The organism is Roseateles sp. (genome assembly GCF_039595295.1).
GTDB lineage: Bacteria > Pseudomonadota > Gammaproteobacteria > Burkholderiales > Burkholderiaceae_C > Roseateles.
In genome coordinates this window covers 278152-391058 of record NZ_JBCNLU010000001.1, presented here as the reverse complement: position 1 = coordinate 391058, position 112907 = coordinate 278152, and the positions used below count along the sequence as shown (strand labels likewise).

101 protein-coding genes, 1 other RNA gene and 1 pseudogene (1 of these 103 running past the window's edge) are annotated in these 112907 nt (G+C 68.9%); 43 read left to right on the top strand and 60 right to left on the bottom strand.

Annotated elements, in window-relative coordinates:
• Positions 1-158: 158 nt before the first annotated feature.
• Both ABDW59_RS01830 and argB read right to left on the bottom strand, forming a co-directional pair.
• Positions 159-842 (bottom strand): pyrimidine 5'-nucleotidase, encoded by a 684-nt coding sequence (locus tag ABDW59_RS01830; RefSeq protein ID WP_343627658.1) that lies wholly within the window; start codon positions 840-842, stop codon positions 159-161.
• Positions 843-919: 77 nt separating this feature from the next.
• The gene (argB, locus tag ABDW59_RS01825; RefSeq protein WP_343627656.1) at positions 920-1834 is read right to left on the bottom strand and encodes an acetylglutamate kinase; all 915 of its coding nucleotides are present in this window, start codon (positions 1832-1834) and stop codon (positions 920-922) included.
• 84 nt (positions 1835-1918) lie between these two features.
• Here argB and ABDW59_RS01820 point away from each other — a divergent pair, with 84 nt between their 5' ends.
• Positions 1919-2878: a cation diffusion facilitator family transporter gene (locus ABDW59_RS01820; RefSeq protein WP_343627655.1), complete on the top strand. Its 960-nt coding sequence runs from the start codon at positions 1919-1921 to the stop codon at positions 2876-2878.
• Positions 2875-3312 (top strand): D-aminoacyl-tRNA deacylase, encoded by a 438-nt coding sequence (dtd, locus tag ABDW59_RS01815; RefSeq protein ID WP_343627654.1) that lies wholly within the window; start codon positions 2875-2877, stop codon positions 3310-3312. The genes ABDW59_RS01820 and dtd overlap by 4 nt, the downstream gene beginning before the upstream one ends.
• Here the strand turns inward: dtd and ABDW59_RS01810 are convergent.
• Positions 3275-4105 (bottom strand): hypothetical protein, encoded by an 831-nt coding sequence (locus tag ABDW59_RS01810; protein WP_343627652.1) that lies wholly within the window; start codon positions 4103-4105, stop codon positions 3275-3277. The genes dtd and ABDW59_RS01810 overlap by 38 nt on opposite strands.
• A 169-nt stretch (positions 4106-4274) precedes the next feature.
• On the opposite strand from ABDW59_RS01810, the gene ABDW59_RS01805 reads away from it, so the two are divergent.
• Positions 4275-4658, top strand: coding sequence for a VOC family protein (locus ABDW59_RS01805; protein ID WP_343627651.1), 384 nt, complete (start codon positions 4275-4277; stop codon positions 4656-4658).
• Positions 4659-4724: 66 nt separating this feature from the next.
• Positions 4725-5450: a hypothetical protein gene (locus ABDW59_RS01800; protein WP_343627649.1), complete on the top strand. Its 726-nt coding sequence runs from the start codon at positions 4725-4727 to the stop codon at positions 5448-5450.
• 106 nt (positions 5451-5556) lie between these two features.
• On the opposite strand, the gene ABDW59_RS01795 is transcribed toward ABDW59_RS01800, so the two are convergent.
• From ABDW59_RS01795 to ABDW59_RS01755, 9 genes are all read right to left on the bottom strand, one after another.
• Entirely contained in the window at positions 5557-6522 is a 966-nt protein-coding gene (locus ABDW59_RS01795) for a tripartite tricarboxylate transporter substrate-binding protein (RefSeq protein WP_343627647.1), read from the bottom strand.
• Positions 6523-6699: 177 nt separating this feature from the next.
• On the bottom strand, positions 6700-8010 hold the full coding sequence (locus ABDW59_RS01790; protein WP_343627646.1) for an AMP-binding protein: 1311 nt from the start codon (positions 8008-8010) through the stop codon (positions 6700-6702).
• A gap of 13 nt (positions 8011-8023) precedes the next feature.
• Positions 8024-8314, bottom strand: a complete 291-nt coding sequence (locus ABDW59_RS01785; protein ID WP_343627645.1) for a hypothetical protein — start codon at positions 8312-8314, stop codon at positions 8024-8026.
• A 35-nt stretch (positions 8315-8349) separates the two neighbouring features.
• On the bottom strand, positions 8350-9243 hold the full coding sequence (locus ABDW59_RS01780; protein WP_343627644.1) for an ABC transporter ATP-binding protein: 894 nt from the start codon (positions 9241-9243) through the stop codon (positions 8350-8352).
• 23 nt (positions 9244-9266) lie between these two features.
• A complete protein-coding gene (locus ABDW59_RS01775) occupies positions 9267-10586 on the bottom strand; it encodes an ABC transporter substrate-binding protein (protein WP_343627643.1) in 1320 nt (439 codons plus the stop codon).
• A gap of 62 nt (positions 10587-10648) precedes the next feature.
• Positions 10649-11713 (bottom strand): branched-chain amino acid ABC transporter permease, encoded by a 1065-nt coding sequence (locus tag ABDW59_RS01770; protein ID WP_343627642.1) that lies wholly within the window; start codon positions 11711-11713, stop codon positions 10649-10651.
• Between the two features lie 24 nt (positions 11714-11737).
• Positions 11738-12667, bottom strand: coding sequence for a branched-chain amino acid ABC transporter permease (locus ABDW59_RS01765; RefSeq protein ID WP_343627641.1), 930 nt, complete (start codon positions 12665-12667; stop codon positions 11738-11740).
• A 24-nt stretch (positions 12668-12691) separates the two neighbouring features.
• Positions 12692-13585 (bottom strand): ABC transporter ATP-binding protein, encoded by an 894-nt coding sequence (locus tag ABDW59_RS01760; protein WP_343627640.1) that lies wholly within the window; start codon positions 13583-13585, stop codon positions 12692-12694.
• The gene (locus tag ABDW59_RS01755) at positions 13585-15531 is read right to left on the bottom strand and encodes an AMP-binding protein (RefSeq protein WP_343627638.1); all 1947 of its coding nucleotides are present in this window, start codon (positions 15529-15531) and stop codon (positions 13585-13587) included. Before ABDW59_RS01755 ends, ABDW59_RS01760 begins: the two co-directional genes overlap by 1 nt.
• Before the next feature lie 248 nt (positions 15532-15779).
• On the opposite strand from ABDW59_RS01755, the gene ABDW59_RS01750 reads away from it, so the two are divergent.
• On the top strand, positions 15780-16481 hold the full coding sequence (locus ABDW59_RS01750; RefSeq protein WP_343627733.1) for a Crp/Fnr family transcriptional regulator: 702 nt from the start codon (positions 15780-15782) through the stop codon (positions 16479-16481).
• Between the two features lie 282 nt (positions 16482-16763).
• Here the strand turns inward: ABDW59_RS01750 and ABDW59_RS01745 are convergent, their stop codons facing one another.
• Complete coding sequence (locus tag ABDW59_RS01745) at positions 16764-17600, bottom strand: hypothetical protein (RefSeq protein ID WP_343627636.1); 837 nt, start codon at positions 17598-17600, stop codon at positions 16764-16766.
• A gap of 212 nt (positions 17601-17812) precedes the next feature.
• Between ABDW59_RS01745 and ABDW59_RS01740 the strand changes: the two are divergent.
• Positions 17813-17941: pseudogene (locus ABDW59_RS01740) on the top strand (Crp/Fnr family transcriptional regulator); the annotation flags it as partial.
• Positions 17942-18034: 93 nt separating this feature from the next.
• Here the strand turns inward: ABDW59_RS01740 and ABDW59_RS01735 are convergent.
• Complete coding sequence (locus tag ABDW59_RS01735) at positions 18035-18625, bottom strand: GNAT family N-acetyltransferase (protein WP_343627635.1); 591 nt, start codon at positions 18623-18625, stop codon at positions 18035-18037.
• A gap of 313 nt (positions 18626-18938) precedes the next feature.
• Between ABDW59_RS01735 and ABDW59_RS01730 the strand changes: the two genes are divergently transcribed.
• The 3 genes from ABDW59_RS01730 (at position 18939) to ABDW59_RS01720 (ending at position 21935) form a co-directional block, all read left to right on the top strand.
• Positions 18939-19802, top strand: a complete 864-nt coding sequence (locus ABDW59_RS01730; RefSeq protein ID WP_343627634.1) for a Kdo hydroxylase family protein — start codon at positions 18939-18941, stop codon at positions 19800-19802.
• 176 nt (positions 19803-19978) lie between these two features.
• Positions 19979-20668: a response regulator transcription factor gene (locus tag ABDW59_RS01725; RefSeq protein ID WP_343627633.1), complete on the top strand. Its 690-nt coding sequence runs from the start codon at positions 19979-19981 to the stop codon at positions 20666-20668.
• Complete coding sequence (locus ABDW59_RS01720; RefSeq protein WP_343627632.1) at positions 20658-21935, top strand: HAMP domain-containing sensor histidine kinase; 1278 nt, start codon at positions 20658-20660, stop codon at positions 21933-21935. Before ABDW59_RS01725 ends, ABDW59_RS01720 begins: the two co-directional genes overlap by 11 nt.
• 112 nt (positions 21936-22047) lie before the next feature.
• Here ABDW59_RS01720 and ABDW59_RS01715 read toward each other — a convergent pair whose 3' ends face one another.
• A complete protein-coding gene (locus ABDW59_RS01715) occupies positions 22048-22833 on the bottom strand; it encodes a hypothetical protein (protein ID WP_343627631.1) in 786 nt (261 codons plus the stop codon).
• 249 nt (positions 22834-23082) lie between these two features.
• Here ABDW59_RS01715 and imuA point away from each other — a divergent pair, with 249 nt between their 5' ends.
• Genes imuA through ABDW59_RS01700 form a run of 3 tightly spaced genes read left to right on the top strand, consistent with a single transcriptional unit; the run spans position 23083 to position 28591 of the window.
• Complete coding sequence (gene imuA, locus ABDW59_RS01710; RefSeq protein ID WP_343627630.1) at positions 23083-23895, top strand: translesion DNA synthesis-associated protein ImuA; 813 nt, start codon at positions 23083-23085, stop codon at positions 23893-23895.
• Entirely contained in the window at positions 23843-25315 is a 1473-nt protein-coding gene (locus tag ABDW59_RS01705; RefSeq protein ID WP_343627629.1) for a DNA polymerase Y family protein, read from the top strand. The genes imuA and ABDW59_RS01705 overlap by 53 nt, the downstream gene beginning before the upstream one ends.
• Positions 25316-25324: 9 nt before the next feature.
• Entirely contained in the window at positions 25325-28591 is a 3267-nt protein-coding gene (locus ABDW59_RS01700; RefSeq protein WP_343627628.1) for an error-prone DNA polymerase, read from the top strand.
• Here ABDW59_RS01700 and ABDW59_RS01695 read toward each other — a convergent pair.
• Together ABDW59_RS01695 and ABDW59_RS01690 are read right to left on the bottom strand one after the other, a co-directional pair.
• Positions 28588-29016: a type II toxin-antitoxin system VapC family toxin gene (locus ABDW59_RS01695; protein ID WP_343627627.1), complete on the bottom strand. Its 429-nt coding sequence runs from the start codon at positions 29014-29016 to the stop codon at positions 28588-28590. The genes ABDW59_RS01700 and ABDW59_RS01695 overlap by 4 nt on opposite strands.
• Positions 29013-29291 carry an AbrB/MazE/SpoVT family DNA-binding domain-containing protein gene (locus ABDW59_RS01690; protein ID WP_343627626.1) on the bottom strand — a complete coding sequence of 93 codons (279 nt, stop codon included), beginning with the start codon at positions 29289-29291 and terminating at the stop codon, positions 29013-29015. The genes ABDW59_RS01695 and ABDW59_RS01690 overlap by 4 nt, the downstream gene beginning before the upstream one ends.
• A 264-nt stretch (positions 29292-29555) precedes the next feature.
• On the opposite strand from ABDW59_RS01690, the gene ABDW59_RS01685 reads away from it, so the two are divergent.
• Positions 29556-30359, top strand: coding sequence for an alpha/beta hydrolase (locus tag ABDW59_RS01685; protein ID WP_343627625.1), 804 nt, complete (start codon positions 29556-29558; stop codon positions 30357-30359).
• A 211-nt stretch (positions 30360-30570) separates the two neighbouring features.
• Here the strand turns inward: ABDW59_RS01685 and ABDW59_RS01680 are convergent, their stop codons facing one another.
• A complete protein-coding gene (locus ABDW59_RS01680; protein ID WP_343627624.1) occupies positions 30571-31632 on the bottom strand; it encodes a hypothetical protein in 1062 nt (353 codons plus the stop codon).
• A gap of 141 nt (positions 31633-31773) precedes the next feature.
• Between ABDW59_RS01680 and ABDW59_RS01675 the strand changes: the two genes are divergently transcribed.
• Both ABDW59_RS01675 and ABDW59_RS01670 read left to right on the top strand, forming a co-directional pair.
• A complete protein-coding gene (locus ABDW59_RS01675; protein WP_343627623.1) occupies positions 31774-32139 on the top strand; it encodes a hypothetical protein in 366 nt (121 codons plus the stop codon).
• Between the two features lie 117 nt (positions 32140-32256).
• Entirely contained in the window at positions 32257-33705 is a 1449-nt protein-coding gene (locus ABDW59_RS01670) for a hypothetical protein (protein WP_343627622.1), read from the top strand.
• 68 nt (positions 33706-33773) lie between these two features.
• On the opposite strand, the gene ABDW59_RS01665 is transcribed toward ABDW59_RS01670, so the two are convergent.
• Positions 33774-34202, bottom strand: a complete 429-nt coding sequence (locus ABDW59_RS01665; RefSeq protein WP_343627731.1) for a VOC family protein — start codon at positions 34200-34202, stop codon at positions 33774-33776.
• Positions 34203-34376: 174 nt separating this feature from the next.
• Here ABDW59_RS01665 and ABDW59_RS01660 point away from each other — a divergent pair, with 174 nt between their 5' ends.
• Complete coding sequence (locus ABDW59_RS01660; protein ID WP_343627621.1) at positions 34377-34907, top strand: copper chaperone PCu(A)C; 531 nt, start codon at positions 34377-34379, stop codon at positions 34905-34907.
• A 41-nt stretch (positions 34908-34948) separates the two neighbouring features.
• Here ABDW59_RS01660 and ABDW59_RS01655 read toward each other — a convergent pair whose 3' ends face one another.
• A complete protein-coding gene (locus tag ABDW59_RS01655; RefSeq protein ID WP_343627620.1) occupies positions 34949-35914 on the bottom strand; it encodes a LysR substrate-binding domain-containing protein in 966 nt (321 codons plus the stop codon).
• A gap of 149 nt (positions 35915-36063) precedes the next feature.
• Here ABDW59_RS01655 and ABDW59_RS01650 point away from each other — a divergent pair, with 149 nt between their 5' ends.
• From ABDW59_RS01650 to ABDW59_RS01635, 4 genes are all read left to right on the top strand, one after another.
• Positions 36064-37098 (top strand): zinc-binding alcohol dehydrogenase family protein, encoded by a 1035-nt coding sequence (locus ABDW59_RS01650; RefSeq protein WP_343627619.1) that lies wholly within the window; start codon positions 36064-36066, stop codon positions 37096-37098.
• A 204-nt stretch (positions 37099-37302) separates the two neighbouring features.
• Positions 37303-38343 carry a hypothetical protein gene (locus ABDW59_RS01645; protein ID WP_343627618.1) on the top strand — a complete coding sequence of 347 codons (1041 nt, stop codon included), beginning with the start codon at positions 37303-37305 and terminating at the stop codon, positions 38341-38343.
• A gap of 89 nt (positions 38344-38432) precedes the next feature.
• The gene (locus ABDW59_RS01640) at positions 38433-39053 is read left to right on the top strand and encodes a phasin family protein (RefSeq protein ID WP_343627617.1); all 621 of its coding nucleotides are present in this window, start codon (positions 38433-38435) and stop codon (positions 39051-39053) included.
• Positions 39054-39226: 173 nt separating this feature from the next.
• Positions 39227-39880, top strand: a complete 654-nt coding sequence (locus ABDW59_RS01635; RefSeq protein WP_343627616.1) for a PEP-CTERM sorting domain-containing protein — start codon at positions 39227-39229, stop codon at positions 39878-39880.
• Positions 39881-40090: 210 nt separating this feature from the next.
• On the opposite strand, the gene ABDW59_RS01630 is transcribed toward ABDW59_RS01635, so the two are convergent.
• The 3 genes from ABDW59_RS01630 to ABDW59_RS01620 form a co-directional block, all read right to left on the bottom strand.
• Entirely contained in the window at positions 40091-41602 is a 1512-nt protein-coding gene (locus ABDW59_RS01630) for a carboxypeptidase M32 (RefSeq protein WP_343627615.1), read from the bottom strand.
• A 111-nt stretch (positions 41603-41713) separates the two neighbouring features.
• Positions 41714-42679, bottom strand: a complete 966-nt coding sequence (locus ABDW59_RS01625; RefSeq protein ID WP_343627614.1) for a DUF535 family protein — start codon at positions 42677-42679, stop codon at positions 41714-41716.
• Positions 42680-42978: 299 nt separating this feature from the next.
• Positions 42979-43461 (bottom strand): YqaA family protein, encoded by a 483-nt coding sequence (locus tag ABDW59_RS01620; RefSeq protein WP_343627613.1) that lies wholly within the window; start codon positions 43459-43461, stop codon positions 42979-42981.
• 37 nt (positions 43462-43498) lie between these two features.
• Here ABDW59_RS01620 and ABDW59_RS01615 point away from each other — a divergent pair, with 37 nt between their 5' ends.
• The 5 genes from ABDW59_RS01615 (at position 43499) to ABDW59_RS01595 (ending at position 48145) form a co-directional block, all read left to right on the top strand.
• Positions 43499-44374: a transporter substrate-binding domain-containing protein gene (locus tag ABDW59_RS01615; protein WP_343627612.1), complete on the top strand. Its 876-nt coding sequence runs from the start codon at positions 43499-43501 to the stop codon at positions 44372-44374.
• A gap of 75 nt (positions 44375-44449) precedes the next feature.
• Positions 44450-45541: a tRNA dihydrouridine synthase DusB gene (dusB, locus tag ABDW59_RS01610; protein ID WP_343627610.1), complete on the top strand. Its 1092-nt coding sequence runs from the start codon at positions 44450-44452 to the stop codon at positions 45539-45541.
• Positions 45538-45771: a helix-turn-helix domain-containing protein gene (locus ABDW59_RS01605; protein ID WP_261757031.1), complete on the top strand. Its 234-nt coding sequence runs from the start codon at positions 45538-45540 to the stop codon at positions 45769-45771. The genes dusB and ABDW59_RS01605 overlap by 4 nt, the downstream gene beginning before the upstream one ends.
• Positions 45772-45815: 44 nt before the next feature.
• The gene (gene purH, locus ABDW59_RS01600; protein ID WP_343627609.1) at positions 45816-47396 is read left to right on the top strand and encodes a bifunctional phosphoribosylaminoimidazolecarboxamide formyltransferase/IMP cyclohydrolase; all 1581 of its coding nucleotides are present in this window, start codon (positions 45816-45818) and stop codon (positions 47394-47396) included.
• A gap of 221 nt (positions 47397-47617) precedes the next feature.
• Entirely contained in the window at positions 47618-48145 is a 528-nt protein-coding gene (locus tag ABDW59_RS01595; RefSeq protein ID WP_343627607.1) for a porin family protein, read from the top strand.
• 71 nt (positions 48146-48216) lie between these two features.
• Here ABDW59_RS01595 and ABDW59_RS01590 read toward each other — a convergent pair whose 3' ends face one another.
• Both ABDW59_RS01590 and ABDW59_RS01585 read right to left on the bottom strand, forming a co-directional pair.
• On the bottom strand, positions 48217-48843 hold the full coding sequence (locus ABDW59_RS01590; RefSeq protein ID WP_343627606.1) for a PIN domain-containing protein: 627 nt from the start codon (positions 48841-48843) through the stop codon (positions 48217-48219).
• Positions 48840-49283 (bottom strand): excisionase family DNA-binding protein, encoded by a 444-nt coding sequence (locus ABDW59_RS01585; protein WP_343627605.1) that lies wholly within the window; start codon positions 49281-49283, stop codon positions 48840-48842. The genes ABDW59_RS01590 and ABDW59_RS01585 overlap by 4 nt, the downstream gene beginning before the upstream one ends.
• 175 nt (positions 49284-49458) lie before the next feature.
• Here ABDW59_RS01585 and ABDW59_RS01580 point away from each other — a divergent pair, with 175 nt between their 5' ends.
• Positions 49459-50868 (top strand): coniferyl aldehyde dehydrogenase, encoded by a 1410-nt coding sequence (locus tag ABDW59_RS01580; RefSeq protein WP_343627603.1) that lies wholly within the window; start codon positions 49459-49461, stop codon positions 50866-50868.
• A 14-nt stretch (positions 50869-50882) separates the two neighbouring features.
• Positions 50883-52499 (top strand): GMC family oxidoreductase N-terminal domain-containing protein, encoded by a 1617-nt coding sequence (locus ABDW59_RS01575; protein WP_343627602.1) that lies wholly within the window; start codon positions 50883-50885, stop codon positions 52497-52499.
• 52 nt (positions 52500-52551) lie between these two features.
• Here the strand turns inward: ABDW59_RS01575 and ABDW59_RS01570 are convergent, their stop codons facing one another.
• The gene (locus ABDW59_RS01570; RefSeq protein ID WP_343627601.1) at positions 52552-55581 is read right to left on the bottom strand and encodes a hypothetical protein; all 3030 of its coding nucleotides are present in this window, start codon (positions 55579-55581) and stop codon (positions 52552-52554) included.
• Between the two features lie 331 nt (positions 55582-55912).
• On the opposite strand from ABDW59_RS01570, the gene ABDW59_RS01565 reads away from it, so the two are divergent.
• From ABDW59_RS01565 to ABDW59_RS01530, 8 genes are all read left to right on the top strand, one after another.
• Positions 55913-56542 carry a lysophospholipid acyltransferase family protein gene (locus ABDW59_RS01565; protein ID WP_343627600.1) on the top strand — a complete coding sequence of 210 codons (630 nt, stop codon included), beginning with the start codon at positions 55913-55915 and terminating at the stop codon, positions 56540-56542.
• On the top strand, positions 56539-57522 hold the full coding sequence (locus ABDW59_RS01560; protein WP_343627599.1) for a phosphatidate cytidylyltransferase: 984 nt from the start codon (positions 56539-56541) through the stop codon (positions 57520-57522). The genes ABDW59_RS01565 and ABDW59_RS01560 overlap by 4 nt, the downstream gene beginning before the upstream one ends.
• Positions 57523-57535: 13 nt before the next feature.
• A complete protein-coding gene (gene ruvC, locus ABDW59_RS01555) occupies positions 57536-58084 on the top strand; it encodes a crossover junction endodeoxyribonuclease RuvC (protein WP_343627729.1) in 549 nt (182 codons plus the stop codon).
• A gap of 183 nt (positions 58085-58267) precedes the next feature.
• On the top strand, positions 58268-58645 hold the full coding sequence (locus ABDW59_RS01550; protein ID WP_343627597.1) for a hypothetical protein: 378 nt from the start codon (positions 58268-58270) through the stop codon (positions 58643-58645).
• A gap of 29 nt (positions 58646-58674) precedes the next feature.
• The gene (locus ABDW59_RS01545; RefSeq protein ID WP_343627596.1) at positions 58675-59208 is read left to right on the top strand and encodes a sigma-70 family RNA polymerase sigma factor; all 534 of its coding nucleotides are present in this window, start codon (positions 58675-58677) and stop codon (positions 59206-59208) included.
• A 10-nt stretch (positions 59209-59218) separates the two neighbouring features.
• Positions 59219-60157: an anti-sigma factor gene (locus tag ABDW59_RS01540; RefSeq protein ID WP_343627595.1), complete on the top strand. Its 939-nt coding sequence runs from the start codon at positions 59219-59221 to the stop codon at positions 60155-60157.
• Positions 60158-60347: 190 nt separating this feature from the next.
• The gene (locus ABDW59_RS01535) at positions 60348-62099 is read left to right on the top strand and encodes an ATP-binding cassette domain-containing protein (protein ID WP_343627592.1); all 1752 of its coding nucleotides are present in this window, start codon (positions 60348-60350) and stop codon (positions 62097-62099) included.
• On the top strand, positions 62086-63888 hold the full coding sequence (locus ABDW59_RS01530; protein ID WP_343627590.1) for an ABC transporter ATP-binding protein: 1803 nt from the start codon (positions 62086-62088) through the stop codon (positions 63886-63888). Before ABDW59_RS01535 ends, ABDW59_RS01530 begins: the two co-directional genes overlap by 14 nt.
• Positions 63889-63951: 63 nt before the next feature.
• On the opposite strand, the gene ABDW59_RS01525 is transcribed toward ABDW59_RS01530, so the two are convergent.
• From ABDW59_RS01525 to ABDW59_RS01425, 21 genes are all read right to left on the bottom strand, one after another.
• Positions 63952-64137 carry a hypothetical protein gene (locus tag ABDW59_RS01525; RefSeq protein WP_343627589.1) on the bottom strand — a complete coding sequence of 62 codons (186 nt, stop codon included), beginning with the start codon at positions 64135-64137 and terminating at the stop codon, positions 63952-63954.
• Positions 64131-64379, bottom strand: a complete 249-nt coding sequence (locus ABDW59_RS01520; RefSeq protein ID WP_343627587.1) for a hypothetical protein — start codon at positions 64377-64379, stop codon at positions 64131-64133. Before ABDW59_RS01520 ends, ABDW59_RS01525 begins: the two co-directional genes overlap by 7 nt.
• An 8-nt stretch (positions 64380-64387) precedes the next feature.
• Positions 64388-65110, bottom strand: coding sequence for a hypothetical protein (locus ABDW59_RS01515; RefSeq protein ID WP_343627586.1), 723 nt, complete (start codon positions 65108-65110; stop codon positions 64388-64390).
• A 33-nt stretch (positions 65111-65143) separates the two neighbouring features.
• Complete coding sequence (lpxC, locus tag ABDW59_RS01510) at positions 65144-66079, bottom strand: UDP-3-O-acyl-N-acetylglucosamine deacetylase (RefSeq protein WP_343627585.1); 936 nt, start codon at positions 66077-66079, stop codon at positions 65144-65146.
• Positions 66080-66103: 24 nt separating this feature from the next.
• On the bottom strand, positions 66104-68221 hold the full coding sequence (locus tag ABDW59_RS01505; RefSeq protein ID WP_343627584.1) for an ATP-binding protein: 2118 nt from the start codon (positions 68219-68221) through the stop codon (positions 66104-66106).
• A 215-nt stretch (positions 68222-68436) separates the two neighbouring features.
• Positions 68437-69672 carry a cell division protein FtsZ gene (gene ftsZ, locus ABDW59_RS01500; RefSeq protein ID WP_343627583.1) on the bottom strand — a complete coding sequence of 412 codons (1236 nt, stop codon included), beginning with the start codon at positions 69670-69672 and terminating at the stop codon, positions 68437-68439.
• A gap of 123 nt (positions 69673-69795) precedes the next feature.
• Positions 69796-71025, bottom strand: a complete 1230-nt coding sequence (gene ftsA, locus ABDW59_RS01495; protein ID WP_343627582.1) for a cell division protein FtsA — start codon at positions 71023-71025, stop codon at positions 69796-69798.
• Between the two features lie 8 nt (positions 71026-71033).
• Entirely contained in the window at positions 71034-71873 is an 840-nt protein-coding gene (locus tag ABDW59_RS01490; protein WP_343627581.1) for a cell division protein FtsQ/DivIB, read from the bottom strand.
• A 38-nt stretch (positions 71874-71911) separates the two neighbouring features.
• On the bottom strand, positions 71912-72871 hold the full coding sequence (locus ABDW59_RS01485; protein WP_343627728.1) for a D-alanine--D-alanine ligase: 960 nt from the start codon (positions 72869-72871) through the stop codon (positions 71912-71914).
• 68 nt (positions 72872-72939) lie between these two features.
• A complete protein-coding gene (murC, locus tag ABDW59_RS01480; RefSeq protein ID WP_343627580.1) occupies positions 72940-74397 on the bottom strand; it encodes a UDP-N-acetylmuramate--L-alanine ligase in 1458 nt (485 codons plus the stop codon).
• The gene (gene murG, locus ABDW59_RS01475) at positions 74394-75494 is read right to left on the bottom strand and encodes an undecaprenyldiphospho-muramoylpentapeptide beta-N-acetylglucosaminyltransferase (RefSeq protein ID WP_343627579.1); all 1101 of its coding nucleotides are present in this window, start codon (positions 75492-75494) and stop codon (positions 74394-74396) included. The genes murC and murG overlap by 4 nt, the downstream gene beginning before the upstream one ends.
• A gap of 94 nt (positions 75495-75588) precedes the next feature.
• On the bottom strand, positions 75589-76869 hold the full coding sequence (gene ftsW / locus ABDW59_RS01470) for a putative lipid II flippase FtsW (RefSeq protein ID WP_343627578.1): 1281 nt from the start codon (positions 76867-76869) through the stop codon (positions 75589-75591).
• Positions 76866-78812, bottom strand: a complete 1947-nt coding sequence (murD, locus tag ABDW59_RS01465; protein WP_343627577.1) for a UDP-N-acetylmuramoyl-L-alanine--D-glutamate ligase — start codon at positions 78810-78812, stop codon at positions 76866-76868. Before murD ends, ftsW begins: the two co-directional genes overlap by 4 nt.
• A gap of 16 nt (positions 78813-78828) precedes the next feature.
• Positions 78829-80007, bottom strand: coding sequence for a phospho-N-acetylmuramoyl-pentapeptide-transferase (gene mraY / locus ABDW59_RS01460; RefSeq protein WP_343627576.1), 1179 nt, complete (start codon positions 80005-80007; stop codon positions 78829-78831).
• Positions 79997-81466, bottom strand: coding sequence for a UDP-N-acetylmuramoyl-tripeptide--D-alanyl-D-alanine ligase (gene murF, locus ABDW59_RS01455; protein ID WP_343627727.1), 1470 nt, complete (start codon positions 81464-81466; stop codon positions 79997-79999). Before murF ends, mraY begins: the two co-directional genes overlap by 11 nt.
• A gap of 20 nt (positions 81467-81486) precedes the next feature.
• The gene (locus ABDW59_RS01450) at positions 81487-82995 is read right to left on the bottom strand and encodes a UDP-N-acetylmuramoyl-L-alanyl-D-glutamate--2,6-diaminopimelate ligase (protein ID WP_343627575.1); all 1509 of its coding nucleotides are present in this window, start codon (positions 82993-82995) and stop codon (positions 81487-81489) included.
• Between the two features lie 16 nt (positions 82996-83011).
• The gene (locus ABDW59_RS01445; protein WP_343627574.1) at positions 83012-84787 is read right to left on the bottom strand and encodes a penicillin-binding protein 2; all 1776 of its coding nucleotides are present in this window, start codon (positions 84785-84787) and stop codon (positions 83012-83014) included.
• Complete coding sequence (gene ftsL / locus ABDW59_RS01440; RefSeq protein WP_343627573.1) at positions 84784-85101, bottom strand: cell division protein FtsL; 318 nt, start codon at positions 85099-85101, stop codon at positions 84784-84786. The genes ABDW59_RS01445 and ftsL overlap by 4 nt, the downstream gene beginning before the upstream one ends.
• A complete protein-coding gene (rsmH, locus tag ABDW59_RS01435; RefSeq protein ID WP_343627572.1) occupies positions 85098-86108 on the bottom strand; it encodes a 16S rRNA (cytosine(1402)-N(4))-methyltransferase RsmH in 1011 nt (336 codons plus the stop codon). Before rsmH ends, ftsL begins: the two co-directional genes overlap by 4 nt.
• A gap of 5 nt (positions 86109-86113) precedes the next feature.
• Positions 86114-86542, bottom strand: a complete 429-nt coding sequence (mraZ, locus tag ABDW59_RS01430; RefSeq protein WP_343627571.1) for a division/cell wall cluster transcriptional repressor MraZ — start codon at positions 86540-86542, stop codon at positions 86114-86116.
• A gap of 352 nt (positions 86543-86894) precedes the next feature.
• Positions 86895-88130 (bottom strand): MBL fold metallo-hydrolase, encoded by a 1236-nt coding sequence (locus ABDW59_RS01425; RefSeq protein WP_343627570.1) that lies wholly within the window; start codon positions 88128-88130, stop codon positions 86895-86897.
• Positions 88131-88228: 98 nt separating this feature from the next.
• Here ABDW59_RS01425 and ABDW59_RS01420 point away from each other — a divergent pair, with 98 nt between their 5' ends.
• On the top strand, positions 88229-88933 hold the full coding sequence (locus tag ABDW59_RS01420; RefSeq protein WP_343627569.1) for a TetR/AcrR family transcriptional regulator: 705 nt from the start codon (positions 88229-88231) through the stop codon (positions 88931-88933).
• A 201-nt stretch (positions 88934-89134) separates the two neighbouring features.
• On the opposite strand, the gene ABDW59_RS01415 is transcribed toward ABDW59_RS01420, so the two are convergent.
• From ABDW59_RS01415 to ABDW59_RS01405, 3 genes are all read right to left on the bottom strand, one after another.
• Positions 89135-90937 (bottom strand): methyl-accepting chemotaxis protein, encoded by a 1803-nt coding sequence (locus ABDW59_RS01415; RefSeq protein WP_343627568.1) that lies wholly within the window; start codon positions 90935-90937, stop codon positions 89135-89137.
• Between the two features lie 220 nt (positions 90938-91157).
• Positions 91158-92135, bottom strand: a complete 978-nt coding sequence (locus ABDW59_RS01410; protein ID WP_343627567.1) for a carbonic anhydrase family protein — start codon at positions 92133-92135, stop codon at positions 91158-91160.
• A 124-nt stretch (positions 92136-92259) separates the two neighbouring features.
• Positions 92260-93477, bottom strand: a complete 1218-nt coding sequence (locus ABDW59_RS01405) for a multidrug effflux MFS transporter (protein ID WP_343627566.1) — start codon at positions 93475-93477, stop codon at positions 92260-92262.
• A gap of 144 nt (positions 93478-93621) precedes the next feature.
• Between ABDW59_RS01405 and ABDW59_RS01400 the strand changes: the two genes are divergently transcribed.
• From ABDW59_RS01400 to ABDW59_RS01385, 4 genes are all read left to right on the top strand, one after another.
• Complete coding sequence (locus ABDW59_RS01400) at positions 93622-94605, top strand: Gfo/Idh/MocA family oxidoreductase (RefSeq protein WP_343627565.1); 984 nt, start codon at positions 93622-93624, stop codon at positions 94603-94605.
• 172 nt (positions 94606-94777) lie between these two features.
• An RNA gene (gene rnpB / locus ABDW59_RS01395) (RNase P RNA component class A) lies at positions 94778-95113 on the top strand.
• Between the two features lie 53 nt (positions 95114-95166).
• The gene (locus ABDW59_RS01390; protein ID WP_343627564.1) at positions 95167-95631 is read left to right on the top strand and encodes a GNAT family N-acetyltransferase; all 465 of its coding nucleotides are present in this window, start codon (positions 95167-95169) and stop codon (positions 95629-95631) included.
• A 228-nt stretch (positions 95632-95859) separates the two neighbouring features.
• The gene (locus ABDW59_RS01385; protein ID WP_343627563.1) at positions 95860-96969 is read left to right on the top strand and encodes an acyltransferase; all 1110 of its coding nucleotides are present in this window, start codon (positions 95860-95862) and stop codon (positions 96967-96969) included.
• A gap of 89 nt (positions 96970-97058) precedes the next feature.
• Here ABDW59_RS01385 and ABDW59_RS01380 read toward each other — a convergent pair whose 3' ends face one another.
• The 3 genes from ABDW59_RS01380 to ABDW59_RS01370 all read right to left on the bottom strand — a co-directional run bounded on the left by ABDW59_RS01380 (position 97059) and on the right by ABDW59_RS01370 (position 101080).
• Positions 97059-98057: an FHA domain-containing protein gene (locus ABDW59_RS01380; protein ID WP_343627562.1), complete on the bottom strand. Its 999-nt coding sequence runs from the start codon at positions 98055-98057 to the stop codon at positions 97059-97061.
• Positions 98045-99583: a serine protease gene (locus ABDW59_RS01375; RefSeq protein WP_343627561.1), complete on the bottom strand. Its 1539-nt coding sequence runs from the start codon at positions 99581-99583 to the stop codon at positions 98045-98047. The genes ABDW59_RS01380 and ABDW59_RS01375 overlap by 13 nt, the downstream gene beginning before the upstream one ends.
• 135 nt (positions 99584-99718) lie before the next feature.
• Positions 99719-101080: a cyanophycinase gene (locus ABDW59_RS01370; protein WP_343627560.1), complete on the bottom strand. Its 1362-nt coding sequence runs from the start codon at positions 101078-101080 to the stop codon at positions 99719-99721.
• Positions 101081-101329: 249 nt separating this feature from the next.
• Between ABDW59_RS01370 and ABDW59_RS01365 the strand changes: the two genes are divergently transcribed.
• Positions 101330-104215, top strand: coding sequence for a TonB-dependent receptor (locus ABDW59_RS01365; protein ID WP_343627559.1), 2886 nt, complete (start codon positions 101330-101332; stop codon positions 104213-104215).
• A gap of 92 nt (positions 104216-104307) precedes the next feature.
• Here ABDW59_RS01365 and pyrC read toward each other — a convergent pair whose 3' ends face one another.
• The 7 genes from pyrC to ABDW59_RS01330 all read right to left on the bottom strand — a co-directional run bounded on the left by pyrC (position 104308) and on the right by ABDW59_RS01330 (position 112028).
• Positions 104308-105342 carry a dihydroorotase gene (gene pyrC, locus ABDW59_RS01360; RefSeq protein WP_343627558.1) on the bottom strand — a complete coding sequence of 345 codons (1035 nt, stop codon included), beginning with the start codon at positions 105340-105342 and terminating at the stop codon, positions 104308-104310.
• A gap of 452 nt (positions 105343-105794) precedes the next feature.
• Positions 105795-106529: an amino acid ABC transporter ATP-binding protein gene (locus tag ABDW59_RS01355; protein ID WP_067061512.1), complete on the bottom strand. Its 735-nt coding sequence runs from the start codon at positions 106527-106529 to the stop codon at positions 105795-105797.
• Between the two features lie 13 nt (positions 106530-106542).
• On the bottom strand, positions 106543-107208 hold the full coding sequence (locus ABDW59_RS01350; protein ID WP_343627555.1) for an amino acid ABC transporter permease: 666 nt from the start codon (positions 107206-107208) through the stop codon (positions 106543-106545).
• 1 nt (position 107209) lies between these two features.
• Complete coding sequence (locus ABDW59_RS01345; RefSeq protein ID WP_343627553.1) at positions 107210-107947, bottom strand: amino acid ABC transporter permease; 738 nt, start codon at positions 107945-107947, stop codon at positions 107210-107212.
• Positions 107948-108094: 147 nt separating this feature from the next.
• Positions 108095-108988 carry an amino acid ABC transporter substrate-binding protein gene (locus ABDW59_RS01340; protein WP_343627551.1) on the bottom strand — a complete coding sequence of 298 codons (894 nt, stop codon included), beginning with the start codon at positions 108986-108988 and terminating at the stop codon, positions 108095-108097.
• Positions 108989-109159: 171 nt separating this feature from the next.
• Positions 109160-110089: a LysR substrate-binding domain-containing protein gene (locus ABDW59_RS01335; RefSeq protein ID WP_343627550.1), complete on the bottom strand. Its 930-nt coding sequence runs from the start codon at positions 110087-110089 to the stop codon at positions 109160-109162.
• Between the two features lie 46 nt (positions 110090-110135).
• Entirely contained in the window at positions 110136-112028 is a 1893-nt protein-coding gene (locus tag ABDW59_RS01330) for an ABC transporter ATP-binding protein/permease (protein WP_343627549.1), read from the bottom strand.
• Between the two features lie 175 nt (positions 112029-112203).
• Here ABDW59_RS01330 and ABDW59_RS01325 point away from each other — a divergent pair, with 175 nt between their 5' ends.
• Together ABDW59_RS01325 and ABDW59_RS01320 are read left to right on the top strand one after the other, a co-directional pair.
• Positions 112204-112560: an acyl-CoA thioesterase gene (locus tag ABDW59_RS01325; protein ID WP_343627726.1), complete on the top strand. Its 357-nt coding sequence runs from the start codon at positions 112204-112206 to the stop codon at positions 112558-112560.
• A 215-nt stretch (positions 112561-112775) separates the two neighbouring features.
• A protein-coding gene (locus ABDW59_RS01320) for a dicarboxylate/amino acid:cation symporter (RefSeq protein ID WP_343627547.1) crosses the window boundary here: on the top strand, positions 112776-112907 show its start. The gene runs 1209 nt beyond the window's last position; only the first 132 of its 1341 coding nucleotides appear in the window; its start codon is at positions 112776-112778; its stop codon lies off the right edge, out of view.

The following is a 112907-nucleotide window of genomic DNA, read 5'->3' as shown; positions in this document are numbered from 1 at the left end:
ATTCTGGGTTGTCGCGTCTTTCAGCGGCAATCCCCAGCTTGCAGTGGTGTGACCTTGGGCCAGTCCCCGCGACCGCTCCCCGCCACCCCGGCGTCCGAGGGAGGCCAAGGCAAACGGCACTCCCGCGCAGGGGCGGAACACCCCGCCGCCGCCCCCCCTCATCGAGGGGGGAGGCGATGCAATCTGTCCACACGCCGGTCGACGCAGGCGGGGCGGTGGCGGCCCGGCTCGTCCATCCAGCCGCGCATCCAGACCGTGCGCATGCCCAGAGCGCGCGCGCTGCGCAGATTGGCCAGGCTGTCCTCGACCAGCGTGCATCGCGAGGGCGCGACGCGCAGCTGCGCGCAGACGTGACGCAGCATGCGCAGGTCGGGCTTGGGCCGGTAATGGCCGAACATGCGCATGTGCTCGACGCCGATGACGCGCTCGAACAGCATGCTGATGCCCAGCGCCTTGAGCACGCGGCGGGCGTAGCGCTCCGGCGCGTTGGTCAGGAGGATGCGGCGGCCCGGCAGGCGGCGCAACCAAGCCAGGTCCGCGCGCGCGCCGCGCAACATCGACTCGAGCGCCGGCAGCGCATGGACCTCGTCCAGGAACTGCGAGGCCGGGATCTGGTGATGGCGGATCAGCCCGAGCAGCGTCGCGCCGTAGAGCCGCCAGTAGCGGCGGCGCAGCGCCTGCGCCTGCTCGGCGTCGACGCCCAGCTCCCGCACGATGTACTCGTTCATCGCCGCGCCGATGGCGGCGAAGGAGCCGCCGCTGGCGTGGTGCAGCGTGTCGTCGAGGTCGAAGAGCCAGACCGTGTCGGCGCCCGCGGCCCCCGAGCCGCCCAGGCTACCCATGAGGATCTGTCGTTGGGGCGCATGCCGGCGGGGATGCCGGCGTACGAGCGCAGGGAGCCGGGCCAATGCGAGGCCGCTCAGTGCGAGCGGATCATCGTGCCGAAGGCCTTCTCGGAGAGGATCTCCAGCAGCATCGCGTGGGGCACGCGGCCGTCGATGATGTGGACCGCGTTGACGCCGCTCTTGGCCGCGTCGATCGCGCCGGCGATCTTGGGGATCATGCCTCCGCTGATGGTGCCGTCGGCGACCAGCTCGTCGATGCGGCGCGGGGTGAGCTCGACCAGCAGCTCGCCCTGCTTGTCCAGCACGCCGCGGATGTTGGTCAGCATCAGCAGCTTCTCGGCCTGCAGCACCGTGGCCAGCTTGGCGGCCACGACGTCGGCGTTGATGTTGTAGCTCTCGTTGTTCTCGCCGAAGCCGATGGGGCTGACGACGGGGATGAACTGGTCGTCCTGCAGCGCCTTCACGACGCTGGGGTCGATGCTGACGATGTCGCCCACCTGGCCGATGTCGTGTTCCTTGGCCGGGTCGTCCTTGTCCAGGATGCGCAGGCGCTTGGCGCGGATCATGCCGCCGTCGCGACCGGTCAGTCCGACCGCCTTGCCGCCGGCGGCGTTGATCAGGCCGACGATGTCCTGCTGGACTTCACCGGCCAGCACCCATTCGACGACGCTCATGGTCTCCTCGTCGGTCACGCGCATGCCCTGGATGAAGTGGCCCTTCTTGCCCAGCTTGTTGAGCGCGTCCTCGATCTGCGGACCGCCGCCGTGCACCACCACCGGGTTCAGGCCGACCAGCTTGAGCAGCACCACGTCCTCGGCGAAGTCCTGCTGCAGCGCCGGGTCCGTCATGGCGTTGCCGCCGTACTTGATGACGATGGTCTTGCCGTGGTACTTGCGGATGTAGGGCAGCGCCTGGGACAGCAGTTCCGCCTTGTCGCGCGGCGGGATGTGGCTCAGATCGGCGTCGTGGACGGGAGAGGAGTTGCTCATGTGCTGTTCCGGCAGGAGAAATCGTCAGAAGCGCGTGCGCCCGGGCGCCGCGGCTGCGATTCTAGGACCGGCAGAATCCGGGCCATGCAAGTCCAGCAATACCTGAAGCTCTCCGCGGTCGTGGCGGTGCTGACCATCGCCCTGAAGACGGCCGCCTGGTGGTGGACCGGCTCGGTGAGCCTGGCCTCGGACGCGCTCGAGTCCGGGGTGAACCTGGCGGGAGCGCTGTTCGGTCTGGCCATGGTGACCATCGCCCGCCGTCCGCCCGATGCGGATCACCCCTTCGGCCATCACAAGGCCGAGTACTTCTCCAGCGCCTTCGAGGGCGCGCTGATCCTGATCGCCGCGCTGGGCATCGCCTGGGCCGCGATCGGCCGCTTCCTGAATCCGCAGCCGCTGGAGCAACTGGGTCTGGGCCTGGCGCTGTCGCTGGTCAGCACGGCCATCAACGGGGCGCTGGCCATGGCGATGATGAAGGCCTCGCGGGTGCACCGCTCCATCGCGCTGGAGGCCGACGCCCGCCATCTGTTCACCGATGTCTGGACCTCGGTCGGCGTGGTGGCCGGCCTGATCGGCGTGATCCTGACGGGCTGGACCTGGCTGGATCCGCTGCTGGCCATGCTGGTCGCGCTGAACATCCTGCGCGAGGCCATGCATCTGATGTGGCGCTCGACCGGCGGGCTGATGGATCAGGCGCTGGACACCGAGGACCAGCGCGCCATTGCCGCGGTGCTGGCGGGCTTCGAATCGCCGGACCTGCGCTTCGATCACGTCGCCACGCGGGTCGCCGGTCCACAGCGTTTCGTTGACCTGCACTTGCATGTGCCGGCGCGCTGGACGCTGGGCCATGCGGCCGCGCTGCGCGGCGAGGTCGAGCAATCCCTGATGCGCGCCCTGCCCGGCCTTCGCGCCAGCATCCAGCTGCTGCCCGCCAATGTGGAGACGCGCTTTGCCGAGTTGGCCGGCGACCAGGCCGGTCAGCCCTTGCCGCCCGCGCCGGACGACGCCCATCCCACCACGCCCAGAAAGGACATCACGGAATGATCGCCCTGCTCCAGCGCGTCAAGCGCGCTCATGTCGACGTCGGTGATCGCCGCACCGGGGAGATCGGCCCGGGTCTGCTGCTGCTGATCTGCGCCGAGCGGCAGGACGGTGAGGCGGTGGTCGAGAAGCTGCTGCTCAAGATCCTGAAGCTGCGCATCTTCAGCGACGAGGCCGGCAAGATGAACCGCAGCCTGCAGGACGTGGGCGGCGGGCTGCTGATCGTTTCGCAGTTCACGCTGGCGGCGGACACCTCCGGCGGCAACCGGCCCAGCTTCACCGCCGCGGCGCCGGCCGAGCTGGGCCGCCGGCTCTACGAGCATGCGGTGAGCTTCGCGCGCTCGCATCATCCGGTCGTGGCGACCGGCGAGTTCGGCGCCGACATGCAGGTGGAACTCATCAACGACGGGCCGGTGACGATTCCGATGCGGATGTGAGGCGGCGGCTGTCGGGAAGGAGACTGCGCAAGGCGCTTCCAAGCCGTTCCCGGAACGCCCGGAAGCCGCGTGCGGGACGCACTTGCCTTCCCATGTCCCGCGGCTGCTCCGCTTCGGCATGGCACACCGCCACAAGGTTTCTGGGTCGTGCCTCAGCACGAGCAACGCCTGCGCCGGTCCTCACTGGCATGTCGGCCAGGGTGGGCGCGGGGGGCAAATGGAGGCTGGAGCCTTTGACATTGACATCGACATTGACATTGAGATTGTTGGCAGTGGTGGTCCTCACCAAGAACATTCGACCGTCATGCAGTCTGTTGGGCGTGGTGTGCGTCTCGATGCTGGATATCGACACCTCATAGCGCGTCCTGCCCGTCTGCTCATGGCCACCTTGCGGATCGAGCGCGACGGGCACCATTCGGCCCAACTCCGAGCCGGCGATCACGATCGCGCGACGCATCAATTCGAGTGCTCCGAGGTCCTTCTGGATGCGCTTCATCTCCTGCGCCGCGTTCTCCACTGCCTCCACGGGCCTGGCCCGGACTCGCCTCTCCAATGCCCTCAAGCTGCCTTCTACCCCCGTCGCAAACGCCTGCGCGGTATCGCGCAGCACGGACCTCGGTTGTTGTGCGATCTCGGCGGACAGCTCATTCAGACAGTGATGCGCCTGCAGGACCTCCTCGCGCAGAGCCTCCCAGGTGCTTACCGGGTCCCCGTCTTCGCCTGAGGCGACGAGCGTCAGGTCATCCGGGGATGCAGGCCGATGGTGGGCAGGGGTGGACGTCAACGAGAACATGGTGTTCCTTTCATGAACCTATGAATCGAGACAAGGTCGGAAAGGACGCTCTAGTGGCGGCCGGGCTCCATCAATTCGGCTGACAAGGTCGACGTCCGCCATCAAGCCAGGTCATCAAACTGACGAGAATGGGGGATCGGCACCTCACATCGAACTCAAGGATCCGTTCATGATCAGCTACGTCACCCTGGGCAGCAACGACCGCCGCGCGGCCAAGACCTTCTATGACGCGGTGCTCGCGCCGCTGGGGCTCAAGCCCGGCTACTCGGACGACGAGATGGTCGGCTACGGCCCCGAGGGCGGCGAGACGCAGCTGTGGGTGGTCGCCCCGTTCAATGAGCTGGACGCGACGGCCGGAAACGGCACGATGTTGGCGTTGGCCGCCTCCACGCGCGAGCAGGTGAACGCCGCCTATGCCGCGGCCATTGCCGGCGGCGGCCGCGACGAGGGCAAGCCCGGTCCGCGCGAGATCTACGGCCCGAACTTCTACGCCGCCTACTTCCGCGACCCGGACGGCAACAAGCTGGCCGTGGTCTGCCGCGCGCCGGCATGACGTTCGAGCGCGGCATCGCACGCCACGCCGTCCCACTGAAGCCGCTCCCAACCACCGGAGCCCTTCATGGACCGCATGACTCCTCACGACTCCCGCCCGATTGACACCGAGCCGCCTCCGACGGACCCCGACACCGTCGGCGCGCAGAACCGTCGCCCTCAGACCGCCCAGCAACGTCTTCAGGACGACCTCGCCCGTCTCGATCACGCGCACAGCAGCCCGACCACGAACCTGCGGCTTCTGCATCGTCGACTTGAGGAGTGCCATGGCTTGCTGCAGCGCGCGTTGGCCGACTGCGACTTCCATGACAAGGACCTGGTGAGGCAACGTGCCGACGCCCTCAACTCCCACGCACAGGCACTGATGCGGGGCCACTCGCCAAGCGGCGCGGCGCAGCATTCGCCGCTCGTTTGGTTGACAAACTGGCAAGCGGAGATGCGCTCATTGCTGGCCTTCGCCGTCGACGAGGGCGCGATCGGTCTGGAGCCCCTCCCCGACTGGAACCCTCGCCGCTTCTGGGAAGGTCCGGCGCCCGCAACGGGCAACTGGGTCGCGTCGTTCCGCTTGCGCCGCCTCGTGATGGAGGACGTCGACAAGACCGGCATTCGCGGCCGCTCCAACATGCCGGGCATCACGGAGATGAGCGCGGCACGGGATCTTCTGGCCGACTGCGACGAGCGGGACCTCCGAGACCCCGAAGGCTTGCTCAAGCTCCAGTCCGCGCTCACGGGGCTCCAGGCCATGAGCCGCGTTCTGTCGGCAGGGGTGAGCGGCGGATGGCCCCCCCGCTGAGGCGGCGGTGATGCGCTCATCCGCGCCCGCAAAGACAAAGCCCGCCGAAGGGCGGGCTTTGGAGCGGGTGTCGGCGAGACTTGGCCGACGTCGGGAAAGTCGTCGATCAGTCCGCGTATTGACCCGCCGCCTTGATGACCGGCGTCCACTTGTTGATCTCGTCGGAGACGAACTTCTTGTGCTCGGCCGGATTGACGCGCGCATCGGTCACGATCACCGCGCCCAGCGCTTCCTCGCGCTTGTGGAACTCGGGATCCTTCAGCGCGGTCTTGAGCGCCGTGTTGATCTTGTCCAGCACCGCCTTGGGCGTGCCCTTGGGCGCGTACAGGCCGTGCCAGATCGTCACGTTGAAGCCCTTCATGCCGGACTCGTCCAGCGTCGGCAGCTTGGACAGCGAGCCGCTCAGGCGCTTGGGCGTCGACACCGCGAAGGCCTTGACCTTGCCACCCTCGATCTGCGTCGTGGTGTTGGTGGTCTGGTCGCACATGATGTCGACCTGGCCGCCGATCAGATCGGTCATGGCCGGCCCCGTGCCCTTGTACGGGACGGTGGTCATGTCCATCTTCAGCGTGCTCATGTACAGCAGGCCGCACAGGTGCGAGGCGGATCCCAGGCCGGCGTTGGCCAGGTTGATCTTGCCCTTGTTGGCGCCCAGCCACTTCAGCAGCTCGGCGTAGTTGTTGGCCGGCAGGCTGGGACGCGAGATCAGCGTCATCGGCACTTCGTTGACCAGGCCCAGGTACTCGAAGTCGTCCAGCGTCTTGTACTGCAGGTTGCGGTACAGGGCCGGCGAGGTCGACATGCCGATGTGGTGCAGCAGCAGGGTGTAGCCGTCCGGCGCGGCCTTGGACACCTTGGTCGCGCCCAGCGTGCCGCCGGCGCCGCCGACGTTCTCGATCACCAGCGTGGCGTTGAGCGGCTTGCGCAGCGCCTCGGCCAGATCGCGCGCCACCTTGTCGGTCGGACCACCCGCGGCGAACGGCACCACGATGGTCACCGGCTTGTCCGGATAGTCGGCCCAGGCAGCACCAGCGGTCAGCGCCGCCACGGCGGCCAGCAGGATCTTCTTCATGTGGAGGTCTCCCCTTTTCTAGGGACGGTGTGGGTGATGGCGCGGATGCTAGATCCGGCGCTGTGCGCACGCCTAGCGGAAACTACGTAAGCGACTGTGAGGTACCGGTATCGGCACCACGCCATGCCGCCGTACGGCGTGCAGCGACAGCGGTCGCTGCGGCTTTGCCGGCGCCCGTCACTCGTACTTCCGAAGGTCCTCGATGACCTTGCCGTCGTTGACCAGCGCGCCCGGCGCGAGGAAGGCCACCTCGCCGCGCAGCTTGGTCACCTCGCGCAGCGCGACGGCGATGCGCTCGCCCAAGCCCTCCGGCACCTGGCGGTCGACCTCCACCTTCAGCGTCATCCGGTCCTGGGCCATCTCGCCCTCGACGACCAGCCGTCCGCGTCCGGCCTCGGGGAAGCGCCGCAGCACCTCGGCCACCTGCCCGGCATGGACGAACATGCCGCGCACCTTGGCGCTCTGATCCGCCCGGCCCATCCAGCCCTTGATGCGGACATTGGTCCGGCCCGTCGGGCAGGCGCCCGGCAGTACCGCCGAGAGATCCCCGGTCCCGAAGCGGATCAGCGGGTAATCCGGATTCAGCGTGGTGACGACCACCTCGCCCACCTCGCCGTCCGGCACCGGATCGCCGGTGCCGGGTCGCACGATCTCGAGGATCACGCCCTCGTCGAGCACCAGGCCCTGGCGCGCCGCGGTCTCGTAGGCGATCAGCCCCAGGTCGGCCGTGGCGTAGCACTGGAAGCCGGCCACGCCGCGCTCGCCGCACCAGTCGCGCAGCGAAGGCGGGAAGGCCTCGCCGCTGACCAGCGCCTTGCGCACCGACAAGGACTGACCCTGCTCGGCCGCCTTGTCCAGCAGGATCTTGAGGAAGCTGGGCGTGCCGATGTAGGCCTGCGGGCGCAGCTCGGCCATGGCCTGGAGCTGGAGCTCGGTGTTGCCGACGCCGCCCGCGAAGACGGTGCAACCCAGCGCCTCGGCGCCGCCTTCCATCATGGCGCCGGCCGGCGTCAGGTGATAGCTGAAGGAGTTGTGGACCAGGTCGCCCGCGCGCAGCCCGGCCGCATGCAGGGCGCGGCCCAGGCGCCAGTAATCGCGGCCCAGGCCCTCGGGCTCATAGATGGCGCCCGGCGACTGGAACACGCGGCGCGCGCCGCTGTCGCGCTTGAGCCCGCGCCAGCCGATGGCGGAGAAACCGCCGAAGGGCTCGGATGGCCGCGCCGCCCGCACCGCCTGCTGGCGCGCCAGCAGGTCGGACTTGCGCGTCACCGGCAGGCGCGCCAGCGCCGCCCGGGTGCGCACCTGCTCGGGGTCGACGTCCGACAGCAGCTCGCCGTAGGCATCGGTGTTCCGACGCGCATGGGCGATCTGATGGGGCAGCGCGGCCAGCAGCGCCGCCTCGCGCGCGGCGGCGTCGCGGGTCTCGTGCGCGTCGTAGAAATCGGAGGCGATCCCGCCAGGGAGCACCGCAGAGACATCGGCGGCCATCACTCGTCCCTCCTCATTCATCCGCCCATTGCGCGAGCCGGCGCTTGAGCTCGTCCTGCAGCTTGCGCACGTCGGCCGAGGACCGGCACGGGCGCGCGTCCCAGTCGGGGCTGCGGGCCGGCTTGCGCGCCAGCTTGGCGTCGATCTGGCCGTCGCCGGCGACGAGCTTCAGGACCTCCTGCCCTTCGAAGCTCCAGGCGTCGCCCCGTTCGGTGAGGCTGCGCAGCTCGCGCAGCGCGCGGCGCAGCTGCACCAGCTGTTCCTCGACCTTGAACGGCGGCGGCGCGAAGAAGTCGTTGTCCATGAACTGCTCTCCCTTGAAACCCTGCGATGTGCTGCTTACGTCAACCAGCGCTTGCGCCGCTTGTAGCTTTTGACGTCGCGGAAGCTCTTGCGGTCGCCGCCGCCCATGCCGAGATAGAACTCGCGCACGTCCTCGTTGTCGCGCAGGGCCTGCGCGGCGCCGTCCATGACGACGCGGCCGTTCTCGAGGATGTAGCCGTAATCGGCGTAGCGCAGCGCCATGTTGGTGTTCTGCTCCGCCAGCAGGAAGGTCGTGCCCTCCTTCTGGTTGAGGTCGCGCACGATCTCGAAGACCTCCTCGACGATCTGCGGCGCGAGGCCCATCGAGGGCTCGTCCAGCAGCACCATCTTGGGCCCTGCCATCAGCGCCCGGCCGATCGCGCACATCTGCTGCTCGCCGCCCGAGGTGTAGGCGGCCTGCGAGGTCCGCCGCGTCTTGAGCCGCGGGAAGTAGCTGTAGACCTTCTCCAGCGTCTCGGCCACGGCGGCCTTGCCGTCGCGGCGCGCATAGGCGCCGGTGAGCAGGTTCTCCTCGATCGTCAGGTGGGCGAAGCAGTGACGCCCCTCCATCACCTGGACGACGCCGCGATGGACCAGCTCGGCCGGTGAGAGCTTTTCGATGCGCTCGCCGCGCAGCTCGATGGAACCCTTGGTCACCTCGCCGCGCTCGCCCGCCAGCAGGTTGGAGATGGCGCGCAGCGTCGTGGTCTTGCCGGCGCCGTTGCCGCCCAGCAAGGCCACCACCGCGCCCGTGGGGACGCGCAACGACACGCCCTTGAGCACCAGGATCACGTGGTGATAGATGACCTCGATGCCGTTGACGTCGAGCAGCGGCGTGGCCGCGGCCTCGTTCGCGGCGACGGCACCGCTGCCGGTGTCGATGCCGGTCGTGGCCCCCACGGGGTCAGGTGTTGCGATGGTGGCTTGCATGGCGGGATTCCTCGATCGGCGGATCAGCCGCAGCTGCGCGGCTTGAGGTTCTTGTCCTTGGCGTACTTGGCGGCGTACTCCTTGACCAGCGGATCGATGTGGGTCTTGTCCGACTGGTACCAGTCGGAGGCGATGTTCCACTTCGCGCCGTCCCACTGGACGATCCGCGCCCAGTCCGTGCCCATGTGATTGGCGCAGCTGGTCTGCACCGGACGCATCACCTCGCCGAAGCCCAGCGCCTTGAGCCGGTCGGCGGTCAGGTTCAGGTTCTCGAAGCCCCAGCGGACCTGCTCGGGCGTCATGACCTTGCCCTTGCCGAACTTCTCCTGCGCGGTGCGGATGGCCTCGACCTGCAGCATCGAGATCATCATGCCGCGGGTGTGCGCGATCGCGCCGATGCCGGTGGGCGCGCCGGTGCCCTGGCCCTTGTCGTAGACGAACTTCTTCAGCTCGTCATGGACCTTGTCCTTGGCCGCGCTGTTGTGCAGCGTGATCGCGTTGTAGCCCTTGGCGCCGGCGCCGATGTCCTTGACGTCATGGTCCGAGCCGGCCCACCACACGGCGTAGATCTTCTCGCGCGGATAACCGCTGGCCTGGGCCTCGCGGATGCCGGCCGGCGTCATCACGCCGGCGGACCAGAACAGCACGTAGTCCGGCCGCTGCTGGCGGATCTGCAGCCAGGTGGACTTCTGCTCCACGCCCGGGGGCGTGACCGGATACAGCAGCACCTCGAAGCCCTCGGCCGCGGCGCGCTTCTGGATCAGCGGAATCGGCTCCTTCCCATAAGGGCTATCGTGATAGACCAGCGCGATCTTCTTGCCCTTGAGCGATCCCTTCTCCTTCTTCGCGATGTCCTGCAGCATCACGTCGGCGGCGGTCCAGTAGGTGCCCAGCAGCGGGAAATTCCATTCGAAGACGGTGCCGTCGGCCGACTGCGACAGGCCGTATCCCGGTGTCTCGACGACCACCTTGTCGAGGATGGCCTTGTCGGTCACCGCGAAGGTGATGCCGGTGGACTGCGTGTCGAAGCCCGACGCGCCGCCGCCCTTGCCCTTCAGGCGCTCGTAGCACTCGACGCCCTTGGCGGCGTCGTAGGCGGTCTCGCATTCCTCATAGGCGAGCTTGACGCCGTTCACGCCGCCGTCGCGCGCGTTGATCAGCTTCAGGTAGTCCTGCTTGCCGTCGGCCCAGGGAATGCCCAGCGGCGCGAACTGGCCGGTGCGGTACACCAGCAGCGGGATGAACTGCTCGTTGGCGGCCTGCGCCTGTGCCAGGAAGGGCACGGCGGCCGCGGCCAAGGCCGCCACGGTCAGCGCGCCCCGCGCGAGGGTCTTCAAGCTCATGGTGTCGTCTCCTGATGGTGCACTCTGCGGTGCGGTTTGAAATCTCGTGGACTCAAATGCGCTCAATGCGGGAACGGCCACAGGCGCAGCTTCTGGCGCGCGGTGGACCACAGCCGCGCCAAGCCGTGCGGCTCGACGATGAGGAAGAACACGATCAGCGCGCCGAAGATCATGTGCTCCAGGTGCGAGGCGGTGCCGGTGGACAGCGGCAGGCCCAGCCAGTGCGGCACGTAGTTCAGCAGCAGCGGCAGCAGCACGATGAAGGCGGCGCCGAAGAAGCTGCCGGCGATCGAGCCCAGCCCGCCGATGATGATCATGAACAGCAGCTGGAAGGACTTGTCGATGCCGAAGGCGGCCGGCTCCCAGGCGCCCAGGTGGATGAAGCCCCACAGCGCGCCGGCCACGCCGACGATGAAGCTGCTCACCGCGAAGGCGGTCAGCTTGGCATGCACCGGCCGGATGCCGATGACGGCGGCGGCCACGTCCATGTCGCGGATCGCCATCCACTCGCGGCCGATGGCGCCGCGCACCAGGTTCTTGGTCGCCAGCGCGCAGACCACCACCAGCGACAGGCACAGCAGATAGCGCTGCACCGGCGTCTCCAGCGGCAGGCCGAAGATCTGCAGCCCCCCGACGCTGACCGAGCCCGAGGACGAGTGGTTGGTCACCCACGGCACGCGGTTGACGAACCAGTCGATGAAGAACTGCGCCGCCAGCGTCGCCACCGCCAGATACAGCCCGCGGATGCGCAGGCTCGGCAAGCCGAACAGCACGCCGCAGACCGTCGACGCCAGACCGCCGCCCAGCAGTGCCAGCAGCAGCGGCATGCCCTCGACGCGCACCAGCAGGTTGTAGGCCGCGTAGGCGCCCACCGCCATGAAGGCGCCGGTGCCCAGGGAGATCTGCCCGCAGTAGCCCACCAGCACGTTCAGGCCCAGCGCCGCCAGCGACAGCACGAGGAAGGGGATGAGGATGGCGCGGAAGGTGTAGTCGCTGGCCACCCAGGGCACGGCGACGAAGGCCGTCAGCGCCAGCACCAGCATCGCCAGGCGGTCCTGCGCGATGGGGAACAGCGCCAGGTCCGCGCGGTAGGAGGACTTGAACTGTCCGTTTTCACGATAGAGCACGAGGGGTCTCCTTGCCTGCGCGCGTCAGACGCGGTCGATGATCTTGTCGCCGAACAGCCCTTGCGGCCGCACCAGCAGGAAGCCCAGCGCGAGCACGTAGGCGAACCAGTTCTCGATGCCGCCGCCCAGGTGCTGGCCGAGGTAGATCTCGGAGAGCTTCTCGCCCACGCCGATGATCAGCCCGCCCAGGATGGCGCCCGGCACCGAGGTCAGCCCGCCCAGGATCACGACCGGGAAGGCCTTCAGCGCCACCAGCGAGATCGAGTACTGCACGCCCAGTTTGCTGCCCCAGATGATCCCGGCCACCAGCGCGACCAGCCCGCCCACCGACCACACGATCACCCAGATGCGCGCCAGCGGAATGCCGATGGACTGCGCGGCCTGATGGTCGTCGGCGACCGCGCGCAGCGCTCGGCCGGTGCGGGTCTTCTGGAAGAACAGCGTCAGCGCACCCACCAGCAGCGCCGCGATCACCGCGGAGTACAGGTCCTCCTTGTTGAGCAGCAGCCCGCCCTGGAAGACGTTCTCGAGCACGAACATCGGATCCTTGGGCAGGCCGACGTCGATCTTGTAGGTCGCGCTGCCGAAGATCAGCTGACCCGCGCCGTCCAGGAAGTAGCTGATGCCCAGCGTCGCCATCAGCAGCGTGATCGCCGGCTGGTTGACCAGACCGCGCAGCGCGAGCCGCTCCACCAGCCAGGCCACCACGACCAGGCAGGCGGCCGCCGCGATCAGCGCCAGCACATTGGCCAGCAGCGGGTTCTCGAAGCCCAGCCACTGCGGGAACCATTCGGCGAAGCGCGCCATCGCGAGCGCCGCGAACAGCACCATCGCGCCCTGCGAGAAGTTGAAGACGCCGGAGGCCTTGAAGATCAGCACGAAGCCCAGCGCCACCAGCGCGTAGAGCATGCCGGCCATCAGCCCGCCGAAGACGGTTTCGAGGAAGAAGCCCATGATCGTGTCCTTGGCCGCGAGGCCTCACTCGCCGGCGCCGAGGTAGGCGCGGATGACTTCGGGATTGGCGCGCACCTCGTCGGGCGTCCCGTCGCCGATCTTGCGGCCGTAGTCCAGCACCACGACGCGGTCGCTGATGTCCATGACCACGCCCATGTCGTGCTCGATCAGCACGATGGTGGTGCCGAACTCGTCGTTGACGTCCAGGATGAAGCGGCACATGTCCTGCTTCTCTTCGACGTTCATGCCCGCCATGGGCTCGTCCAGCAGCAGGACCTTCGGCTCCATCGCCAGCGCGCGGCCCAGGTCCACGCGCTTCTGCAGGCCATACGGGAGGCCGCCGACGGGCGTCTTGCGATGCGCCTGGATCTCGAGGAAATCGATGATGCGCTCGACCTTCTCGCGATGGACGATCTCCTCCTGCACCGCGGGTCCGACGCGCAGCGCCTGCCACAGCAGGTTGCGCTTCATGCGCAGGTTGCGGCCGGTCATGATGTTGTCCAGCACGCTCATGCCCTTGAACAGCGCCAGGTTCTGGAAGGTGCGCGCGACGCCCATCTCGGCCATGCGGCGCAAGCGCACGCGCGGGCTGAGCTTGCGCATGTCCTGACCCCGGAACATCACGCTGCCCTGCTGCGGCTGGTAGACGCCGTTGATGCAGTTCAGCATCGAACTCTTGCCCGCGCCGTTGGGACCGATGATGGCGCGGATCTCGTGCTCGCGGACGTCGAAGCTGATGTCGTTGAGCGCCTTCACGCCGCCGAAGGACAGCGTGATGCCGCGCGCCTCGAGGATCACGTCCCCGATGCGGCGGCCCGTCGCGGCGCTGCCCGACGAGGCGACGGCCGCGGGCGTCGAGGGCTGCGCGCCGGCTTCCTGAAACAGCGCCGATCCCGGCGCGGCGATGGTGGCGCTCATCAGGCGGCCCTCCGGGTGGGAGAGAAGGTGTCGGCCTCCTCGATGCGCAGGTCGGCGGCGACCTTGCCGGTGCGGCCGTCCTCGAAGCGGACCGCCGTCTCGATGAACTGCGAGCGCTTGCCCGCGTAGAGCGCGGCGATCAGCGGCTCGTACTTCTCCGCGATCGCGCCGCGGCGGACCTTGCGGGTGCGGGTGAGCTCGCCGTCGTCCGCATCGAGCTCCTTGTGCAGCACCAGGAATCGGGTGATCTGGCTGCCCGCGAGGCGCTCGTCCTGTGCCAGGTCCGCGTTGACCTGCTGCACGCAGTCCTTGATCAGCGCGTAGACCTCGGGCTTGCCCGCCAGGTCGGTGTAGCCGGCATAAGGGAGGTTGCGGCGCTCGGCCCAGTTGCCCACCGCCTCGACGTCGATGTTGATGAAGGCGCAGACGCGATCGCGCCCGTCGCCGAAGGCCACCGCCTCCTTGATGAAGGCGAAGAACTTCAGCTTGTTCTCCACATACTTGGGCGCGAACATCGCGCCGTCATGCGCGCCGCCGCGCAGGCGGCCCACGTCCTTGGCGCGGTCGATGATCTTCAGATGACCGCCCGCGTCCAGGAAGCCCGCGTCGCCGGTGCGGTACCAGCCCTCGGCATCGAGCACCTCGGCCGTGGCCGCCGGATTCTTGTAATAGCCCTTGAGCAGACCGGGCGAGCGCACCAGGATCTCGCCGCTCTCCGCCAGGCGGATCTCGACGCCGTCAATGGGCACGCCGACCGTGTCGGACTTGGCCTCGTGATCGGGCTGCAGGCAGACGAAGACGGCGGTCTCGGTCGAGCCGTAGAGCTGCTTGAGGTTGATGCCGATCGAGCGATAGAAGCTGAACAGATCGGGCCCGATCGCCTCGCCCGCGGTGTAGGCGACGCGCACCCGCGAGAAGCCCAGCGTGTTGCGCAGCGGGCCGTAGATCAGCGCGTCGCCGAGGCGGTACTTCCAGCGATCCAGCGTGCCGACCGATTGGCCGTCCATCAGCGCGGGCCCGACGCGGCGCGCCAGGTCCATGCAGCGCGCGAAGATCCAGCGCTTGACCGCGCCGGCGTCCTCCATGCGGATCATCACGCTGGTGAGCAGGCCTTCAAAGACGCGCGGCGGCGCGAAGTAGTAGGTCGGGCCGATCTCCTTGAGATCGATGCTGACGGTGCTGGCGGACTCGGGGCAGTTGACGACGTAGCCGCAGGCCAGCCATTGCGCGTAGCTGAAGATGTTCTGGCCGATCCACGCGCAGGGCAGATAGGCGAGCACCTCCTCGTCATGCGTGAGTTTGTCGAAGCGCGCCCCCGCGAGCGCGCGATCGATCAGCGAGGCATGGGTGTGGACCACGCCCTTGGGGTGGCCGGTGGTGCCCGAGGTGAAGAACATCGCCGCCACATCGTCGGCGCGGCTGGCGTCGACCTCGGTCTCGAACAGGCCCGGATGGCGCAGCGCGTGGGCGCGGCCCTCGTCGCACAGCGACTCGATGGAGGCCAGGCCGTCGGCCGTGTAATGCCGCAGGCCGCGCGGATCGTCGAACCAGATGCGGCTCAGCAAGGGGCATTGCGGCCGGATCTCCAGCAGCTTGTCGACCTGCTCCTGGTCCTCGACGATGGCGAAGGCGACCTCGGCGTTCTGCAGCGGGTAGGCGAATTCGGCGGCGACGGCGTCCTGATACAGCGGCACCGGGATCGCGCCCAGCGACTGCGCGGCGAGCATCGCGGCGTAGAGCCGGGGGCGGTTCTCGCCGATGACGACCAGGTGCTGACCGCGCGTCATGCCGGCGGCCGCGAAGCCGTGCGCCATGTCGCGCACGAGTGCGGCGAGCGCGGCCCAATCCAGCGTCTGCCAGATGCCGAGTTCTTTCTCGCGCAGGGCGGGTGCGTGCGGACGCTGCCGGGCGTGAGCCAGCAACAGCCGGGGGAAGGTGTGTTCCACCGTTGTCTCCTTGTGCTCCCCCGCTGTCGTCTCTCTGATGGAGCCGCTCGATCCGCGGGGGTGAATGGACTGTAGGCGCGACCATTGACGTCGTGTTGTCGTTGCGCCGACATTCCTAGGGAGAGTTCGGGGGCGTGTTTTCCCCAGGGGGTCGCGTCAGCCTGATGTCATCGAGTGACGCGATGAATAGGGGGATGGACGCCCACACCGACGCCCCCCTCCGTTCCCCCCTCGCTCCGCCCGTGCCGATGCTCCCGCTGCGTTTGCGGGCGCGGGCCGCCACGTCTCAGGAGATGGCCGCCATTCCCTGGCTCAAGGCCCTGGAGCCGGAGCTGCGCGAGCGCGTGGCCTCGAGCATCCAGGTGGCCGAGGTCGAGGTGGGGGAGCGGGTCTGCCGGATCGGTCGTGAAGCCAATTACTGGTTCGGCGTGATCGACGGCTTGCTCAAGATGAGCAACGACGACGCGGCGGCGCGGCCGGTGACCTTCACCGGGGTGCCGCCGGGCGGATGGTTTGGAGAGGGGACCTTGCTCAAGCGCGAGGTCTATCGCTACAACATCCAGGCGCTGCGGCGCAGCGTGGTGGCGGGGCTGCCGCTGGAGAGCTTCCATGAACTGCTGGAGAGCAGCCTGGCCTTCAACCGTTACGTGCTGAACCAGCTCAACGAGCGGCTGGGCCAGTTCATCGCCGCGCGGGAGATCGACCGCCAGAGCGACCCGGACCTGCGGGTGGCGCGCAATCTGGCGGCGCTGTTCCATCCGCTGCTGTATCCGGGGGTGGGCGGGCTGCTGCGGATCACGCAGCAGGAGCTCGGACATCTGGTGGGGCTGTCCCGCCAGCGCGTCAACGAGGCGCTGCGCCACCTGCAGGAACAGCGCCTCATCGCGGTCGAGTACGGAGGCCTCAGGGTGCTCGACCTGGCGGGGTTGAGGGTGTATCCGCAGCAGTAGCGGCTTCGGCCTTCCGCGTCAGGCGCCTTCTGTCCTCAAGCGCCGAACGGCGTCGCTTCTCCGCGGCGTAGCCCTGGCCCCAGTGGTCCGACAGGAAGTGGAACTCCCCCATCGCGCGACCACAGCGCGCGCCACTGTTCCAGGCGCTCGGACGCGGCCAGACCGCCCGTGTCGAACGGGCGGTTCGCGGGATCGGTCAGCAGGTCGCGGAAGCTACGTGCATCCGCCGCGGCAGGCGGACGCCGGCTCAGCCGGCGGGTCGCCGTGAGCCGCTCGACGGCATCAGCGCAGCCCCCGCTCCAGGACCGATTGGAAATACTCGGAAAACTCAGGGGTCGACCAGCGAACGCGTCGACGCTTGTAGCGCAGGACGTCGCCGGGACGGACCGCGGCCAGCCGCGCGGGCTTGAAATCCTCGCCGACGAAGGTCACGACCACCTGCTCCCGGCGCCGACGGCGCACCCAAGGCAGTCGCGCGATCAGGCCCTGCCAGGCCGGCCAGAAGGAGATGTATTCCTGGGCGAACTTGACCGCCAGCGAGGCGGGGAAGACACGCAACCGTTCACGTGCCCAGTGGCTGATGAATCGCTCGTCCGTCCGCAGGCGGCTCGGAAGCCGCCCGGCGTGCTTCCACGTCGCGGCGTCATTGAAGTCGTCGAAGAGCTGCGTGAATTCGCCTGGCCGGAACGCCAGCACCGATGAGTTGCCAAAGTAGTAGCCCCCCGGGCACAGTGCCGAGGGCAGACGCCAGGTCGGCAAAAGATGGTTGCGTAGCATCAGCATCCCGCCGTGACGCTCCAGTTCCCGGGCCAGCACCGCCAGGTCGCCCCGCACGAGCGTGTCGAGATCCAGATAGACCGTCGGCAGGTCCGGCGCGAGCAGCCCTCGCGCGAACACGCTGAGCTTGAGGAAGCACCCCCATCCCAACGTGGGGAATGGCCGCGCGAAACGAGGAAACGGCAGCACTTCGATCTCCGGCGCGTACGCCTGCGGAGGCCGATCGCTGATGCAGATGAACCGCACCGGTCGCGAACATTGCCGGCGGACCGCCCTGCTCATCCCGTCGACGACCGCAGGGGAATAGCGCTCGCCCCAGCTCACGCACACGACCTGCAGCAACTTGGCCTCCACTCGTTTCCGACAACAGCAGGCATTCGACCGGAAGCCGCCGGGGTCGCCTATGACCTCGGGACGGCATCGCCGATCCTGGCGCTGCCGCGGTGCAGGATTCGCCCAGCAGAAATCGAGGAGTTCCGTTCGACAGCCACATGACAGCCCCACGACCGGGAACGCTGGTTCACCGGACGTCAGCCACGAGTGGCCCACCCCGCTTCGGCGTGATCGACGGCTTGCTCAAGATGAGCAACGACGACGCGGCGGCGCGGCCGGTGACCTTCACCGGGGTGCCGCCGGGCGGATGGTTTGGAGAGGGGACCTTGCTCAAGCGCGAGCTCTATCGAGTACGGGGGCCTCAGGGTGCTCGACCTGGCGGGGTTGAGGGTGTATCCGCAGCAGTAGCGGCTTCGGCCTTCCGCGTCAGGCGCCTTCTGTCCTCAAGCGCCGAACGGCGTCGCTTCCGGCTGCTTGTGCGGATGGGCCGCGTACTGCGCGGCGTTGATCTCGTAGAGCAGGCTGGCCGCCTCGCCCGGGTGGTCGGCGACCGAGCCCGTCAGCCGCAGCCCCACCCGCTCCAGCGTCTTGCGCGCCGCGGTGTTCCCCGGCGCCAGCAGCGCCTGCACCGCCGTCACATGCAGGCCGTCGAAGGCCAGCGCCAGCGCCGCCAGCGACATCTCCGCCGCATAGCCCCGCCCCCAGAAGTCGGACAGGAAGTGGAACTCCAGTTGCAGCGCCATCACCCCGCCGATGCGCTCCCGGCTCAGACCGCCGAAACCGATCGCCCCCAGCGCGGGCTGCTCCCGCAAGCCCACCGCCCAGGGCCCCAGCCCGTCACGCGTCCACAGCATGCGCCAGTGCTCCAGGCGCTCCGACGCCTCCCGGCCGCCCGGCTCGAAGCGACGGTTCGCCGGATCGGACAGCAGCTCTCTGAAGGCGCGGGCATCCGCCGCCTCGGGCGGGCGCAGCACTAACCGGGAGGTTCCGGTCAGGCGCTCGACGACGGTGGGGGTGGACAGCGGAGACAACATAGGGTTAACCCGCACATTATGCGCCCAGCGTGAATTTCAAGCCCCAAAGGGTTCCTTCATCGACCTTCTCCATCGGTCATGCGTCACAGGTGCGCATCCCCCATCGCGGCGGTCTCCCACGGGAATGAGCGTGCGAAGATCCCTCCTCGGTTAACTGTCCCTTCACGCTTTCTTTGCACGGGGCAATGTTGTAAGCAGCTATGGTGTCCGCGTGATCGAGACAGAAATTTCCCCATCCCCCGCCTTGGCGGTTTCGAGGTCCGCCGCGACTCCCGCCTCCGCGCCCGTCCTCTCGGACATCGTTTCGCTACCCGTGGACAGCTGGACCGGCGCCCTCCCCGCGTCGGTGCAGGAGAAGGCCACTGCCTGCCTGGAACGCGGCCATGTGCTGCTGCTCCCCGCGTTGCCGTTCCAGCTGGAAGGCCAGGAGCGCGAGCTGCTCCGCCCCGACCTGGGCGGCGCCGGAAAGAACATCAGCTACGACCCGCGCAACCAGCGTCTGCGCGGCGCCGAGGCCTCGCCCGAGACCCTCGCCCTACTGCAGGACGTGATGGCCCGCTATGCGGAGCATTCGCTGCGACTGCTGCTGCGTCTGCTCCCCCATTACGCCGACGGCCTGCGCCAAGCCCGCACGAGCTACCGCACCGCCGAGATCGAAGGCCGCCAGACCTCCTGGCGCAAGGACGACACGCGGCTGCACGTGGACAGCTTCCCGTCCTCGCCCACGCAGGGCGAGCGCATCCTGCGCGTGTTCAGCAACGTGAATCCCAGCGGCGCCGGGCGCCTGTGGCGCGTCGGCGAGCCCTTCGAGGCCGTCGCCCATCGCTTCATGCCCGGCCTGGCCCGGCCCTTCGCCGGCAAGCACCGACTGATGCGCGCGCTGCGCGTGACCAAGGCGCTGCGCAGCGATTACGACCATTACATGCTGGGCCTGCACGACGGCATGAAGGCCGACCTCGGCTATCAGCGCTCGCTGAGCGAGGGCGGCCTGTTCGAGTTCCCCGCCGGCGCCACCTGGATCGTCTACACCGACCAGGTCTCCCACGCCGCCCTCAAGGGCCAGTACGTCTTCGAGCAGACCTTCCACCTCCCCGTCGCCGCCATGGCCGACCCCGAGGAATCGCCGCTGCGCACGCTCGAGCGCATGACCGCCCGCACGCTGGTCGCGCGCGGCTGAACCCGGCCGAACCCGGCCCCGACAGCCCCGCGACAGGTCGGGCAAGGCCCGCTGGCATACCATTCCCGGCTTGGGCGCGGACGCGATCCGTCCGCGCGGCCCGCGGGCCGGCCAGGCGCCGGATCCGCTCCGAATGACGACGCGGCGCCGGGCGCCGCAGGAACGTGAGCATCCCCATGAAGCTGCTGGTGATCGAGGACAACCCGGACATCGTGGCCAACCTGTTCGCCTATCTCGAGCCCATGGGCTACGAGCTGGACGTGGCCCGCAACGGCCTGGGCGGACTGGCCCAGGCCGCCGCCGGGTCCTATGACGCGATCGTGCTGGATCTGACCCTGCCCGGACTGGACGGTCTGGACGTCGCGCGGCGCCTGCGCAAGGATTTCCGCCGCCCCACCCCCATCCTCATGCTGACCGCCCGGGACACGATCTCCGACAAGGTGACCGGCTTCGAGAGCGGCGCCGACGACTATCTGGTCAAGCCGTTCTCGCTGGTGGAACTCGAGATCCGCCTGCAGGCGCTGGTGCGCCGCTCCCACGGCCTGCACCTGAGCACCGCCGTCAGCTACGCCGACGTCAACTTCGATCCCGACACCCTGGAGGCCACCCGCGCCGGCAAGCCGCTGCAGCTCACGCCCACCGGCTACAAGCTGCTGGCCGCGCTGCTGCGCGAGGCCCCGAAGCTGGTGCGCCGCGAGGACCTGGAACGCGAGGTCTGGGGCAACGACCCGCCCGACAGCGACGCCCTGCGCACCCACATCCACGCGCTGCGCGCGGCGCTGGACAAGCCCTTCCCCATCCCGCTGCTGAAGACGCATCCGGGCATCGGCTATCGGCTGGTATCGCCAGAGCCCAATGCGGCGTGAGGCCGCGCCCACCACGCTGCGCACCCGCATCGCCGCGGCCTTCCTGCTGCTGACGCTGCTGGTCTGCGGCGCCTTCGCGGTGGCGGCGGTGAACATCGCCTCCAGCATCGAGGACCGCCTGATCGACCAGCGCCTGAGCCGCACCGCGGATTCCCTGGTCGAGCGCGCCCGCCAGAACCTGCCGCCCGATCTGCCGCCCAGCGTGACGCTCTATCGCGGCAGCGCCATTCCGGCGGAGCTGCAGGGCAAGCCGCCCGGCCGCTACACGGTCACGCAGGACGGCCTGCAGGTCAACGCGCTGCTGCGCGACGACCTGGGCGCGGTCTTCGTGCTGACCGACCGCGACGCCGACTTCGAGAAGATCCAGGCCGGCGTCTACAGCCTGCTGGGCCTGGCCTTCGTGGCCTGCCTGGCGCTGGCGCTGTTCCTGGCGCAGTTGACCGCCAGCCGCATCGTCGCCCCCGTCACCGCGCTGGCGCAGGCGGTGGAGACCGGCGCCGCGCCGCGCGCCTATCCGCTGCTGGACTCCACGGACGAGCTGGGCGTGCTGTCGCGCGCCTTCGCCGCCAGCACCGAAGCCCAGCAGCGCTACCTGGACCGGGAACGCTGGTTCACCGGCGACGTCAGCCACGAGTTGCGCACCCCGCTGGCGGTGATGCTGGGCGCCGCCGAGATCCTCAAGGCCCGTCTGAGCGGCCGGGATGACCTGGTCGAACTGGCCGAGCGCATCCGCCGCACCGCCGCCGACACCAGCGAGCGCGTGATCGCGATGCTGCTGCTGTCGCGCGATCCGGCGAGCACCGGCGCGCCGCCGACGGCGCTGCTGCCGCTGCTGCGCCAGGAGATGGACCGTTGCCGTCCGCTGCTGCGCGGCAAGGACGTCGAGATGACGCTGCATGCCGATCCGGACGCGACGTCGCTGGAAGTCCCGGCACGCCCCGAGCTGGCCGCGATCGCGGTGGGCAACCTGATTCGCAACGCCTGCCAGTTCACCGAGCAGGGCCGCGTGGACGTGCGGCTGGAGCGGGGCCGGGTCGTCATCGAGGACACGGGGATCGGCATCCCGGCCGCCGTGCGGGATCGCATCTTCGACCGCTTCATGCAGGTCGATCCGGCCGGCGCGGGCAGCGCCGGACTGGGCCTGGCCATCGTCAAGCGCGTGGCCGAGCACCTGGGCTGGGTGGTCAGCCTGGAGATGCCGGCGGCGGGGGGGACGCGCTTCGTGCTGAGCTTCGACGCGGAGCAGGTCGAGTCCGCGCCGGGCTGAGGAACGAGCGGAAGCCGGTCACTCGTACTCGCCCGCGAGTACCGGTCCGCGATCCGGTCTTCTTGGCCGGAAAGCTTCGTACCGCGGCAGCGGAGCCCGGCGTTCCTGGGGTCTACCAGCATCTTGACGTATGGGACGTACGAGCGCCTTGGATGTCGGCTTCGGCTGGGCATGGCACATGCTTCAAGGGCAGAACACCGTCGCGCTCACACCGCTCCAGGTACAGGTCGAACGCTTGCCGATACAGGGCCTGAGCCTTGTGCCGCGCGTCTCTCCTGCCAGGCCTCAATGCCTCGATGCGTTTGAACAGATCGTTGGCAGCAGCCTTGGAGGGGGAGTCTTCCACTGTGCCCACCAGGTTCAAGAGGCCGTCGCGCAATGACTCCAGATCGCCCGGCATGTGCGCGGCCAGAGAGTCGAGGGCGCTGCGCCTAGCCAAGGCCATGGCGTTCTTGCTTGGGGAGCGTTCCTCCACGCCGTCCTCCAAAGTGGGGTAGAAGATGCATGGAGCCTCGCCTTTCGTACGTTGGAAGCTCGCCCGCACGGTCATCGACGCCATGCTGTGCAAAGCCTCGTCGTACAGGTCCCTCAGGTCCCCCGGCGACCTGCCGCTTGCGAACTCATGCAGCGCCTTCAACCTGGCCTGCAGGCGCTGGCTCCAGTTATTCGGTCGGAGCGCCGCATAGGCGTCGATCGTGTCTCGCATGTCGCGGATCTTGTCGCGAAGCCCCTGGATATCCGTAGGCGGCTCCTCCCGGCAGAGCGCGCGGCAGCGTTCGAGGTAGTCGGCGCGGTTTGACACGGTCGGTCGCCCCTGAAGACGCTCCACCTCTTCCGATTCAGCGCATGAACCGGCCATGGCCGAAAAGCAACCGGTGATCAACGAAGGCAATGGCATGACGGACTCCTTAAAAAAACGAAGGCTCCGAAGTGCAGAACGCCGTGGCGCAGTTCCGGTCTTCGTCGGGAACCGCTCCGACAGCGGGCTGAAGTTGTCAGCCCGACTGGACGCCTCGGTCGACCTCATATACTGTATGCAACAACAGTATTTGATTGACTTGCCATGTCGTCCCCATCCCTGTCTCACGGGGAGGCCCGTCCGTCTCCGCCTCACGGCAGGGAGGGCCCACCTCCCCTCCCACCCGCCGTGGCCGAGGCCCTGTGGCGCGGCGACGCGCTGGGCCGCAGCACGGACACCGTCTGGCCCAGCGGCTTCGACGCGCTGGACGCCGAGCTCCCCGGCGGCGGCTGGCCCGGCCGCCAGTTGACCGAAGTCCTGCTTCCCCAGTTCTCGCTGGCCGAATGGCGGCTGACGGGCCCCTCGCTGCGCCGCGTCGTCGCGGACGGCGCGGCGGTGACCATGATCGGCCCGCCCAAACGCCCTCACCTGCCGGGGCTGATGCAGCTCGGGCTGGACGAACGCCATCTGGTCTGGATCGACGCGCGCGCCCCGTCGGAGCGGCTCTGGTGCGCCGAGCAATTGATCCGGTCCAACGCCGCCGGCGCGGTGCTGGCCTGGATGCCGCAGGCCGCGCCCGAGCAGTTGCGCCGGCTGCAGGTGCTGGCGCAGTCCTTCGAGGGCCCCGTCTTCCTGTTCCGGCCGCTGTCCGCGCGCCACGATCCCTCGCCGGCGCCGCTGCGGCTGCTGGCGACGATAAACGTCGACTGGGCGCTGGATGTCCAGATCCTCAAGCGCAAGGGCCCCGCCCACGACACGCCGCTGCGGCTGGCGTCCATCCCCGGCGGGCTGGAGCGCGTGCTGACGCCGCGCGTGATGCGGCCCAGCGAGATGCGGCCGGTCGCGCCGCCCGTGCCGATGGCGCCGGTCTCTGCACAGCCCCTGTCCGGCACCTTGTCCGATTCCCCGCGCGCGCCCACGCCGCTCGCGCTGTTCCCGGAGCTGACCGATGTTGTGGGTCGCGCTGATCCTGCCGCCTCGACCGCCGGCGCCGGCCGCTGAGCCGGCCGCGCCGCCGGACCATCCCTGGGGGGTCTGTCCGGAAGCGCAGGCGGGGCTGGCCGTGTGGTGCCTGCAGTTCACGCCGCGCGTGGCGCTGATGGAGGATGCCGTCGTCATGGAGGTCGAGGCCAGTCTGCGGCTGTTCCGCGGCCGCGCCGCGCTGCAGGCCCGCATCGCCGACGAGGCGCCCGATCTGGGCGTCGTCAGGATCGGTTGGGCGCCCACCGCCACCGCCGCACTGGTGCTGGCGCGTTGCGGCGTGCCCGACCTCGGCGGCCGCTTGCTGCAAGCGGTGCTGGATCCGCTGGCGCTGGTGGCGCTCAGCGCCGCCGGCCCGCATGCCGAGGCGCTCAGCCGCGCCGGCATCAATACGCTGGGGCAACTGCGAGCGCTGCCGCGCGGCGGCATCGGGCGGCGCTTCGGCGCGGCCCTGCTGACGATGCTGGATCAGGCCTACGGCCTGCGGCCCGAGGCGCATCGCTGGGAACTGCTGCCCGAGGACTTCCACGCCCGCATCGAACTGCCCAGCCGCGAGGACCATGCGCCCGCGCTGCTGCAGGGCGCGCGACCGCTGCTGATGCGGCTGTGCGGCTGGCTGGCCGCGCGCCATGCCGGCGCCACCGGCGTGACGCTGCACTGGGTGCACGATTCGATGCGCGCCAAGGAAGCGGGCGACGGCGGCGCGCTGACCATCCGCACCGCCGAGCCCATCCGCGAGCTCGAGCACTTCAACCGCCTGATGGCCGAGCATCTGGCCAAGACCCGGCTGCTGGCGCCGGTCGGCGAGCTGCGGCTGGAGGCCGTCGGCGTGCAGGCGCTGACCGAGGAGAGCGCCTCGCTGCTGCCCGACGCAGTGCGCACCGGCGAGACGCTCTATCTGACGCTCGAACGCATCGCCGCGCGGCTGGGTCCGGAGCGGGTGCTGCAGCCGACGCCCGGTGACGATCACCGGCTGGAATGGATGACGCGCTGGCAACCCGCCGCCCTCGACGGCCGGCGCCCGCCCCGCCGCCGCGGCTCGACGCGCCCCGCGCCGGCCATGCCCGAGCCTGCGTTCCTGCTGGAGCCGCCGCTGCGGCTGGCACTGCGGGATCACCGGCCGCATTACCAGGGGCCGCTGACGCTGTTGATCGGACCGGACCGCGTGGAGGGCGGCTGGTGGGACCGGCTGCCGCGGCGCGCGTCGGACGAGGCGTCCGTCGCGCCGGCCGCAACGGCGGCACCGACGACCGCAGCCGCCGCGCCGCTCTTCACCGCGATCGAACCCGCCACCGATGCGGCCGCGCTCGAGCGCGGCCATCGCAACGTCGTGCGCGATTACTGGATCGCGGTCAATGACAACGCCGGCGTCGTCGCCGTCTTTCAGCAGCCGCTGGAGAACAACGGCAGCGCCTGGTTCCTGCACGGCGTCTATGCCTGAGCGCGCGCGATGACCGATCTGCCCGCCTATGCCGAGCTGCGCTGCCTGAGCAACTTCAGCTTCCTCAAGGGCGCGAGCTGGCCTGAGGAACTGGTCGAGCGCGCCAAGCAGCTGGGCTACGAGGCGCTCGCCGTCACCGACGAATGCTCGATGGCCGGCATGGTGCGCGCGCACGTGGCCGCCAAGCAGCACGGACTGAAGCTGCTCGTCGGCAGCCAACTGCGCATCGACGCGCGCGGCGATGCCGATCCGGATCAGGAGGCCGCGTTCACGCTGGTCGTGCTGGCCTGCAACCTCAATGCTTATGGGAACCTGTGCCAGCTCATCTCGCGGCTGCGGCGCTCGTCGGAGAAAGGGACCTATCGCTGCACGCTCGACGACATCGGCCCGCAGACGCTGGACGACTGCATCGTCATCGCCTGCCCGGACCGGCTGGCGACGGCGGCGCAGTTGCTGTCGATGTCGCGCTGGCTGCTGACGCGCTTCACCGGCCGCTGCTGGCTGGGCATCGACCAGCCGCAACATGCCGACGACGAGATCCGCCTGCTGCGCCTGCGCGAGGCCGGCGCACAGACCGCCATCCCGCTGGTGGCCGTGGGCGACGCGACCATGCACAAGCGCAGCCGCAAGCCGCTGCAGGACGTGCTGACCGCGACGCGGCTGGGCAAGCCGCTGAGCGAATGCGGTCAAGCCCTGGACCGCAACGCCGAGCGCCATCTGCGCGCGCGCGGCCGGCTCGCGCTGGCCTTCCCCGCCGAGCTGCTGGCCGAGACGCTGCGCGTGGCCGGACGCTGCGACTTCAGCCTCGACGAGCTGCGCTATCACTATCCGTCCGAGGTCGTGCCGAGCGGCGAGACACCCGCCAGCCATCTGCGCCGCCTGACCTACGCAGGAGCGGGCCGGCGTTGGCCGCAGGGCATTCCGGCCGCGGTCGGCGAACAGATCGAACGCGAACTCGCGCTGATCGAGGAGCTGCGCTACGAGCATTACTTCCTCACCGTCGCCGACATCGTCCACTTCGCGCGCTCGCAGGGCATCCTGTGCCAGGGCCGCGGCAGCGCGGCCAATTCGATCGTCTGCTTCTGCACCGGCGTCACCGAGGTCGATCCGGCGCGGATGCAGGTCCTCTTCGAGCGCTTCATCAGCAAGGAGCGCAACGAGCCGCCCGACATCGACATCGACTTCGAGCACGAACGGCGCGAGGAGGTCATCCAGTACCTGTACACGAAGTACACCCGCGAGCGCGCGGCGCTGGCGGCGGTCGTGATCTCGTATCGGGTCAAGAGCGCGCTGCGCGACGTCGGCAAGGCCTTGGGCTTCGAGCTGGAGACGCTGGATCGGCTCACCAGCAACCACCAGTGGTGGGACGGCCAGACCATCGACGCGGAACGGCTGCGCGAGTCCGGCCTGGACGCGAACGACCTGGCGGTGCAGCAGCTGGTCGAGATCACCGCGCAGCTGCTCGGCTTCCCGCGCCATCTGTCGCAGCATCCGGGCGGCTTCGTGCTGACGCAGGGACCGCTGACGCGCATGGTGCCGGTGGAGAACGCCTCCATGCCCGACCGCACGGTGATCGAGTGGGACAAGGACGACCTCGACGCCGTGGGGCTGCTCAAGGTCGACGTGCTGGGGCTGGGCATGCTGACGGCGATTCGCAAGACGCTGGACTTCGCCAGCAAGCGCCAGCGCGCGCCCTTCGAGGTCAAGGACATTCCCGACGGGGACACGGAGACCTACGACATGATCCAGCGCGCCGAGACCATCGGCGTGTTCCAGATCGAGAGCCGGGCCCAGCGCAGCATGCTGCCGCGGCTGCGGCCCGAGACCTTCTACGACCTGGTCATCGAGGTCGCGATCGTACGGCCCGGTCCGATCCAGGGCGGCATGGTCCACCCCTATCTGCAGCGGCGCGAGATGCGACGGCGGGGCGAGCCCATCGTCTACGAGAAAGGGCTGGAGAAGGTGCTCGATCGCACGCTGGGCATTCCGGTGTTCCAGGAGCAGGTGATGCAGATCGCGATGATCGCGGCCGGGTTCACGGGCGGAGAGGCGGACGACCTGCGGCGCTCGATGGCTGCCTGGCGCCGCAAGGGCGGCATCGAGAAGTACTACGCCAAGATCGTCGACGGCATGACCACGCGCGGCTATGAGCGCGCCTTCGCCGAGGCGATCTTCGAGCAGATCAAGGGCTTCTCCGAGTACGGTTTCCCGGAGTCGCACGCGGCCTCGTTCGCGCTGCTGGTCTACACGAGCAGCTGGCTCAAGCGGCATCGGCCGGCGGAGTTTCTGGCGGGCTTGCTGAACGCGCAGCCGCTGGGGTTCTATTCGCCCAGCCAGCTGGTGCAGGACGCCAAGCGCAACGACGTCGAGGTGCTGCCGCCGGACGTCATGCACAGCGACTGGGACTGCACCTTGGAGCGTGCGGACGGCCGGGTGATCCGGCCGACGCGGCGCGGCGCGGCCGCCGGCGCGCTCGACGCGCCGCAGCTGGACGAGGACGGCATCGCGCAGGATGAAGAGGGCGATCCGTATCTGGAGTCCGACGAGGCCCTGGCGATCGACGCGGGGCCGGTGGCGGTGCGACTGGGGCTGCGATTGGTGAAGGGGCTGCAGGAGTCCTCGGCGGCGAGGATCTGCCGCGAGCGCCGCCGCATGCCTTTCGCGGATGCCGAGGATCTGGCGCGCCGCACGGGGCTGAACCAGCAGCAGATGACGATGCTGGCCGCGGGCGATGCGCTGGCCAGCATCAGCGGTCATCGGCGTCAGCAGATGTGGGACGCGGCCGCGCAGCATGCGCCGCCGCCGCTGCTGGCGACCGCCCCGGTGCAGGAGGACTTCCTGGAGCTGCCGACCGCGCCGGAGGGCGAGGAGATCGTCTTCGATTACGCCTCGCTGGGCCTGACGCTGCGGCGCCATCCGCTGGCGCTGCTGCGGCCGCTGCTGCGCGAGCGCGGCTGGATGAGCGCGAGCGAACTCCATGAAGCGCCCAACGGACGCGCGGTGCGCGGCTGCGGCATCGTGACCGTCAAGCAGCAGCCGGCGACGGCCAAGGGGACGATCTTCATCTCGCTGGAGGACGAGACGGGCGACATCCAGGTCATCGTCCACCGCGATCTCTGGGCCAAGCAGCGTCAGGTCATGCTGCACGCGCGGCTGATGGGCGTGCGGGGGCGGTGGCAGCGCAGCGGCGCGGTCCGCAACCTCGTGGCGGGACACCTCGAGGACCTGACGCCGATGCTGGGGCGATTGAGGACGGAGAGCAGGGATTTTCATTAGGCCCCAGCCTCTTCCTGGACGCCCACATGGTGAGGCGAAGCCGCGCGCTCTCCCAATGCAACGAGCTTCCTGAGCGCAGCCTTGTCGAAGGTCATGAAGACCTCACCACCGGATGAGCGGCCCTCGCAGGCAATGGCCCCGTCCGCAAAGTCTCCACCAAGATCCAGGATAGCCAAACCGGCATCCACCGCCGACCGGTTGACCCTGACACGCGGCTTTGCAACCACGGCACGGATCGCTCGGGCAATCTCGCGGGATTCGTACTTGTACGAACGCCCGAGCACCCAAGCGAACTCGCACAGGCAAGACAACGGCACGATGACCAACTCTGCCGAGCCCAACAAGTGGACTGCGGAACGCGCCTGTTGCAGATCGTCCATGACAGCGATCCTCACCAGCACATTCGTGTCCACGGTGACTTTCATTTTTCCCCCGCCCATCCTTGGGAGATCGCTTCATTCATCTCTTCGATGGAGACCGTTCCCTGGCGACCACGCGGAACGCCGGCAAGGATGCCGAGCAGGTCCCGTATGTCGCCGGTACGGGCGCCACGCAGAACGCAACATCCGTTCGCCAGCAGGTCCACTTCAATGCTGCCGCCCGGCTTCACCTTGAGGTGATCCAGCACCATGCGCTCCAGCTTCACCGTCCGCCTCTGCGACACCGTCATCGGCGACAAGTCGATCATCACGACGCTCATGTCTTGGACTCCTTCCACATCGAGTTGAGGCGAGAAAGACTAGCCCGCTCCAGCGTCGCGAAACTGCCCATCCCTCTGATCCCCGTCAAAGGTCGGAAAGAGAATCCGCCTCCCTCCATCGGAGGGCCCCCTCATGTAGGCCAGGTCTGACGCCAATCTGCTCCATCCGGGGGGTGCACACGCACGGCCCGATCGGGAAAGATGGCTTCAACTCTCCCTCTTGCGCCCCGCCCCGTCCTCGCGACGGGCTCGGCCCCGACGCCGATGAAGAAGTTCACCGCCCTCCCCGATGCCGTGCCCGATCCGGTCCGCGCGGCCGCCGCGTTCATCCCGTCTCCGTCGTGGGCGCTGCTTGGCATCGAGCCGCTGCGCGCGGCGATGGAATACGCCAGCTGCCGTCTGATGGACCGCAGCGGACACCCGCCCGGCGACGGACATCCCGTCGTCGTCTTCCCCGGACTGGCCGCCGACGCCCAATCGGTCGCGCCTCTGGTCGGCTTCTGCCACGGTCTTGGCTATGCGGCGCGCGATTGGGGTCGCGGCGTCAACACCGGTCCCATCGGCGACATCGACCTCTGGCTCGATGCGCTGGCGGCCGACATCGAGGTGCTGGTCGGGGACGCGCATCAACCCGTGTCGCTGATCGGCTGGAGCCTGGGCGGGATCTATGCGCGCGAAGTGGCCAAGCGCATCGCGCTGCCGGTACGTCAGGTGGTGACCATCGGGACGCCGATCACCGGCGAGGCCGCGCAGACCAACGTGAGCCTGCTCTATCGCTGGGTCAACGGCGCGCTGCCGGTGCTCGAGGAAGCGTTCAAGGCGCGCCTCATCGCGGCGCCGCCTGTGCCGACGACCTCGATCTACAGCCGCAGCGACGGCGTCGTCGCCTGGCAGGCCTGCCTGCAGCCCGAGGACCATCCGATGATCGAGAACGTCGAGGTCGACGGCAGCCATTGCGGCCTGTGCTGGAACCCGGCCGTCCTGCGCGTGGTCGCGGACCGGCTGGCGAATCGGCCGGGGGCGTGGAGCCCCTACGGCGCGACGCGCGAGGCGATCGACAACCAGTGACAGGGAGGGGGGCCACGTGCCCTCCCCTGCCGATCTGACAGCGGAAACGACGCGGCGAGACGCCCCACGACGTCTCGCCGCTTCTTCATGTCGCCCTCAGCGCAGGAAGGCGATGAGGATGATGATCGGGATGGGCACGCCCAACAGATAGAGCAGCACGGATCTCATGGAAGTTCTCCTTCGAAAGTGAGGTCGGTTGGCGCGACGCGCCTCATTCGATGCGGTCCCGCTGACGACCGCCGACGGTGGCCAGCAGGCTCGCGGTGAACGCGCCGATCAGCAACGCGACGAACATCCACAGCGCCGTCTGCAAGGCCGTCTTGCGCGCGGTGTCGGCGGCATCGCGCGCGCGGACCTCGATGGCCTGCGCTTCGGCGCGGGCGCGCTGCAAGGTCTCGGCGACGCGGCGCTCGGCCTCGGACTGCGTCAGCCCGGTGCGCTGCGCCACGAGCTGCGACGCATAGCGCGTGTCCTCCGGCGACAGCACGCCACCGTCGCGCAGCGCGCGCAGCAGCAAGCGATTCAGCGCGGACGACGAGTTGGCGTCGGCATGGACCATCGACGCATCCGGCCAAGCGCGCAGCGTCGCGGCGTTCGCGGCGCCGGTGGTTGCGACACCTCCGGTTCCTGCGTTGGCGGGGGTGGTCGCTCCCGGTCCCGTCGCCACAGGTCGCAACAGCGTATCCACGTAATAGCCCAGCGCATCGCCGCTCAAGGACTCCGCACCCGAGCGAGCGCCCGCGCTGCCTTCGTGCGCGGCACCGGCCGTCGCACCGCCGGCACCGGCACCCGCCGCGGCGGCGACCGTCGCCGTTCCCGCCGCGGAAGCCCCTGCCGCCAAGCCCTGCACGCCGATGCCCAACACCGCGCTCACCGAGGCCGTCAGCACCGCCGCGGTGAACAGCGTCGCCACCGCCCAGGACAGCAGGCCATGGGCGGTGTCGCGGAAGTGGACCTCGTCGACATCGGTATCGCGCCATCGCACCCGCAATCGGCCAGCCAGATAGCCGCCCAGCCCGGACGCCGCGATCTGCGTCAGCGCCAGCCAGACGATGCCGGACACGCCCAGCGCTTTCGCGCCCGCACCATCGCCGGCCCAGGGCGACACCGCCGACAAGCCCAGGCCCGCGCCCAGCAGCAACAGGATCAAGGACAGGGCCGCCGCCGCCGCCGCGCCGGCCAGCACGGCCGCCCACGACACGGCCGAGGCCGACGATCCGCGGATCGCGCCGTCGACCTGGTCCTCCGGATACCACGCTTCATTCGCCACCATGACAGCCCCTCGAGTTGTGATGAACCGTTTCGGCAAATCGCGGGCCCGCCTCCCTGAGCAGGCTGCAGGGGAACGTGGCCATCACGCGGCTGACCTGCCAACGGGGGACAGCGCGCGGGCCGCGGGCGCACAATCGCGGCCATGCCCGCCGCCTTCCTCTACCTCAAGCTCCCCACCCACGCGCTGCCCGCGGACCACGGGCTGGAGGACCGCATCGACAACGCGCTGCGGGAGGCGGGCGCGGGCTCGGTGCTGGGTTGGGGCGAGTCCCTGGGCGACGCACCGCCCGGACGCATGCGTCCGCTGGCCTTTCTGCGCGTGGACATCGAGTCCGACCAGCTCGATGCCGCACGCCGCGTGCTGCACGCCGTGCTGCCGACGCTGGGCGTGCCCGAGGGGACCGAGCTCCACTACACGCGCGCTCAGCGCGCGCTGCAGGACCAGTGGCGCGCCGGTGTCTGGGCGGACGGCCTCGACGGCGCGCCGACCATGCGACGCCCGGTCTGATCGCGCGCAAGGCCACGCGGCGCAGCCCCATAACTCCCCGCCGTAACACGCCGCCGTAACGCCCGTTACGCGCCCTGCGTCACACGCCCGCCGCCAGCCCCGCAGAATCCACTGCCGATGACCGCCGCCACCCCGCTCCACCGCATCCAGTTGCTGCCCTCGGGGCTGCGCATTGACGGCCTGCCCGAGCTGCGCAGCCGCCTGCTGCCCAAGCTGCTCGCCGCGCTGCTGCAGGCGCACGAGCAAGGCCTGGCACGCGTCGACAGCCCCTGCACCCGCGCCGAGCTGTGCGAGCGCATCGCCGGCATGGCGGAGCTCCATCGCACCCAGGTCTGGCGCGCGCTGGCCTTGCTGGAGGAAGGCCCGCTGGCTGCGCTGATCGACGCCAGCGCCCGCAGCAGCGGCCCGTTCTGGCTGAACGCCGCCCTGCTGGCCGCCTGCCGCTTCGAGATCGACGACGCACCCGCCGAGGGCGCGGCGCTCGCCGCTTGGCTGGGCCAGCAACGTCCGGTGCGCGCGCCCGCCGCCGTGCCTCTGCTGCCGCTGGGCTATGCCGAGGCGCTGGCCCGCGCCGATTTCCAGCTCGATCGCGGCGAGCTTTATCCGGCGCGACTCGCGGTGCAGCAGGCGCAGGCGCATCTGCCGGAAGGCGATGCAGCGGCAGCGGCGGCGCTCGGCTTGCGGCGTGCCCGCATCGCGCGCCGGCTGGGCGACTGGGCCGCGCTTCAAGACGAATTGCGCGAGCTCGGCCATGCGCTGAACAACGCCCGTCTGCCCCGTGCCGAGCGCCGGCAGCTGCGCGCCCGCGTGGCCATCCTCGCGGCCTGGCATTGGTATGGGAGCCTGGGCCAGCCGGCCGCGGCGCTGGACAAGCTCGAGGAAGTCGATCCGGACGTGCTGGCCGCCGATCCCATGCTGCGCTGCGATCACGGCAATCTGCGCGGCATCGTGCTGCGCGAGCTGGCGGTGGCGCGCGGCGACGCGGCGCTGGCCGCGCAGGCGATCGCCAGCCTGGGCGACGCGCTGCGCAGCGCCTCGCTGAGCGGTCTGCCCGATGCGCTGCAGGTCTGCGCGGCCAACCTCGCCCACACCTTGGGACAGCTGGTCGAAGCCGGTCTGCTGGCCGAGGGCGGCCCCGGTCCTTCCGACGCGCTGCGCTGGCTGCTGCTCAGCGACGCGATGTGCGCGCGCTGGCAGCTGGGTCGCAGCTCGCTGCTCAACACCATCTTCCTGCTGCGCCTGGCGGCCTTCGCGCGGATGGACTTCAAGGCCTTGCAGCGTTTGGCCAGCGCCGAAGGCCTGCCGCTGCCGGCCTCGTCCTATGGGGAGCTCGCCCAGCAGCGCTGGACCGCATGCCGGGCTCGGCATTCGCAGATCCCGCCCGATCAGCGCTGCGCCTTTCTGCTGCTGTGGGCACGGCATGCGCTCGACGAGGGCGACGCCTTCAGCGCCACGGACCTCGTGCGCCAAGCGCGCCTGCATGCGCGCAAGCTGCGCGACGAGCAGGCACGACGCCGCTATCTGGCCGACGCGGAGGCATTGATGCCGGCCTCGCGCCGCGCCTGATCGCGCCGGGTCGCGCCGGCGCCCACCGGCCAGCGCGCGACCGCGGCGGACCGCAGGGCGCGCCGTCCTCAGCCCGGCGCCTTCGCCGTGATGACGACCGCGTCCGCCGAGTAATCCGCCGGGCCGTGATAGACCGCCTCGATGTTGTTGCCGTCGGGGTCCAGTGCGAAGGCGGCGTAGTAGCCGGGGTGGTACGAGCGCTCGCCCGGCGATCCGTTGTCCAGCCCACCGGCGGCCAGCACCGCCGCATGGAAGGCGTCCACCTGCGCGCGATCCTTCGCCGCGAAGGCCAGATGCACATGCGAGCCCGGTCCGCCCGACTGACCGCCCGCCCGGTCGATCCAGAGCTCGTCGGCCGCGAAATGATCCTGGTCCTCCTGAATGGCGTCGGCGCGACCGAGCGCCTGCAACGCCGCGCGGTAGAACTGGCGCGAGGCCTCAAGATCGGCGGCGCGCAGATGGACGTGGTCGATCAGGCGGCCGCGATGGAAAGTCATGCTCATGGCGTTCTCCTCGTGCGTGGAGCGACTTTCCCCGGCAGGCGGGATGCCCGCTCCGCGCCCTCGCCATGCGCGGCCGCAGGGCGCGCGGCCCGGGTCATGGACGATACTCGCGGATCGCCGTCCCTCAGGGAACGGCACCGATCAACCCAGTTCCCGATGGATGCCACGATGAGCTCTCGTTTCACCGCCCCGGCCCTGCGTTCCTTCTCGATCGCGGCGATCGCGCGCGCCGCGCTGCCGACCGCGCTGCTGCTGTGCGCCGGACTGGCGCAGGCGCAGGTCGTCGTGACCGGCCAATGGGTCCGCCCCACCGTCGCGCAGCAATCGGCCACCGGCGCCTTCATGCAGATCAAGTCGCCGACGGCAGTGAAGCTGGTGTCGGTCAGCACGCCGGCCGCCGAGATCGCCGAGGTCCACGAGATGTCCATGGAGGGCTCGGTGATGCGCATGCGCCCCGTGGCGGCGCTGGACATCCCGGCCGGCAAGCCGGTCGAGCTCAAGCCCGGCAGCTATCACCTGATGCTGATGAAGCTCAAGGCGCCGATCAAGGACGGCGAGAACGTGCCGCTGACGCTGGTCTTCGAGGACCCGGGCAAGGCGCGCATGACGGTGCAGGTCGTCGCGCCCGCGCGCGCGCAGTCGCCGGCCGGCGAGGCACCCAAGGACCCGCACGCCGGCCACGGCGACCATAAGCACTGATCGCGCCGATCAAGCCCTCGGGCGTTCAAGCGCTCAGGTGCTCACACGCTCAGCCCGCTCCGACGCGACGGCGAGGGCCTGAGCCCCTGCGCCAGATGGTCGACCAGCGCCTTCACCCGCAGCGGCAGGAAGCGATGGCTGGGCATCAAGGCATGCAGCGGCATCGGCCGCCCGACCCACTCGGGCATGACCTCGACCAACGCGCCGCTGGCCAAGCTGTCACGGATGTCCAGTTCGCTCTTGTAGGTCAGCCCGCGCCCCTCCAGTGCCCATTGATGCGCGATGCCGCCGTCATCGGCGCAGCGCCGCCCCTGCACCGTGACGTCGATGGGCATCACCGGCGGCGAGTCGCGGCGCCAGAAGCGCCAATCGCGCTCCAGCCGCTCGCCGATCTTGAAGCGAATGCACTCGAAGCGCGTCAGCTCCGAGGGGTGCGCCGGCCGGCCATGGCGCTTCAGGAACTCCGGTGAGGCCACCAGCAGCCGGCGCCCGTCGTAGAGCTTGCGCGCCACCAGCCGCGAATCGGCCAGCTCGCCATAGCGCAGTGCCAGATCGACCTCGTCCCGCACCACGTCCTGCAGCGCGTCGCCGACGCTGAGCTGCAGGTCCACGCCAGGGTGCTGGTCCAGAAAGTCATCCAGCAACGGCAACACGATGCGCCGCGTCAGGTCACTGGAGGCGCTCAGCCGGATGCGGCCCCGCAGCGCCGCCGACCGGCCGCCCTTGGCCCCGTCCGGCTCCAGCCCTTCGGTGATCTGCGCCAGGCCCTCGTCCAGCAGCTCCAGCGCGCGCTGGGCGTACTCGCGCAGGCGCTCGCCGGCGGGCGTCAGGCGCAGCGCGCGGGTGCTGCGCTCGGCCAGCCGCACCCCCAATCGGGCCTCCACTTTCTTGAGCATCGCGCTGGCGGCGGCGGGGGTGATGCCCATCTCGCGCGAGGCCGCCGTGAGGCTGCCGCCCCGCGCGCATTCGATCAGCAGGCGCAGTTCGGAGGTGTTTTCGATGTCCATGGCCAGATATTCAATCCAGATTTGAAACTTAAAGCGATTTTGCTCTCTTTGTTGATGACTAAAGAGCGCGCAACATGACCGCCATCGTCGCGGCTGCGCCCGTGGCGCAGCCTCCCCGAATTGACAGTCCCCCTCTGCTGGAGCCCCCCATGAAAGCCATCGGCTACTTCAAATCCTTGCCCATCACCGACACCGAATCGCTGATCGACCTCGAGCTGCCCGTCCCCGCGCCGGGCGTGAAGGACCTGCTGGTCGAGATCAGCGCCGTCGCGGTGAATCCGGTCGACACCAAGATCCGCATGCGCCGCGCCAGCGCCGACGGCAGCACGCCGGTGATCCTGGGCTGGGACGCGGTCGGCACCGTGCGCGCGATCGGGCCCGAGGTGCAGGGTTTCGCCGTCGGCGATCGGGTCTGGTACGCGGGCGACATCACCCGCCCGGGCAGCAACGCGCAGTTCCAATGTGTGGACCACCGCATCGCCGCCAAGGCGCCCACGACGCTGAGCGACGCCGAAGCCGCCGCGCTCCCCCTGACCGCCATCACCGCCTGGGAACTGCTGTTCGACCGCCTGCAGGTGCAGCAGCAGCCCGAGCGTCCGGTCAGCCTGCTGGTCACCGGCGCGGCGGGCGGCGTGGGCTCCATCCTGGTCCAGTTGGCGCGCCGCCATGAGCATCTGACGGTGATCGGCACCAGCTCCGAGCCCGACGGCGAGGGCGGCAAATGGCTGCGCGGCCTGGGCGCGCATCACGTGATCAACCACCGTGAGCCGCTGGCGCCGCAGATCGCCGCCCTGCAGAAGGACGGCGTGGCGCCGCTGCGTTACGTGACCAGCCTGACCCACACGCCGCAGCACTTCGCCGACTTCGTCGCCGCACTGGAACCGCAGGGCCGGCTGGCGATGATCGACGACTTCGGCCCTGCCGATCTGGATGTGATGGCGCTCAAGGGCAAGTCGCTGTCGCTGCACTGGGAGCTGATGTTCACCCGCAGCATGCATGCGACGCACGACATCGCCGCCCAGGGCCGCCTGCTGGCCGAGGTCGCCGCGCTGGTCGACGCCGGCCGCATCCGCACCACGCTGGCCGAGGTGGTCGGCAAGATCGACGCTGCCTCGCTCAAGCGCGCCCACGCACTGCAGGAAAGCCAGCGCCAACGCGGCAAGCTGGTCCTGCAAGGCTTCTGACCAGCCCGTCCGGGCGCCCGGGAGCTCCGGCTCCTGCTGGCGCCCTCGTCCGAGCGTGACGCTTTACCGCCCCGGCCCGCCCGGGGCGTTCTCATGGCGTGAAGCTCGGGAAAACCACGGTGCGCGCGCGGCTCGCACAAGCGATACCTCCGGCCTCGACCGAAGAACAGCCCCCGCGAGGGGCCCCATCCGAGGGGGATCGCCATGACCGTCACGCCCACCCGCCCGACCACGGCGGCACGCGCGCCCGTGCCCGCGTCCACACGACGCGGCCTGCTGCAGAACCTGAGCGCCTGGACCGCCACCCTGCTGCTGGGCCTGACCGGCAGCGCCGGCGCCGCCACGATCGGCGTCATCCTGCCCGCCAGCTATCCGAGCGCCGAGCAGGGCGAGCAATTGCAGCTCGGCATGACGCTGGCGCTCAAGACCTGGCCCGGCGGCGCGGTGCCCCAGCTCATCGTCAAGGACAGCGGTTGCGACGCCCGCAAGGCCGAGGCCATCAGCAAGGAACTGATCCAGGCCAAGGTCGACGTGGTGCTGGGCAACTGGTGCGAGATCAACGGCGGCGCCGACGCGCTGAGGGCGGCGGGCATCCCCTTCATCTCCAGCAATGCGGAGCGGGTCAAGGACCAGGACCTGCAATTGCAGCTGGGCCGCATCGAGCTCAACGCCGCCGACAGGATCGCCGCCGGCCTGCGCCGCGACACCGGGCTGCGCATCAGCGCGCGGACCTCGTGCTGGATGGATTTCGACGCCACGCTGTCGGAGCGCGTCGACGCGGTGCTGTGCCCGGTGCTGACCGTGGATCGCAGCCGCTGGGACCAGGTCGCCAACACCTACGGCGCGGCCTTCCGCAAACCCTTCACCACCTCCTCGGCGCGCGGCTATGCGGCGATGGAGATCGCGCTGAACTACCTGCGGCGCGCCAAGGCCGCCAAGCCGGCCGCCGCGCTCAAGGACGTGCAGGCGATGCCGACGCTGCTCGGCCCGGTGCCGGCCGGCGACGGCGCGGCGCCGGTCAACGCGCTGCAGCTGGTCTTCGCGTCGCACCTGCCCAAGCTCAACCCGCAGCAGAGGCAGACGCTGGACAAGCTGGTCAAGACCAAGGGCTGCGCCTGCCCGGGCGGCACGCTGCGCAACGGCTGTCCCAAGGATTCGGGGCCCTGGGGCGAGCTGCCCTTCGTCGTGCGCGGCGGCGGGACGCCGCAGGCCTGCGCCCGCGCCATCGGGCAGCTGGATCTTTGAGACCCACGCGGGGCGGGCGCCCTATAGTCCGGGTCTCGAAGGGCGGCGACGGCATGGCGCCCGTCCGCCCCGACGACAAGGAACGCCCCATGGTGAAGAAACAGCAGAAGACGGCGCCCCGCAAGAAGGGCCGCGAGGCGGACCGCGCAACGGACAACCCGTTCGCCCAACGTGTGCGCGAGTCGGCGCAGCAGATCTGGTCGGCGGGACTGGCGGCGTTCGCGAAGGCGCAAGGCGAAGGGGGGAAGGTCCTGGACGAGCTCGCCGGCGAGACCGAGAAGCTGCGGCGGCAGGCGCGCGCCGCCGAGGTCGGCCTGCAATCCGCCGCGCATCGCATGAGCGATCTGGCCGGCGAGGTCGGCGCCCGCACCGGCCAGCATTGGGACAAGCTGGAATCGATCTTCGAGGACCGCGTCGCGCGCGCGATGTCGCGCCTGGGCATGCCGAGCTCGGACGATTTCGCGCGACTGTCGGGCCGCATCGATCTGCTGGCCGCGGCGGTCGCCGCGTTGCAGGCGCAGATCGCCGCTGCGCCCGCGGTCCCCGTGAAGCGGCCCGCAACCGCCCGGGCGAAGGCCAAGGCAGCCGGACCCTCAGCAAGCGCGGCAAAGGCAGCAAAGGCAAAGAAGACGACGACGGCGGCCACGCCCGCCGCGAAAACCGTCAAAGCCGCGAAACCGGCCGCCCGCTCCCGCAAGTCGGTCGCCTAGCGCCCGCGCGGCGCAGGGCCGTGTGAGCTTCTTCACGATTCACCGCGAGCGCCCCAGCGCACAGGGGGATGGCAGCGGGAGGTCGGTCTCGAACAATTCGTCACAGGCGCAGAACCTTCTGCGCGGGCCCCTCACCCGGGCCCTTTCGAACCACGAGCCGGAGCCTCCCCGCCATGAAACGACTGATCGCCGCCACCTTGTTCGCCGCCCCGCTGCTGGGTGCTTCGCTGCCCGCGCTGGCCGCGCCCGTCAATCTGGTGACCAACGGCGGCTTCGAGTCGACCACCGTCTCCAGCGGCACCTGGGTCATCGTCAACAGCGCCGCCGGCTGGACCGTCGGCCCGCAAGGCCTGGAGATCCGCAACAACGTGGCGGGTTCCGCGCTCAGCGGCTCCAATTTCGCGGAGCTGGACACGACCACCAACAGCTGGATCAGCCAGATCATCAACACGGTGCTGGGCACGACCTACACGCTGACCTTCAACTACGCCGCCCGTCCGGACAACCAGGGCGCCAACAGCAACGGCCTGAACTGGAGCATCGGCAACCTGAGCGGCACCGTCGGCCAGGACACCAACACCGCCTGGCAGACCTTCACCACCACCTTCATCGGCACGGGCAACGGCATGACGCTGCGCTTCGGTTCGATCGGTCGCAGCGACGGCTACGGCACCTCGCTGGACGACATCAGCATCACCGCCGCAGGCGGCGCGTCCACCGGCGCCGCGGCGATCCCGGAACCCGAGAGCGTGGCCCTGCTGATGGCCGGCTTGGGCGCGATGGGCCTGGTCCTGCGCCGCCGCAAGGCCGGTCAAGGCAAGGCCTGACCCTCGCGCGCGGGTCACCGCGCTTCGGCTGCGGTCGAGCCGAGTCACGAATTGAGAAGCACGGCGAGCCGACAGGACTCGTTGGGAGCGCGACGCGGGGCTCACCCCGCGGACGACGCAAGGCATAAGGGCGCCCCTCGGGGTGCCCTTTCCTTTTGGGGACAACGTGTCCCCGCCGCGGGCTGGACGGCCGTGATGGCCGTCGCGGTCTCAGCCGAGGTAGCGCGATTCCAGGTGGCGGCGGAAGTGCTCGGGATTGAGCGCTTCGCCGCTCGCGCGGCGGACCAGCTCCGGCGTCTCCCAGCGGCTGCCCTGCGACCACACCTTGGCCTTGAGCCAGTCGAACACCGGCGCCAGCTCGCCGCGGGCGATGTCGGCGTCCAGCGTCGGATGTTCGCGGCGCATGGTGGCGAACCACTGCGCGGCGTACATCGCGCCCAGCGTGTAGCAGGGGAAGTAGCCGAACAGGCCCGCGCCCCAGTGCACGTCCTGCATCGGGCCGTCCTTGAAGTTGCCGCGCGTGTCCAGGCCCAGCAGCTCCTGCATCTTGGCGTCCCACAGCGCGGGGATGTCCTCGACCTCGATCTCGCCCTCGATCAGCGGGCGCTCGATCTCGTAGCGCAGGATCACGTGCGCCGGATAGGTCACCTCGTCAGCGTCGACGCGGATGTAGCCCGGCGCGACGCGCGTCATCAGCTTGTTGAGGTTGTCGGCCGAGAAAGCGCTCTGCCGCCCCAGGTGACGTTCCACCAACGGCTGCAGCAGGCCCGCGAAGCCGGGATGCGCGGCGAGCTGCATCTCGAAGGACAGGCTCTGGCTCTCATGCAGGCCCATGGAGCGCGCATTGGCCACCGGCAGGCCCAGCCACTCGCGCGGCAGGTTCTGCTCGTAGCGGCCATGGCCGGTCTCGTGGATGGTGCCGGTCAGGCTCTGCAGGAAGCTGTCGTCGCGGTAGCGCGTGGTCATGCGCACGTCCTCGGGGACGCCGCCGCAGAAGGGATGGGCGCTCTCGTCGAGCCGGCCGGCGTCGAAGTCGAAGCCCAGCAGCTTCATCGCATCCAGGCCCAGCGCGCGCTGCGCCGCCACCGGGAACGGCCCCTGCGGATGGATCACCGTGTCCCGCTCCTGACGCGCCATCACCTGGCGGATCAGGCCGGGCAGCCATTGACGCAGCTCGCCGAACACGCGGTCCACCTCGGCCGACCGCATGCCCGGCTCGTACAGGTCCAGCAGCGCGTCATAGCGGCTCAGGCCGGCGTCCTCGGCCAGCAGGCGCGCTTCCTCGCGGGCAAGGCGCACGACGGGGCGCAGGTTCTCGACATAGCCGGCCCAGTCGTTGGCGCCGCGCTGGCTGCGCCAGGCGTGCTCGCAATGGGAGTTGGCCAGGGACTTGGCCTCGACCAGGCTTTGCGGCAGCGCGTTGGCCGAGCGCCAGACGCGGCGCATCTCGCGCAGCGACGCGCGCTGGAAGTCGTCGAGCGGCTCCTGCTCGGCGTCGTCCAGCAGCCGACGCAATTCAGGGTCCGTGGCCAGCTGATGCATCAGCCCGCCCATCTCGGCCAGCGCCTCCGCCCGGGCCTGCGCGCCATGCGCCGGCATGAAGGCCGACTGGTCCCAGGACGCGATGGATTGCAGATGGTTCAGACGGTGCAGGCGCAGATGGCGCTGGCACAGGGCCTCGTAGGCCGGGGTGCTCGATGCGGGGGTCGATGCGGTGCTCATGGGGCGGGTCTCCTGAGGAATCCGCGATTGTGCTGGCAGCCGCAACGTCCCGACGGGTTCCCCCGAAATGGCGTGACCGCGGCGCGACTGCGCCCGCGCGACCACCGGCGGTCAGCGCTGCGGCGACGGCAGGACGCGTCGGAGTTCTTCGCCGGCTTGATCGAGCCACTCGCCGCGGCGGCGATACATCGCGCGCTTCTTGGAGGGCACGGTGGACAGGTCGCGCACGCCGACCTCGTCGGGCAGCGTCCAGCGGCCGTCGGACTGGCGCTGGGCGCCGTTGGATTCCCAGAAGCCGAGGTAATCGAAGGCGTGCGGCGAGCCGCGATGGCGGCGGCGCGCGCCGACCTTGAGCGCCGGATCGATGCCCGCCACCGGCAGCGCCCACTGGCGGCCGAGCAGCCGCAGCACCGTCAGCAGCAGATACGGCGGCCGCAGTCCCTCGAAGGCCTGCGTCGCGGCGCGGATGCCGGCCAGCGCCTCGGCGTCGTCCATGCGGGGGCCCTGGACCGAGCCCACCAGCAGTCCGCCGCCGCGCACGAAGCAAAAGGTCAGCATGGACAGCCGGCGGCCTTCGGCGTCGCGCAGGCTGAGCGACCACAGGCCCTCTTGCAGGCTGATCTCGTTCAGGCCCAGGTCGATGGAGAAATCACCATGGCGCAGCAGGACGTGACGGCCGTCGGCCAGCAGCGCGTCCTTGGCGCCGGCCAGCCAGGTCTCGGCGGCGACCAGATTGTGGTGGTACTGCCGGAAGCGCTCGCGCATCCCGTGACGCTGGTCGACGAAGGCCTGATACAGCGGCGCGAAGCCGCCCGCGCCGCGCTGACGCAGCAGCGGCCCGGCCAGGCTCAGCGGCGACACCTGCCACTCGAAGTCGCGGCGATAGAAGCGCGACCAAGCCATCGCCGCCCCGATCCGCAGTACGCGGCCGCAGTTGGCGGGCCGGGTCTTGAGGTGGATCAGTAGTTCGCCCAAGGACGGCCAGGGCAGGGGCTGGAGCCCCGGCGAGCGGCGTGCGGACAGCGCGTGGAGGGCCGCCGACGCGGCGCCGCCGACCGGCAAGGACAACGAGTTCATGGACCTGGTTGCTTTTTGATACGCAATGTGAAGCAGTGTAAAGAGCCCAGGGCGAGCGCAGCCATCAGGGGGAGCCCGGAGATGAGGGGGTCGGGACCGGTACCGGCGAATGCGGGGGCGAGGAGCGTGCGGAATGACGTCGAAGACCCTCTCCCCTGCCCTCTCCCGCAAGCGGGCGAGGGAGTCGAGAGGCTCGCTGTCGACAAGAGGGAGTCAAGAGGCTCGCTGTCGACACGAGGGAGTCGAGGGGCTCGCTGTCGACGCGGGGGGCTCGGCGGGCTCGCTGTCGGCGCGGGGAGTCAGCCGATGATCGACACCCCGATCGCCGTCATCGTCACGTACCGGGCGAACTTCCCGATCGCCATGTAGAGCACGCAAGGCCAGAAGGGCAGGCGCAGCCACCCGGCGAGCGCGCAGAGCGGATCTCCGACGATGGGCAGCCAGGACAGCAGGCAAGCCTTGGCCCCGAAGCGCCGCAACCAGCCCAGCAGCCGCTGGTCGCGCGGCTTGTGATGGACCGCCGCCTCATAGGCGCGCTCCGCGCCGTAGCCCATCCACCAGGTGATCGCCCCGCCCAGCGTGTTGCCGACGGTGGCCACCAGGATCGCCGGCCAGAACAGCTCCGGCCGCGCGCTCACCAGCAGCAGCACCACCGGCTCCGATCCCAAGGGCAGCAGCGTCGCCGACACCAGTGCCACGACGAAGACCGCGCCCAGCCCGACTTGCGGGAGCGCCAGGGTCTCCAGCATCAGGTGAATCATGTGTTGCAGCCAGGCTTCCATGCTGGGATTATCCAAAGTCGATCTGAACGAGGGCGCTATGTCTCTTCGCAGCCTGGCTGCAACGGCGGCCGCGGTGCTCGGCCTGATGTCCCTGTCGGGATCTCGCGGCCCGTGGATCGCGGGCGCGTGGGCCCAGACCCCGCCGGCCGCTCCGGCAAACCCGGCACCCGCGCCCCTGCCCCCGATTCCCGGCTGCCCTCAGCTGGTGGCCTCAGGCAATCCGCAGTACCCCCCGTATCTCTGGCGCGATCCCGTCGACGAGCAGAAGCTCATCGGCGCCAACGCCGACCTGATGCAATGGGTCGCCGCGGAGATCGGCATCCCCATCGAGACCCGCTACATCGGGCCCTGGGGCCGTGTGCAGGAGGAGGCGCGCGCCGGCCGGGTGGACTTGGTCGCCGGCGCCTTCTTCACCCTGCCGCGGACCGAGTACATGGACTACTTCCACCCCGCCTTCCGCGAGACCCGCAGCGTGGTCTGGACCCGCGCCGGCGCCCCGGTTCCCTACAAGCGCTGGAGCGACCTGGGACCGCTGCAGGGCGTCACCGTGATCAACAACAGCTTCGGCGTCGAGTTCGACACCTACGCCCGCCAGTCGCTCAAGATCACACAGGTCGCCAGCATCGAGCAGGCGATCCAGATGCTGCAGCGCGGCCGCGCCGATTACATGATTTACGAGGACACCCCCGCCGAGGCCTACGCGGCCCGCAACGGGGGGCCCGCGATCCGGCCGCTGACGCCGGCGGTCGCGCACGAAGGCCTGTACCTGACGCTGTCGCACCGCTCGCGCTGCAACACGCCTGAACTGCGGGGCCGCCTGGCCCGCGCGGTCTACAAGCTGACGCAGGACCGGGTCATGGCCCGCTTCGTCGATCAGGGCTTCATCAACTGGCGCAAGCAGGCGGCGCTCTGAAGGGGGCCCGCCTCCCGGCGGTATACTTCTGCCTCATTTTTGTGCAGCCCGCACCCCTTCCACCGCTCCCGCTTCATGACGACGCCGCTGCCCGGCCCCCTCGCGCTGGGTCCCTTCCAATTGCCGAACCGCCTGTTCGTCGCCCCCATGGCGGGTGTCACGGACCGGCCCTTCCGCGTGCTGTGCAAGAAGCTCGGCGCGGGCTATGCGGTCAGCGAGATGGTCACGTCGCGCAAGGATCTGTGGAACAGCCTGAAGACCTCGCGCCGCGCCAACCATGAGGGCGAGCCGGCGCCGATCTCGGTGCAGATCGCCGGCACCGAGGCCGCGATGATGGCCGAGGCGGCCGCCTACAACATCGACCGCGGCGCCCAGATCATCGACATCAACATGGGCTGCCCGGCCAAGAAGGTCTGCAACAAGTGGGCCGGCTCGGCGCTGATGCAGGACGAGCCGCTGGCGCTGGAGATCATCGAGGCGGTGGTCGCCGCGTGCGCGCCTCGCGGCGTCCCGGTGACGCTGAAGATGCGCACCGGCTGGTGCCAGGCGGAGAAAAACGCCGTCGCGCTGGCGCGGGCCGCGGAGTCGGCCGGCATCGCGATGGTCACCGTCCATGGCCGCACCCGCGAGCAGGGCTACAGCGGTCTGGCCGAGTACGACACCATCGCCGCGGTCAAGGCCGCGTTGCGCATCCCGGTGGTCGCCAACGGCGACATCGACAACCCGCGCAAAGCCAGGGAGGTGCTGGCCGCCACCGGCGCCGACGCCATCATGGTCGGCCGCGCGGCGCAGGGCCGACCGTGGATCTTCGCGGAGATCGCGCACTTCCTGGCCACCGGCGAGGAGTTGCCCGCGCCGCGCATCGCCGACGCCAAGCGCTGGCTGGTGGAGCATCTGCACGATCACTACAGCCTGTACGGCGAGCTGACCGGGATGCGCACCGCGCGCAAGCACATCGGCTGGGCGGTGCGGGCGCTGCCCGGCGGCGAGGACTTCCGCCGCCGGATGAATCTGCTCGAAAGCTGCGAGGCGCAGGTCGATGCGCTCAGCGGCTGGCTGGACGCCCTGGCGGACCAGCATGAACGTTTGCCGTACCTGGCCGCGCTGGAAGCGGCCAACGATGGACAAGACCAAGACGAAGACCAAGAAAGAAGGCTGACGGCATGACGCCAAAACCGATCGAAACCTGCGTGCGCGAAAACCTGGAAGCGTACTTCCGCGACCTTGGCGGCGAAGACCCGCATTCGATGCACGAGATGCTGATCCGGCTGGTCGAGAAGCCGCTGCTGGAGGTGGTCATGCAGCACAGCGAAGGCAACCAGAGCAAGGCCGCCGAGTGGCTGGGCATCAACCGCAACACGCTGCGCCGCAAGCTGGTCGAGCACAAGCTGATCTGAGCCGCCCTTCATCGAATCCCCGCATCCCCCTTAGAGAACTCTCCATGGCACAACTCACCGCCCTGATCTCGGTCTCCGACAAGACCGGCATCGTCGAATTCGCCCAGGCCCTGCACGCGCTGAACGTGAAGCTGCTGTCCACCGGCGGCACCGCCAAGCTGCTGGCCGACGCCGGCCTGCCGGTGACGGAAGTCGCTCAGCACACCGGCTTCCCGGAGATGCTGGACGGCCGCGTCAAGACGCTGCATCCCAAGATCCACGGCGGCCTGCTGGCGCGCCGCGACCTGCCCGAGCACGTCGCCGCGATCCAGCAGCACGGCATCGACACGATCGACATCCTGGCGGTCAACCTCTACCCGTTCGAGGCCACCGTCGCCAAGCCCGGCTGCACGCTGGAAGACGCGATCGAGAACATCGACATCGGCGGTCCGGCCATGGTCCGCAGCGCGGCCAAGAACTGGAAGGACGTGACGGTGCTGACGGACGCGTCGCAATATGCCAAGGTGCTGGAGGAGCTCAAGGCCGACGGCAAGACCAGCGACAAGACGCGCTTCGCCGCCTCGGTCGCCGCGTTCAACCGCATCGCCCAGTACGACGCCGCGATCAGCAACTACCTGAGCGCGCGGCTGGACGACGGCACGCAGGCCGAGTACCCGGAGCAGATGAACAGCAGCTTCGTGAAGGTGCAGGACCTGCGCTACGGCGAGAACTCGCACCAGACCGCCGCGCTGTACCGCGACCTGTACCCGGCGCCGGGCTCGCTGGTGACGGGCAAGCAGCTGCAGGGCAAGGAACTCAGCTACAACAACATCGCCGACGCGGACGCGGCCTGGGAATGCGTGAAGAGCTTCGACACGCCGGCCTGCGTGATCGTCAAGCATGCCAACCCCTGCGGCGTGGCCGTCGCGGCCAACGCCGCCGACGCCTACTCGAAAGCCTTCAAGACCGACCCCACCAGCGCCTTCGGCGGCATCATCGCCTTCAACCGCGAAGTGGATCGCGCCGCGGCGGAGCTGGTTTCCAAGCAGTTCGTCGAGGTGCTGATGGCGCCGTCGTTCAGCGCCGAGGCGCGCGCGATCTTCTCGGGAAAGGCCAATGTGCGTCTGCTCGAGATCGCGCTCCCGGCCGGCGGCGCGCGTCCGTGGGACCAGGGCCGCAACGCGCAGGACGTCAAGCGCGTGGGGTCGGGTCTGCTGGTGCAGACGGCCGACAACCACTTCCTGACCAAAGCCGACCTGAAGGTCGTCACCACGCTGCAGCCGACGGCGCAGCAACTGGACGATCTGATGTTCGCGTGGACCGTGGGCCAGTACGTCAAGAGCAACGCCATCGTGTTCTGCGCGGGCGGCATGACGCTGGGCGTGGGCGCGGGCCAGATGAGCCGCATCGACTCGGCCCGCATCGCGTCGATCAAGGCGGAGAACGCCGGCCTGTCGCTGACGGGCTCGGCGGTGGCCAGCGACGCCTTCTTCCCGTTCCGTGACGGCCTGGACGTGCTGGCCGATGCGGGCGCCTCCTGCGTCATCCAGCCGGGCGGCTCGATGCGCGACGAGGAAGTCATCGCCGCCGCCAACGAGCGCGGCATCGCGATGGTCTTCACCGGCGTGCGTCATTTCCGTCATTGATCGGTCGTGAAGCCCGCGTCAAGGCGCGGGCGACGACTTGTTGCCTTCCCCCTCCTCCGGGGGAAGGCGTTACGGTCAGATAACGTACGCCGTCGCGGCGCCGCAACTGAATCGACAAAATGTTGCGGATTCATGACCTCTCTCATGGGGCGTCGGTGCAAACCCTTGCTACCTTTCGCACCCCCGCACCGCTCAGGTGCTGAATCAAGAGAGAAGTCCTCATGAAGAAGATCATCGTTGCCGCCGCCGCCGCTCTGCTGGCCGCTGGCGCTGCTCAAGCTCAAACCCAGACGCAAGGCTTCTACGGCGACGTCGGCTACACCTTCGTCAAGGTGAAGGACGACGCGGTCAGCGCCAGCTTCAAGCCGGGCGCCATCCGCGGCATCGTGGGCTGGGACCTGCACCCCTACGTCGCGCTGGAAGCCATGCTGGCCGGCGGCGTGAAGGACGGCAAGGCGGCGGGCGGCAAGGTCGAGATCTCGCGCTCGGTCGGTCTGTACGTCAAGCCGAAGTTCGCCGTGAACGAGCAGTTCGAAGTGTTCGGCCGCCTGGGCTTCGCCGATTCGAAGATCAAGGTCTCGGGCCCCCTGGGTTCGGCCAAGGGCAAGGACAACAGCTTCTCGTGGGGCGTGGGCGCGGCCTACAACTTCAACAAGCAGGTCTACGGCGCCGTGGACTACATGTCCTACTTCGACAAGGACTCGACCAAGATCGACGGCGTGACGCTGAGCGTCGGCTATCGCTTCTGATCGATCGCTGATCGACCCGAGGGCGCCGAGCAGCCCTCGTCAGAGCCCGGCCTTGCCGGGCTTTGTTGTTTCTACAGGTCGATGTCGCCGGCCTGCATGGCGCAATCCAGCATCAAGGCCGTTTGCAACTGCCCGTCCAAGGCCAGGCGCTCGAGCGTCGTGGAGATCGCCTCCCCGCTGCGCAACGGGCTGCGGTACTTTCGAACCGCGCGGGCGACTCGGGCAGGATGGCTCGCAAACAACCGCGACAGGAAAGCATCCGGATGCTCCAACCGAACGCCTAGGTCCACCAGCCGCTGAGCTCGAAAGTCTTTCAAGTTCTTGCTCAACAGCGCCACGACATCGCCGCCCAAGGTCATCACCGAGGCTCGGACTCGAAGCGCGCAAGCTGCCACATGAGCGTCCTTCGGGGATCGCACGGCATCAAGCGCCTTCGGAAGCGACAGCCGAATCGCGGCGGCATCCACCTCGGCGTTTGGCAAGCTGTGACGCATGATTGCCTCGTGAGCCGCGGCATGCTGAAGATCACGCTGACGCTTCGATCGCACCAGCGCCCGGCTCATCTCGTCGAGGATGAGCGCGCTCCAATGCAACTCGATCAGGCCCTCATAGTCCAAGTGGATCAGCAGGCCTCGAGTCGTTCCGCCGAACAGCGTGTCGGCGTCAGCCACGACGGCAATGGCCGACGCATCGCTCACAGTCCAACGGCCTCATATTCATCGCTGATCATTTTCCCGAGTTGCTTGATCGCCTGCCATTGCTTGCGCCTCGCCTGACGATGCCAAGCCATCAGCTCGGACTTCAGCACCCGCCGCTGATTCCCCACGCGCTGATACAGCGGGATCTCCCCCGCATCGATACGCGCATTCAGATACGGGCGGGACACCCCCACCAGATCCGCCGCCTGCTGTGTCGTCAACACCATCTCTTCACCTGCTTCCTTGCTTGCGCTCTTGCTGCGCTTGACTCGATCCGCCGCCGCGGGCTTCAGCAGTTGAGCGGACAAGATCCGCTCGAACGCCGTCCGGATGGCCCGCTCCTTGGCCGCGCTCAACGCGACCTGCTCCTTCACCGCATTGATCAGCGGCTGGACATCGAGAGAAAGATCGGAGGACTGGACCTTGCGGGTCGTCGTCATGGTGGGCCTGCCTGTGAAGTCTAGGGATGAGCGAAATTCTCGCAATACTCGAAACAAGTCGGAAACCGGCGTGATTTAGTCAGCGCTCCCACCTAGGGATCTCTCAAATAGGGCAATCGCGCGCTTGGGCTTACGCTTGCGCCCATCCGTCACGACAAGAACACCGGGAGACCCCATGGAGCAAGCCCTGCACGAACGCCTGCACTTGGTGCTGGAACAGCAGCGCGCCGCCTTCGATCGCGAGCGCCTGCCCACGCTGACGCGGCGCAGGGACCGGCTGGAACGCCTGCGCCGCATGACCTCGGAGAACGCCGAGGCGCTCGCCCAGGCGATGGCGCAGGACTTCGGCCACCGCTCCCGGCATGAGAGCCTGCTCGCCGACCTCTTCACCGTCGAGTCCGGCATCCGCCACGCGCTGCGCCACCTCAAGCGCTGGTCGGCCGTGCGTCGCGCCCCCACGCCGCTGCACTTCCTGCCCGCCGGCAATCGGCTGATGCCGCAGCCGCTGGGCGTCGTGGGCATCGTCTCGCCCTGGAACTATCCGTACTACCTGGCGATGGCGCCGGCCCTGGCCGCGCTGGCCGCCGGCAACCGCGTGATGATCAAGCCGTCCGAGCTCACGCCCGCGACCTCCTCGCTGATGGCGCGCCTGGTCGCCGAGCACTTCCAGCCCGACGAGATGACCGTGGTCACCGGCGACGCCGAGGTCGGCAAGGCCTTCACCCAGCTGCCCTTCGATCACCTGTTCTTCACCGGCTCGACCGCCGTCGGCCGCCATGTCGCGCAGGCCGCGGCGCAACACCTGACCCCGGTGACGCTCGAGCTTGGCGGCAAGTCGCCCGCCATCGTGGACCGCAGCGCCGATTTGGCGCTGACCGCCGAGCGCATCGCCTTCGGCAAGCTGCTCAACGCCGGCCAGACCTGCGTCGCGCCCGACTACGTGCTGGCACCGCAGGAACTGGCGCGACCGCTGGCCGACGCCATCGTCGCGGCGATGCGGCGGCTCTATCCGCGCATCGCCGGCAACCCCGACTACACGGCCATCGTCAGCCCGCGCCACCACGCGCGACTGCGCGGTCTGCTCGACGATGCTCGCGCCCGCGGCGCCACGCTGATCCCCAGCCACGACGACCAGCCCGAGGACCGGCGGCTTGTGCCGACGCTGCTGCTCGGCACCTCGCCGGACATGGCGGTGATGCGCGAGGAGATCTTCGGCCCGCTGCTGCCCATCGTTCCCTACGGCCACCCGTCCGAGGCCATCGCCCACGTCAACGCGGGCGATCGGCCCTTGGCGCTGTACTGGTTCGGCGACGACCGCGCCGCGCGGGAGGACGTGCTCGCCCGCACGCATGCCGGCGGCGTCACCATCAACGACTGCATCTGGCACCTCGGCCAGGAGGATCAACCCTTCGGCGGCGTCGGCGCCAGCGGCATGGGCGCGTACCACGGCGTCTGGGGCTTCAATACCTTCAGCAAGCTCAAGCCGGTGTTCATCCAGGCGCGCTTCGCGGGGACCAAGCTGTTCCATCCGCCCTACGGAAAGACCTTCGACCGCCTGCTCGGTCTGCTCAAGAAGATCTCCTGATCGCGGCGGCGGACATGGCAAGCGATTCGACGGGAGCGGCCCAGGCCGATGCGGACTTCATCATCATCGGCGGCGGCTCCTCGGGGGCCGTGCTGGCCAGCCGGCTGAGCGAGGATCCGGACTGCCGCGTGCTGCTGCTCGAGGCCGGCGGACGCGGCGACGGCTGGGTGACGACGACGCCCTTCGCGGGCGCGATCCAGGTCTCCCGGAAGGTCAACAACTGGGGCTTCGAGACCGAGCCCCAACCCGGCCTGAACGGCCGCCGCGGCTATCAGCCGCGCGGCAAGGCGCTGGGCGGATCGTCCGCGATCAACGCGATGGTCTACACCCGCGGCCATCGCAGCGATTACGACGCGTGGGCCGCCGCCGGCTGTGCGGGCTGGTCCTATGACGAGGTCCTGCCCTGGTTCATCAAGGCCGAAGGCAATGCGCGGCTCGGCGCGCCGTGGCACGGCCGGCACGGCCCGCTGCGCGTCGGCGACCTGCGCACCGACAGCCCCATCCACGCCGCCTGGAGCGCCGCGGCGCGCGAGCGCGGCCATGCGGTGCTCGACGACTTCAACGGCGAGCGGATGGAGGGCCTCGGGACCTACCAGGTCACGCAGCACGAGGGCGAGCGCTGGAGCGTCGCGCGCGGCTATCTGCAGCCGCATCGGAACTCCCGTCCCCATCTGCGCGTGGAGACCGGCGTGCGCGCATTGCGGCTGGTGCTCCAGGGACGCCGCGCGGTCGGCGTCGAGGTGCTTCAGGACGGCCACAAGCGCACGCTGCGGGCGGCGCGCGAAGTCATCGTCAGCTGCGGCGCGCTGCAATCACCGCAACTGCTGATGCTGTCGGGCATCGGCGATGGCGCGGCGCTTCAGGCGCTGGGCATTCCCGTCGTGCATGACCTGCCCGGCGTTGGCCGCAATCTGCACGACCACCCGGACTTCGTCTTCGGCTATGCGTCGGACAGCCTCGATCTGGCGGGCCTCTCGCTGCGCGGCGGCGCCCGGCTCCTGAGCGAGGTCGGCCGCTTCCGCCGCGAGCGTCGCGGGCTGATCACCAGCAACTTCGCCGAGTGCGGCGGCTTCCTGTCCACGCGGACCGGGCTGCCGGCGCCCAACGTCCAGCTGCATCTGGTGGTGGCAATGGTCGAGGACCATGCGCGCAAGCTGCGTTGGGGTCACGGCTTGTCCTGCCATGTCTGTCTGCTGCGCCCGCGCAGCCGCGGCGCGCTGTCGCTCGCGAGTGCCGATCCGCTGGCCGCGCCGCGCATCGATCCGGCCTTCCTCCAGGATCCGGAGGACGTGCGCGAGCTGATCGAGGGCTACAAGCTGACGCGCGAGCTGATGCGCGCGCCGTCCATGCAGGCGTTCTGGACGCGGGAGCTATGGAGTGCCGGCATCGACACCGACGTCGAGATCGAAGCCCTGCTGCGGCAACGCGTCGATACGGTCTATCACCCGGTGGGCAGCTGCCGGATGGGCGTCGACGAGAGGGCGGTGGTCGACCCGACCCTGAAGGTGCGCGGGCTGGAGGGCCTGCGCGTGGTGGATGCGTCGATCATGCCCGCCGTGGTCAGCGGCAACACCAACGCGCCGGCGGTGATGATCGGGGAGAAGGCGGCGGCGATGATTCGCCGCGCCTGAAGAGCGCCGCAAGCACGGAGAGCGCCTCCCGGCGCTCCCCTGGCGCGATCGCTCAGACGCCGGCCGGCGGTGTGAGGTAGGAATAGACAAGCTGGCTGGCAATGACGAGCCCCTCGTTGCCGGCCAGATCGGTCTGCACGGCTTCCAACCGATGCTGCACCCAATCGCCACGACTATCGTGGCCAGTCTGAATGGCCCCTGGCAGATTGACGAAGTCCGCTCCAGAGAGGTAGACCCCAACGCCCTGTTGCCAATCGCCGCCGTCGAAACGGAATTTCCAGGAGGCGCCGGACTCAAGTCCGGTGATTCGGATCTTATCCCTCAAATCGTCAATTGCCTTGTCGCCGGGGACGCCGATGGTCTCGAAAACAAAGCCCAGCGGGTCCGGCGCTATATGGTCCAGAGTGAACCCGATGCTGCGTGTTTCGCTCGTGTTGCCAGCAGCATCCTTCTGGACCACGCTGACCACGTTGCTGCCCTCTCTGAAGCCAGGCATGAAGACGCCGAGGCTCGTTGCCTGACCGAGCATTGACGGCGAGCCGTTGATCAGAACCGAGATCGTGCTCCCTGCTTCGATGTTTCCTATTTCGACAGTGCCTCCTGTGACGAGCAGCTTGCCGCTTGCAGTCGCAATGGTGGGCGCCGTCGGCGCGATGGTGTCCAGATCCACACCGATCGCCGAAGCCTGCCCGGCATTGCCCGCCGCATCGATCTGCCGCAGCTCGATCGTGTTGTGCCCTTCATCCAGGACGCGGGTGCTCATCTGCGTGCCACTACCGTTGCGCCAGCGCTCGTCACCCTGGACGCGGAACTGCCACGTCGCGTCTGCCTCGAGGTTCTCCAGCGAGAGATACCCGGTCGCGTTGATCAGCGCATTCGCCGCCACGGTGCCCGCCTTCGCTCGCGCGGTCGCCTGCAAGGCATCGGGCGCCACCGAGTCCAGCTGGACCGACAGCGCGTCGACGGCGCTGACGTTGCCGGCGGCATCCGTCTGCCGGACCTCCACGAGGTTGTCTCCCTCCTTCAGCGCGCTCGATGCGATCACGTCGCCCTGACCAGTCGTCCAAGCACCGCCATCGACGCGGTACTCCCAGCTCGCTCCGTTCTCCAACAGATGAACGAGCAGGCTCCCCTGCGCATTGATCATCGGCAGGCCGTTGCTGGTGACCAGGTCCGGACGATCCGGTGCCGTCGAATCGCGCGTCACCGTGATGACGGAGACGGCCCCCTCGTGACCCGTGCTGTCGGTCTGGAAGAACTCGACCACGTTGATGCCCTCGTTCAGCGCAGACGCCGCGAGCCGGTCCGCACTGCCCACGTGCCAGTCGCTTTCGCCGTTGATCCGATAGCGCCAGGTTGCGCCGGTTTCGAGCTGATCCAGCACCAGCGCGCCTTGCATCGACAGCGCCTCGGGTTTTCCGCCCTCGACGTGCACGGCCAGTTGATCCGGCGCATCCAAATCAACCCGCATCCGCAGCTGGGCGGCCGTCCCCACATTGCCCGCGACATCGGTCTGCCGCACCTCGATCGCGTTGTCGCCATTCGACAGCGCCGACGCGGGAATGCGACCGCCCTGGCCGTCGATCCACTCGCCCTGACCATTCAAGCGATAGGCCCAGGTCGCGCCCGGCTCCAGCCCGGTCACGTTGACGAATCCAGCGGCGTTGAGCAGGTCGGTCCCGTTGCTTGATTGCAGCTCGGGCGCCTGCGGCGGCGTCAGATCCAGTGCGACGCTCGCATTCACACGCGGCCCCATCAGGCCGACGCCGTCGACCTGATAGGCCTCGACGACGTTGACCCCTTCGATCAGCGCCGATGCCGGCACGGTACTGCCCACCCCGCGGGTCCACGTCTCAGCGCCGTTGACGCGGAAGAACCAGGTCGCGCCAGGCTCGATACCGGCCACGAGGACTCCACCATCCGCGTTGATCGGGCCGACCGGATTGCTGGAAGTCAGCAGCAGGCCGTCAGGCGCGGTGGTGTCGTAGTCGATGGTGCGCTCCGCAACGACGCCGCGATTGCCGGCGGCATCGACCTGGACCACCCGAAGCACATTGGCGCCTTCCTTCAGCACGCCGGAGGGCAGCGATTCGCCGTCGCCAGCGCGATACGTCGGGTCATCGCCGATGCTGTATTCCCACCGCGCCCCGGGCTCAAGCCCACCGATGGTGACGAGATCGTTCACGCCGACCTGGCTCTTTCCGGTGGACGTGTCGATCGACAGCACCGGCGGCGCCACGCTGTCCAGCGTGAACGACAGCTGCGCCGTCTCGCTGCGGTTCCCCGCAGGGTCGATCTGATAGACCTCGACCGATCGCGGACCTTGGCGATCGCTGCCCAGCGCGATCTCCTTGCCCTGGCCGGCCATCCATTCGCCTGCACCGTCGAGGCGATACCACCACAGCGCACCCGACTCCAGGCCGGAAACGCTCACCACGCCCTCTCGAGTCACGCCATCCACGGCCGACGAGCCCGTGTCCTGCTTGAGCGCCAGCGCGGGTGCGGCGGCCGCGTTGTCGATCATCACCGCCAGGGTCGCCGGCTCGCCACGACGCCCCTGCTCATCGACCTGCGCGACCACCACGGCATGCATGCCATCGGACAAGGTCGAGCCGTCGATGCGCGTGCCGGTGCCCTCATGCCATTGGGTATCGTCGTCAACGCGGTAGACCCAACGACGATCCGGAGCGGCCAATTGGACCTGCACGTGGCCGGAGTCGTTGATGGCGTCACCGCCCGTGCTCGTGGACAGCTGCGGTGCATGGATGAGCCGCTCGGGCGGCTCGACAGGGGGCTTGCCGCCGGCATCGCCGCCGCCCTTGCTCCTCGTGATGCTCATCATTGCGAGCATCAACCCGCCAGCGCCACTGGCGAGCCACGGCGCAATCCCCGGATGGTCGCACTCCTCGGATGAACCGTCGGTCATGACCTTCATCTGGCATCGAACCTCCTCGGTCCGACCGCCCTCGACGACCGGATCAGGCTCCGAAACGCCCCCCTGCGCCACGTCCGCAGCGCTCTGCGCTTCTTGCGTCGGCGCGGGCGCGGCTTCCAGTGACTCTGCCGCGGGTTCGGTCCGCATGTCGGTGAGTTGCTCCGACTCCTTCAGAACAACTCCCGATTCCTTCCGTACGCGAGCCTGCCGAGGGTCGATCAGGACAGCGGTCGGATGGGGAGCCCCGGTGGATGGCGGGAGAACAGGAGGGTTGCGCATGAAATGCCCCTAGAGAAAGTGAACGAGGGCCGCAGTTTCGTAATCAAGCCGGACCGCAGACACGGCTCATCTGCATCTTTCGCCGCGCCATAACTGCAAGTTGAGGCTGAAGAACCAGTCATTCTTTGCTAGTTCTTATTGGCTAGCAGCTTGTCATCGATGGCCTTCATGTCATCGCCCCCGGGGATAATCGCGCCCCATGGTCCTTGCCGAAATCACCGGCCTCTTCCTCGCCTGGCTGGCGCGCCTGATCACCGGCGCGCAGGGCCACTGGAAAGGCAGCCCGCCGACCGCGGAGCAGCGCATCTACTTCGCCAACCACCAGAGCCACTTTGACTGGGTGCTGATCTGGGCCTCGCTGCCCGGCGAGCTGCGCGCCCGCACCCGCCCCATCGCCGCCCGCGATTACTGGACCAGCTCCAAGCTCAAGGCCTGGCTGACCAGCGCCGTGTTCAACGCCGTCTACGTCAGCCGCACCCGCGCCACGCCGGACGAGGATCCGCTGGAGCCGCTGGTCGACGCGCTGCAGGGCGGCGACTCCCTGGTCATCTTTCCCGAGGGCACGCGCTCCAACAAGGGCGCCCCGCAAGCCTTCAAGGCCGGCGTCTTCCACCTGTCCGAGCAGTTCCCCGACGTGCAGCTGATCCCCACCTGGATCGACAACGTCCAGCGCGTCATGCCCAAGGGCGAGGTCGTGCCGGTCCCCATCCTGTGCACCGTCACCTTCGGCGCCCCCATCCGCATCGAGCCCGGCGAGGACAAGCGCGCCTTTCTTGAGCGCGCCCGCAATGCGGTGATGGCGCTGCGTCCGGGAGGGTGGAAGGAATGAGGTGGCTCAAGTCCCTGAACCCGGGCGAACAGGTCGCCTTCCTGTTCGTCGTGCTCTTCGGCGCGCTGCTGCTGGTGAGCATCGGCTCGGTGCTGTGGTCCTTGCGCGATCGGCCCGAGGAGGAGCAGGACGAGTGGCAGCGCCGCTGGTCCAACTTCCGGCACGAGCTCAACATGGTGTGGATCGGCGCCTGCCTGTTCTGGGCGGCCTGGGTCTCCGGGCCGGTGGGCGCGACGCTGCTCTTCGGCGTGTTTTCGTTCCTGGCCTTCCGCGAGTTCATCACCCTGCTCCACACCCGCCGCGCCGATCACCGCGGGCTGATCATGGCCTTCTTCGTGATCCTGCCGCTGCAGTACGTGCTGGTGGGGACGCGCCACTTCGACCTGTTCTCGGTGCTGATCCCCGTCTATGGTTTCCTGGCGATCCCGGTGGCGAGCGCGCTGGCCGACGATCCGGCGCGCTTCCTGGAGCGCAACGCCAAGATCCAGTGGGGCATCATGGTCTGCGTCTACGGCCTGTCGCACGCACCGGCGCTGCTGCTGCTGGACATCCCCAAATACCAGGGCCGCGGCGCCTTCCTGCTGTTCTTCCTGGTGGCGGTGGTGGCCTGCGGCCAGATCGCGCAGGCGGTGGCGACCAGCCGCTTCCGCGCCAAGCCGGTGGCGCGCCGCATCAGCCGCTCCTTCACCATGAAGGCCTGGTGGATCGGCGCCTTCGCGGCGGCCTTCGCGGGGGCGCTGCTGTACTGGATCACGCCCTTCAAGGCGGGTCAGGCGGCGATCGCGGCCTTCATCGCGGCGGGCTGCGGCAGCTTCGGCGTCTTCGTGATGCAGGCGCTCAAGCGCGACGCCGGCATCAACGCCTGGGGAAACCGCAGCGCCATCACCGGCGCGGTCGGGCTGCTGGACCGCATCGCGGCGATGTGCTTCGCGGCGCCGGTGTTCTTCCATTCGGTGCGCTGGTATTTCGGACGAGGATGATCACGACATGAGCATGCGCATCCTCGGCATCGACCCCGGCCTGCAGACCACGGGCTTCGGCGTCATCGACGCGGACGGACCGCGCCTGGCCTACGTGGCCAGCGGCACGATCAAGACCAATGCGCTGCCGACGGGCGACCTGCCCGGCCGGCTCAAGATCCTCTACGACGGCATCCGCGAGGTGGTGTCGCGCTATCAACCGACCTGCGCGGCGGTGGAGATCATCTTCGTCAACGTGAACCCGCAGTCCACGCTGCTGCTGGGGCAGGCACGCGGCGCGGCGCTGACGGCGCTGGTGTCCTGCGACCTGCACGTGTCCGAGTACACCGCCGTCCAGATGAAGAAGGCCATCACCGGCCACGGCGGCGCGGCCAAGGCCCAAGTGCAGGCCATGGTCGCGCGGCTGCTGGGCCTGCCCGGCGAGCCCGGCAAGGACGCCGCCGACGCGCTGGGCATCGCGATCATGGACGCCCATGCCCGCGTCTCCTTCGACGCGATGAGCCGCCAGACCACGCTGCAGCGGCGTCAGCACGCGCAGTTCAAGGGTTCGCGGACGTATTGAGCGGATGGCGCGCATGGAGCGCGCCGTTTCGGGCGCGCGCGCTCAGGGCTCGCCCTGTATCGAGGCGACCGCAGGCTAGCCGCGAATCCATCCCCATGCCCAAAGAATTTCGGTTCGGAGGGAATATCCTCTCCCGCTCCCGTGTTCCTGCAGTACCCCACCACTCTTTCCAAGGAGACCTGCATGAATTCCAAGCTCAAGCTTGCCGCCGCCGTCGCGCTGGCGCTCGTGTCCGGACTGGCCGCGGCGCAGGCCGCGCCGGCCATGGTCAAGGACGGCGTCTTCGTCGGCGCCAACGAGATGACGCTCTACACCTTCGACAAGGACCAGGCCGGCAGCGGCAAGAGCGTCTGCAACGGTCCCTGCGCGACCAACTGGCCGGCACTGATGGCCAAGGCCGACGACAAGCCCATGGGCGACTGGTCCATCATCACGCGCGACGACGGCGCCAAGCAGTGGGCCTACAAGGGCAAGCCGCTGTACTTCTGGGTGAAGGACGCCAAGCCGGGTGACCGCACGGGTGATGGTGTGAATCAGGTGTGGCACGCCGCCAAGCCTTGAGCGCATCAGCGACTCGGTCCCGTCCGCGCATGCCCCTCTTCCTCGAAGAAGCGATTCCGCTGTTGCCGCGTCTGCGCCGCCATGCGCGGCTGCTGTGCGGCGATGCGGCGCGCGCGGACGACCTGTTGCAGGACACGCTGGAGCGCGCCGCCCGCAAGGGCGCGCTCTTCCATGCGGAGGCCGGCCCCGAGCGCATCGACGCGCTGCGCGGCTGGTTGCTGACCTTGATGCATCGGCTCTATCTGAACCAGCGCCGCGACGCGCGCGAGGCGCTGCACGATTCGCTCGACGAGGACGAGTCGCTGCAGCCGCTCTCGCACGAGCCGCAGCAGCAGGTCGCCCTGCGGCTGGACATGGAGCGCGCGCTGGCCGCGTTGCCGGCCGCCTCGCGCGAGATCCTGCTGCTGATCTGCGTCGAGGAAATGAGCTACCAGGACGCCGCCCGCGTGCTGGACGTGCCGCTGGGCACGGTGATGTCGCGGCTGTCGCGCGCCAGAGAGCGGCTGCGTCAGCTGATGAGCGACGGCGCGGAATCCCGCGCCCCGCTGCGGGTGGTGAAATGAGCGCCGACGCATGACGAACGACACCGATTACGACGACGCCACGTTGCACGCCTACGTGGATGGACAACTCCCACCCGAGCGCGCCGCCGCCGTGGCCGACTGGCTGCTCCGGCACCCGCGCGCCGCGCGTCAGGTCCTGGACTGGCGCGAGCAGCGCGAGGCCCTCCAAGGCCTGCGCCGCGAGTGGCTGCACGAACCGGTCCCGCCGCACCTCACCGCCGCGTTGAAGCCCTCTGCGGCGAACGACTCGCGCTGGCCGCGGGCCTGGGTCGCGGGGCTGCTGCTGGCCGTGGGCCTGGGTGCCGGCGCGGCCGGTGGTTGGGGCGGTCACGCCTACTGGTATGGCAAGAACGAAGCGGCCGAGCTGGCGGCCGCCACGGCTGCGGCGCGGGCGGCCGGCCGCGATCCCACGATTCCCGAGTACGTCCGCGATGCCGCGATCGCGCACGTGGTCTATCAGCCCGAGCAGCGCCATCCGGTCGAGGTCGGCGCCGATCAGGCGGATCACCTGATCCAGTGGCTCAGCAAGCGGCTGGGCCAGCCGCTGCATGCGCCGGTGCTGCGGGACTACGGCTGGAAACTGGTCGGCGGCCGGCTGCTGCCAGCCGGCGACGACCCCGCCTCGCCTCCGAAGACGAACGTCACCGCCACGGCCAACGCCAACGCCAACTCGAACGCAGCGTTGGCGCGCGCGCAGTTCATGTACGAGAACGACGCCGGCGAACGCTTCACGCTCTACGTGAGCACGGGCGCGGCGTCTGCCGAGGCGCCGGTGGCCTTCCGGCTGATGAGCCGCGTCGAGGGCGGCCAGACCACGCGCAGCCTGTACTGGATTGACGGCAAGCTGGCCTATGCGCTGAGCGGCAACTTCGACGAGAAGCGCCTGCGGGTGCTGGCGGATCTGGTCCACGTGCGCATCGGCATGCCGGATGCGAAGCCGGGCTCCTGACGCTGTCTTCACCGAACAGGCCCGATGGGGTCTACCCCGCGCTGTCCGACGTGGTCGCCGAGGCCTTGATTCGGGATGCAGCGCTAGGCGTGGACCGGAGCCATAGCAGCGCTATGGCGAGGATCCGCAACGACGCGATGCGCCCGAAGCTAGGCCTTGGCGGCCACGTCGGCGGCACAATCCGGCGCCTATGTCCCTGACCCGTCTGATCGTCGGCCACATCCGCGGCCACTGGCGCCCTTACGTCGCGAGCGCGCTGATGCTCGCGACCATCGCCGTCCTCACCGTCTGGATTCCGCGCCACGTCGGCCATGTGGTCGACCTGCTGGTCTCGCGCCGCATCGGCGGCTGGGAGCTGATCGGCCAGCTCGGCCTGCTGGTGCTGGCCGGCCTGGCGATCTACTTGCTGCGCGTGGGCTGGCGCCTCGCGCTCTTCGCCACCGCCTATGAGCTCGGCCGCCAGCTGCGCACGCGGCTCTACGCGACGCTGACCCGTCAGGGGCCGGCCTTCTTCCATTCCCACGCCACCGGCGACCTGATGGCGCTGGCGACCAACGACGTCGATGCCATCGAGATGGCCGCCGGCGAAGCGCTGCTCGCCGCCTTCGACGGCACGCTGACGCTGATCCTGGTGCTGGGCATGATGACCCTGGGCATCGATTGGCGCCTGGGCCTGGCCGCACTGATCCCCTTCCCCTTCATGGCCTACGCCTTCTGGCGCATCTCCAATCACGTGCACGTGGCCTGGGCCGATTCGCTCAAACGCTTCTCGGCGCTGAACCAGCAGGTGCAGGACAGTCTGGCCGGCGTTCGGACCGTGCGCGCGCTCGGCCTGATCCGCCGCAGTCGCGAGCAGTTCGGTGAGCTGGCCCGCGAGGCCGGCGGCGCCGCCTACCAGGCGCAGCGCTGGGAGGCGATGTTCGAGCCCACCGTCGGCTTGTCGCTGAGCGCGGCCACCGTCATCGCGCTGGGCGCCGGGGCATGGCTGGTCGGGACGAACGTGATCAGCATCGGCCAGCTCACCGCCTTCACGATGTACCTGGGTCAGCTGATCTGGCCGATGTTCGCGGCGGGCTGGGTGCTGTCGCTGCTAGAGCGCGGCCGCGCTGCCTGGACGCGGCTGCATCCGGTGCTGGAAGCGCCCGACGGCCTGGTCGACACCGGCACCCGCGACATGCCCGCGCAGGCGGACATCAGCTGGGACGCCGTGTCCTTCCGCTATCCGGGCATGACGCAGCCGGCGCTGGAGGACATCACGCTGACGCTGGCGCCGGGCCGCACGCTGGGCATCGTCGGCGCGACCGGCTCGGGCAAGTCGACGCTGCTGCGACTGCTGCTGCGCCAGTACGAGCCGAGCGCCGGCACCGTGCGCCTGGGCGGCGTGCCCGCGGGCGAGATCCGGCTGGACGCGCTGCGTCGCGCGCTCGCGTGGGTGCCGCAGGAGCCCTTCCTGTTCTCGGCCTCGGTGGCCGACAACATCGCCCTGGCCAGCCCCGACGCGACGCGCGAGCAGGTCATGGAGATGGCCGAGCTTGCCGCCGTGCACGAGGACATCGCGCGTCTGCCTCAGGGCTACGACACGCTGGTGGGCGAGCGCGGCGTGACGCTGTCCGGCGGTCAGCGCCAGCGTGTCGCAATCGCGCGCGCGCTGCTCGCCGGCGCGCCCATCCTGCTGCTGGACGACGCGCTCTCGGCGGTCGACAGCGGCACCGAAACGCAGATCCTCGAGCACTGGCGCGAGCTGCGCCAGCGCCACCCGGAGCGCAGCCTTGCGGTGGTCAGCCACCGGCTGTCGGCGGTGATGGACGCGGACGAGATCGTGGTGCTCAAGCAGGGCCGCATCGTCGAGCGCGGCCGTCATGACGAGCTCATCGCGCGCGGCGGCTGGTATGCCGGCCAATGGCGCTATCAACAACTGGAGGCCAGCCTTGACGCAGCCTGATGTGAACGCGGCGGAGACCGCGACGAAGACCAAGAGCTCTCCCGACAAACCGGAGCACTCGCCGCGCGAGGCGCTCGCGCTGCTGGCGCAGGCCGCCGCGCCGGAGCGCCGCGGCCTCGTCAAGGGCCTGGGCTGGCTGGTGATCGCCGCCGCGCTCGAAGCCATCGGGCCCATCCTCGGCAAGCATTTCATCGATGCCCACGTGCTGCCGCGCGATTTCGACATCGGATCGATGGGCTTGCTGCTGGGCGCGATGCTGCTGGCCGGCTGGACCGCGAGCCTGCTGCGCTACGCGCAACTGCGGCGCATGGCGTCGGTCGCGCAGCGTTCGGTGCTGCGGCTGCGCGAGCAGGTCTATGCGCATGTGCTCGCGCAACCCATGGCTTTCTTCGACCGCAGCATCACCGGCCAGCTGCTGAGCCGCATCACCAACGACACGGACGCGGTCAACAACCTGTACCGCCAGGTGCTGTTCGTGATGCTGGACTCGACCATCGTGGTCGCGGGCGCGCTGGTCGCGATGGCCTGGCTGGACTGGCGGCTGATGCTGATCGTGCTGGCGCTGGTGCCGGCGAGCTCCACCATCATCTGGCTCTACCAGCGCGCCAGCAGCGGTCCGGTGCAACGGGCGCGGGCGCTGCGGGCCGATCTGAATGCGCAGATGGCCGAGAGCATGGCCGGCATGGCGATGCTGCAATCGGCCGGCGCGACAGGCCGCTTCGCCGCGCGCTACGAGAAGGCCAACCAGGCACAGCTGCAGGCCCGCGTGCAGGAGCTGCGCGCCAATGCCTGGCTGCTGCGTCCCGCGCTGGACCTGCTCAACGTGCTGCTGATCGTGACGGTGATCTACGGCTTCGGACTGCGCGAGCTGTCGGGCGTGGAGGTCGGTCTGCTCTACGCCTTCCTGGCCTACATCGCTCGCGTGGTGGAGCCGCTGATCCAGATCACCATGCAGTTCAGCCAGCTGCAGCAGGCGCTGGTGGCGGCGTCGCGCGTGCGCGCCCTGCTGCGCGAGCCCACCGAGCCGCGCTCGTTTCGGCCGGAGCTCCGGGTCGGCGCCGGCGCCATCCACTTCCAGCACCTGCAATTCGCCTACAAGCCGGATCATCCGGTGCTGCAGGACCTGGAGCTGGACATCCCCGCGGGCAGCTTCGTCGGCATCGCGGGTCACACGGGCTCGGGCAAGTCGACGCTGCTGGCCTTGCTGCTGCGCTTCTATCAGCCGCAACAGGGCCGCATCCTGATCGACGGCCAGCCGCTGGACCAGCTGCCCGAGCAGGCCTTCCACGACGCGCTGGGGCTGGTGCCGCAGGAGCCTTACCTGATCGCCGGCACGGTGCGCGAGAACATCCGCATGGGCCGCGCGATCTCGGACGAGAAGATCGAGGCTTCGGCGCGCGCCGCGCGGGCGCATGAGTTCCTGTCGGCGCTGCCGCAGGGCTATGAGAGCCGGCTGGGCGACGGCGGCTTGTCGGTGTCGACCGGCCAGAAGCAGCTGATCGCGCTGGCGCGCGCGCTGGCGGGGGATCCGCGCATCCTGCTGCTGGACGAGGCGACGGCCAACATCGACAGCGCCACCGAGGCGCAGGTCGGGGAGGCGCTGCGTGAATTGCGCGGCCAGGTCACGGTGCTGGCGATCGCGCACCGGCTGTCGACCATCCGCGAGGCCGATCAGATCGTGGTGCTGAACCACGGCAAGCTCGCCGAGCGCGGCACGCACGAAGCGCTGATGGGCATAGCCGGCGGGATCTACCAGCGGCTGGTGCAGTTGCAGGCGCTGGAGGAGTGAAGAAGCACGAAGGCCGCTCGATGAGCGGCCTTCCTCATGGGGCGATCGCCGAGAAGCGGATCGTCAGACGAGCAGGACGAGTCGCTCCAGGATCAGCACCGCGAAAAAGCCGATGCCAGCGATCACGGTCCACTTGATCAGCAGGATGCCGCGACGACGCCAAACGGGCTTCTTCGTCGCGATGTAGAGCGCGAAGCAGATGAGCCCGGCGACGATCAGCAGGGCGGTGACGAGGCGGAAGATCAGCATGCGAAGGGCCCCTGCGATCGCGCCGTCGCCAAGGCGATCTCTTCGATCGATTGGAAGTAGCGTGCGTGACTCACTCGAAGCGCCGCTTCATCGGCCGCGTTGAACAACACAATCTCGTTCTCGCGATCGCTGCCCAAAAGACTGAGCTCAAGGTCCAGCCGATCGTCCTCAGCGCGGGTGAAGTCCCCATCCTCGTACTGGTCGAAGCGCAGCAGTTGCTGAGCGCGGCGGTCGTAGTGCACTAGAAAAATCATGGGTGATCCAATCGGTCCGGGATGCTCAAGAGGAGGTCGCTCAGACGCTGGCGGGCTCGAATCAGGCGCTCCTCCGCACGGGCCGAACTTTGACGTTCTGGCGGCGAGTTGACCACCACTTCAGAAGGTATTTCGTACAACTCCCGAGCGAGCTCCGATTCGAATCTCTCAACCTCCGCCACGCTATGCGAGGCGTCTTGCAGGAGTTCCTGGATCGACTCTGGCCCACCGCCGTACTTGATGGCGTTGCCGTACCAGTCCGCCATCCGTTCCGAGAGAAGCGCCCATTGATTCTGAAGCGCCGTCCGCACTTGGATTTCGATCCGGCAGCCCTCGTGTTTGACAACAAGATGCACGGCTCGGTATCCGTGACTGGGCACCACACGGCGATCCTTGATCACGCCCTCGGGAAACCGGTCCTGCAGCGCTCGCACTGCCTTGGCTTGAGCGGATACATCCGGCACGGTGATGCGGCACCCCGCGATGTCCTGAATCTGTCCCAGGTGGGTGGTTTGGCGCCTGAGCTTCTCAAGGATGGCCTGGGTACTCTTTGCCGGTCGTTGGGACGCCGCAAACCCCGTGCACGCATAGACCGTTTCGGCCAAGGCCTCGCTCGCAGCCCGGAAGGATCGCCGGTACTCATCGAGCAACCTCAGATCGGTCGCGGAGACCGACTCCTTCAGCCGCTTCCCCAGCTTCTGCAGCTGGTTCTGGCTCAATGACATGTGGTCCCCGGAGCGGTCAGCCAATGATCACCACGCCGGCGCCAACTCCGCGAACCCCGGAGGCGCTTCGCGCTCATCGTCGAAGGTCACGATCTCGTACGCGTCGGCGTCGGCGAGCAGCTCGCGCAGCAGCAGGTTGTTCAGCGCATGCCCGCCCTTGAAGGACGTGTAGGCCGCGATCAGCGGATGCCCCACGACCTGCATGTCGCCGATCGCATCCAGGATCTTGTGCTTCACGAACTCGTCGTCGTAGCGCAGCCCCTCCGCGTTCAGCACGCGGTAGTCGTCGACCACGATGGCGTTGTCCATGGAGCCGCCCAGCGTCAGCCCGCGCGAGCGCATCAGCTCGATGTCCTTGGTCATGCCGAAGGTCCGCGCCCGCGCGATCTCGCGCTTGTACTGGCCGCTGCCCATGTCGAACACGTATTGCTGCCCCGTCGCCGACACCGCCGGGTTGTCGAACTCGATCTCGAAGCTCAGCGTGTAGCCGTGATGCGGCGTCAGCTTCGCCCACATCAGGCTCTTGCCCTCGCCCTTGCGCACTTCCACCGGCTTCTTCACCCGCAGGAACTGCTTCGGCGCGTTCTGCAACTCGATGCCCGCCGATTGCAGCAGGAAGACGTAGCTCGCCGCCGATCCGTCCAGCACCGGGACCTCGTCCGCGTTGATGTCGATCAGCAGGTTGTCCAGCCCCAGCCCGGCACAGGCCGACAGCAGATGCTCGATGGTCTGCACCTTGGGCCGGCCGGGATCGCCGTCCGGGCTGATCGTCGTGGCCATGCGGGTGTCGCAGACGTTGTTGGTCCGCACCGGGATGTCCACCGGCTGCGCCAGATCGACCCGGCGGAACACGATGCCGGTCCCCGGAGCGGCCGGGCGTAGCGTGATCTCCACCTTCTGGCCGCTGTGGATGCCGACCCCGACCGCACGGGTCAGGGACTTGATGGTGCGTTGCTTGAGCATGGGCCGTATTGTCCCAAATCAGGCTCAACCCTGCTGGACCAAAGCCTCTCGATCCTCACGCGCGACCGGCAGTCGCAGCGTCACCACCGTCCCGTGGCCGGGGCTGCTGTCCACGCGCAGCAAACCGCCCAGCACCTTCGCCCGACGCTGCAGCCCGCGCAGTCCGCGGCCCTGCGAGATCGCCTCGATGTCGAAGCCGTCGCCGTCGTCCTCGACGCGGATCTCCACGCGCCGACCCAGATCCCGCGTGACCACCCGCACCCGCGTCGCCCGCGCATGCTTGAGCGCATTGGTCAGCGCCTCCTGCATCAGGCGCAGCACGTGCAGCGCATCGGGCGGCTCCAGCCATTCCAGCGGCGGCAGATCGTGCACATCCCATTCCAGCTTGAGCCCGCCCAGCTGCAGCCGCTTGCCCAGCCGATAACGCATCGTCGCCAGCAGCGACACCAGATCGTGCCCCACCGGCTCCAGCGAATCGATCACCAGCCGTAGATCGTCCACGCACTCGCGCAGCACGCCCACGACCTGCTCCTGCGGCATCGTGCCCTGCTCCACCGCCACCATCGCCGACAGCAGCGATGAGCCCAGCCCGTCGTGCATGTCCTGCATGATGCGCTGGCGCTCCAGCAGCAAGGCCTGCTGGCGCTCGACCTCGCGCAGCTTGTCGTGCTGCGCGCTGAGCTCCACGCTCTGCTGGTCCAGCCGCTGCGCCAGATCCTCGTTGGCGCGCTCCACGCCGCGCAGCGCCTCGATGTAGCGGTGCTGCACCGCGTAGAGGAAGCTCGCCAGGATGACCAGCGTGGCGAAGGGCATCAGGTAGACGTGCTCCGGCCACCACCAGCCGGCGAGCAACCCCAGGTCGTGCACGCCCAGCGCGACGCCGACCACCAGCGCGAGCGCCATCACGCGCAGCTCGCGCGTGCCCTGGCGCCAGGCGACGCTGGCGACGAAGGCCGTGCCCGCCAGACCGACCACCGCATTGCAGATGTGCAGCAGCACCAGCGCATCGAAGCCGCGCCCCCACAGCGGCATCGACGCCAGACTGGAGACCAGCACGAACAGCGCCATGCCGCGCTCGAAGCGCGCGAAGCGCTGTCGCGCGAAGCGCAGCGCGAAGAGGAAGGTGAGCAGCATCACCCACGACATCGACGCATGGGTGAGCCACCAGAACCACTCCAGCGCGCCGCGCGTCCGGGGCAGGTCCAGGTGGTAATGCAGGTTGCGCACCAGCCACGCGACCGTGGCCAGGGAGAACAGCAGATAGGCCGGATCCTCGCGCCGCTTGAGCCACAGCACCAGCGCGAAAAGTCCCAGGGTCACCAACGTCAAACCGGTCGCCTGAGGGACGCCGATCTGCAGCACCCAGCGGCGGTCATGGCGCGCCTCCAGATCCTCGCGCGCGCCCAGCCAGACGCTGGACACCGAGTAATAGCCGCCCTGCATCACGGGCACCGCGATGACGACTTCGATCTCGCGCGCCTGCTGGATCTCGGTCAGCGCCGAGGGCAGCACCACCCACAGCGGCCGCACCCATTGCTCGCGCGCGCCGGACTGGTTGTCGAACACCGGACGCCAGCCGTCGTCGGTCTTCACCAGCACCGCCGCGGCCAGCGCCACCAGACGCGGCATGTAGAGCGCGACGCTGGTCGGCCATCGGCCTTGCGGCGGCGCATAGCGGACGCGATACCACCGCATCTGATAGCGGGCGTCGCCGGCATTGCCCGGCACGGCATCGCGTTGCTGGACGTCAGGGAGCTCAACCCGCTGCCAAGCCGCCGCGCCTGAGGGCGGCAGCAGCGCCGCCGGCAGAGCGCCATCGCGGCCGTCGATGACGCGCAGCGCGCGCCACCAGGCCTTGAGCTGGTCCTGCGTCCAGTCGGCGGTGGCGACCTCGGCCTCGATCGCGCGCTGAGCGCCGCCAGCGGGCCCCGCATCAGGCAGAGGACGCGCCGGGCCGAGCGGCGCGGCATGGGCCGCCACCGGGGTCGCCGTCGCCGGGCCCGTCGTCGCCTGCGCATGCGCGAGTGCGGGCATCAGCGCGCTCAGCGCCAATGCCGACAGCAGGGAGAAGACCCGAAGAATCCAGGGGACCATGCGCTCGGTTTCGTTCTTGTAATCGAAGGCGAGTGTGCCGAACTTCACCGAACAGCACGAGCGTTCATTTGCAACATGGCCCGGTGGCTGCTGCGGTGGCGAGGCGGGATGCTCCGCTAGGCGCGGACCGCAGCCATAGCCTGCTATGGCGAGGATTCGCAACAACGCGGAGCGCCCGCCTCGCCGCCGCAGCGGCCGCCGGGACGCAAAAAAGGCCATGCCCCCGAGGGACATGGCCTTGAATGCTGATGGCAGACGTCGGATCAGTCCGCCTGCTTGCGCAGGAAGGCCGGGATCTCGATCTCGTCCATGCCGTTGGAGGACAGCGCCTCGACCTTGGCGGCGGCCGTGCGGCCGTGACGCCAGACGCTGGGCACGCTCATGCCGCCGAAGTCCGACGCGCTCATGGGAGCGGCGGCCGTCGGGGTCTGCGCGGCCGCGGAGCCGGGCATCACCACCGGCTGCGTCAGCACCGGCATGTTGTCCGTGCCCGTGCGCAGTTGCGTCTGCTGCACCACCAACTGGGGTTGCTGGCGGGCCGCGGCGCGCTGGCTCAGGCCGGTCGCGATCACGGTCACGCGCAGCTGGTCGCCCAGCGATTCGTCGTAGGCCGTGCCGTAGATGATGTGCGCGTCTTCAGCGGCATAGCGCTTGATCGCGGTCATCGCGTTCCGGCTTTCGGCCAGCTTGAAGTTGGTGCGGCTCGCGGCGATCAGCACCAGCACGCCACGCGCGCCGGACAGATCGATGCCTTCCAGCAGCGGGCAAGCCACGGCGCCTTCGGCGGCCTTGGTCGCGCGGTCCGGACCCGAGGCCACGGCCGTGCCCATCATCGCCTTGCCCGGCTCGCTCATCACGGTCTTCACGTCTTCGAAGTCGACGTTGACCAGACCCGGCATGTGGATGATGTCGGAGATGCCGCCGACCGCGTTCTTCAGCACGTCGTTGGCGTGCGCGAAGGCCTGGTCCTGCGTGACGTCGTCGCCCAGCACTTCCAGCAGCTTGTCATTCAGCACCACGATCAGCGAGTCGACGTTGGCCTCGAGCTCCTGCAGGCCCAGGTCCGCCGCCTTGCCGCGACGGCCGCCTTCGAACTCGAAGGGCTTGGTCACGACGCCGACGGTCAGGATGCCCATCTCCTTGGCCACGCGCGCGATCACGGGGGCCGCGCCGGTGCCGGTGCCGCCGCCCATGCCGGCGGTGATGAACAGCATGTGCGCGCCGGTGATGGATTCACGAATGCGCTGCTCGGCTTCCTCCGCGGCCTGACGGCCGACCTCGGGTTTCGCGCCGGCGCCCAGGCCGGTATGGCCCAGTTGCAGGAGTTGGTCGGCCTTGGAGCGATTCAAGGCCTGGGCGTCGGTGTTGGCCACCACGAATTCCACGCCCTGCACACCCTGGGCAATCATGTGCTCGACCGCGTTGCCGCCGCCGCCGCCCACGCCAATCACCTTGATCTGGGTGCCTTGATCAAACTCTTCGATCATCTCGATCGCCATATCAAACCTCCTGTCCATATTGTGCAGCTGCCATCAACAAAATAGAAGTGGGATGCCACCGCTTTTAGGGGGCAAAACCCTCAGAGAACGAAAAAAAGCGTGGGCCGGTGAAGTTCCAGCCTCTTAGAAGTTACCCAGGAACCAGTCCTTGGCGCGTCCGAACAGGGTCTTCACGGAACCCGCCTGCTGCGAGGCCTTGAATCCCCTGGACCGCGCCAGTCGCGCTTCCTCCAACAAACCCATCACGGTCGCCGAGCGAGGATTGGCGACCATGTCGAACAAGGCCCCGCCGTAGGTCGGATTCCCGCGGCGGACCGGTTTCAGGAAAATGTCCTCGGCCAGTTCGACCATGCCCGGCATGACCGACGAGCCGCCCGACAAGACAATCCCCGACGAGAGCAGTTCCTCGTATCCCGATTCCCGGATGACCTGGTGCACGAGCGAGAAAATCTCCTCGACCCGCGGCTCGATCACCCCGGCCAGCGCCTGTTTGGACAACATGCGGGGCGCACGGTCGCCCAAACCCGGCACTTCGACCTGATCGGCCGGGTCCGCCAGCAATTGCTTCGCCACCCCGTGCTCGACCTTGATTTCCTCCGCATCCTTGGTCGGGGTGCGCAGCGCCATCGCGATATCGCTGGTAATCAAATCGCCGGCGATCGGAATCACGGCGGTATGGCGAATCGAGCCGCCGGTAAAAATTGCCACATCGGTCGTACCGGCGCCGATATCCACCAGCGCCACGCCCAGGTCGCGCTCGTCCGAGGTCAGGGCCGCCGCGCTCGAGGCGCTGGGATTCAGCACCAGCTGCTCCACTTCCAGCCCGCAGCGGCGCACGCACTTGACGATGTTTTCCGCCGCGCTCTGGGCGCCGGTCACGATGTGGACCTTGACCTCCAGGCGGCCGCCGCTCATGCCGATCGGCTCCTTGACCTCATGGCCGTCGATCACGAATTCCTGCGGCTCGACCAGCAGCAGGCGCTGGTCGTTGGGAATATTGATGGCCTTGGCGGTTTCCACCACCCGGGCCACGTCGACGGGCGTCACTTCCTTGTCCCGCACGATGACCATGCCGGTGGAGTTCTGGCCGCGGATATGGCTGCCGGTAATCCCGGTGTAAACCCTGGAAATGCGGCAGTCGGCCATCATTTCCGCTTCCTTGAGCGCCTGCTGGATGGACTGGACGGTCGCGTCGATATTCACCACCACGCCGCGCTTGAGGCCGTGGCTCGGCGCCACGCCCAGACCGGCGATGCGCAATTGGCCGTCGCCCATGACCTCCGCCACCACCGCCATGATCTTGGCAGTGCCGATGTCCAACCCGACGACCAAATCCTTGTATTCCTTGGCCATGCCTGTCCTCAATTCTTCTTGGTGGCGCCCTTGGGCGCGTTTGAAATCGTCGTCACGCCGGCCAACCGGACCGCGTAGCCGTTCTCGTGCCGGAGATCGGCGGAAACCAGCGAGGTCTGATAGCGCGTGGTGATCTGGGGGATGTTGGCGATGAATTGGCCATAGCGGGCCACGACCTCGGCCTCGCTGCCCCGGCCCAGCTCCACCACCGCACCCTTCTCCAGCGTCGCTTTCCAGGACCCGCGCCCCGACAAATCCAGCCGCGACACGCCCTCGTCGAGTTTGCGGTGGGTCATCGGATCGAGCTGCCGCCACATCGACAGCATGGCCGCCGAGGATTTACCCGGCCCCGCCAGCGTCGGCAGATCCTCGTCCTCGACGTCGCCCAGATTTGCCTCGAAGACCTCGCCGAAGCTATTCACCAGCCGGGTATCGACGACCGCGTCACTGTCCGCGTCGGCGTTTTCGGCCTTGGTTTCCCAATACGCGGCGGGCCGGTGCTCTTCGAGCGTCACCTGCAACTGCAGCGGCCAGACGCGGCGCACGGTGGCGTGCCGCACCCAGGGCACCGCCTCGAAGGCCGCCTTGGCCTTCTGCAGATTCATGGTCACGAAGCTGCCCGACAGCCGCGGCAGCGCGTTGGCCCGCAGCGAGGCGCTGCTGTTGCGGCTGACGTCGCCCTCCACCGTGATCGCTCGGATCGCCAGCTGCGGTTGCCGCGCCAGCCACAGCGCGCCCGCCGCCAGCGCCGTCAGGACGACGCCGGCCAGCAGCAAGCCCGCCACGCCGTTCATCACTCGGATGTCCGGCGGCAGCGGGCTGGCGGTGTGGGTGAAGGTGGCGCCCATGGCGGTGGCTCGGGGGTCGGGTTCGGCTCAGCGGCGGGTCAGGCCTGGCTGTCCAGCCGCGCCTGCGACAGCAGGTACAGGCACAGCTTGGGATAGGAGATGCCGACGGCCGCGGCCGCCTTGGGCACCAGCGAATGCGAGGTCATGCCCGGCGAGGTGTTGATCTCCAGCAGGAACAGCGCGCCGTCCGACTTGCGCCGCATCACGTCGACCCGGCCCCAGCCGCGCGCGCCCAGCGAGCGGTAGGCCGCGAGCACCAGCGCTTGCACGCGGGCCTGCTCCTGCGCCGGCAACTGGCCGACCAGGTATTGCGTGGTGTCGGTGAAGTACTTGTTCTGATAGTCGTAATTGCCGCCCTCGGCCCGGATCTCGATGACCGGCAGCGCGATCGCGGACGAGCCCTCGCCCACCACCGGGCAGGTCAGCTCGGCGCCGTCGACGAACTCCTCGCACAGCACTTCGGCGTCGTACTTGGCCGCCAGCGCGACCGCGTCCTGCATCTCCGAATAGCCCATCACCTTGGTCGCGCCGATGGACGAGCCCTCGTGCGGCGGCTTGACGAAGATGGGCAGGCCCAGTTCGTCGGGGACGGTGCGGATGCGCTCGCGCGTCTGCTCGTCGCGCTTGAGCGCGACCCAGCGCGGCGTCGACAGCTTGTCCGCCAGCCAGACGCGCTTGGTCGTGATCTTGTCCATCGCGATGGCCGAGGCCATCACGCCCGAGCCGGTGTAGGGGATGCCCATCAGCTCGAGCGCACCTTGCACCGTGCCGTCCTCGCCATGCCGGCCGTGCAGCGCGATGAAGGCGCGCTGGAAGCCCTCGCGCTTGAGCTCGAGCAGATCGCGCTGGCCCGGATCGAAGGGATGGGCGTCCACGCCCTCGGCCTGCAGCGCCGCCAGCACGCCGGCGCCGGACATGAGCGAGACCTCGCGCTCGGCGGACTCGCCGCCGAACAGCACGGCCACTTTGCCCATCGACTTCGGGTCGATGGCGGCGATGCCCAGCTGCTCGAAGAGCGCGGAAGCAGCGCCGGAGGAAGGAACGGAGGATTGGTTGAGGTCCGCAGTCATGCCCGGACTCCCTTCGCTTGCGTCATGAGTGCCACGGTGCGCGCGGGGACGGCGGCGATCGAGCCGGCCCCCATCACGATCACCACATCGCCGGCGCGCGCCTGGTGGGCGATCGCCTGCGGCAGTCCCTGCCAGTCGGCGACGAAGCCGGCCGCGGTGCCGCGGGCGGTCACCGCTTGCGCCAGGCTTTCGCCGCTGATGCCGGGCAGCGGGGACTCGCTGGCGGCATAGATCTCGGTCAGCAACACGCCGTCGGCCTGCGCCAGCACATCGGCGAACGCCTCGAAGCAGTCGCGCGTGCGGGTGTAGCGATGCGGCTGGAAGGCCAGCAGCAGACGGCGGCTCGGATAGGCGCCGCGCGCGGCGTTCAGCACCGCCTGCATTTCGACCGGGTGATGGCCGTAATCGTCGATCAGCAGCACCGTGCCCTCGCCCGCGGCGGTCTGGCCGCCCGCGTCCACGGGCGCGGCCACCGGCAACTCGCCGTAGGACTGGAAGCGCCGGCCCACGCCGCCGAAGTCGGCCAGCGCGCGCAGCAGCGGCTCGTCCGCGATGCCCAGCTCCATCGCCATCGCGATCACCGACAGCGCGTTCAGCACGTTGTGTTGGCCGTTCAGGCGCAGGTAGATCTGGAGCGGCGCGCGCTCATGACCTTCGCGATCGCGGCGCAGCGCGGTGAAGCGCATGCCGCCGCCGGCCTCGGCCGCGACGTCGACGGCGCGCACCGCGTTGCCCGCGCCCAGGCCGTAGAGGATCACCGGCCGCGACAGCATCGGCAGGATGCTGCGCACGCCCTCGTCGTCACCGCACAGCACGGCCGCGCCCCAGAAGGGCATCAGGTGCAGGAAGTCGACGAAGGCCTGACGCAGACGGGCCATGTCATGCCCGTAGGTGTCCATGTGGTCGGCGTCGATGTTGGTCACGATCGACAGCTGCGGCAGCAGATGCAGGAAGGACGCGTCCGACTCGTCGGCCTCGACCACCATGTGCAGACCGCCGCCCAGCGCGGCGTTCGCGCCGCTGGCCAGCAGCTGTCCACCGATGGCGTAGGTCGGATCCAAGCCCGCCTGCATCAGCACCGTGGTCAGCAGCGAGGTCGTCGTCGTCTTGCCATGCGTGCCGGCGACGGCGATGCCCATGCGCGGACGCATCAGCTCGGCCAGCATCTGCGCGCGCAGCAGCACCGGGATGCCGGCTTGATGCGCGGCCATCAGCTCGGGGTTGTCGGCCTTGATCGCACTGGACTTGACCAGCAGCTGGGCGTCGCCGACGTGCTCGGCCGCATGGCCCATCTTCACGTCCACGCCCAGCCCCCGCAGGCGGCGCGTGGTCTCGCTCTCGCCCTGGTCGGAACCGGAGACGCGATAGCCCTGCCCCGCCAGCAGCTCGGCGATGCCGCTCATGCCGGCGCCGCCGATGCCGGTGAAGTGGATGCGTTGGACGGCGTGCCTCATGCGCGCGCTCCCTTCGCGTCCTTGCGGGCGACCAGGGCTTCGAGCTCGTCGGCCACGCGCGACGCGGCGCGCGGACGCGCCAGCGAGCGGGCCTTGGACGCCAGCGCCAGCCAGTCCTCGCGCGTTTGCTGCAGCAGCGCATGCAGCTTCTCGGCGCTGAGCTCGCCCTGCGGCAGGTGAATCGCGGCGCCGTGCTGCGCCATGTACTGCGCGTTGTCGCGCTGGTGCGAGGTCGTGCTGACGACCAGCGGCACCAGGATGCTGGCGGCGCCCGCGGCGCAGAGCTCCGACACCGTGACCGCGCCGGCGCGGCAGATCACCACGTCGGCCTCGGCCAGGCGGGCGGCCATGTCGTGGATGAAGGGCACGACCTCGGCCTGCACGCCGGCCTTGGCGTAGGCGGCCTGGACCAGCGGGAAATTCGCCTCGCCGGTCTGGTGCGTGACCAGCGGGCGCTGATGCTCATCCCACAGCGCCAGCGTTTGCGGGAGCACCTCGTTGATCGCGCGCGCGCCCAGCGAGCCGCCCACCACCAGCACCTTCAGCGGACCGGTCCGATCGGCGAAGCGCAGCTCGGGCGCGGGCAGGTCCTCGATTTCGGCGCGGACCGGATTGCCGGTGACCACGGCCTTGCGCTGCTGCGCGGCGGCCAGGCCGTCGAAGCCGAAAGCGATCTTGCCGGCCACCGGCGCCAGCGCCTTGTTGGACAGCAGCAGCGCCGCGTCGGCATTGACCAGCATCAGCGGGCGGCGCATGACCCAGGCCATCAGGCCGCCGGGGAAGCAGACATAGCCGCCCATGCCCAGCACCGCGTCGGCCTTGCGGGCGCCGAAGACATTGGCGCTCTGCGCCAGCGCCTTGAACAGACGCACGACGCCCAGCACGGAATGCTTCAGCCCCTTGCCGCGCAGGCCGGCGAAGGACAGGCGGTCCATCGGCAGGCCGGACGGGGGCACCAGCTTGTTCTCCATCCCGGCTTCGGTGCCGAGCCAGGACACGGTCCAGCCGCGGCGCTGCATCTCGGCGGCCACGGCCAAACCCGGGATCACGTGTCCGCCGGTACCGGCGGCCATCACGACGAGGTGACGCGTGCTCATGCCCGGCCCCCTCGCATCAGTTGTCGGTTTTGGCTTCGCCGAACCCGCAGCGCCTCGCTACGCGAGGCGAGCTGGTCACGTTGTGTCCAGCTCCTCATGCTCGGCCTCCTCGCATGAGCTGACGGTTTTCGATGTCGATACGCAAGCAGATCGCCAATGCCACGCAGTTGAGGACGGTGGCCGAGCCGCCGTAGCTCATCAGCGGCAGCGTCAGGCCCTTGGTCGGCAGCGCGCCCAGGTTCACGCCCATGTTGATGAAAGCCTGGCCGCCCATCCAGATGCCGATGCCCTGCGCATACAGACCCGCGAAGACGCGGTCCAGCGCCACCGCCTGACGGCCGATGTGGAAGAGCCGGCGCGACAGCCAGAAGAAGGCGAAGATCACGACGGCCACGCCGATGAAGCCCAGCTCCTCGCCGATCACGGCGAGCAGGAAGTCGGTGTGGGCCTCGGGCAGGTAATGCAGCTTCTCCAGGCTGGAGCCCAGGCCCTGGCCGAAGAACTCGCCGCGGCCGAAGGCGATCAGCGAGTGCGTCAGCTGATAGGCCTTGCCCTGCGCGTACTTCTCGTCCCAAGGATTCAGGTACGCGAAGATCCGCTCGCGGCGGAAATCGCTGAAGGTGATCATCAGCACGAAAGCGCCGACCAGCACCGCCACGCTGAGGAAGAACATGCGGCCGTTGACGCCGCCCAGGAACAGGATGCCCATCGCGATCGCCGCGATGACCATGAAGGCGCCCATGTCCGGCTCGGCCAGCAGCAGCATGCCGGCGAAGGCCAGCGCGCAGGCCATCGGCCAGACGGCGCGGATGAAGTTCTCCTTCATCTCCATCTTGCGGACCATGTAGTTGGCCGCGTACATCGCGATGGCCAGCTTGGCCAGCTCCGAGGGCTGGAAGTTCATGACGCCCAGCGGCAACCAGCGGCGCGCGCCGTTGACGCCCTTGCCCACGTGGGGGATCAGCACCACCATCAGCAGCACCAGCGCCACGACGAAGATCTTGGGCGCGTGACGCTCCCAGAAGCTCACCGGCACCATCACCGTGATCCAGCCCGCCAGCAGCCCCAACGCGATGAACAGCGACTGGCGCGCGAAGAAGTGCATCGGGGCGTACTTCGCGAACTTGGGGTTGTCCGGCAGCGCGATGGATGCCGAATAAACCATCAGCAGGCCCAGCGCCAGCAACGACAGCACGACCCAGATCAGCGTGAGGTCGAAGCCCAGGAGTCGGGTGGGTTGACCCGCGGAGGTCGACACCCAGTCCCGCACCGGCACGTCCACGCCGGGCGCGCCCTCGCCGCGCTTGGCGAAGCCCGTGCGCAGGCGATTGCCCAGCGTGCTGAAGAAGGACGACGGGGGCGGAGCGGCGCTCATCCGATCAGTCCTTCGTCTTCCGCCAGCTCGCGCACGGTGGCGATGAACACCTCGGCGCGATGGGCGTAGTTGCGGAACATGTCCAAGCTGGCGCAGGCGGGGCTGAGCAGCACGCTGTCGCCGGCGTGCGCTTGCGCGAGCGACCAGTGGGTCGCCGCTTCCAGCGAGTCATGGCGATGCATCAGCACGCCGCTGTCCTGCAGCGCGGCTTCGATCTGCGGAGCGTCGCGGCCGATCAGCGCAACGGCGCGGGCGTGGAGCGCGATGGGCGTGGCCAGCGGGGAGAAGTCCTGCCCTTTGCCGTCGCCGCCCAGAATCATCACGAGCTTGGCCGGTGCGCGGTCGGCGCCCAGGCCCATCACGGCGGCGACGGTCGCGCCGACGTTGGTGCCCTTGGAGTCGTCGTAGAAATCGACACCCTTGATCGTGCTCACGAACTCGACACGATGCGGCTCGCCGCGGTACTCGCGCAGGCCGTGCAGCATGGGCGCCAGCGGGCAGCCGATGGACGTGGCCAGCGCCAGCGCGGCCAGCGCGTTGGCGGCGTTGTGACGGCCGCGCACGCGCAGCGCGTCGGCGGGCATCAGGCGCTGGATGATGAGTTCGTCCTCATCGTCCTTGCGGCGCTTCAGGCCCTTGAGCTCTTCTTCCTGCTCGCGGGCGCGCACCAGCCAGGCCATGCCGTTCTCGACCAGCAGACCGAAGTCGCCGGCGCGGCGCGGCGCGTCCAGGCCGAAGCGCACGGTGTCGCGCTCGACGACCTTGGCCGGGCGGCCGCGGCCTTGCTTGACGGTAATGGGCGCGGGCACCAGGGCCTCGACCTCGGGATCGTCGCGGTTGATCACCAGCACGCCGTGCTCGCCGAAGATGCGGCCCTTGGCGCGGGCATACGAAGCCATGTCGCCGTGCCAGTCCAGGTGATCCTGCGTGATGTTCAGCACCGCACCGGCGCTGGGCTCGAAGCCCTTCACGCCGTCGAGCTGGAAGCTGGACAGCTCCAGCACCCAGACCTGCGGGAGGACCTCGAACTCGGCGGGCTTGGGAGGCGGCGGCTTGATCGGCAGCGGCTGCTCGTCGAGCAGCTCGGCGACGGTGTCGAGCGCGCTGCGGTCGTCGGCCGGGGCGGGCTCCACAGGCAGCTCCACCCCCGCTTCGGCGACGGCGGCCTCGGTCGCGATGACCTCGTCGACAGGCTCGAGCAGCACGTCGGCATCAGGCAGGTCAACGGAGGCCTCGGACGTTGTCACCGCCTCGACGGCCATCTCGACGATGGCCTCTTCGGGCTCGGCGACGGCGTCGGTAGCCGGCTCGGCAGCAGGTTCGGCAATGGACTCGGCAGCAGGCTCAGCGTCAGCGGCCTCGGGCGTCTCGGCGCCCTCCTCCACCTTCGCCTGCGGCATCGGCTCCTTGTCGAGCGCGTCGCTGAGCGTGCCCAGCAGCGTCGGGCCGATGTTGCCGGCCATCGCGACACGGCGGCCGGCGCGCTCGACCAGCAGCGCGGTCATGCTGGTGGTCGTCGTCTTGCCGTTGGTGCCGGTGATCGCGAGCACACCCGGCTCGTAGCGATACAGGGTCTTGAGCTCCGCCAGCGCCTGCGCGAACAGCTCGAGCTCGCCGCGCACGCGCAGGCCGATCTCCTCGGCGCGCGCCAGCAACGGCTTCAGACGCGCGTCCAGCGGCGACAGGCCGGGGCTCTTGAGCAGCACCCACGTGTGGTCGATCGTGGCCAGCAGCTCGGGCGTGAACTCGCCATGCACGAAGGCCGCCTCGGGCAGGCGCCCGCGCAGCGCGGCGAGTTGCGGCGGCTGTTCGCGGCTGTCCCACACCGTCACGCGCGCGCCCAGGCGCGCCGCCCAGGCCGCCATCGCGAGCCCGGAGTCGCCCAGCCCCAGCACGAGGGCGTGCCGGTCCTGGTAGAGCGCGGGGAAGTGCAGCGGGCTCATGGTCGTGGCGTCCCGATCAGCGCAGCTTCAGGCTGGCCAGGCCGACCAGGCACAGCAGCATGGTGATGATCCAGAACCGGATGACGACCTGCGTCTCCTTCCAGCCCGACTTCTCGAAGTGGTGGTGCAGCGGCGCCATCTTAAAGATGCGCCGGCCCTCCCCGTACTTCTTCTTCGTGTACTTGAACCAGGTCACCTGGAGCATCACCGACAGCACTTCGGCCACGAAGACGCCGCCCATGATGCCCAGCACGATTTCCTGGCGCGTGATCACCGCCAGCGTGCCCAGCCCGCCGCCCAGCGCCAGCGCGCCGACGTCGCCCATGAAGACCTGGGCCGGATGCGCGTTGAACCACAGGAAGGCAAGGCCTGCCCCCGCCAGCGCGGCGCAGAAGATCAGCAGCTCGCCCGCGCCCGGGATGTAGGGGAAGAGCAGGTAGCGGCTGTAGACCGACGAGCCGGTCACGTAGGCGAAGACGCCCAGCGCCGAACCCACCATCACCACCGGCATGATCGCCAGCCCGTCCAGGCCGTCGGTGAAGTTCACCGCGTTGCTGGTGCCGACGATGACCAGATAGCTCAGGCCGATGAAGCCGAACACGCCCAACGGATAGCTGATGGACTTGAAGAACGGCAGCATCAGGTCGGCCTTGGGCGGCAGCTCGGTCGAGAAGCCGCTTGTGACCCAGCGGAAGAACAGCTGCACCACGCCCAGGAAGCTGGTCTCCGACACGCTGAAGGCCAGATAGATCGCCGCGACCAGACCGATGATGGACTGCCACATGAACTTCTCACGGCTGCGCATCCCTTCCGGATCCTTGTTGACCACCTTGCGGTAATCGTCGACCCAGCCGATCAGGCCGAAGCCCATGGTCACCAGCATCACCACCCAGACGAAGCGGTTGGACCAGTCGAACCACAGCAGCGTCGACACGCCGATCCCGATCAGCACCAGCACGCCGCCCATGGTGGGCGTGCCGCTCTTGGCCAGATGCTGCTGCACGCCGTACTCGCGGATGGGCTGACCGATCTTGAGCTCGGTCAGGCGGCGGATGACCCAGGGCCCGAAGGCCAGGCCGATCAGCAGCGCCGTCAGCGCCGCCATCACCGCACGGAAGGTGATGTACTGGAAGACGCGCAGAAACCCCAGTTCAGGGAAATTGGCCTGCAGCCACTGGGCCAGACTAAGCAGCATGGGGTTCTCCTGGGCCGCCGGACTGCAAGGCGGCCACGATCTGTTCCATCTTCATGAAGCGCGAGCCCTTCACGAGGATGTTCTGTACTTGCGGCGCCTCGCCCAGCGCCGCGATCAACGCGGCGACGGTGTCGAAGGAGCGCGCGCCCGCCCCGTAGGCCTGGGCCGTGTCGCGCGCGGCCTCGCCGGCGGTCCACAGCGCCGCGAGGCGCTGATCGGCCGCATGCGCGCCGACCTCGCGATGGAATTCGGGGCCCTGCTCGCCGACCTCGCCCATGTCGCCCAGCACCAGCCAGGACTGGCCGGGCAGCTCGGCCAGCACGTCGATGGCGGCGATCACGCTGTCGGGGTTGGCGTTGTAGCTGTCGTCGATCAGCGTGACGCGGCGCCCCTGCCACTGCACCGTCTGCAGCGCCGAGCGCCCCTTCACCGCCTTGAAGGCCTGAAGCCCCTCGCGGATCGCGGCCAGTGGCGCACCGGCGGCCAGCGTGCAGGCGGCAGCCGCCAGCGCGTTGCGCACGTTGTGCTGGCCCGCCATGGCCAGCGCCACCGGGATGGTGCCGGCGGGGGTCAGGATCTCGATGGCCCAGTGGCCCGCATGCGGCGTCGCGCCCGTGGCCGCATCGGCGCCCGTGGCGGCACCGGTGTCGGCATCGCCCGGCGCGACCCACTGCGCGCGGCCCATCACGTCGGCCTGCCCTTGCAGCGCGAAGGTCAGCGTCGCGCGGCCGGCGGCCTGCTCCAGCCAGACGGGCGCGCAGGGATCCTCGGCCGGGAAGACCGCGACACCCGCGGTGCCCAGCGCGCCGATCACGGCGCCGTTCTCGCGCGCCACCGCCTCGACGGTGTGCATGAACTCCTGGTGCTCACGCTGCGCGTTGTTGACCAGCGCCACCGAGGGCTGCGTCATGGCGGCCAGCGGCGCGATCTCGCCCGGGTGATTCATGCCGAGCTCGACCACCGCGGCGCGATGCCAGGCGGCTTCGTTCTGGCGCAGGCGCAGCAGCGTCAGCGGCACGCCGATCTCGTTGTTGAAGTTGCCTTCGGTCGCCAGCATCGAGGCCTCGCCCAGCCAGGCACGCAGGATGGCCGCGATCATCTGCGTGACCGTGGTCTTGCCGTTGCTGCCGGTCACGGCGATCACGGGCAGGTGCTGACGCTCGCGCCAGGCTTGCGACAGCAGTCCCAGCGCGGCTTTCGCGTCGGGCACCAGGATCCCAGGAAGGCCGGCCTCGGCCAAACCACGCTCCGCGAGCGCGGCGACGGCGCCGGCGGCCTTCGCCTGCGCGAGGAAGTCGTTGGCGTCGAAGCGCTCGCCGCGCAGCGCGACGAACAGATCGCCCGCGCGCAGCGAGCGGGTGTCGGTATGCACGCGCAGCAGCGCGGTCGAGGCGTCGCCCACCAGGGTCGCGGAAGAGAGCAGCGGGCTCAGCAGCGCATGGGCCTCGCCCAGCGTCATCATCGGGATCGTCGCGGCGCTCACAGCCCGGCCCTTTCGATCAAGGCGGCACGCGCCGCCTGCACGTCGGAGAACGGCCGGCGCTCGCCAGCGATCTCCTGGTAATCCTCATGGCCCTTGCCGGCGATCAGCACCACGTCGCGAGCACCGGCCTGGTCGACCGCGCGGGCGATGGCCGCCGCGCGATCGGCCTCGACCTCGCGCTTCGCATCGGCGGGCAGGCCGGCTTCGATGTCGGCCAGGATGCGCTGCGGGTCTTCGGTGCGCGGGTTGTCGCTGGTCAGCACCACATGCGCCGCCAGCTTGGCCGCGATCGCGCCCATCAGCGGACGCTTGCCCGGATCGCGATCACCGCCGCAGCCGAAGACCACGCGCAGCTCGCCGCCGCGGGCCGCAGCCAGCGGTTGCAGCGCGCTGAGCGCCTTCTCCAGCGCATCGGGGGTGTGCGCGTAGTCGACGACCAGTTGCGGCAGCTCGCGGCCGCTGCCCACGCGCTGCATGCGGCCCGGCACCGGCGTCACCAGCGCGGCGACGCGCGCGATGTCGTCCAGCGAATGCCCCAGCGCGCGCAGCCCGGCGATCACGCCCAGCAGGTTGGACACGTTGTAGTCGCCGATCAGCGAAGTCCGCAGCGGCACGCGGGACTCGCCCTCGCGCAGTGTGAAGGCCAGGCCTTGCGCGTCGTGGCGCAGGTCCTCGGCGCTCAGGCGCGCGTCACTGCGGTTCAGGCCGTAGGTCCAGAGATCGAGCGCGCCGCCGGCGAGTTCATCCGCCAGCTCCGCGCCTTTGGCGTCGTCCAGATTCAGCACGGCGGCCTGCAGGCCGTCCCAACCGAAGAGCTTGCGCTTGGCGGCCCAGTAGCTCGCCATGTCGCCGTGGTAGTCCAGGTGATCCTGGGTGAAGTTGGTCAGCAGCGCGACCTTGATGCGCGTGCCCGTCAGCCGGTGTTCCTCGATGCCGATGGAGGAGGCCTCGATCGCGCAGGCCGAGAAGCCCTCGTCGACCATGTGCTTGAAGGCTTCCTGCAGGCGCACCGGATCGGGGGTGGTCAGGCCGGTGGCCTCGATGGAGGCGGTCGTGACCGCGCCGGGCACCGGCGGCTGGCCCACGCCCAGCGTGCCGATCACGCCGCAGCGCGCGCCCAGCAGCGTCAGCGCCTGCGCGATCCACCAGGCGCTGGAGGTCTTGCCGTTGGTGCCCGTGACCGCCAGCACGTCCAGGCGAGCGCTGGGCTCGCCGTAGAAGGCCGAGGCGATGCGGCCGCAGTTGGCCTTCAGGTCCGGGAGCGAGGCGATGCGCGCGTCGGTGAAACCGTACTCGGCCGCGCCGGCTTCCTCGACCAGCGAGGTCGCCGCGCCGGCCTGCAGCGCGCCGGCCACGAACTGGCGCGCGTCCTTCGCATAGCCGGGCCACGCGATGAAGGCGTCGCCGGGACCGACGCGGCGGCTGTCGGTGCGCAGCTGGCCGCTCGGCGTCCATTCGAGCAGCCAGCGGGCGGCGGCCTCGGGGGATTTCAGGTGCATCAGCATGATTCGTCGTGCCCGCTTAGAAACTCTCGTCCACGGCCTGCAGCTTCTGCTGCGCCAGGATCTGCGGCTTGACGTCCAGGTCGGCCGGCTCTCCCAGCAGGCGCAGCGTCTGCGCCACGACTTGACTGAACACCGGACCCGCGACCGCGCCGCCGAAGTACTGGCCGTTCTTCGGCTCGTCGACCATCACGGCCACGATGATGCGCGGCCTGGAAATCGGTGCGATGCCCACGAACCAGGAACGGTATTTGTGGCTCGCGTAGCCCTTGCCTTCCTGCTTGTGCGCCGTGCCGGACTTGCCGCCCACGCTGTAGCCCGGAACCATGGCCTGCGGCGCCGTGCCGCCGGGGCCGGCCGCCATCTGCAACATCACCCGGATCTCCGCGGCGGTCTTGGGGCTGAACACCTGAATGCCGGAGACCGGCTGGTCGGCCGGTCGCTTGGTCATGGTGATGGGGATGATGTCGCCGTTGCGCGCGAACACGGTGTAGGCGCGCGCCAGCTGTAGCAGCGACGCGGACAGGCCGTAGCCGTAGCTCATCGTCGCCTGCTCGATCGGGCGCCAGCTTTTCCAGGGGCGCAGCTTGCCGGTCACCGCGCCGGGGAAGTCGATCTGCGGCCGCTGGCCCAGACCGATGGCGGTAAACATCTCGTGCATCTCGCGCGGCTGCATCATCAGCGCCATGCGGGCGGCGCCGATGTTGCTGGACTTCTGGATCACCTGCTGCACTGTCAGGTCGCCGTGCGGGTGCGAGTCGGTGGGGGACCAGCCCGAGATCACCACGCTGCGCGGGCCGGTGCTGAGCAGCGTGTCGGGACGCACGCGGCCGGTCTCCAGCGCGAGGCCCGTCGTGAAGGGCTTCATCGTCGAGCCGGGCTCGAAGACGTCGGTCAGCGCGCGGTTGCGCAGCTGCTCGCCGGACAGGTTCTTGCGGTGGCCCGGGTCGTAGCTCGGATAGTTGGCCAGGGCCAGCACCTCGCCGGTGTGGGCGTCCAGCACCACGACCGAGCCGGCCTTGGCGTTGTTCTCGGCCACCGCGTCGCGCACGCGCTGATAAGCGAAAAACTGGACCTTGGCGTCGATCGACAGCTCGATGTCCTTGCCGTTGGCGGCGGGCACGCGCTCGCCCATGTCCTCGACGACGCGGCCCAGCCGGTCGCGCACCACCGCGCGCGAGCCGTCGCGGCCCTGCAGGTCCTTCTGGAACGCGAGCTCGATGCCTTCCTGGCCCTGCTCCTCGATGTTGGTGAAGCCGACGATGTGCGCCGAAGCCTCGCCCTCCGGATACTGGCGCTTGTACTCGCGGTCCTGGAACACGCCCTTGAGGCCGAGCTCCTTGATCTTGGCGGCGGTCTGGTCGTCGGCCTGACGGCGCAGGAAGACGAAACGGCTCGAGGGATCGAGGCGCTTGTCGAGCTCGGACGGGCTCATGTCCAGCAGCTTGGCGAGCTGGCGGCGCTTGTCCGGGTCGGTGTCGACCTCCTTCGGAAACGCCCAGATCGACGGGACCGCGACGCTGGCGGCCAGCACCTGGCCGTTGCGATCGCTGATCTTGCCGCGGCTGGCGGGCAGCTCCATCTTGTGGGCGTAGCGGGCCTCGCCCTGGCGCTGGAAGAAGTCCTCGCCGATGAGCTGGATGTAGGCGGCACGGGCCAGCAGGCCGGTGAAGGCCAGGCCCACCAACGCGACCAGGAAGCGCGAACGCCACGGGGGCGTCTTGGACGCGAGCAGCGGGCTGCTCGAGTAGCTGACGCTGCGCGTGTTGGCGTTGCGGGCGCGCTTGCCGATCATCGGGCCGCTCCTTGCGCGCGGGCGCCGCGCGGGGCGCTCGCGACCAGGGCCGGCGCGTCCGGGTTGTAGGTGATGGCGGGCGTGATCGCGCGCATCTTCAAGCGTTCGCGGGCAACCTGCTCCACGCGCAGATTGGTCGCCTGCGCCTGGCGGTCGGCCAGCAGCTTCTGATAGTCCGCGTCCAGCCGGCGGCCCTCGGTTTGCGAGCGGTCCAGTTCGGTGAAGAGCCGGCGCGCCTCATAGGCACTGCGCACCATGTAGATGCCCGACACCATCACCGCGACGATCAGCAGCAGGTTGAAACGGCCGATCATCGGCGGCCTCCCTTCTTCTGCTTGCCGGTGGATTCCGCGACGGGCGCGGGGATGGGCGCATCGGTGCGCTCGGCCACGCGCAGGATCGAGGAACGCGCGCGGGGATTCGCGGCGACCTCGGCCTCGCTGGGCTTGATGCGGGCGATCGCGCGCAGCGGCGTGGGCTGCGGCGCGGCGAAGGGCGCGCGGCGGTCGAAGACTTCCTTGCTGTGCTGGGCGATGAAGGTCTTGACGATGCGGTCTTCCAGCGAGTGGAAGCTGATCACCGCCAGCCGGCCGCCCGGCTTGAGCTTGGCCAGCGCCGCGTTCAGCCCCTGCTGGAGCTCTTCAAGCTCGGCGTTGACGAATATCCGTAGAGCCTGAAATGTGCGCGTTGAAGGGTCCTTGCCCGGCTCGCGGGTTTTGACCGCACCAGCCACGACTTGGGAAAGCTCGGCGGTTGTTCGAACAGGGCGCCCGCCTTCCCGGCGAGCCACAAGCGCCTTTGCAATCGGGAGAGCAAACCGTTCTTCGCCATAGTCGCGGATCACCTGTGCGAGTTGAGACACCTCGGCGCGTGCCAGGAAGTCGGCGGCGCTTTCGCCCCGCGTCGTGTCCATGCGCATGTCCAGGGGGCCGTCGAAGCGAAAGCTGAAGCCTCGCTCCGGGTTGTCGATCTGTGGACTGGAAACGCCAAGGTCCAGCAGGATGCCGTCGACCTGGGTCACGCCCAGCGCGTCGAGTTGCGCGGCCATGTCGGCAAACGGGCTGTGGCAAATGTGGAAACGCGGGTCGTCGACCCGCGTCTGTCCGGACGTCGCGGCCGCGACCGCCTCGGGGTCGCGGTCGATCGCGATCAACCGCCCTTTCTCGCCCAGCTTGGACAGCAGCAGCCGCGAATGACCGCCCCGACCGAAGGTGCCGTCGACGTAGATGCCGTCGGGCGAGGTCAGCACGCCCTCCACCGTCTCGTGCAGCAGCACGGTGGTGTGGGAGAACGTTGGAATATTGGACTGCTCGGTGCTCATGGCGCTCAGAAGCTGAAGTCCTGGAGCGCGGCCGGCAGCTCGGACTGCATGACCGCGGCCTCGTGGGCGGCGTAGGCCTGCGAGTCCCACAGCTCGAAGTGGCTGCCCATGCCCAGCAGCATCACGTCCTTCTGCAGGCCGGCGGCCACTCGCAGCTCCGGAGCGACCAGGACGCGGGCGGCGGCGTCGATCTCGACGTCCTGAGCGTTGCCCAGGAACACGCGCTTCCAGCCGGCGGCGGACATGGGCAGCGCGGCGACGCGGTCACGGAACTGTTCCCAGGCGGGACGGGGGAAGACCATCAGGCAGCCTTCCGGGTGTTTGGTCAGCGTCAATTGGCCTGCGCACAGGGCCTGGAGCACCTCGCGATGGCGTGTAGGGACGGTCAAGCGCCCCTTGGCGTCCAACGCCAAGGCACTCGCCCCCTGAAACACGACATTCGCCACTTTGCCCCACCGAATTGCACTTTCTCCCACTTTAATGGCGGGTCGGCGGCCGGTCAAGGAAATTTGGCGTTTTTCCCAATCAAATCAACTACTTAGCTGCCCTTTTCAAGCATTTGCGCGAAATAAAAGTCCTTGTAAATGAAGGACTTAAGAACTGCTGTGCAAGTGATGGATCAACATATTCGGCAGTTGTACCCACCCGAAACCAGGGACGCGCCTCCCCAAATCGATACTGGATACCCAACCAGTATCGGCGAGGACGCGCAAAAGAAAAGCGGCCCGGAAACCCGGGCCGCCTGCGTTTGAGCGGGGTGCTGACCGATCGAGGGGGGAGTTCCGATCAGCCCGCCGAAGCGGCGCTCGCCGCGTTCGACGGCGCATGGGCGGGCTCGCTGGCGACCGCCTCCCCCTGCCACCATTGCGGCGTCACGCCGGGCTGCTCGATCGCCAGCGCCGCGCCGATCACCGGCGTCACCAGCTCCACATTGCGCAGCCGCGCCAGCGCGGTGATGCGCTCGAAGGGGTCCTGCCAGCGGTGCATGGCCAGATCGAAGGTGCCATTGTGGATGGGCAGCAGGCGCTTGCCCTTCAGGTCGATGTGCGCCTGCATGGTCTGCTCGGGTTGCATGTGGACGTAAGGCCAGCGCGGGTCGTAGGCCCCCGTTTCCATCAGCGTCAGGTCGAAGGGGCCGAGGGCCTCGCCAATCGTCTTGAAGCCGTCGAAGTAGCCGGTGTCACCGCTGAAGAAGACCCGCAGGTCGTCGTCAACGATCACCCACGAGGCCCACAACGTGCTGTTGCGGTCGCTCAAGCTGCGGCCGGAAAAATGCTGCGCCGGGGTGGCGGTCAGTTGCAGACCGGCGATGGTCGTGCCCTGCCACCAGTCGAACTGGCTCACCTTGGCCGCGGGCACGCCCCAGTCGATCAGGCGCTGGCCGACTCCGAGCGGGGTCACGAAGCGCCGCACCTTGGGGGCGAGCGCCAGCACGGTGTCGTGGTCCAGGTGGTCGTAATGGTCGTGGGACAGGATCACCGCCTCGATCTCGGGCAGCTCGTCCAGCGCGATGGGCGGCGCGTGGAAGCGCTTGGGGCCCATGAAGCTGAAGGGGGAGGCGCGCTCCGAGAACACCGGGTCCGTCAGCCAGAAACGGCCGCGCAGCTTGAGCAGCACCGTCGAATGGCCCAGGCGGAAGAGGGTTCGGTCCGGCGCCGCCAGCAGCTGGTCGCGCGTCAGGGCGCGGACCTCGATGGGCCGGTCGGGCACGGTGCCCTTGGGCTTGTTGAACATGAAGTCCCACATCAGGCCCATCGTCTTCCAGAAGCCCTGCGAGGGCTCCACCGCCGGGTTGTGGAACTTGCCGTCGTGCCATTGCGGCGATTGCTCGACGCCGGGCTGGGCGCCGACATCGGCCGCGGCGACGGCCGCATCGGCGGCGGAAACGGTCGCCTGGTGGGCCGGCGAGGACAGGGCACGGGAAGCGGTCATGGCGAGGACTCCCAGAATCAGCACGGCCGCGACGCCGGTCAGCGTCGTCAGCAGCAGGTGGGTGGCGGAACGATGGCGGGTCGAGGACATCGGGTACGGGTCAAAACTTGCACTACACAGTGTAGTTTTCGGCGGAGTGTAGACATCGGGATCGGAAAAGTAAACTCCCCGGTGTAACATTGACACCCATGACTTCCGACGCCCCCGCCATCGCTTCGGCGCCCGCCTCCGCCCCATCCGACCCCGACGATGTGGCGGTAGACGCCTTGGCCGCCGACGCCCCCACCCGCCTGACCGATCGCAAGCGCCAGGCCATCGTCGACGCCGCCATCGCCGAGTTCCGCGAGCATGGGTTCGAGGTCGCCAACATGGACCGCATCGCGGCCCGGGCGCAGGTGTCCAAGCGCACCGTGTACAACCATTTCCCCGGGAAGGACGCGCTGTTCGACGCGATCCTGGAACGCTTGTGGGCGGCGACCGAGGCGCAAGTGAAGCTGCCCTATCGCGGAGATCTGCCGCTGCGCGAGCAACTGCTGATGCTGATCGCGCAGAAGCTGGCGATGTCGGACGATCCGCAGTTCCTGGATCTGGCGCGAGTGTTGATCGCGGAGGCCATCCATGCGCCGCAGCGGGCGCGGGACATGCTGTGCAGGCTCGGGGGGCGGGAGGAAGGGCTGACGGTGTGGATCCGGGCGGCGATGGGGGATGGCCGGCTCAAGGACCTGGATCCGGCCTTTGCGGCGGCGCAGCTGCAGGCCCTGGTCAAGGGGTTTTCGTTCTGGCCGCAGATCACGATGGGACAGCCGCCGTTGGACAAGGCGCAGCAGAGGCAGGTCGCGGAGTCGGCGGCGGATATGTTCCTGGCGTGCTATGCAGTGGACGCGGCGAGTTGACCGGCCACTCCCCCTACTTCGTGAGGGCGGTGCTTTTGGCCCCTCGCCCGCTTGCGGGAGAGGGGTTGGGGTGAGGGCCGGCGCAGGCGGCGCAGCGTCAATCGCAGGCGGGTGAACAGCCAGGCTCTGGTGTGCCACCGCCCTCACCCCAACCCCTCTCCCACTTCATGGGAGAGGGGCTCTGGCTAAGGAGCGATCCGCTCAAGACCCGCTCAGACGGAAAGTCCCAACCACCTCCGCCAGCTTCTGCGCCTGATCCTTCAGGCTCTCGGCCGCGGCGGCCGATTCCTCGACCAGCGACGCGTTCTGCTGCGTCACCTGATCCAGCTGAGCGACCGCCACGTTCACCTGACCGATGCCGTGGCTCTGCTCCTGCGCGGTGTTGCTGATCTCGCCGATCATCTGCGCCACGCGCTGCACGCTGCCCACGACTTCATTCATCGTGTCGCCCGCGGACGCCACCTGACGAGTGCCCGTCTCGACACGCTCCACGCTCGCGGTGATCAAGGTCTTGATCTCCTTGGCCGCGCCGGCCGAACGCTGCGCCAGCGCCCGCACCTCGCCCGCCACCACCGCGAAACCGCGGCCCTGCTCGCCCGCGCGGGCCGCTTCCACCGCCGCGTTCAACGCCAGGATGTTGGTCTGGAAGGCGATGCCGTCGATCACGCCGATGATGTCGCCGATTTGGCGCGAGCTCGCGCTGATGTCCTGCATGGTCGACACCACCTGCCCCATCGCCGTACCGCCCTGGCTGGCCACGCGGCTCGCGCTGTCGGCCAGCTGGCGCGCCTGGTCGGCGTTGGCGGCGCTGTTGGCCACCGTGCTGTTGAGCTCCTCCATCGAGCTGGCGGTCTCCTGCAGATTGCTGGCCGTCTCTTCGGTACGCTGGCTCAGATCCTGGTTGCCCGCCGCGATCTGGCGCGAGGCCACCGCGATCGACTGGCTCGTCTCCCGGACCTGCAACATGACCTGCTCGATCTTGTGAACGAAGGCGTTGAAGCCGCGCGAGATGTCGGCCAGTTCGTCCTCGCCGCGTACGTCCAGGCGCTGGCTGAGATCACCCTCCCCGGCGCCGATGTCGTTCATCGCCCGCTTGATGCCGGACAGGCCGCGCAGCAGCGCGCCCACCGCGGCGGCCGCGACCAGCGCCGCCACCACCGTCACCAGCACCATCGTCAGACCGGCGTTGCGCAGCACGCTGGACAGCGCGGCCAGCGCCTCGTTGCGCTCCGCGGCGACGACCAGCACCCAGTCCGTGCCCGGCACGTCCACGGCCTTCAGGAAGAAGCGGTCCGAGCCGATGTCGGCGGCCGTCAGTTCGTTGCCGTGCGCGTCGGCGATCAGCGCCGCGTCCAGCGCAGCCGACAGCTCCTTCACCGGCTTGAGCGTCAGCGCCGCATCCGGATGGGCGATGACCTTGCCGTCCTTGTCCAGCAGCATCGCGAAGCCGTGCTCGGTCGGCTTGATGGCCTTCATCGTGGCGACGATGTCATCCAGCGGCACGTCCGTCCCGGCGACCGCCTTGACCTGGCCGCCCGCGCGCACCGCGTTGGCAAAGCTCACCACCAGCTTCTTGCTGGAAGCGGCGACGTAGGGCGCGGTGATGACCGGCTGCTCGCTGGCGGAAGCGGCCTTGTACCAGCCGCGGCCGGTGGGGTCGTAGTCCGCGGGGCGCTGGCGGTCGGGGATGGAGATCATCCGCTTGTCGGCCGAGCCGACGTAGGCCAGATCCAGCCGGCCCGACTGCTGCGCCTGGGCCAGCGCGGGGCGCGGATCCTCCAGCAGCGCGGCCGGCGCCATCGCGGCGACCACGTCCTTCTGCGTCCGCACCCAGGCGGCGATGCCGCCGGAATGCGCGGCGGCGAGGTCGTTCAGCTGCGCCTGCACTTGGCGGCGGGCATGGTCCCGCACCGCCCAGTAGCTGGCGACAGTGGCGAGCGCGACGGCCGCGACCACGATGAGGATGCTGATGGCGATGAGGCGCGACTTGATGGTCTTCAACACGGCGGTGATTCCTGAACTGGAGACGCCGCGACCGTCAAGGGGCTGAACGTTCAGGACTTGATCGATCTCAAGTCCCGGGGACGCGGCGCGCGAATTGTGCGCGTAGCGATGTGCTGATCCGAGGGTTTCCCCGCAGAAGAACGAGACCCCCGTGACGATCGTCACGGGGGCTTCACATGCATCGGATCGGCAGATCGGACCTGGATCGTTCAGCGCGCGCTCAGAAGGATTCCTTGATCAGCCGGCCTGTCTGCGCCTGCAGCGGGCGCGCGTTCATCGGATAGAGCCGCGAGAACACCGAGATCTGCTGCGAGGACACCGGCACCGGCTGCCGGAACACCAGCCACAGCACGCCCTCGCTGCAGGGCGGCGTCGTCATCGAGCCCATGTAGGAGAAGTAGCCCCGCTCCTTGGGCAGCAGCTGGTTGAGATCGATGGGGACCGGCGCCTCGTAGGCGTCGCCGCGCTCCAGCGGCAGGTAGTTCCAGACCGTCTGCACCAGGGCCTGGTCCTGACCGCGCTCCAACAGCACCGCGATCATCGCCAGCCGGCCCTCCGCGTCCTGGTGGACCAGATGCACCGACATGTCGTACTGGCGGCCGTTGATGCGTTCCTCGCTGGGCCGATGGAAGTGGAACTGCACCAGCTCATAGCGCCGCCCCATGATCTGGATCGAGTTGCCCGGCGCCACGTTCACCTGGATGGTGTGGCCGTCGTCGATGACCGAGAAGTTGCTCGGCTTGTAGTCGAACTGGATTTTTTCCTGGTCGACCTTGATGGTGTCGCGCAGGTCGATGGGGCTCTGGCGGGTGCCAATCGCGCATTGGCGGAACTCGGGCTGCAGTTGGCCCCAGCGGTCGGGCGCGCCCTCGCCGGTGTAGCTCCAGACGACGGACGACTTCGGCGCCGAGGCCGCCGCGCCCGGCTTGGCCGTGCCCTTGCGGGCGCGCAGGTCGACCGGGTTGCTGGTCTTGATGTCCGTCGGCGCCTTCTTGGGACTGAGCTTGAGGGAGCCGGCATCGTCCTTGAGGCGCTCGGCCAGACGGTCACGCAGCTGCTCGGTCGAGGCGGACTCGGCCGGCGGGGTCGCCGTATCGGCGGCGAAGGCGCACGGCGCCAGGCTCAGCAGGGACAGGCTCAGCAGGGACAGGCTCAGGGCGGCCGACAGCAGACGGACCGGGCCGGGACGGTGGGACATGGACGGGCTCACTTGAATACGCTGCCCTTGATTTCGGACCGCCGCCGCGCTTCTTGAGCGCCGCGACGGCCCGGCGGGCGCCAGAGGCGCCGGGTGCGGGCGGACGTCACGCCCCCTGCGACGCTCAGAGCGTCGGGGCGGGGATCTCGTGCTTGACCCAGGTCCAGGCGATCAGGCCGATGCACATCATCGCGGCCGAGGTGATCGCCAGCGACAGCATCGAGTGCATCACCAGCGGCACCAGCAGGCCGGCCACCACGCCGTTGGCGGCGCTGCCGATGCAGGCCTGCAGCGAGGACGCCATGCCGCGGCGGTCGGGCGCCTGGTCCAGCACCAGCAGCGTGACCACCGGCACCATCAGCGCCCAACCGAAGGCGAAGCTGCTGATCAGCGGGAAGGCCCAGATCGGGCTGTGGGGCAGGGTCAGGTTGCAGGCGATGTTGGCGATGGACGTGAAGCCCATGATCAGGAAGCCGCGCCGGATCTGCTTGCGCGGCGTGATCTTGCCGGCCAGCCGGCCGCTCAGCCAGGCGCCGCCCATGATCCCGCCGATGCTGAAGCAGAAGAACCAGAAGAACTGCGTCGGCGCCAAGCCCAGGTGCTGGCCCAGGAACACGGGAGCCGACAGCACGTACAGGAACATGCCGTTGAACGGGATGCCGCTGGCCAGCGCCAGCAGCAGGAAGCGCCGGCTGCCGACCAGACTGCCGTAGCCGCGCATCAGGGAGCCGACCTCGAAGGGCTGCTTGTGGTCCCTGTGCAGGGTCTCGGGCATCAGCCGCCAGGTCATCAGGAAGAGCAGCGCGCCCACCAGGACCAGGAACCAGAAGATCGCGTGCCAGTCCGCATGCACGTACAGGAAGCCGCCGATCATGGGCGCGATCGCGGGCGCCAGGCCGAAGAAGATGGTCACCTGCGACATCACCCGCTGCGCCTCGGACGGCGGGAACATGTCGCGGATGATGGCGCGAGAGACCACCACGCCCGCGCCGGCCGACAGACCCTGCACGGTGCGCCAGAAGACGAGCTGGCCGATGCTGCCCGCCAGCGCGCAGCCCATCGACGAGAGCGCGAACACCGCCATGCCCCACAGCACCACCGGACGCCGGCCGAAGCTGTCCGACAGCGCGCCGTGGAACAGGTTCATCACCGCGAAGCCGAACAGATAGCCCGACAGCGTCTGCTGCATCTGCACCGGCGTGGCGTCCAGCGCTTTCATGATCCCGTCGAAGGCCGGGATGTAGGTGTCGATGGAGAACGGTCCCACCGTGGCAAGCGCGGCCAGGAGGACGGCGAGGGCCCAGCGCGGCGCGCGCCAGAGTTGGCTGGCTTCGGGATTCATGTGGGCGGATGTGCGGTGCGTGGGGAAAGCATGCGGGGGATGCGTGCGGAGGTCGCCCCGGCACCGGCCTTGCCGGGAGTCGGAGGTCGGCAGTGTAGCGGGGGCCCCTACACTCCGACCTTTTTGCGGGCGAGGAGCAACGGCGTGCCAGGCGTGTTGAGCATTGGGGTGATCGGTCTGGGCGTGATGGGGCAACGGATGCTCGCGCGTCTGGCCGGCCATGCGCGGCTGCGCGTGACCCGCGTGTGGGACGAGAACCCCGAGGTCCTGGCGCAGGCGCTCTCCCATTACCCGCTGCTGCGCGCGGCCTCGAGCGCCGAGGCGCTGCTGCGCGAGCCCGGCCTGCACGGCGTCTACATCGCCACCCCGCCCGGCCCGCACATCACGCTGACCGAGCAGGCCTTCGACGCCGGCCTGGCGGTGCTCTGCGAGAAACCGCTCACCACCGACTTCGACGCCGCCCGCGAGTGCATCGCCCGCATCGAGCGCGAGCGCCGCCGCGCCGCCGTGAACTACTCGCTGGCCTCGTCGACCGGACTGGCCTCGCTGCAGCTGGCTTTCGGGGCGGCCTCGCGTCGCCCGCTGGGATCGCTGCACGAGGTCCGCATCGAACTGCGCTTCGCCGCCTGGCCGCGGCCCTGGCAGGCCAATGCCGGCGCCTGGCTGTCGCAACGCGCGGAGGGCGGCTTCACGCGCGAGGTGCTGTCGCATTTCATCTTCGTGCTGCAACGCGTGCTGGGCGCCGCCGACGTGGTGCGCAGTCAGGTCGTGTATCCGGAGGACGGCGTGGGCTCTGAGCGCTCAGTCGAGGCCGAGCTGCTGGCCGCCGGCGTGCCGGTGCGCATCAGCGCCGGCCTTGGCGGGGAGCGGGCTGACGACAACCGCATGCTCTGGCGCGCCAGCGAGGGAGAGATCGAGCTGCGCGACTGGTTCGGCGTCACGCAGCAGCGCCAAGGCGAGCGCGTCCAGAGCATGGGCGACGCCGAGACCTTGCGCATGAACGGCATGACCGATCAGCTCAGCCACTGGTCCGCGATGCTGGAAGGCCGCTCGCACAGCCTGCCCGGCTTCGCCGAGGCGCTCGCCGTCCAGAAGACGATCGAGGCGATCCTGGCAGGCAAGGCCTGACCCTCGGCGCAGGGCGAGCACGTCAAACGCGCCGAGTGGCCGAAGCGGTACCGCGTTGCGATGCGCGGCTAGGCGCGAACCGGAGCCATAGCACCGCTATGGCGAGGATTCGCAACGACGCCGAGCGCCCAAAGCGGGACCGAGGCGGCCACGCGGCTAGAATGCGTGCCGTGAAGCGAGTCAGACCGCCGCTGGTGCGATCGTGGAAACACGGCACTGGAGGAAGGTCCGGACTGCATAGAGCGGCGTAGCAGCTAACGGCTGCCCGGCGAAAGCCGAGGATCAGAGCAACAGAGACGAGTCGAGGCCGGCGCAAGCCGGCTTCGGGTGAAACGGGCAATCTCTACGCGCAGCAACACCAAGTAGGCCAGCGTTGATGCGGCTCGCAGAGCTGGCGGGTAGGTGGCACCGAGCCGGGCAGTGATGCCCGGCCCAGATGAATGGCGGTCACGCGGGACCTCGAAAGAGGCCTCGCGCACAGAATCCGGCCTATCGGCTTGCTTCACACTTTCACTTTCCGTAGCCCCGCGCAGGCATGTGGGTTGCTACGCTCCGAGGATCATGCAGATCCAATCGCTCGATCCCCATAGCCCCGCCGCGATGTCCCTGCTGGCGCAGTCCGACGCCTACATGGCGTCGCTCTATCCGGCGGAGAGCAACCATCTGACGGACCCCGACGCCCTGGCACAGCCGCAGGTCCGCTTCATCGGCGTGTGGCTGGCGGAATGGCTGGCCGCCTGCGGCGCGGTCATCGTCAAGGACGACCCCGACGGCCCCTACGGCGAGATCAAGCGGATCTTCGTGCAGCCGCAGTTCCGCGGCCGCGGCCTGTCCAAGGCAGTGATGCAAGATCTCGAGTCCCATCTCAAGGCGCAAGGCATCGAGCTGGTGCGGCTGGAAACCGGCGTGCACCAGCCCGAAGCCCTCAAGCTCTACGAGACCTTGGGCTACGACCGCCGCGCGCCCTTCGGCAACTATGCCGAGGACCCGCTGTCGGTGTTCATGGAAAAGCGGCTCTCGGCCTGAGTGCCCGCCGCTCTGGCCCGCTCGCGCTCGCTGTTCGGGATGAGCGCGGCGCGCACAAGCGCACGCTTTTCATGAGCTTCGATCAAGACGCGCGGCGTCGGCCCAACGGCACCCCCATGAATTAGGGATCTCGCACCTGTTGTCGGCGTGTGAAGGAATGTAACTTCGCGGCTTTTGTCGGCCTGCTTTGTTCGCTATGCGATCGGCGAGCCTGTCGGATTCCGCTCCATGTCTTCGCCGCCCGCCTCGTCCCCCAAGCTCTCGTCCCTGGAAGCCGTCCGCGCGATCGCCGCGGTCCTCGTGGTGCTGATGCACGCGACCCACCTGATGCGGGTGCCGCAGTTTTCCGGCCATGTGGGCCTGGGCGGACTCTTCGACTTCGGCTACGTCGGCGTGGACGTCTTCTTCGTGCTGAGCGGTTTCATCATCACCTACGTCCATCACGGTGAGCTGGGCGGCGGCGCGAGTCACTGGCGCGAGTTCCTCTGGAAGCGCTTCGTGCGCATCTTCCCGATCTATTGGCTGGTCCTGGCGCTGAGCGTACTGCCCTCGCTGCTGTCGCGTCTGGCGAGCGGCCGCCGTCCGCTGATCGACATGGGCCTGGACGCCCTGCCCGGCACCCTGCTGCTTTGGATCGGCGGCGGACTTCCGGAGATCGTCGGCGTCGCCTGGTCGCTGCAGTTCGAGATCCTGTTCTACCTGAGCTTTTGCGTCCTGCTGCTGCACGTCGGCCTGGGCCTGACGCTGTATGCGGCTTGGGCCGCGCTCTCGGTGGCGCAGGCCTACGGCGTGCTGCACAGCCCGCTGCCGCTGAGCCTGGGCGATCCGATGTGCCTGGAGTTCCTGCTCGGCGTGGCGGCGGGTCTGATCGCGCGGCGAGCGCCCCTGTTCACGCTGCCGGGTCAGGGCTTGCTGGTGGCGGCCGCGCTGGTCGCGGCCGTCGTCTACGAGCGCATCGGCCCGCAGGGCACGCATGCCTTCGGCGGCCGAGTCGCGCTGGGGCTGGCCGTCGCGGCGCTCATCCTCACGCTGGTGGCCTGGGAGCGTCATCGTCCGGCACGCCTGCCGCGTCCGCTGGCGGCGCTGGGCGCGACCTCGTACTCGCTGTACCTCAGCCACTGCCTGCTGATCAACATCGCGCTGGCCGCGCTGGCCAAGGTCGGGCTGTACCGGCTGCTGCCGGAATTGGTGCTCTTCCTGGTCGCGATGACGGTGGCGCTGGTGGGCGGCTGGGCGCTCGGTCGCTGGGTGGAACTGCCCGTCGTCGCCTGGCTGCGCCGGCAGTACAGCGCGCGAGCGCCAGGACGCACCTCGCCGCAAGGGACGGCTACCGCCTGAATCATCAGGGCGCCACGACACGCCCGACGACCGGCTCCAGGGTCAGCGCAAGCATCCGATGAGCGGTCGCCGCGGCGACCGCTCATCCGTCACTCGTCGTCGCCGCTGCTGACGTCCTGCTCGTTGCGCTTCTTGGCCTGCTGCTTCAGCGGCGCTTCCAGCGCCTGCAGTCCGTCGACGAAGTCGTCGACCGTCTTGGGCGAGGCGACGCGCAACGCCGGCGGCGGCAAGGTCGCCATGTAGTTGGGACCGATCCAGTACTGCTGCTCGCTGCGCCGGCCCACGGTCAGCACCAGGCCGACGATGGCCATCGCCGCGATGCCCACGCCCAGCCGCCGCGACGCGCGCGGCCACACCACCGAGGCATGCCACCACAGCAGCAGCGCGGCGCCGGCCGACATGGCCAGCGTCTCGAGCGCCTGCAGCCGCGGCAGGTTGAATGCATAGGCCGCCAACGGCACGCCGATCTCCAGCAGCTGCAGCGCCACGGTCGCCACCAGCGCCCGCCACAGATGAGCGCCGAAGGCGAACCAGTGCCGGAAGACCTGCGTCACCAGTGCCCACAGCCCCGCCCAGACCAGCACCAGCCCCAGCGGCGCGAGGATCGCGCTGACCGTGTCCACCCAGGAGGCCGAGCCGTCGCCCGAGGCCCAGTTGGTCGCCCACAGCGTCAGCAGCCACACGGCCAGCAGCGCCGGCAAGGCCCACGCGGGTCGCGCCTCGCGGCGCACCGGCTCATCGGCGCGGTTCAGCGGCTGCTCGTCGGGCAGCGGGTCCAGCGAGGTGCGCAGCCGCAGCCGCGTCGTGCCCAGCTGCAGCGTCGACGCCGCGGGCCAGACCGTGCTTGCGTCGGCATCGAGCCGGCGTCCGTCCAGCCAGCCGCCGTTGCGACTGGGGAGCAGCTGCAGCCGCGGCGCGCCGCCGGCTTCCTCGTCCCAATGCAGCAGTGCGTGCGTGCCCGCGACATGCGGGTCGGAGAGCACCAGATCGCTCTCCGGCGCGCGACCGATGCGCAGCGGCCAGGCGCGGATCTTGTGGGTCTCCCGGCAGTGGCCGTCCCGGTCGACGATCTCGATCACCGCGTCCATGCGAATCCTTGCAGGTAATGACGCGTCAGCTTGGTGGCGTTCGCGAAGCTGACGCCGCGGGCGTCGAAGCGGCCCAGGGCGCCCTCGGTGGACGAGTCCACATTGGTCACCAGCACCGTCAGGTCGACCAGGCCGTCGAGCTTGCGGTAGGCGCGCAGGCAAGCCACCGCGCGCAGCGGCGGACCGTCGGGCTGCTGGACGAAGTCCTCCTTGCAGTAGGGGGCGGTGCGGTCCTTGTCGGGGCCGCCGAGCCGCTCGTTGCGGAAGCTCGCCGTGTAGATGTTGGCGAAGCGGATCGGGCCCAGCTTGCTGCCGTCGTAGACCTCCTCGGTCACGCCGAAGTAGCCGGTCTGCAAGGTCTCGTTGATGAACAGCGCATGCTCCATCCGGCATTGCGTGCGCTGCATCTGCAGCCCTTGCGAATCCGTCGGCGAGCCGCTGCCCCAGCAGCGCATGTACTGCTCCTGCGGGATGGGGAGGCGGTAGCGCGGGTGCGAGAGCGTGCGCCAGGGCTGGGCCAGGAAGTTGCGCGAGAGCTCCTCCTGATAGGCCATCAGCTGCTCGCGCAGCCGAGGCCAGGCGGCGCCCTTCATCGGGGAGGCCTGGCGGCTGCGTTGCAGCAGCGCGTTGGCGTACTGCGCCGGCACCAGGAAGCTCATCTGCTGCGCGAAGATCATCGTCGACACGTTGATGCCGACGATCTCGCCGTCCTCGTCCAGGACCGGGCCGCCGCTCATGCCCGGATTGATGGAGCCGGAGTAGTAGATCAGCGGATCGAAGCTGCGCTCCACCAGGCCGTTGTAGGTGCCCTCGACGACGGCGAAGGCAACGTCATGCGGGTTGCCCATCGAGTAGATGCGCTCGCCCTTGGCCAGCGGCTGATCGGCCTTGCGGAAGGCCAGCGGCGACGCCGTCATGCGCGCCGCCACCGGCGTCTTGCCGACGATGCGCAGCAGCGCCAGGTCGCGCCGCGCGTCGAAATCCAGCAGCTCCAGGTCGCCGCCGTCGCCCTCGGGCGTCTGGTACTGCAAGCGGTAGCGCTCGGGCTCCAGCGCGTGCTGGCTGACGACGTGGTAATTCGTGATGACGTGGCCCTCGCCGGTGACGACGAAGCCCGAGCCCACCGAGGCCTGACTGCCGTTGAACAGCGTGCGCACCTGCAGCAGCTGCGCGCGGCTGCGGTCGTAGAGCCGGCGTGCGCTGGCCGACACCGGCACCGCCGCCTGCGGTTGGCTGGCCGCGACGGCCGGCAGACCGGGGACTTCCGCGCCGCGCGGCGGGCCCGGCGGCGTGCCGGGGCCTTGCGGCTGCGCGCGGGGAGCGACCGGGGCGGCCGGCGCGATCGGCGCCCCGGTCGCCGTGGTCGCGGTGGTGCCAGGTTTTGCCGGAGCGATGGGAGCCGGCGCCGCGGGCGCCGAGCCCGCCGCGGCGGGACGCGGTTGCGCGACGACTGCCTGGGCCAGCGCCGCGATCAGCAGCAAGCCGGCCCCGGCGCCGCGCGCAAGGGATGAAAGGGATGGCGACAAGGAAGCAGACTCCCGAAACGACGTGAGGGTCGGCGACACCTGGGGCAGGTCCGGTACCCGGTGTCCCGCTGTCGATCCCGCCGTCCAGGGCCGCGGCCCGAGGTCGCATGCTAGCGGCTTTGAGGCCGCGCGCGCTCAGGGCTGTTGCGGGCGTTCGCCGGCCGGCGGCTCCTCGGGCGGCGCATCGCGCTTGGGTCGGCGCTCGCCGGGCCAGGCACCGAACAGCGGCATGGGCATGCGCACCGGCGTGACGTCCAGGTAGAGATTGACCACGGTGTAGTCCTCCGGGCCCAGCTCGTCGGTGCTCCAGCCGATGCTGCCCGGCCCCTTGTAGAGCCGGAACAGGAAGCCCAGGTCCGCCAGGGTGTCGCCGGGCTTGGGCGCGGCCTCGAAGCTCAGACCGCGGACCTCGGGCTGCACGCTGTCGATCAGGATGGACATCGCCGTCGAGATGGTCGAGTCGCCCAGCATGTCCGTGTAGAACTGCGGCAGCGTGTAGTAAGGCTTGTAGTCGGCCGCCCCGGGCTCCAGCCGCTGGCCGCGCAGCTTCACCGCCGACGGCGTCACCGCGCGCGTGGCCAGGTTCAGCCGATCCCCGTGATCGAGATAAGTGAGCTTGGCGCCCTTGAGATTGAACACGCCCAGCGCGCGATCGCTGACGGCTTCGCCCAGGTCCACCAGCAGCGCGCCCTTGTGGCCGAGGATCTCCACCTCGTCGCCGCGGATCACCGCGGCGGAGTTCTCGTCCACGCCCAGGCCCAGGCGGTAGCCCTTGGCCAGCATCAGCGGCACCATGCGACCGAAGCGGCCGCGCTTGAGGAAATGCTGGTCCACGAACAGCGTCGGTCCGACGAAGCCCAGCCCGCGATCGATCTGCTTGCCCTCCTCCCACTGGCCCTTGAGGATGCTGATGACGCTGGGCGCGTCGCGGAACATGACCGTGCTCATGATGGCCGCGCCGGCCGAGGTCCCCGCGACGACGCCGCCCTTGCGATAGACCTCCCAGATCGCGTCCAGCATGGGCGTGGTGTGGCCGCCGGGATAGAGCACGTCGACGATGCGCTCCTGAGAGCCTCCGGTGAAGAACACCCCCTTGGCGGCGCGCACCTTGGCGATCAGCGCGGGATCGCGCACCACCTTGCTCAGGTCAACCCAGGAGAAGCGCGGCGCCACCGGCAGCGCCTCGGCGATCGCGCCGCGGCGCTGCAGCTGGTCGACGACCTGCTTGGCGCTGGCCTCCGGATCCTCGGCGGCGGTGCCGAAGACCACAAAGCGCGCGCCCTTGCCGCCCGCCAATGCGACCAGGCGGTTCCACACCTCGTCGTTGTCCGACTTGAGCGCGCCGCCGATGGCCATCGCGTGGCCTTTTATGGGGACATCCGTCGGGGGGACAGGCGTTGCCTTCGCGGGGGGTGTCGGCGTGGCCGCGGCGGCCAAGCCCGCGCAGCTCAGCAGCAAGGCGCCCAGCGCGCGGCGAGAAAAACGTCGGTCGATCATCGTGTTGGCCTCTGGCCGCGCAGCCGCGGCATCGCAGAACGTGGTGGACCCGTTGCACCTGAACCGGGGGAAGGCAGCGCCAAACGATAGCCGCAGCCACCCGCCAACGGGTGACCGGAAGTCACAGGCAGTTGCATCGTCGCGACTGTGCTCGGGGCGCACCCTGTAACGCGGGTAACGCCACTCTCCCTAGACTGGCCCGACAGAGCCATCGCCATCGCCGTCGCATCGGCCACAGGGAGTTCCGCCATGTCCGTACGCCTTCGCGCCGTGCGCGCGTTCCGTGTCGTTCCCGCTTCCAGTGCCGAGTCCGGTCGACTCAGCGCCCGGCCGCCGCGCCGGCACGCCGTGGGACTGGCCTGCGTCCTGGCCATCGCCGGCGCGCTGGGCGGGGCCTGGCTGGACGTCCGAGCGCAGCAGGCGCCGCAAGCGCCGGACGACGCGGCCTCATCGGCCCAGGGCCAGCGCCCGCAGCAGCTGCAGCGGGTGCAGGTGACCGGCTCGGCGATCAAGCGGCTCGCGGGCGAAGGCGCCCTGCCCGTGCAGACGCTGACCCGCAACGACATCGTCAAGGCCGGCGTGACGACGGCCGCCGAGCTGATGGCCACCGTGTCCGCGATGAGCAATGCGCTCACCGACGGCGTGAGCATCGGCACCGGCGGCTTCAAGGACCAGATGGGCTTCAACTCGGCCAACCTGCGCGGGCTCGGGACCTCGTCCACGCTGGTGCTGCTCAACGGCCGGCGCCTGGCCAACTTCGCGTCGCCCGGCGACGACAACGGCGTCGACCTCAACAACATTCCCGCCGCGGCGATCGAGCGCGTCGAGGTGCTGCTGGACGGCGCCTCCGCGATCTACGGAACGGACGCGATCGGCGGGGTCGTCAACTTCATCACCCGCAAGGACTATCAGGGCCTGCAGCTGGACGTCTACGGCGGCGTCACCGACGAAGGCGGCGCCAGCAAGCGCACAGCGTCCATCGCCGCCGGTCACGGCGACATCGACCGCGACGGCTTCAATGTGATGGGCGTGCTGGACTTCCAGCGCACCGGATCGCTGCGGACCTCGCAGCGCAAGTTCATCGACGACCTGCGCATCCCGGAGCGGCTGCCGCATCTGCTGTCCTCGGCCGGCTTCCCCGGCAACATCCGGCTGAGCGGCGACCAGTTCGACTATCTGTCCGACCCGGCCAACGGCTTCACGCTCAACGGCAAGACCATCAGCTCGCGCCAGATCAACCTGAGCATTCCGCAATGCCAGGCGCCGCACACGCTCTATCTGCCGGCGGGCATCGGCGGCGTCGACGGCTGCACCTACGACTACATGCGCGATCTGGAGCTCTATCCGAAGACGGACAAGGGCAGCTTCCTGGGTCGCGGCGTGTTCAAGATCAACGATCAGCACCAGGCCTTCGTCGAGGCTTCCTACACGCGCAGCAAGAGCTGGTACGTCGGCACCAGCAACCGCATCGATGCGGACCTGGACGTGTCGCTGATCCCGGCCTTGGCCGCGACCGGCCTGGGCGACGCGCTGCCCGACGACCGGCTCATCACCGTGCGCACCCGCATGCTCGAGGCCGGGCCGCGCGCCAGCGAGCTGATCAGCACCGGCAGCCGCATCGTGGTGGGCATGACCGGCACGATCGGCAGCTGGGATTACGACTGGGGCTACAACCACAGCGTGAATCGCGTGTCCGACCGCGACGTACGCGGCTACCTGCCCTATGAGGAGACGCTGCAGGCCTACGCCGACGGCCTGCTCAATCCCTTCGGCCCGTCGAGCGCCGCCGGACTGCAGTTCCTGCGCGACAACAACATCAACCAGGAGGTCCGGCACGCGCGCGGCACCATGGACAGCTTCGACGTGAAGGCCTCGCGCTCGCTGATGAAGCTGGCGGGCGGCGACCTGGCGATCGCGGTCGGCGCCGAGCTGAGGCGAGAGCAGGCCTCCTCGGGCGCGAGCGATCTGCTGGTGTCGGACAACATCCTCGGCGACAGCAACCCGGGCGATGCGCAGTTCCGCGACAACTCGCGCAAGATCTGGGCGGCTTACGGGGAGCTGCTGGCGCCGCTCAGCAAGGAATGGGAGTTGCAGCTCGCGCTGCGCCACGACCATTACCAGAAGATCGGATCGACGACGAATCCCAAGATCGGCCTTCGCTACGCGCCCTTGCAGAACCTGACTTTCCGCGCCTCGGCGGGCACGGGCTTCCGCGCGCCGTCGATGGACGACCTGTACCGCGCGATCAAGGTCAGCGAGACCGCCACCCTGCCCGACCCGGTCTGCATGAGCCAGTACAACGACCTGGGCTTCTGCGCCAACAACTGGGAGACGCGGACCTACTCGAACCCGAATCTGAAGCCGGAGAAGTCCAAGCAGTTCTCCATCGGCGTGCTCGCGGATCCGACGCCCGAGATCAGCGTCGGGCTCGATTACTGGACCATCGAGAAGCGCGACCTGATCAGCACCATCGGCGACGACGTGATCCTGGCCAACCTGGCCAAGTACGGCTCGCTGGTGCACCGCTACAACCAGGATGAAGGCCTGCCGGGTTGCGACTACGACCCGGACGACTCGGACATCTGCTACATCGAGCTGCACAAGGAGAACCGCGGCAAGCAGAAGGCCTCCGGGCTGGACATGACGCTGCAGCTGCGCTCGCCGGCGACGAGCTGGGGCCGCTTCAGCGCGAAGCTGGTGGGGACGCTGACGCTGAGCTCCAAGAAGCAGACCGGCAATGGCGATCCCTACATCAGCAACCTCGGGCGCTTCGTCACCGACGGCGTGGTGCAGCGCTGGCGGCATCGGCTGAATCTGGACTGGACGCGCGGGGACTGGAGCGTCAACCTGGCCAACACTTTCTACAGCGGCTACGACGATCAGAACTCGGCCATCGACACCAACACCGGGTCCATCGTGTCCAAGAATCGGGTCAAGGCCTACTCGCTGTGGGACCTGTCCGGCGGCTGGGAGGCGACGTCCGCGCTGACCGTGCGGGCGGGGGTGAAGAACCTGTTCAACACGGCGCCGCCGTTCTCCAATCAGGCCTACTTCTTCATCTCGGGCTATGACCCGAGCTATACCGATCCGCGGGGACGCTTCTTCTACCTGTCGGCGCAGTACCGGTTCAAGTGAGCCGGCGCCAATGAGGCTGCGATGCGCCTGCAATGAGGCCCCAATGCGGAAGGCCCGCTTGCGCGGGCCTTCGGAGCGGGATCAGCGATGGATCAGTCCATCTTCCAGGACATCACTTCGCCGCCGCGCAGCGGCTTGAGCTGGGCGGCCTCGCCGAAGGGGACGGACTCGGGCAGGGTCCAGTCGGTCTTGCGCAGCGTGATGCGCGAGGTGTTGCGCGGCAGACCGTAGAAGTCCGCGCCGTGGAAGCTGGCGAAGGCCTCGAGCTTGTCCAGCGCGCCAGCGGCTTCGAAAGCCTCGGCGTAGAGCTCGATCGCGGACAGCGCGGTGAAGCAGCCCGCGCCGCAGACCGAGTTCTCCTTCATCACCGAGGCATGCGGCGCACTGTCGGTGCCGAGGAAGAATTTCGGGCTGCCCGAGGTCGCGGCCTGGATGAGCGCCAGGCGATGCTCCTCGCGCTTGAGCACCGGCAGGCAGTAGTAATGCGGACGCAGCCCGCCCATGAAGATGGCGTTGCGGTTGTAGAGCAAGTGCTGCGGAGTGACCGTCGCGCCGGTGAAGCGGTCGGCGTCGGTGACGTACTGGGCGGCTTCCTTGGTCGTGATGTGCTCGAAGACGACCTTGAGCTCCGGGAAGTCCTTGCGCAGCGGCGTCATCACGCGGTCGATGAAGAAGGCCTCGCGGTCGAAGACGTCGACGTCGCCATCGGTGACCTCGCCGTGCACCAGCAACAGCAGACCGGCCTTCTGCATGGCCTCCAGCGTCGCATAGGTCTTGCGGATGTCAGTCACGCCGGCATCGCTGTTGGTCGTCGCGCCGGCCGGATACAGCTTGAGCGCGACCACGCCGGCGGCCTTGGCGGCGGCGATCTCGTCGGGCGTGGTGCGGTCCGTCAGATAGAGCGTCATCAGCGGCTCGAAATCGACGCCCGCAGGCACCGCGGCCAGGATGCGCTGGCGATAGGCCAGGGCCTGCTCGGCCGTCGTGATCGGCGGCTTGAGGTTGGGCATCGCGATCGCGCGGGCGAATTGGCGCGCGGTGTAAGGGACGACGCTCTGCAGCGCGGCGCCGTCGCGCAGGTGCACGTGCCAGTCGTCGGGACGGATCAGGTCAAGGATGTCGCTCATGGGGCGGGATTGTCGCACCCGCGCCAGCGAGCGCAGGGGCGCTCGCCGCGGGCGGTGCAGCCCCCCTCGTGGTCACCGACGGTTTGGCCGGCGCCTGTGCCGCCGCCCGCAGCGTGTTGCTCATCTCCATCCACCTCCGGACCACTCGACGATCGTGTCGCGAAGGTCATTCGGCGGATTCCCGCACTTTTGACCTCGACGCTCGTGCGACTCGCCACACACCTCCCGTGCGGGTCTCATCGCGAAGACCGTCATTCTTCGCCGCCCGGTTCGCGAGGTCACTGACTTGGAAAGGGCGTTCTGATCGTCGATTCGTGTGGTGGGGCAACGCCTGTCCCCGCGGGGGATTGACGGCGAAAGCAAAAAGGCCCGCACCTTGCGGAGCGGGCCTTTCATCGCGACGCGCGCGGCGTCGGCGGATCGTCGAATCAGCAGGTCGGCAGATCAGCGAATCAATGCTGCAGGATCTTCGCCAGGAAGTCCTTGGCGCGCGGCGAGCGCTCTTCCGGCTTGCCGAAGAACTCGTCCTTGGTGCAGTCCTCGACGATCTTGCCGGCGTCCATGAAGATCACCCGGTTGCTGACCTTCTTGGCGAAGCCCATTTCGTGCGTCACGCACATCATGGTCATCCCCTCGTTGGCCAGCTGCACCATCACGTCCAGCACCTCGCCGACCATCTCCGGGTCCAGCGCCGAGGTCGGCTCGTCGAAGAGCATCACGATGGGGTCCATCGACAGCGCGCGCGCAATCGCCACGCGCTGCTGCTGGCCGCCGGACAGCTGGCCCGGGAACTTGTCCTTGTGGGCCATCAGGCCGACGCGGTCCAGCATCTTCAAGCCGCGCGCCTTGGCGTCGTCCTGCTTGCGGCCCAGCACCTTGACCTGCGCCAGCGTCAGGTTCTCCGTCACCGACAGATGCGGGAAGAGCTCGAAATGCTGGAACACCATGCCCACGCGCGAGCGCAGTTTGGGCAGGTTGGTCTTGGGATCCGTCAGCGAGGTGCCGTCCACCACGATGTCGCCGGCCTGGATGGGCTCCAGCGCGTTGACGGTCTTGATCAGCGTGGACTTGCCCGAGCCCGACGGGCCGCAGACCACCACCACTTCGCCCTTCTTGATGGTCGTCGTGCAGTCGGTCAGGACCTGGAAGGGGCCGTACCACTTGGAAACGTTCTTGATGTCGATCATGGCTTGCAACCCCTCAGCGAATGATGGCGATCTTCTTCTGCAGCCGGCGGACCAGCATGGACAGCGAGAAGCAGATGACGAAGTAGACGGCGGCGGCGACCAGATAGGTCTCCATCGGCCGGTTGAAGTTCTTGCCCGCGACCTCGAAGCCCTTGAGCAGGTCGTAGGCGCCGATCGCGTAGACCAGCGAGGTGTCCTGGAACAGCACGATGGTCTGCGTCAGCAGCACGGGCAGCATGTTGCGGAAGGCTTGCGGCAGCACCACCAGACCCATGGTCTGCCGGTAGCTCATGCCCAGCGCCTGGCCCGCGAAGACCTGGCCCTTGGACACCGACTGGATGCCGGCGCGCATGATCTCCGAGTAGTACGTGGCCTCGAACAGCGTGAAGGTGATCAGCGCCGTCTTCTCCGCGCCCAGCGGGCCCATCACGTAGGGGATCAGCAGGAAGAACCACAGGATCACCATCACCAGCGGGATCGAGCGCAGCGTGTCCACGTAGATCGCCGCCGGTTTCTCCAGCCACCACTTGCCGGACAGGCGCATCAGCGCCAGCACCGTGCCCAGCAGGATGCCGCCGACCATGGCGGAGAAGGTCAGCTGGATGGAGAACCACAGGCCCTTGGCCACGAAGGCCGAGAGCACGTCCCAGGTCAGGAACGAGAAATCGAGCTGCGTCATGTCACTTGGCCCCCAGGATGCCGGGCACGCGCACCCAGATCTCGATCAGCTTGGCGACGCGGTTGATCGCATAGGCCGAGATGAAGTACAGCAGCGTCACCGGCAGGAAGATCTGCACGAAGCTGGACTGCTCCGACGCCTGCTGCGCGAATTGCGCCAGGTCGGGAATGCTCACCGCGAAGGCCACCGCCGAGTTCTTGACGATGTTCATGCTCTCGCTGGTCAGCGGCGGGATGACGATGCGGAAGGCCATCGGCAACAGCACGTGACGGTAGGTCTGCGGCAGCGTCAGGCCCAGCGCCTGACCCGCGTAGCGCTGACCCTTGGGCAGCGTCAGGATGCCCGCCTTGACCTGCTCGGCGATACGCGCCGAGGTGAACAGGCCGATGGCGACGATCACCAGCACCGACGGCGGCACGCTGGCCAACGCCGGCACCAGGCGCGGGATCACGTGGTACCAGAGGAAGAGCTGGACGATCAGCGGGATGTTGCGGAAGAGCTCCGTCCATGCCTCGCCGAACATCGCGAGCTTCTTGTTCGGCACCGTGCGCAGCACGCCGATCAGCGAGCCGGCGACCAGCGCCACCAGCAGGCCCAGCACCGAGACGGTCATCGTCCAGCCCCAGGCGTGGACCATCGCGTCCAGGTACGTCTCATAACCGGGGGCGCCGAAACACTTCGGCGCGACCTCCTCGGTCACCATGTCTGTGCAGTACAGCTGCCAGTCCCAACTTGCCATGGCGGGCTCCATCCATCAATGCAAAGGGCCGCCTCATGCGCCGCGGCCCCCCGGTGCGCGAGGCCTCCACGAAGGGAGGCTTCGCGCGATCATGCGGCCTTTGCGACAAGGCGCCCCGCGGGGCGCCTTGCGCTCAGGTCATCGCGATCACTTCTTCGCGTATTCCTCGACCGGCTTGTCGTTCGGGTTCGCCCAAGCGTTCTTGGTGGCTTCCGTCGCCGGCAGGCCGACCTTGGTGTTGGTCGGCGGGATCGGCTGGATGAACCACTTGTCGTAGAGCTTGGCGATCTCGCCGGACTTCATCATCGCCTTGATGCTGTCGTCCACGGCCTTCTTGAAGGCCGGGTCGTCCTTGCGGATCATGATGGCGATGGGCTCGACCGACAGCACTTCGCCGACGATCTTGAAGTCCGCCGGGTTGCGCGACTTGGCGATGTTGCCGGCCAGGATCTGGCCGTCCATCACGAAGGCGTCGGCACGGCCCGATTCCAGCAGCAGGAAGCTGTCGGCGTGGTCCTTGCCAAGGACTTCCTTGAAGTCGACGCCGTTGGCGCGCTCATGCTTGCGCAGCAGCTGCACGGACGTCGTGCCGGTGGTCGTGGCCACGGTCTTGCCGTTGAGCTGGGCGATCGAGGTGATGCCCGAGTTGGCCTTCACGGCGATGCGCACTTCCTCGACGTAGGTCGTGACGGCGAAGGCCACGTCCTTGCCGCGGGTGGCGTTGTTCGTGGTCGAGCCGCACTCGATGTCCACCGTGCCGTTCTGCACCAGCGGAACGCGGTTCTGCGAGGTCACCGGCAGGTACTTGATGTCCAGCTTGGACAGGCCCAGCTGCTTCTGCACGTCGCCCAGCACGCGCTGGCAGATCTCGACGTGGTAGCCGACGTACTTGCCGTCGCCCAGCGTATAGGACAGCGCGCCCGAGGACTCGCGCACGCCCATGGTCACGGAGCCGGTGTCCTTGATCTTCTTGAGCGTGTCGGCCTGCGCCACGCCGACCAGCGCCGTGCCCAGGGCCAAGACCAGCAATGCCTTCTTCATAGATGCTCCTGCTTGTTCGGATTCAAAAAGCGGATTCGAAGCGAATCCCAAACGATTCGAGAGAGTGCGAACGGGTGCCGTTCAACCGGCGAAGCAGACCATGAGCGGCTGCTTTGCTGGGTAGGGAGTATCACGCATCTCTGTCTGTTGCGTGGCTTACACATGCAGGTTTCATGCCCGATCGGCGTCGGCATCAGTCAGGAAATTCCAGAGCGCCTGAGCCACCGGTTTCACACGCCGCGTGGCGCCCTGGCGCTCGCGGTACATGCGCAGCTCCATGTTGAGCTCGTACTGCCCCGGCTCGGCGGCGCGGACCAGGCGCCGCGCCTTGACTTCCTTCTTCACCGAGGAGGCGGGCAGGAAGGCCAGCCCGTGGCCTTCCATGGCCATGGCCTTGAGGCTCTCGGCCATGTCGGTCTCGAAGACGGATTCCAGATTCAGCGGCTGGGCCGAGTCCTTGACGATCAGCTCCACCAATCGCCCGAGATACGCGCCCGACGCGTAGCTCAGGAAGGGGATCTTGTGGCCCGGGTGTCCGGAAATCCGGAACATCGGCGCGCCGGTTGTGTCAGCTTTCGCATAGGCGGCCAGCGTCTCGTGGCCGAGCGAGACCGATTCATAGCGCTCGGGATCGAGTTGCAGCGGCTGGCTGGGATGGTGATAGACGACCAGCAGGTCGCAGTTGCCCTCGCTGAGCTGCAGCGTCGCGTCGTGGACGTTGAGCGCGTTGAGCCGGCATTTCACTTCGCCGAAGCGCTGGCGCAGCTCCATCAGCCAATGCGGGAAGAAGCTGAACGAGAGCGAGTGCGGGACCGCGAACTCGATCATGTCCTGCCCCGCCGACTGGTGGCTGCGCAGCATGTTCCGCGTGGCCTGCAGGTTGCCCAGCAGGTCCACGGCCTGGCCCAGCAGCGTCTCGCCGGCGGCGGTCAGCCGGGTCGGGTAGGACGAGCGGTCCACCAGGTCCACGCCCGCCCAGGCCTCCAGCGCCTGGATGCGCCGCGAGAACGCCGGTTGCGTGACATGCCGCAGTTGGGCCGAGCGGGAGAAGCTGCGCGTCTCCGCCAGGCTCACGAAGTCTTCAAGCCATTTGGTTTCCACGGGCCGGGAGTGTAGCCCTGCCCGGTTTGCAGGCGGCGCGCGGGGACTAGACGCCCGCCGGCGGAAGTTCCTGCGCCTCGGAGCGGGATGCCGGGTCGGCCTCGCGCGCGCCGTCCTGCTGCAGCGCCCACATCTGCGCGTAGCGCCCGCGCCGAGCGAGCAGCGCGCCATGCGTGCCGCGCTCGATGATGCGGCCCTGCTCCATCACCAGGATCTCGTGCGCGTCGACCACGGTCGAGAGCCGGTGCGCGATCACCAGCACCGTCTTGTCACGCGCGGCGGCCTCGAGCTCCGCCTGGATGGCGCGCTCGTTGCGCGAGTCCAGCGCCGAGGTGGCCTCGTCGAAGATCAGGATAGGCGGATCCTTGAGCAGCGTGCGCGCGATGGCCACGCGCTGCTTCTCGCCGCCGGAGAGCTTGAGCCCGCGCTCGCCCACCATGGTCTGGTAGCCCTGCGGCAGGCTGAGGATGAAGTCGTGGATGTGGGCCGACTTCGCGGCGGCCTCGATCTCGTCGGTGCTGGCCTCGGGCCGGCCGTAGGCGATGTTGTAGGCGATCGTGTCGTTGAACAGCACCGTGTCCTGCGGAACGATGCCGATCGCGCGCCGCAGGCTGTGCTGCGTCACCGCGGTGAGCGGCTGGCCGTCGATCTCCACGCGGCCCGAGCCCACGTCATAGAAGCGGTACAGCAACCGCGCCAGCGTGCTCTTGCCCGAGCCGCTCGGCCCCACGACCGCGACCTTCTTCCCCGCCGGGATCTCCAGGCTCACGCCCTTGAGGATAGGCCGCTGCGGCTCGTAGGCAAAGTGCACGTCGTCGAAACGCACCGCGGCGCCGGCGACCTGCAGCGGCCGCGCGCCGGGCGTGTCGGCGACCTCGCGCTCGCGGGCGAGCAAGCCGAACATCTTGTCCAGGTCGGTCAGGCTCTGCTTGATTTCGCGGTAGATGACGCCCAGGAAGTTCAGCGGGATGTAGAGCTGGATCATGAAGGCGTTGATCATGACCAGGTCGCCCAGGCTCATGCGCCCGTCGACCACGCCCTGCGTCGCGCGCCAGAGCATGGCCACCAGCGCCGTCGCGATGATCAGCTGCTGCCCGCTGTTGAGCAGAGACAGCGTGCGCTGCGCCTTGAGCTGCGCGCGGCGCAGTTGCTCCAGGCTCTGGTCGTAGCGGGCGGCCTCGAAGTCCTCGTTGTTGAAGTACTTCACCGTCTCGTAGTTCAGCAGCGAGTCGATGGCCTTGCTGTGAGCCTTGGAGTCGAGCTCGTTGAGCTGGCGGCGGAACTTGGTGCGCCACTCGGTGACCATCACCGTGAAGCCGATGTAGAACACCAGCGCCGCGCCGGTGATCCACGCGAACAGCGCATCGAACTTCACCGCCAGCAGGCTCAGCACCAACACCACCTCGACCAGCGTCGGGAAGATGCTGTACAGCGAGTACGAGATCAGCGCCTGCACCGCGCGCGTGCCGCGCTCGATGTCGCGGGTCATGCCGCCGGTCTGACGCTCCAGGTGGAAGCGCAGGCTGAGGTCGTGCAGGTGGCGGAAGACCTGCAGCGAGATGCTGCGCGAGGCGCCCTCCGTGGCCTTGGCGAAGATCAGCTCGCGCAGCTCCGTGAAAAGCGAGGTGCACAGGCGCAGCGCGCCGTAGGCGACCAGCAGGCCCACCGGCACGACCAGCAGGGCCTGCGCGCTGCCGGCCGGAATGTCCAGCCGGTCGACCAGTTGCTTGAGCAGCAGCGGCACGCCGACATTGGCCAGCTTGGCGCCGATCATGAAGGCCAGCGCGATGCCGACCCGCCAGCGGTAGGTCCAGAAATAGGGGAGCAAGCGGGCGATGGTCTGCCAGTCGCCGCGCTTCTCGCTGGCGCCGGTCGAGGCGTCGGAAGCGGGGACGGAAGCGGCGGCGGGCGTGGTGCCCGCGAGGGTGGAACGGCGCATGGATTCGAAGACGGGTCGTGTGCTCTGGCGCGTGCTGGACGACAATGCCGGCCATTGTCACCGTTTGCCGATCATGAGCGACTCCACCGCCTCCAATCCCTCCGCCGCCGCCACGCTGCCGACCTCCACCGCCTCCTCGCTCTCGCCCGAGACCATCGGTCCGCGCGAGCTGGTGATGCGCGTGATGCCGATGCCGGCCGATGCCAACGGCAACGGCGACATCTTCGGCGGCTGGATCATGGCGCAGGTCGACCTGGCCGGCTCGGTGCTGCCGCTGCGGATCTCGCGGGGCCGCGTCGCCACGGTGGCGGTGAACGAATTCATCTTCAAGCAGCCGGTGTCCATCGGCGACCTGCTGAGCTTCTACGCCCAGGTCACCCGCATCGGCCGCACCTCGATCAGCGTCCACGTGGAGGTCTTCGCCGAGCGCAACCCGGCCAACCCGCATGTGGTGAAGGTCACCGAAGCCAAGCTGACCTACGTCGCCATCGACCGTGAGGGGAAGCCGCGCGCGTTCGCGCAGCAGGCCTGACCGATCGTGGCGGGTGCCGGCCGTGACGGTCCGGCGCCCCAGAGGCGTGCCGGATGGCGGTCCGTGGACGGGGTGTGCGACCAGGGTCAATACCACCAGGGTTTGTACGTAGATCCCGCATCCACTGCAAATTTGTGGGTGGGATACTGATTTGCTTGCGCTCTTGTGCCAGCCGGCAGTGAGGGCACCCCGCATCGTCCCGGAGCCGCAACGCCATGCTCACCCCCTCCTCCCCCGCCACGCCGGCCGTGTCCGTGCCGTGGTACCGCCACCTCTACCTGCAGGTGATCGTGGCGATCGTGATCGGCATCCTGCTCGGCTACTTCGAACCCAAGTTCGCCGTCACG

Bases quoted from the DNA above. Each gene is read 5' to 3' on its own strand.
- dusB (WP_343627610.1), top strand. From the start codon at position 44,450: ATGACGACGCCGCTGCCCGGCCCCCTCGCGCTGGGTCCCTTCCAATTG.
- ABDW59_RS01680 (WP_343627624.1), bottom strand. From the start codon at position 31,632: ATGGTGGCGAATGAAGCGTGGTATCCGGAGGACCAGGTCGACGGCGCG.
- ABDW59_RS01785 (WP_343627645.1), bottom strand. From the start codon at position 8,314: ATGGACAACGACTTCTTCGCGCCGCCGCCGTTCAAGGTCGAGGAACAG.
- ABDW59_RS01390 (WP_343627564.1), top strand. From the start codon at position 95,167: ATGCAGATCCAATCGCTCGATCCCCATAGCCCCGCCGCGATGTCCCTG.
- ABDW59_RS01720 (WP_343627632.1), top strand. From the start codon at position 20,658: ATGCGGCGTGAGGCCGCGCCCACCACGCTGCGCACCCGCATCGCCGCG.
- ABDW59_RS01570 (WP_343627601.1), bottom strand. From the start codon at position 55,581: ATGCGGACCGAACCCGCGGCAGAGTCACTGGAAGCCGCGCCCGCGCCG.
- ABDW59_RS01780 (WP_343627644.1), bottom strand. From the start codon at position 9,243: ATGCAAGCCACCATCGCAACACCTGACCCCGTGGGGGCCACGACCGGC.
- ABDW59_RS01690 (WP_343627626.1), bottom strand. From the start codon at position 29,291: ATGAGCGTCGTGATGATCGACTTGTCGCCGATGACGGTGTCGCAGAGG.
- ABDW59_RS01725 (WP_343627633.1), top strand. From the start codon at position 19,979: ATGAAGCTGCTGGTGATCGAGGACAACCCGGACATCGTGGCCAACCTG.
- ABDW59_RS01665 (WP_343627731.1), bottom strand. From the start codon at position 34,202: ATGACTTTCCATCGCGGCCGCCTGATCGACCACGTCCATCTGCGCGCC.
- argB (WP_343627656.1), bottom strand. From the start codon at position 1,834: ATGAGCAACTCCTCTCCCGTCCACGACGCCGATCTGAGCCACATCCCG.
- ruvC (WP_343627729.1), top strand. From the start codon at position 57,536: ATGCGCATCCTCGGCATCGACCCCGGCCTGCAGACCACGGGCTTCGGC.
- ABDW59_RS01525 (WP_343627589.1), bottom strand. From the start codon at position 64,137: ATGCTGATCTTCCGCCTCGTCACCGCCCTGCTGATCGTCGCCGGGCTC.
- ABDW59_RS01635 (WP_343627616.1), top strand. From the start codon at position 39,227: ATGAAACGACTGATCGCCGCCACCTTGTTCGCCGCCCCGCTGCTGGGT.
- ABDW59_RS01385 (WP_343627563.1), top strand. From the start codon at position 95,860: ATGTCTTCGCCGCCCGCCTCGTCCCCCAAGCTCTCGTCCCTGGAAGCC.
- ABDW59_RS01620 (WP_343627613.1), bottom strand. From the start codon at position 43,461: ATGGAAGCCTGGCTGCAACACATGATTCACCTGATGCTGGAGACCCTG.
- ABDW59_RS01560 (WP_343627599.1), top strand. From the start codon at position 56,539: ATGAGGTGGCTCAAGTCCCTGAACCCGGGCGAACAGGTCGCCTTCCTG.
- ABDW59_RS01545 (WP_343627596.1), top strand. From the start codon at position 58,675: ATGCCCCTCTTCCTCGAAGAAGCGATTCCGCTGTTGCCGCGTCTGCGC.
- ABDW59_RS01660 (WP_343627621.1), top strand. From the start codon at position 34,377: ATGAGCTCTCGTTTCACCGCCCCGGCCCTGCGTTCCTTCTCGATCGCG.
- ABDW59_RS01830 (WP_343627658.1), bottom strand. From the start codon at position 842: ATGGGTAGCCTGGGCGGCTCGGGGGCCGCGGGCGCCGACACGGTCTGG.
- ABDW59_RS01350 (WP_343627555.1), bottom strand. From the start codon at position 107,208: ATGACGCAGCTCGATTTCTCGTTCCTGACCTGGGACGTGCTCTCGGCC.
- rsmH (WP_343627572.1), bottom strand. From the start codon at position 86,108: ATGAGCACCGAGCAGTCCAATATTCCAACGTTCTCCCACACCACCGTG.
- ABDW59_RS01790 (WP_343627646.1), bottom strand. From the start codon at position 8,010: ATGGCCGCCGATGTCTCTGCGGTGCTCCCTGGCGGGATCGCCTCCGAT.
- murF (WP_343627727.1), bottom strand. From the start codon at position 81,466: ATGACGCTGGGCGAGGCCCATGCGCTGCTGAGCCCGCTGCTCTCTTCC.
- ABDW59_RS01715 (WP_343627631.1), bottom strand. From the start codon at position 22,833: ATGCCATTGCCTTCGTTGATCACCGGTTGCTTTTCGGCCATGGCCGGT.
- ABDW59_RS01670 (WP_343627622.1), top strand. From the start codon at position 32,257: ATGACCGCCGCCACCCCGCTCCACCGCATCCAGTTGCTGCCCTCGGGG.
- ABDW59_RS01705 (WP_343627629.1), top strand. From the start codon at position 23,843: ATGTTGTGGGTCGCGCTGATCCTGCCGCCTCGACCGCCGGCGCCGGCC.
- ABDW59_RS01565 (WP_343627600.1), top strand. From the start codon at position 55,913: ATGGTCCTTGCCGAAATCACCGGCCTCTTCCTCGCCTGGCTGGCGCGC.
- ABDW59_RS01615 (WP_343627612.1), top strand. From the start codon at position 43,499: ATGTCTCTTCGCAGCCTGGCTGCAACGGCGGCCGCGGTGCTCGGCCTG.
- ABDW59_RS01605 (WP_261757031.1), top strand. From the start codon at position 45,538: ATGACGCCAAAACCGATCGAAACCTGCGTGCGCGAAAACCTGGAAGCG.
- ABDW59_RS01325 (WP_343627726.1), top strand. From the start codon at position 112,204: ATGCGCGTGATGCCGATGCCGGCCGATGCCAACGGCAACGGCGACATC.
- ftsZ (WP_343627583.1), bottom strand. From the start codon at position 69,672: ATGGCGATCGAGATGATCGAAGAGTTTGATCAAGGCACCCAGATCAAG.
- ABDW59_RS01750 (WP_343627733.1), top strand. From the start codon at position 15,780: ATGCTCCCGCTGCGTTTGCGGGCGCGGGCCGCCACGTCTCAGGAGATG.
- ABDW59_RS01355 (WP_067061512.1), bottom strand. From the start codon at position 106,529: ATGATCGACATCAAGAACGTTTCCAAGTGGTACGGCCCCTTCCAGGTC.
- ABDW59_RS01405 (WP_343627566.1), bottom strand. From the start codon at position 93,477: ATGAATCCCGAAGCCAGCCAACTCTGGCGCGCGCCGCGCTGGGCCCTC.
- ABDW59_RS01445 (WP_343627574.1), bottom strand. From the start codon at position 84,787: ATGATCGGCAAGCGCGCCCGCAACGCCAACACGCGCAGCGTCAGCTAC.
- ABDW59_RS01345 (WP_343627553.1), bottom strand. From the start codon at position 107,947: ATGGCAAGTTGGGACTGGCAGCTGTACTGCACAGACATGGTGACCGAG.
- ABDW59_RS01490 (WP_343627581.1), bottom strand. From the start codon at position 71,873: ATGGGCGCCACCTTCACCCACACCGCCAGCCCGCTGCCGCCGGACATC.
- ABDW59_RS01410 (WP_343627567.1), bottom strand. From the start codon at position 92,135: ATGTCCCACCGTCCCGGCCCGGTCCGTCTGCTGTCGGCCGCCCTGAGC.
- ftsA (WP_343627582.1), bottom strand. From the start codon at position 71,025: ATGGCCAAGGAATACAAGGATTTGGTCGTCGGGTTGGACATCGGCACT.
- ABDW59_RS01775 (WP_343627643.1), bottom strand. From the start codon at position 10,586: ATGAGCTTGAAGACCCTCGCGCGGGGCGCGCTGACCGTGGCGGCCTTG.
- ABDW59_RS01685 (WP_343627625.1), top strand. From the start codon at position 29,556: ATGAAGAAGTTCACCGCCCTCCCCGATGCCGTGCCCGATCCGGTCCGC.
- ABDW59_RS01655 (WP_343627620.1), bottom strand. From the start codon at position 35,914: ATGGACATCGAAAACACCTCCGAACTGCGCCTGCTGATCGAATGCGCG.
- dtd (WP_343627654.1), top strand. From the start codon at position 2,875: ATGATCGCCCTGCTCCAGCGCGTCAAGCGCGCTCATGTCGACGTCGGT.
- ABDW59_RS01810 (WP_343627652.1), bottom strand. From the start codon at position 4,105: ATGTTCTCGTTGACGTCCACCCCTGCCCACCATCGGCCTGCATCCCCG.
- ABDW59_RS01625 (WP_343627614.1), bottom strand. From the start codon at position 42,679: ATGAACTCGTTGTCCTTGCCGGTCGGCGGCGCCGCGTCGGCGGCCCTC.
- ABDW59_RS01640 (WP_343627617.1), top strand. From the start codon at position 38,433: ATGGTGAAGAAACAGCAGAAGACGGCGCCCCGCAAGAAGGGCCGCGAG.
- mraY (WP_343627576.1), bottom strand. From the start codon at position 80,007: ATGCTGCTTAGTCTGGCCCAGTGGCTGCAGGCCAATTTCCCTGAACTG.
- murG (WP_343627579.1), bottom strand. From the start codon at position 75,494: ATGAGCACGCGTCACCTCGTCGTGATGGCCGCCGGTACCGGCGGACAC.
- ABDW59_RS01820 (WP_343627655.1), top strand. From the start codon at position 1,919: ATGCAAGTCCAGCAATACCTGAAGCTCTCCGCGGTCGTGGCGGTGCTG.
- ABDW59_RS01795 (WP_343627647.1), bottom strand. From the start codon at position 6,522: ATGAAGAAGATCCTGCTGGCCGCCGTGGCGGCGCTGACCGCTGGTGCT.
- ABDW59_RS01330 (WP_343627549.1), bottom strand. From the start codon at position 112,028: ATGCGCCGTTCCACCCTCGCGGGCACCACGCCCGCCGCCGCTTCCGTC.
- ABDW59_RS01650 (WP_343627619.1), top strand. From the start codon at position 36,064: ATGAAAGCCATCGGCTACTTCAAATCCTTGCCCATCACCGACACCGAA.
- ABDW59_RS01645 (WP_343627618.1), top strand. From the start codon at position 37,303: ATGACCGTCACGCCCACCCGCCCGACCACGGCGGCACGCGCGCCCGTG.
- murD (WP_343627577.1), bottom strand. From the start codon at position 78,812: ATGAGCCCGCTGCACTTCCCCGCGCTCTACCAGGACCGGCACGCCCTC.
- ftsL (WP_343627573.1), bottom strand. From the start codon at position 85,101: ATGATCGGCCGTTTCAACCTGCTGCTGATCGTCGCGGTGATGGTGTCG.
- ABDW59_RS01540 (WP_343627595.1), top strand. From the start codon at position 59,219: ATGACGAACGACACCGATTACGACGACGCCACGTTGCACGCCTACGTG.
- ftsW (WP_343627578.1), bottom strand. From the start codon at position 76,869: ATGAGCGCCGCTCCGCCCCCGTCGTCCTTCTTCAGCACGCTGGGCAAT.
- ABDW59_RS01805 (WP_343627651.1), top strand. From the start codon at position 4,275: ATGATCAGCTACGTCACCCTGGGCAGCAACGACCGCCGCGCGGCCAAG.
- ABDW59_RS01580 (WP_343627603.1), top strand. From the start codon at position 49,459: ATGGAGCAAGCCCTGCACGAACGCCTGCACTTGGTGCTGGAACAGCAG.
- lpxC (WP_343627585.1), bottom strand. From the start codon at position 66,079: ATGCTCAAGCAACGCACCATCAAGTCCCTGACCCGTGCGGTCGGGGTC.
- ABDW59_RS01365 (WP_343627559.1), top strand. From the start codon at position 101,330: ATGTCCGTACGCCTTCGCGCCGTGCGCGCGTTCCGTGTCGTTCCCGCT.
- ABDW59_RS01340 (WP_343627551.1), bottom strand. From the start codon at position 108,988: ATGAAGAAGGCATTGCTGGTCTTGGCCCTGGGCACGGCGCTGGTCGGC.
- ABDW59_RS01550 (WP_343627597.1), top strand. From the start codon at position 58,268: ATGAATTCCAAGCTCAAGCTTGCCGCCGCCGTCGCGCTGGCGCTCGTG.
- ABDW59_RS01760 (WP_343627640.1), bottom strand. From the start codon at position 13,585: ATGAGCGCCACCATCGCCGCGCCGGGATCGGCGCTGTTTCAGGAAGCC.
- ABDW59_RS01425 (WP_343627570.1), bottom strand. From the start codon at position 88,130: ATGTCCTCGACCCGCCATCGTTCCGCCACCCACCTGCTGCTGACGACG.
- purH (WP_343627609.1), top strand. From the start codon at position 45,816: ATGGCACAACTCACCGCCCTGATCTCGGTCTCCGACAAGACCGGCATC.
- ABDW59_RS01585 (WP_343627605.1), bottom strand. From the start codon at position 49,283: ATGACGACGACCCGCAAGGTCCAGTCCTCCGATCTTTCTCTCGATGTC.
- ABDW59_RS01370 (WP_343627560.1), bottom strand. From the start codon at position 101,080: ATGATCGACCGACGTTTTTCTCGCCGCGCGCTGGGCGCCTTGCTGCTG.
- murC (WP_343627580.1), bottom strand. From the start codon at position 74,397: ATGAGGCACGCCGTCCAACGCATCCACTTCACCGGCATCGGCGGCGCC.
- pyrC (WP_343627558.1), bottom strand. From the start codon at position 105,342: ATGAGCGACATCCTTGACCTGATCCGTCCCGACGACTGGCACGTGCAC.
- ABDW59_RS01450 (WP_343627575.1), bottom strand. From the start codon at position 82,995: ATGCTGATGCACCTGAAATCCCCCGAGGCCGCCGCCCGCTGGCTGCTC.
- ABDW59_RS01695 (WP_343627627.1), bottom strand. From the start codon at position 29,016: ATGAAAGTCACCGTGGACACGAATGTGCTGGTGAGGATCGCTGTCATG.
- ABDW59_RS01420 (WP_343627569.1), top strand. From the start codon at position 88,229: ATGACTTCCGACGCCCCCGCCATCGCTTCGGCGCCCGCCTCCGCCCCA.
- ABDW59_RS01800 (WP_343627649.1), top strand. From the start codon at position 4,725: ATGGACCGCATGACTCCTCACGACTCCCGCCCGATTGACACCGAGCCG.
- ABDW59_RS01380 (WP_343627562.1), bottom strand. From the start codon at position 98,057: ATGGACGCGGTGATCGAGATCGTCGACCGGGACGGCCACTGCCGGGAG.
- ABDW59_RS01735 (WP_343627635.1), bottom strand. From the start codon at position 18,625: ATGTTGTCTCCGCTGTCCACCCCCACCGTCGTCGAGCGCCTGACCGGA.
- ABDW59_RS01765 (WP_343627641.1), bottom strand. From the start codon at position 12,667: ATGGGCTTCTTCCTCGAAACCGTCTTCGGCGGGCTGATGGCCGGCATG.
- ABDW59_RS01535 (WP_343627592.1), top strand. From the start codon at position 60,348: ATGTCCCTGACCCGTCTGATCGTCGGCCACATCCGCGGCCACTGGCGC.
- ABDW59_RS01575 (WP_343627602.1), top strand. From the start codon at position 50,883: ATGGCAAGCGATTCGACGGGAGCGGCCCAGGCCGATGCGGACTTCATC.
- ABDW59_RS01675 (WP_343627623.1), top strand. From the start codon at position 31,774: ATGCCCGCCGCCTTCCTCTACCTCAAGCTCCCCACCCACGCGCTGCCC.
- ABDW59_RS01700 (WP_343627628.1), top strand. From the start codon at position 25,325: ATGACCGATCTGCCCGCCTATGCCGAGCTGCGCTGCCTGAGCAACTTC.
- ABDW59_RS01630 (WP_343627615.1), bottom strand. From the start codon at position 41,602: ATGAGCACCGCATCGACCCCCGCATCGAGCACCCCGGCCTACGAGGCC.
- ABDW59_RS01595 (WP_343627607.1), top strand. From the start codon at position 47,618: ATGAAGAAGATCATCGTTGCCGCCGCCGCCGCTCTGCTGGCCGCTGGC.